The following is a 113,933-nucleotide window of genomic DNA, read 5'->3' as shown; positions in this document are numbered from 1 at the left end:
AGGGTGGCAATATTAGCACCCATCCCTTTTTCCATCAACTGGTTATAACGCCGCTGAGCACGTGTTTCAGTAGTCGCCGTGAGAAATACTTTGAGAATGGCAGTGGGAAACACAACCGATCCCATGTCGCGACCATCGGCTACCAGACCCGGAATCTGGCAGAATGCGCGCTGTCGTTCCAGCAGCGCCGCGCGAACGAGAGGATAAGCAGCTATTCTGGACGCCGCATTGCCGCATTCTTCCGAACGTATTGCATCCGTGACGTTTTCATTGTCCAGGCGAATCTCCGCATCTGCAAAAACGACATTCAGATGTGCAGCGACTCCACTCAGCGCATGCTCATCCTTAAGCTCGATTCCCGATCGCATTGCGGCCAGCGCCGCCAGACGGTACAGCGCGCCGCTGTCCAGATAGTGAAAGCCGAGTTTTGCGGCGACCCGTTGCGCTACGGTGCCCTTGCCGGAAGCAGAAGGACCGTCAATCGCGATGACGGGAATATCCTGAATATTCTTATCGTTCATAAAATATTAAAAGAATCGACCGGGGCGGCGAATTTACCCTGGGCTGGATCGGCATGGATGATGGCCGCAAATTTTTCGAAATAATCAGGAAACGTCTTTGAGACACATTGGGGATCATTGATTCGAACAGGCGTGCCAAAAGACACGAGAGAAAAGCACATTGCCATGCGATGATCGTCATAGGTATCAATAGCCGCATTCGCCGTCAGTTCCCCGGCGGGCGGCGTGATTTGCAGAAAATCGTGCCCTTCCTCCACTTCTGCGCCGAGTTTGCGCAATTCCTGCGCCATGGCTGCAATACGGTCGGTTTCCTTTACGCGCCAGCTCGCGATATTCCTGAGAACGGTGTTTCCCCGCGCGAACAAGGCTGTCACTGCAAGCGTCATCGCTGCATCCGGAATATGGTTGCAGTCCAGATCGATTGCTCGCAGGCTACCAGATCCGGGAGCGCTTGCTTCGATCCAGTTATCGCCAAATCTGATATCGGCTCCCATCTGCTCGAGCGCCTCGGCAAAGCGAATATCTCCCTGGACACTATCACGTCCTATGCCTTCGATGCGTACGGGCCCTCCCCCGATAGCGCCGGCCGCAAGAAAATAGGAGGCGGAGGACGCATCACCCTCGACGAATACCTGACGAGGACTCCGATAGCGCTGGTCTGGGGATACAGTAAAGCGTCGCCAGTCCTCCCGCTCCACCTGCACCCCAAAGCGCGCCATCAAGGCGATGGTAAGATTGATGTAGGGTCGCGAAATCAGTTCCCCTGTCACAGTGATGGCCGGCAATACATCCATTTCTGTTCGCAGGAAAGGCAGTACCATCAACAGGGCAGTAAGGAACTGGCTCGATACATTGCCCCTTACCGTCATTTCTCCAGGATGGATCTGCCCGGGTTTGATCTGGAGCGGCGGGAAACCTTCCTTCCCGAGATAGGTAATATTCGCACCTACTTGACGTAGAGCGTCGACCAGATCGCCAATGGGGCGTTCATGCATTCGCGGCACGCCAGACAGGCAGTAGTGCCCTTGAGCAAGCGCCAGCACGGCTGTCAATGGACGGAAAACGGTACCTGCGTTCCCTAAAAACAGGTCCGCTTCCGTTGTAGGAAAACGAAGGGGAAACTGGCTCCCCACCCCCTGCACGCGATAATGGTCTTTACCAATCTGAAGGATGGATACACCCAGAGTGGAAAGCGCATCGAGCATGCGGGCAGTATCATCGGAAGCCAGCAGGTCGCATATATCGGTTACCCCCTCCGACAGCGCGGCAAGTAACAAAATTCGATTGGAAATGCTCTTTGAGCCAGGCAAGCGAACGATACCCTGAGCACGCCCGACTACCGGCAAGTCAACAAAGTTCACACGCTGCCTTAGGGATTGTCTTCATCGATAAACAGCCAGTTGGGCAATAAAACCCGCTATTATAATCGACCTCCAATTCCGAATAAATAATAAGCACAATTGGCTCCCAGGAAGCAGATCATGCTCGAATCTCCAGTATCTCCTGGACAATCCGTGTATGGAAGGACGCATTGACATTGAAAATGGCGCACTGGTTCAAAGATAATTCCCAGACCATCGGGCGCACGCCATTGGTCCGGCTTAATCGCGTCACGGATGGCGCCCCGGCAACGGTACTGGCCAAGATCGAAAGCCGTAATCCCGCTTATTCTGTAAAATGCCGTATCGGCGCGGCAATGATCGAAGACGCGGAGCATCGCGGACTGCTTTGTGCCGGAATAGAACTGGTGGAACCTACCAGCGGCAATACGGGCATCGCCCTTGCTTCTGTTGCAGCTGCCCGCGGCATACCACTGACATTGACCATGCCCGAAACCATGGGTCTGGAACGCCGCAAGCTGCTTCTCGCTTACGGGGCAAAACTGGTTCTGACCGAGGGCGCACGGGGCATGAAAGGCGCGGTGGCGAAGGCCGAAGAAATCGTTGCTTCCGATCCAGGCCGATACCTCCTGCTTCAGCAATTTTCCAACCCGGCCAACCCTGCCGTTCACGAGCGCACCACGGGACCGGAGATCTGGAACGATACCGACGGGGCAGTCGATATTTTTGTTGCCGGCGTGGGCACGGGAGGCACCATTACCGGTGTTTCGCGATATATAAAGGGGACGAAGAAAAAGTCCATCATCTCGGTCGCCGTTGAGCCCGCTGCCAGCCCGGTGATCACGCAGCATCGGGCTGGCGAACCGCTGAAACCCGGACCTCACCGAATCCCGGGAATTGGCGCAGGGTTCATTCCTGCAAATCTGGATCTCTCTCTCGTGGATGATGTACAGCAGATCAGCAATGAAGATGCGATTCACTATGCACGTCGCCTTGCACGCGAAGAAGGCATTATTTCGGGGATTTCATGCGGCGCAGCGGTTGCAGCCGCGTTAAATCATGCGAAGCGAGCGGAAAGCGCCGGAAAAACCATTGTTGTCGTTCTGCCCGATTCAGGAGAACGCTATCTGAGCTCCAACCTTTTTGAGGACGTTTAGGAGGCTCAGGAATAGCCAGGTTGAGTGATAATAAATGTAAATGAAGGAGTATTTCTGATTGAAACGAACAGGGCTGGAAATTGGCGGCGTAGTGTCCGAATTGCGCGCACTGCGGCTCAAATCCCTGGAAAACCGGCAGAGACGCGACAGGCCCCCCAAGCTTCCTTCCCGCAAGGTGCTGGTCGGCATTGCGGATGGACTGGGAGCCGTGTTGTTTCCCAATCGTCTGGGAATGCCCGATCTCACCAATGAAAGCGTCGATTATTATGTGGGCCACACGCTCGATGTAACGCTGCGGGAATTGATGGTGCAGGTGCGCCGTGAACTGCGCTTTGCTAGTGATGCGGACGCGACAGGCAATTCTGAAAGAGAGCGGGCAGCGGGAATTACGCAAGCCTTTGCCCAAAGGCTACCGCATATACGCAGTTTGCTTGAAAGCGACATTCAGGCAGCCTATGAAGGAGACCCGGCTGCACGAAGCGTAGATGAGGTTCTGGTATGCTATCCCGGAATTACCGCCATTACCTATTACAGGCTAGCGCATGAGTTGCACCGGCTGGGCGCGCCATTGATCGCCAGAATGATTTCTGAAATTGCTCATTCTTCCACCGGCATCGAAATCCATCCGGGTGCGCAAATCGGCGGATTCTTCTTCATAGACCATGGGACGGGTGTGGTTATCGGCGAGACCGCCATCATCGGCGAACATGTGCGCCTATACCAGGCTGTCACCCTCGGCGCCAAGCGCTTTCCAGTGGATGAGCATGGGGCTCTGGTAAAAGGCAATTTGCGTCATCCTATCGTCGAAAATGATGTCGTCATATATGCTGGCGCGACGATCCTGGGACGCATCACTATCGGCCGAGGCTCGACCATTGGCGGGAATGTATGGCTCACCCGCAGCGTGCCTCCTGGCAGCGTCATTTCCCAGGCGCAGACACGCAACGAGGTGTTCGATGGCGGCGCCGGCATCTAGTCCCGGCTGCGGGCTACGCAAATCTGCTCGCAAACCACCTCGCCATCATCCCGTAATGCGTGAAATATCCGGGCTCAGGCTTCGTTGCGGAAAACTGTCGGACTGCAAATGCTGAAGCACTTCGATCTTGCCGGGTTTTCTATTCCGGAAAAACAACTCCGCGGAGTCAGCTCCGCGATACCACGGTTTCGGTGGTTGACGTCCGTACAGGCAATATTTAGACTTGTGGAAAAAAAACAGGTACAAACACCGCAATGAGTTCCTCAAGCAGGACAGCTACCCTACCCGATATCATGTACCCAAAATGCATCAAGTGCGGGAGCGAAAGAACGCACCATTCGCGCGTGCGTCCCGGCGAGCGAACATTGGGTATGCTGTTCCTTCGACCCGTACGTTGCCGGGAATGTAAGGAGCGCTTTTGGGTGAAAAATCCCAATGCCTTTCTTGCATTGGGGGGAGTGCTGTTCATCGGCGCATTGCTGATTACAACGGTCTGGCTGATCATAGAGCACAACATGGCTGATCCCTATGCGGACCCCGTCCCGGAAACTGGAACCGAGAATCCTGTTACCCCCGCGGCCAGCAAACCGCAGAATAGCCAGGAAGCGCTCCTCGGCCCGGCACTGGGGACGCGCAGAACTCATGACATCAACCAGTCGTCCGGAAGCATCACCCCTTCCGCTCCTGCGCTAAATCCCGTGGAGGATCATAGTTTTACCGTTCGACTATATCAGGAGGCGGCGATTAACGGAGACGCGGATTCCCAGTATAAGCTCGGGCTGCTGTACCTGACGGGGAACGGCGCACTCCAGGACTTTGCCGAAGCTGCAAAATGGCTCCAACTGGCCGCAGAGCAAGGCTACGGGCCCGCACAATATGAGCTGGGCCTCATCTATCGCAATGGATACGGTCTCCCTACGGACCATGTGCAAAGCTATGTATGGTTGAATCTTGCGGCCGCTGCCGGCGTCCAGCAGGCCATGCCAGCCAGGGATGAAGTCATGCGCGCGCTAAGCAGCAAGCAACTGGCGCAGGCACAGAAGATTTCCCGGGAGTGGCTGGCGGCACGGACCGGACCGGAAAGCGGAAAAGAGGCTGACCGGGTTGAATCAGCACCCCACAGGCGTAAACAATAGCTGCTAAACAACGCGCCGCTGAATAGCACGTCCTTCCCCCAGAACAACTGACTGCCAGGGGAGCTATCCTGGATAAATGATTCTCGCAGTTCGATTGCCAAGTCAAGGAGGGACACCTCATCTCATGAAAACATGAAAATTCGTCCAACATCCTGATGAAGAGGAAATCCTCGTGAGGGAAACTTTCGACGTTATTATCATCGGCGCCGGTACCACAGGATTGGCCGCTCTCAGGGAAGTAAAGAAGCGAACTGACAATTTCGCCATTATCAACGATGGTCCCTGGGGGACAGTCTGCGCGCGTGTCGGGTGCATGCCTTCCAAGGCCCTGATCGAGGCTGCAAAGGCGTTCCATCGCCGCACCTCCTTTGAGGAATTCGGAATCCATGGAGCAGATTGCCTCACGCCGGATATTGCAGCTGTCCTGCGACGGGTGCGTCGACTGCGGGATGACTTTGTCGGCAGCACGCTGAAGGCGACGGAAGTGCTGGGAGAGCGAGCTATTTCCGGGCGTGCGCGCCTTCTTGAAACAGGAAGGCTCGAGGTAAACGGGCAGGAATTGCGCGCTCGGAACATTATCATTGCCACTGGCTCCAGACCGTTTGTACCTTCTCCCTGGCTTGCACTCGACAGGCAGATCCTGACGACTGACACGTTATTCGAACAGAAAACACTTCCCGATCGTGTAGCAGTCATAGGCCTGGGGGCGGTGGGCGTGGAAATGGCTCAAGCGCTCGCGCGGCTGGGAATCGAGGTAACGGCATTCAGTAAAAGCGACACCGTCGCCGGTTTGAGCGATCCGAAAGTGAATGCGGTTGCGGCAGAGCTTCTTGCAGACGAGTTCAGGATACATCTGGGCAAGCAGGCAGATCTCCGGGTAGCTGATGGAGATATGCGGGTGTGTGCCGGGACACAGGAAACCGCGGTCGATGCTGTTCTTGCCAGTCTGGGCCGCAGGCCTAATATCGAGAATCTGGGACTGGAGACGCTAGGCATCCAGTTGAATGAAAGAGGGCTGCCCCCTGTTGATCCCCATACCATGCAGATAGCAGACCTGCCGGTTTTCATGGCAGGGGATGTGAGCGGCATGAGACCTCTGTTGCACGAGGCAGCGGACGAGGGCCACATTGCAGGAATCAATGCCACCCACCCTGCTCCCATTCGCTTTGAGCGTCGCACACCACTTGCGATCGTGTTTACCGATCCTGGCATAGCCATCGTCGGTAAAAAACATGCCTCTCTCGCCAGCGGAACATTGGCAGGAGAGGTGCGTTTCGAACGCCAGAGCCGGGCGCGCATGGCGCAACGTAACGACGGCATTCTGCGCATTTACGCCGAACCGGTCAGCGGCAGGCTCCTTGGAGCTGAAATGTGCAGTCCCGATGCGGAGCACATGGCGCACCTGCTGACACTGGCGATCGGCCGCTCACTTACCGTGCATGAGATGCTGCGCATGCCCTTTTATCATCCTGTCCTGGAAGAAGGTCTGCGGACTGCATTACGCGAGCTCTCGAAACAACTTCCCCGCTGCCGCGAATCCGACCTTGCAGGCTGTGAGGCGTTCGGTGCACAGGCGCTGGATTGATGCAACACGGACGTTACGCCGCGGATTTCGATATTTCACCAGCATATTGCTGGAACTCCGGCATGAAGTTCGAGGATACCAGAACGGATATCGAAAGCGTACAAATGCAGTCAGTCAGTGCCAGAACTTAATATTTACACAGGAAGTCTTAGCTCGGGAATAGCCGAAGGGAAAACTTGATGAATGAATTCGCATTTGCCCGAGTGCTGCATGTGCTGGGAGTCGTGCTGTGGATCGGAGGTGTCGCCATGGTGACAGCAGTGCTGTTTCCCATTATGGCGAAAATGAAATCCGCAGCCGAGCGGACGGAATTTTTCAGCCACATCGAAAACCGCTTTGCTCCGCAGGCGCGCTGGACCACACTAATCGTGGGGCTGAGCGGCTTCTACATGGTTCATGTTCTCAATGCCTGGCACCGTTTTACTGAGCTCCGCTTCTGGTGGATGCACGCCATGGTTGCTGTGTGGCTGATCTTCACCTTGATGCTGTTTATAGTGGAGCCCCTGGTATTTCGCAGGCAGAAGGCAAAAATGTCTCAACGCGATCCCGCGAAGGCTTTCGCACTGGCGCAGCGGATGCACTGGATATTGCTGAGTTTAAGTCTCGTTACCGTTGCCGGGGCAGTGGCCGGCAGCCACGGCTGGATGCTGCAGGGAGGATAGGCATGAGTTATGCAGCAATAAAAATGATCCATGTCGGCAGCGTTATAATAAGCTATCTTTTGTTTTCATTGCGCAGCATCTGGATGATCCAGGGAACTGCTGGCTTGAAACGGCGCTGGGTAAAAATTACACCGCATATAGTGGATACAGTACTGCTTGCGAGTGCTGTTGCACTGGCTATCCGTATTCAACAGGATCCGATACATGACTCCTGGCTCAGCGCCAAGGTCCTCGGGCTGCTGCTGTATATCGGTCTGGGCATGACGGCGCTAAGATTTGGAAAAACGCGCAAGGCAAAAATATTCGCATGTGTCGCAGCCCAATTCGTATTTATTTACATCGTACTGGTCGCCCTGACAAAAAATCCCGCAGTTTTTTCCCCCATCTCGTAAGAAACTGGATCGCGGGCCTTGCATTTTCCGAAAAATCTTTCAAAATGCCCTGCCAACGCTCTCCGAGCGATTGCTGTGTCTTACATAAAACGTAGTGTTATTTTTATAGAATGCCCATGCCTGTCTTAACCTTCCTCTGCAAGAACCTACTCACATGCTAGCGCGGTGGCGGTGGTGGGCTTACCCTTTGGCCGCGCTTTTTGCATTGGTTGTCATCGGAGCCCTGGTTTTCGGTTTCGCAGCATTGGTAACCATCCGTGCCTTACCCTCGCTCGATGCTTTAACAGACTATCGGCCCAAGGTACCGTTACGCGTATATAGCGCGGAGGGCATCCTGATCGGCGAGTTTGGAGAAGAACGACGCCAGGTTGTCAAAATCGATTCAGTTCCGCTGCGACTGAAGCAGGCAATTCTGGCTGCCGAAGACGACCGGTTTTATCAGCATGGCGGGGTAGACTACACTGGCATATTGCGTGCTGCTTATTCCAATTTCACCTCCGGCGGCCTGCGTCAGGGTGCCAGCACCATCACAATGCAAGTGGCACGAAATTTTTTCCTGACAAAGGAAAAAACACTGAACCGTAAATTCAGCGAAGCTCTGCTTGCGTTCAAGATCGAACACAGTTTAAGCAAGGACCAGATTCTCGAACTCTACTTCAACCAGATTTATCTAGGTCAGCGTTCGTACGGTTTTGCCGCTGCCGCGCAGGTTTACTTCGGTAAAAGCCTGAACAGAATCAATCTGGCGGAAGCCGCGATGCTCGCCGGACTCCCCAAAGCGCCTTCGCGCTTCAATCCGGTCGTCAATCCGCAACGCGCGCGAGCGCGGCAGGTATATGTGCTCCGGCGCATGCGTGATCTGGGCTACATTCCGAACGAGGAGTTCGAACAAGCGGAAAAACAACCTCTGCAAATCAGGCGGGAATCGCAGGAATACGCTCTGCGGGCGGATTACGTCGCAGAAATGGCGCGCCAGACCATGTATCAGCGCCACCACGAGGATGCGTACACGAGAGGTTACAAGGTCTATACCACTATCCGTTTTCTCGACCAGGAAGCCGCTTATAATGCGGTACGCCAAGGCGTGCTGGACTATGACAACCGGCACGGTTATCGCGGTCCGGAAGCAGTCATAAAGCTGCCGGCGGGGGACTTGAAGCGGGAAGAAATACTCGAGGAAGCCTTGCAGGAAGTGACTGACAGCGATGGCATTCTTGCCGCAGTGGCACTGGAGGCCAACCCGAAGCGGGTCAAGGCGTACCGCAAAGGCGGCGAGATCATCGAAATCAAGGGCGACGGGCTCAAATTCGCGCAGCAATTTCTGACTTCCAAACCCGCTGCCAACCAGCAGGTTATTCGGCCCGGATCCCTGATTCGTGTCCACAAAAACGAAAAGGGCGCCTGGGAGATTACACAACTGCCGCAAGTAGAGGCTTCACTGGTCGCCATTAATCCCCACGATGGGGCAATCCGGGCCATGGTGGGAGGGTTTGATTTCAACCGCAACCAGTTCAACCATGTTACTCAGGCATGGCGCCAGCCTGGCTCCAGCTTCAAGCCATTCATTTATTCCGCGTCTCTGGAAAAAGGCTTCACACCGGCCACTGTCATCAATGATGCTCCGCTTTCGTTTACGGCTGAAGAGACCGGGAGCGATCAGTGGGATCCTCGAAATTTCGGGGACCGCTATGAGGGGCCGTTGCGCATGCGTGAAGCGCTGGCGAGGTCAAAGAATCTGGTATCCATTCGCATTCTGCAGGCAATCGACGTGCAGTACGCGCAGGATTACGTGGCACGCTTCGGTTTTGATCCCAAGCAACACCCAGCCTACCTTGCGATGGCGCTCGGCGCAGGTTCAGTCACCCCGATGCAGATGGCGGTAGGTTACGCTGCATTCGCCAACGGCGGATTTCTGATATCCCCCTATCTCATACAACGCGTAGAGGATGTCAACGGCAATATCGTGGAGCAACCGAAGCCCCTGCTGGCAGGTGAAAACGCCAAGCAGATTATCGATCCACGCAATGCCTTTCTCATGTCCAGCATGATGCGGGATGTGGTGCAGCGCGGAACCGCCACCAGAGCAAAACAGTTGGGCCGTAACGATCTGGCTGGTAAAACCGGTACTACCAGTAATTATGTCGACGCCTGGTTCTGCGGATATCAGCCCGATCTGGTCGCCATTGCCTGGATCGGTTTCGATAACCCGAAATCGATGGGAGACAATGAAACCGGCGGTCGGGCGGCACTCCCCATATGGATGAATTATATGGACAAGGCGTTGAAAGGTGTACCGGTCGCCTCCTATTCCCCTCCGAGTGGTATCACAACCGCCAGGATCAATCCGGAAACCGGCCTGAGGGGCACCGGCGCGACGCTGGAGGAATACTTCATGGAGGAGCAACTCCCTCCCGAAGAGGAGGATCCGATAGATATCACGATCAGGTCGGTGGAAGACATCATAAACGACTTTCTGTCGAATTAGAATTCGTGCGATTCCTGCTTCCTGCCTGTTCGTCCTGTTTCAGTCCTCCTCCAGCCCTTATTCCGGCTCAGCGCTGTCTCAGCCATTCAGCCACTTCGGTGGCGTAGTATGTCAGAATGCCGTCGGCGCCTGCGCGCTTGCAGGCAAGCAGCGCTTCAAGCACACAGGCCTTTTCATCCAGCCAGCCGTTTTGCCCGGCTGCTTTCAGCATCGCATACTCGCCGCTCACCTGATAAACGAAGGTGGGCGCTCCGAAACGCTCCTTGATGCGCCGGACGATGTCGAGATAAGGCAGCCCTGGCTTGATCATGACCATATCCGCACCTTCCTCCAGATCCAGCCCCACTTCCCATAATGCTTCATCTGAGTTGGCAGGGTCCATCTGATAGGTGTGTTTGTTTCCAGCACCCAGATTGGCAGCCGAGCCCACCGCATCGCGAAAGGGGCCATAAAAACTGGAGGCATATTTTGCGGAATAAGCAAGGATACGGGTATGAATGAAGCCCCGGTTCTCCAACGCAGTGCGAATTGCGCCTATGCGCCCATCCATCATGTCCGACGGCGCAACCACGTCAACGCCCGCCTGTGCATGCGCGAGAGCCTGTTGAGTCAAAACGGCCACCGTTTCCTCGTTCATCACATAACCGCTGTCATCGATCAATCCATCCTGTCCATGACTCGTGTATGGGTCGAGGGCAATGTCGGTAATGATACCTAGTTCAGGAAAGCGTGCTTTCAATGCGCTTACTACCCGCGGCACCAGGCCCGAGGGATTGAGCGCCTCGGAGGCGGTTTCATTTTTCAGCCCGGCGTCGATGACTGGAAAGATAGCCAGTGCCGGGATTCCCAGTTCCAGGCATTTTTCGGCACGGGATAGCAGAACGTCCAGGCTTTGTCGCACAACACCGGGCATGGATGGAACTTTTTCCTCACGTTTTTCACCATCCAGCACGAATACCGGATAGATCAGGTCATCCGCATGTAACTGATTCTCACGCATCAGGCGGCGGGAAAATTCATCGCGGCGCATGCGCCGCATTCTTTTTTGGGGAAATTGATTAATGACTGACATGATAATTCTGCAAAAAAAGAAAAAATCTGATAAAAAATCAAAAATCCGGGAACTTGTGACTGGATTTTATATCTTACTGGCAGACGTTGTTTATTTGTCTCCCGCTTTTCCTCCCTGAGCGGGTACCTTAATCCCTATTAAGGTAGTTTGCCCCCGGTTTTATTCCCCTTTAACCGGGGGTTTTTTATTTTTGGCGTCCGGCATATTTCCCTTATTGCTTCCCGGCACGCGAGCCTCTCCGATCACCTCGGTCTCCAGGTCGATCCCTGATCCGAACCATGTATCAAGCAAGGCAGACGCCTCCTCAACACCTTCTCTGCTTGTGCTGGAAAACAATTGGACGCTGCATTGTGGATAAGATTCATGTAAAAAACCCAGCACGGTTTTGAGAACTTTCTGCCCCTGCTGCCTCGTAAGCTTATCCGATTTGGTAAGCAGCACATGCACCGCTTTCTTCGTTGGCGCAAACCACGCAAGCATTTGCCGATCCAGCGGTGTTAAAGGATGCCGTATATCCATGATAAGCACCATGCCGTGAAGCGATTGCCTCGTCTGAAGGTAAGTGCCGAGGAGGCGCTCCCAATGCCGACGGACTTCCGCTGGCACTTTGGCATAACCATAGCCCGGCAGATCCACCAGGAATCTGTCGTTTCCCAGCCGGAAAAAATTCAGATGCTGGGTTCGTCCCGGTGTTTTACTGACGAAAGCAAGACGATTACGGTTTGCCAGAGCATTGATTGCACTGGACTTGCCCGCGTTCGAGCGACCGGCGAAGGCTATCTCGACCCCAACAGGCACCGGCAGGTCGCGCAGCTCGTTGACGGTAGTATAAAAGGTTGCGTTCTGAAAAACGGACATATCCAGTCTACGTCCGCGGGACGCAAAAGCAGATCAATTTCCGATGGAATCTTCCGAGGAAGCCGCGGCTCCTCCCGAAGCTGTTTCTGAAGTCTCCCGGGCAATGGCCAGCAGGCCTTGCAGAACGAGATTATCCATTACTTTTACGTTCACGTTAAGCTGGGGTTGCAACTGCTGCGCGGCACCGCCGCTGAGAATGCACTCAGGCATGCGACCGAGGGTACCGGCAAGCAAGGCCGCCATGCGTTCTATTGCGCCCCCCATCGCGTGCAACGCACCACTATAGAGCGCATCGGCGGTACTGTCAGGATAATCGCAGAATTTTCCGTCCCCCGATTCCAGTGATCCAAGGTTCTCCACCGGTATCTTCTGCATCAGATCGATGCCAGGGGTAATGATTCCCCCGAGAAATTCACCTGTGTCGGAAAGAGCATCTACCGTCATGGCAGTTCCCGCATCGACTACCAGACACCCCTGCCGTTCCAGCACCCACGCTGCCACGAGCGCCGCCCAGCGATCACTGCCAAGCTGCGCAGGGTTGGAGTAATAGTTGCGGACACCGCATTGATAGGGAGCGGCAGTAATCCATTGCGGCTCTGCTTTCCACCGCGCCAGTAGCTCCGACAGGCTGGTCTTGGTCTGGATGTTGGCGACATTGGATATCACTACCCGTGAAGGTTCATGCAGATTCCTCCATTCCCGCTCGAGCCGCGCTTTGTCGCCCTGCGCCGCGACCCCCTGCATGAGCCAGTTACGGCCATCGTGCAGGCCCCATTTCACGCGTGTGTTGCCGGAATCCACCGCCAGCAGAAGCGGTTTCATTTATGCTGTCCTGCGCAGCGATATCTCGCCGCCGCTGAAACTGCGAAGACCCAGTGACGTTTGCAGCAACAACGCTCCGCTATCCGATACCCCGTGCACCATCCCCTCCTGGCCCGACCCGTCAGGCAGCTTAAGGGTGACAGCTTTGCCTTCACATACATGATGATCAACCCATTCCTCCTTGAACGGCGCAAAACCCGATTGCTCAAATTCTCTCAATACTCGAGCAATATTCAGCAACAATTCAGCCAGCAATTTGTTGCGATCCGGCATTTCTCCACTGATGGAAAAAATATCCGTTGCGCCCTGGTCTATCCGCGCCTGAATGCTGTCGGACAACTTCAGGTTCATGCCTACGCCGATTACAGCGACGGTGGGACCGAGCATATCGCCATGCAGTTCTATCAGTATGCCTGCCAGTTTACAGAAATTGAACATGACATCGTTTGGCCATTTGAGTACAGCTCCTTGTGTCCCCGAGGATTCGAGCGCACGTACTATTGCAACTCCTATGGCGAGGCTCAAACCCGAAAGGAAGCTTGCGCTCTGCTGAAACCGCCATAGCACGGAAAACGCGAGACCGACTCCCAGACCAGAGTGCCATTGCCGTCCTCTTCGCCCACGCCCCTTCGTTTGCAGCTCGGCCGCTACCGCATGAATGAGCCCTTCACCCAGGCTCAACCGGTTGTCCGCCTCATGCAGTAAAAGGCTGTTTGTGGAATCGATCGTATCGAGTATTTCCAGATTGAACTTGTCTGCCTGATCGCCGAGATGCTCAAGAATGGTATTTCGTTCCAGCCATTGCACCTGGTCGAGCAGGCGGTAGCCACGCCCCTTGATTTTATGGAGGGTCAATCCGGCTTCATCCACGTCGCGGAGTGCGTTCGATACGCTGGCGCGGGAAACCCCCAAGGCTTCGGCAATAGCCGGACCTGAATGAAATTCATTATCGCTCAGCAGCCGGAGAATGGAAAAGGTGAGTGGATTCATGTAATCAGTGTACTACAAAGAATATTTGTCACGCTTCAACGCCCGGCGAAGGGTGCCCCGGTCAACGTTCAACAGTCCTGCCATGCCTGAAACCGTCTCCCGCCCCTCCCGCACCATCTGCGAAGCATGGTGGATCTGTTCCCTGCTCAGTTTGAGGGGCCTGCCTACATGCTTTCCCCGCCGCCTGGCTGCCTGCATCCCCGCCTTTGAACGCTCGGATATCAATGACCGCTCGAACTCAGCCAGAGCGCCCATGATGTGAAATACCAGCTTCCCTCCGGTGGTCGTCGTGTCGATCCCGTCAGAGAGGCTTTCAAACCCGGCCCCCTCGTTTCGCAGTTTCTCGATTAGCGAAATCAGAAAGCTCAAAGAGCGACCCAAACGATCCAGTTTCCAGACCACCAGCACGTCTCCCTTCCCGACCGCTGCGATAGCTTGAGATAGCCCCTCCCGCTCGATTGTGGCCCCGCTGACCCCTTGATCGGTAAAAATCCGCTCACACCCTGCCCTGCCCAGAGCGTCCAGTTGCAGGTCAAGATTCTGGTCGTCTGTGGATACCCGCGCATAGCCGATTTTCATCTTTTTCAGTCTCCTGTTTTTGCACTACCCTTTTACACCACTTAGAAGATAAAAAAAACAATGGCTTGGCATTGTTCATTTCATTGCTGCAAAAGGGAACCATTTTGCATCAGTATAGAAGGATACATTCCCTTTTCTGAGAGAACGCAACTATTGGTGAAGTACCTGTTATTTGCTGGATAATCATCATAAAACTAGCCAATATGAATTTGGATGCCTTTATTTATGTTAATACTCCCGCACAACAATTAATTTCAAAGGTATTGAACAATTATGTTTTCCACAATTGATGTCTCTTATCCAAATAAGTATTTTGGGATTCTTATTTGTCTTTTCGCGTTATTTGTGAATAAACAAGCTAACGGGCAATTAATAAATTCATATTCTTTTCCCGATGGCAGCACATACGTAGGCGAGATAAAAAATGGTACCTTCGAGGGGTATGGAACACGTACTTGGCAAAATGGTGCCAAACATGTTGGTGAATTCAAAAATGGCAAACCCGAGGGACAGGGAACACATACCGGTCCGGACGGCTCCATATATACCGGCGGGTTCAAAAATGGCAAAGTCGAGGGGCAGGGGACATGTACCTGGCCAGACGGCTCCTCATATATCGGTGGATATAAAAATGGTACCTTCGAGGGACATGGAACACGTACCTGGCCAGACGGCTCCAAACATGTTGGTGAATTCAAAGATGGCACAGCCGAAGGGCAGGGAACACGTACCTGGCCAGACGGCTCCAAACATGTTGGTGAATTCAAAAATGGCAAAGCCGAAGGGCAGGGAACATTTACTTGGCCAGATGGCGCCAAACATGTTGGTGAATTCAAAGATGGCAAAGCCGAAGGGCAGGGAACATTTACTTGGCCAGACGGCTCCAAACATGTTGGTGAATTCAAAAATGGTACCTTCGAGGGGCAGGGAAAACATACCAAGCCGGACGGCTCCATATATATCGGCGGGTTCAAAAATGGCAAAGTCGAGGGGCACGGAATATATACTTGGCCGAACGGCAACTCATATAGTGGTGAATTTAAAAATGGCAAACCCGAAGGGCAAGGAACTTTATTCTTTTTAAGTGGAATTAAAATTTTTGGAGAGTGGAAGGATGGCCAGCCAGTTAAAGGTCGTTCAACAGTAGACTTAGGGGATAAAAGTCTTTTACCAGATGATTTTTTTATGGCAAGGTTTTCAGGGAATAAAAATCAGGCATCAGATTCTGACATTGATTTTGATAAAATTTTCAATTACGCCGTGGGAGTGGCCACGATAATATCGACTCTTCGGGGCCGTTAGAGCATAGGCCTCCTGCATCTAAAAGATAGCTCTATGGATGGGGCGTAGTGGCCCGAAGAGACAGAGGTGCAATCTTTACAAACGAAAAAGTGCCGGACCTTCCGGCCCGGCACTGCTCTTTAGAAATGGCTTCAGCTCTCTCCCCTGCCCTTGCAGGTCGTGGAGATAATCGGCGGCTTTCTAAGCATGGCTCGCGGCCGAGAAAATGGCCTGCTTGTCTTCCTTCAGGATATTTAGCCAGTGCGCCAGGTAGGCGGCATGATCTTCTCTCAGCTCCGGGGTGATGCCAAAAGATCGGCGTATAGGAAAGCCGCGCCCAGCTCGGCCACAAGTTCGCTGTACTGCACGGGAAGATCCTCTATCTGCTCAACATTGAAAATGGTATAGCCTTTCATAAACGGAATTTCCCGCTCAATTTCCTCGCCCTTCTCGTTGCTCTCCGTTCGGGTGAGGCGGTCGGCATAGACAACCAAGGAGCCATGTTCGCCCTTGCGGACATGCGCCTCGATACTCTCGGCCTGTTTGTAGTCATCCAGATATTGGAGCTGAACCCCTTCTCTATCGCGTCGGCCCATAACAGCAGGATATTGATGCCCTGATATGGGGTCCCGTTATGACGTAATGGCCGGGTGATGCGCTTTTCATGGTCTGCTCTCCTTTTAGCTGGGTGCTGTGCTCATGCACATGCACCCATGCCCGTCGGCGAGACCGGGGGTAGCAGAGCGCAAGGGCGGAAGGCAGGGAGGGGGATCACCCGCCTGCACAAGCGCAGCGCGGAAGGCCGGGGACACCCTGCCGGGAGGCAAAGCTTTACCCTTGCGTGGTGCGAGGGGCAGCGCCCCTTAGAAAGCCTTAGAGAAAAAAAGAAACAGCGTGGGCCGCATGGCCGACGCTGTCATTGATAATGCAGAAGGGATCGTTACTGGATGGCTGGGACTACAGGCCCGGGACACGCAGCGTCTAGAGCCCGCCCCGCTGACAGAATGTGAGCGGGCTGCCCTTTCTATTCGTCCAGATGACGGAAATAATCCATGCGACCATGCAGAATCCGGATAACACTGATCGACGTATCATCAACCCGGTAGAAAATGACATGGCTCCCGGCCGATAATCTCCGAAGTCCGGGCAGTAATCCGGACATCCCTATATCAGGATGCTGCTCGATCTTTTTGAAGGCCGTATCCAGCATGATCTTGTATTTCTCAAGCTGTTCCATTCCCCAGTTTTCGAGGGTGTAAGCCAGAATGTCGTCAATGTCGCGTTGGGCGAGATCAGCAAATACCAGGCGAAACTTAGGGTGTGACATCAGGACTGGGCTTTCTTCCCGCAGCTATGTTCTGACGGGCGCGAGTCTCGCATTGATCAAGAAAATCCGGAGTGTAGGGAGTTACCTGGCCAGCTTCAATGTCATCCATGCCTAGCTGCAAGGCATCCAGAAGCTTCATTCTTTTAGCTTCATCCTGCTCCCGCATTTTACGTACTGCATCCCTGACAGCTTCCGCTTCGCTCCGGTAATAACCCTTTCTGACGCTGTCCTTGATGTATTTCTCATCAACATCTGCCAATTCGATATGCATTATTTGCTCTCTCTGTATAGAAACGATACAGAAATCATACAGAAATCATACAGAAATTTAAAGCACTCAGTGATAAGGACTTAATTTTTAAGATTCACCCTTGTTTGTATCCTAGCGGGTGAATTTGCCCTTAAGGGCAAAGAGGGGCGGCAATGAGCCCCTTTTAGAGGTTGTGAGCGTTAGCGAACTCTTTTTATGGGGGGTGTTCTGGCCCCCTTTGGGGGCCTCGATGGAGCCTTTTTCGAAAAGGCACGGCATTCGATGCACATTTTCTACCCTATATTAAAAGAAGATTAAAAGAAGATTAGCATCTCCTGAGAAAGAGTTTATGTATTTGATTTTAAGAGTATATTAGAAATCCCTAAATGCATCGAATGCCGTGATTCGTGTGCATCGAATGCCGTGATTCGTGTGCATCGAATGCCGTGCCTTGTGCATCGAATGCCGTGCCTTTATGCATCGGATGCCGTGTTGATGTGCATCGAATGCCGTGCCCTCCTCTCTTCTGCCTTGTGCATCGAATGCCGTGCTAGGCGCGTTTTACAAGAGGCGTGGAGGTTCGCTGGACTCGCACCAGGTCGCCCTCGAATTCGTATGAGGAGAGAAATCCCACCCCGACGAGTTGACCAAGAGCGGTTCGCACCTGGCGCTTGAAACTAGCCGTTTGCTTGTTGCGGCTCCCCGTGTAAGCCTGAAGGGTTTCCAGCTTGACTGCGAACGGCTCTCGGTGGCTGCTGTAAAAAGCGTGCAGGGCCTGGGCAAGAGGCTGCCCACGCAATTCCTGCCGCTGTTTCCAGTCAAGAGCCGTCCACTGGTTTTCGCCGAAGAGCCGGATGATGCCCTTGTTCAGTTCGATACCGTAATGACGAGTCAGCTCGTCTTTCGCACCGGATTTAATGAGCGGCCCAAAGTAGGTTTTCCCCTCGTGAGTTACTTCGACTGCACACGCGGTAAGGCGCAAGAGTGTGGAATGGAGCTGCTTGTGCTGGCTGTTGCCGGTCGGCATACCCATGGCTTTTAGAAGCCCATGAGCGGTAAAACTGCAAAATGTGCCAAGGGGCTGATCGCGGGCCATGTGAACGATGGTTTCCCATACGTCAAGATCGGCCTGGTTGAGCTGCTCTCCTGTGAATTTCACAGTTATGCCGTCCTGGCTTGCCAGTACCGCTTCCTTGATGTACTGGCGATCCTTACTTTGAATTGCGGCAAACAGGGCGGAACGAATAAAGCTATTGGGTGCGCCACGCTTTGGCTCTGGCCATAGCGGAAGCTGAACGACGGCATTCCGCTCTCGCTCTTCCAGCTTCTTTTTCATACGGCCGAGCATTTCGTCCAGTGGTTTGTTTTTCTTGGTCATTCCCCCTACCCTGCCCTGATGGAGGTAATTATGCAACCTGGCTAGCAGATAAGCATGTTTTCATGTATGCATGCTTTCATGTTTCTATTTATGCATGCTTGCCATCTTTCATGTAAGCATGAAAACATGTAAGCATGAAATCACTTATGGTTTGCTCCCGTTCGGCAGCGGCAATCTTGATCGCTCTGGCCTCCTCTCGCGGAATACGGACCTGAAGGGGAATCTGCTCCACCTTCGGCTCGGCCTTCTGCGGCTGCTTAGCCTGTCCGGAACTACGGGGCGGTGTTGCTGCCTTGGGTGTTATCTGTGGCGCGGCTAGCGCATCGGGGGTAAGAATGACAGCTTTAGCCATAACGTTTTCCTTTTGCAGAGTTTTGCATGCTTGCATGCAAACATGCTTTTATGTTTTTCCAGAGTGAAGCAGTTTCCATCGCTGCCGGGCCTTTGCTGGCAAGCTCGATAGCCGTGCGCCCGTCTGTCATTGCAGACGCATAGGAAATACGGTCTGCAATAAAAGTCTCGGCAACCGGCCCATAGTGGGATAGGGCAGCCGCTGCCTGTCCTGTAATGCTGGCGTTGGCTTTGGCCTGGGTCAGGATAAAGAGAAAGGGGATGTTGGCCTCCTTGAGAAGGGCAACGGTAGCCGCTGCTGCCCATAAATCCGAAGGACTCGGCCGAATTGGCATAAGAACAATATCAGCCAGACGAAAGAGGGCGGCATTCTCATCCGTACGTGTAGGCGCGGTGTCAATGATGCAGTATTGGGCCTCATGCTGTCGCAATAGCTGCAAACCCGCTTCGAGGCCAGCCAGAGGAACATCAGCACGTTGTGGAACTTCGGCCTCCCGCTTCTCATGCCATGTACTCAACGTCCCTTGAGGGTCCGTATCGATCAGGAAGATTGGCCCATCGCCCAAAAGCTCGGCCTGAACAGCCAGATGGGCACAGAGCGTTGTTTTACCGCTGCCGCCTTTCTGCGAGTTGATAACAATCGTTTGCATGCAATCATGCTCCTATGTTTTCATGTTTTCATGCAAAATTGATAGCATGCAAACATGTTTTTATGATCTCATGCAATCATGCCAGAATGAGGGGAGGTGTCAAGTTCCAAAAATAAAAGAACATACGAATGGCATGGGATAATGACTTTACGTAAAAATAAAACAGCCTTTAAATAATCATGCTCTCTCTTCCTCGTGGCACCTTTCAGGGCAACCATAATGTGCCGCTCTCATCTGCCGATTGGGAAACTCCGCATGCTGTTGAACGTTTGGCCTTCAGAGGTGGTGCATCCCTGTTCCTCGGGGCCATCCCTTACTCGGACAATTGGAAAAAGCTCGCCGAATTCCACTCGGCTGCCGCTAAGGTCATAACCAAAATCGAAGAATCCAACCTACCGCCTCTGCATCGCGCCGCCCTGGTGGAAAGATTGGAAGATGTGCTGCGGACTGCCCAAGTTGCCGATTGCGTTCCGCTCGGCCTCGATGACGACCGGCACATGGTCACAGTCGCCGGGGCACGATCGGGGAAGGGGCGTAGCTCCATTATTCCCAATTTATGCCTGTATCCAGGCTCCGTGGTCGTCCTCGACCCGAAGGGCGAAAATGCGAGCCTAACGGCTGCACGGCGCGGCCCTGGGGATGAATGGACAGAAGGGATGGGGCAGGATGTCTATGTGCTCGACCCTTTCGGCGTGGCCGACGTGCCGGACGCCCTGCGGGCCGGGCTTAATCCGCTTTCGCTGCTCGATGCGGATTCCCCGCTTGTGGTCGATGATGCCGCGCTGCTGGCCGAAGGTCTGGTGGTGTCGCACGACCCGAGGGATTCCCACTGGGACGAAACCGCCCGTAATTTCGTCAAGGGACTAATACTGCACCTCATAACAACCCGGAAGAATCCAACCCTTTTCGATTTCCGCGATTTCCTCATGCAAGGGGACAGGGCAGGGTGGAACGCGGCCTGTGCCGAAGACCCGGATTTCAAGGAAGACTGTCCCACACCCTTCTGGTATCTGCTCGACACCATGCGGAGAAACGAAGCCTTGAACGGGGTGATCGCAGGGGCAGGGGAGAGCCTCGCCGGCACGGGACAGAATGAGCGCGGCTCCATCCTCTCGACCGCCCGGCGCAATACCGCCTTCCTCGATACCCTCGGCCCTCGTTTCCGGGATACATTGTCCGGGGCAGGGGCCACGTTCCGGCCGGATATCCTGAAAGAAGCGGAGAAGGGGGCAACCATCTATCTTTGCCTCCCGGCTGAGCGCATGGGCACTCATGGGCGATGGCTGCGCCTCATGATTGGGATATTCCTGGAACGGATGCAGCGCAACCTGAAGCCTCCGGCCTGCGGTGCGCCCGTCCTGTTCCTCCTGGAAGAGTTTTTCACTCTCGGCCCTATGCCTGCCATAGAAAAGGCGGCAGGCTACGCAGCGGGCTTTGGCGTGAAACTGTGGGCCATTCTGCAAGACCTGAACCAGCTCAAGTCCCTGTACCCTTCAAACTGGCAGACCTTCCTTGCCAATGCTGGAATTGTGCAGATTTTCGGGGCCTCCGACCGGGAAACCCTCGAATACGCCTCCAAATCCCTCGGGGAGTTTGAAGTCGTCCGGGTGGTGGCCTCCCAGTCGGAAAACCGTAACGAAGGCTATGGTGAACCGGCCCCCGCTGACGTCATGGGGCGTATGGTCGGCGGCCTCTTCTCGCGGGATTACAAGGCAAGCGCGGCCCAGCTCGTCGTCCATTCCGTCGCGGACAAACAGAGCCGGACAGGCAGCGCTTCCCAGTCCATGAATGCAAGCGAAGGCTTGCATACGGTGCCGCTGCTGCGCCCCGATGAAATCGCCTTGCAGTTCTCCCGCGAAAGCGGCGCGTCCCTGCTGCTCATCAAGGGGAGGCGGCCCGTGTGGTGCCTGAGGATAAATTATGACACTTCGCCCTGGTTCGCCGGGCTGTTCACACCCCTGCCGGACTATCGCAAGGATTCGGAAAAGGGCCTTGTTCCCTGGCCCCTCTGGCAACGCCCGGCGGAACCGTTCCGGGGACCGGCGAACGCCTTTAACGCCCTGGTCAGGGAGTGCGGTATGGATTAGGCGGGATAGGCTCGCGCGGTGCGGCGTAGAGATGGGGAGTGTTTTGCTGCATTTCGGCTATCAGGTCCTGGGGCGATAGCAGACCGGCCGCCCAGCTCTGCGCTATCCCGACAATCCGCTCCTGGGCGGATATCCAGCTTTCAAGCAATTCGGTTTGCATGGCGTCCCGGTCTGCCCGTGCGCTTGCCCGCAAGTCTGGCCCGCAATCCGGGGTCTGAAAGGCGATATTACCAAAGTCGCACCAGATTCCGAGATTGTCCTTGACGCTTGCCGCTCTGAACCGTCCATCCATCCCCCGCATCTTGGCCTCGATCACGCTGGCGAGAAGCTGCTGCGCATTGGCCCCGGCCCGGATTAGCTCGCTGCCGCGTTCGAATTCCACCCGGTAGGCAAGCGTCAATCGTTCCTGGGCGGCGCGGAGCTGCTCGACCTCCTGCATGCCCCGCGCTCTTTCCTGCTCCTGCACAGCGGTTAGCGCCCGTACAGCATCGATGCTTTCCAGAATTTCGACCGTCTGCACCTTGCCCCCAAAAGCGCCAATGAAGGTCGAGGGCTTCCACCCGGCAGGCGCAATATGCTCGGCCCCGATCATTAAAACCGCGAGCGCCGCCACGGACAGGCCGGAAACTTTCAGGGATGACGCCCAGTTCCGTTTTTCCTCTGGCTTAGGTCGAGAGCTTAAATAGTGGAACTGGTCGGAAAGCTTTTTGGATTCTGTGCGGGCTTCGCTTCCCAGTCTGTCGGGGTCAAGTAGCAGGCTCATGATGAATCAGGGGCGGTATCGATTGAGTTCGGTCACCTTCTGCCGGATGCGGTCATTGAGCTGAACCCGTGCATTCTCGATTCTGTTAACAGAAGCGGCAAGGTCGGTGGCTTGCTGGTGCAGCTCTGCGGCCTCGGCTTTGGCCTGGCGCATGCGGCCAACCTCGTCCATGAAGGTCCGTTTGGGATTGGAGGGAATCTCGCCGGTGCTTTGCCGCAGAAGAATGGAGGGTTTCCAGTCGAGGGGCACGATCATCTCTGCCGCTATCAGTGCAAAGATGAATACCGCGATACTCAGGGCCGCTAAGTTTAGCGATTTCACGGCTTTTCCCTTGGGTGTCGATTAAGGAATATTATGCCCTCAAAGATGAGCTAGAGCAATCGGGGTATACCCTATATGCATACCCGGATTGGGTTCTAGCCGCCGAAATCCCGGCCCCGCTCGCGCCCTCCGCCATCATTGCGTCCCTCGAAACGTCCAGAATCGGCCCTGCCTGAATCTATCCGCCCGGACTCTGCCACTCTTTCCGTATCGCCTCTTGTCCTGCCCCGCTCCGTATCCCTGGACTCCTCCTTCTCCTGCGCGGCCCGGCGTTCGCGGTAGGCTTCCCATGCCTTCGACCGGTCGTCGTTCATCTCGGCCCATTTCTGCTGAAGGGCGGCCCGCTCGGCCTGCTGCTGCTCCTTGAGTTCGGCCCGTTCTTCTTTCTGCTCGGCCAGCAATGCAGCCCGCTCCTGCCGGTAACTGGGCTGGCGTCCATCAGGCCCTGCGGCCTCGCGGAACCTGGAATGCATATTCTGCTGTCCGTTCTGTTCGCGGCCCGGCAGGGGGTAACCCAATTCCAGCCGCTCGAAAAATTCCTTCTTTTTCTGTTTCTGTTCCCGCGCCAAGGCGGCGGGGCGAGAATGCTTTAACACCTGGTCATTGAACAGCCGGGCCAGATTGTCCCGATGTTCCGCCCCCTGCTGGCCGACCGGGGTATGCGCGGAAATCCCGGCATCGCGCTCCAGCCGTTCCGGACGGGATTTTTCTTCGCGCCGGAATTCCGCCCGCTCGTTACGCAAGCCCCGCATGAACTCCCGGATTTCGGTTGCATGGCTGCGCCGGAAATCGTTTGCCAGATCTTTAAGCTCCCCCCGCTGCGCGGTCTTCAGCTCGGCCCATTCCTCTTTGTGGCGCAACGCCAGGGAGCGGCCCTCGTCCGAGAGGGTTTTGACGCGCTCCGCGTACTCGGCCTTGATCTCCTGATATTTCCGACTTTTCGGATGGGTGGCACCAATTGCCGCCTCCCAGTCCGCCCGGGGTTTGCTGTTGCCGTTGGCTGCTCCCTTGCGCTGCCGCGCCTCTTCGGCCATACGCTGGTATTCAGCCTTCTTTTCCGGGTCTTTCTCGTATTTCGCGGCACGCTCCGGGCTGTGATGTTCCATTCCTCGCGCCTTGTCATACTCGTGCCCCCAGGCTTGCAGAATATTCTGGTCGTCCTTCGGGTTGTGGGTCTTGCCGGTGACCGGATGGATGCGGCTGACGATGATATGCAAATGCATGTGCGCCTTGTCGCCGTGCGCGGCAAAAACGGCTTCATGCTCCCCATATCCAAGCTTTTCCAGTATGGCAGTCCCGGCCTCCATCATTTCGGTCTGAGTGGGCTTTTCGCCTGGCACCCAGGACAAGGACAGGTGATAGACCGGCGCGTCTGTCTTGCGCCCCGTGGCCTTGATGCCTGCCGCTTCCTTCAGCTCGGCGGCATGCTGCGCGGTATAGGCCATGACCTTGGCCGCCTTCTCCGGGTCGTCCGTGCGAAGGTTGCGTGTTTCTGTAAACAGTACCCGCTCGGCTGTTTTCGCTCCGTCCGGGTCGTGAATGATGTAGGCCACCGCGCCCTTGAAGCTGCGACCTTTCTTCGCGGCGTTCGGCGTCATTCCACGTCCTGCAACCGGTCCAGCAACTGATTGAGCCGGGCAAGAGTCTCGCTCAACTCGTGCGGGCTATGGCCGAGGCCGCTGTTCAGGGCACGGGCAATCTGGTTGAGGTTGACGCCCGCCCGGTTCACGGCCAGCACCAGGGCGGGGTCGGCCCGGCGCGGAGCAACGGCAAGCTTGCCTCCAAGGACGCGGCGGCGAGCGTAGTCGGTGGGGGTGAGGCCAGAAGCGGCAGCGCGGGCCTCTATCGTGGCCCGCTCGTCCGGGAGCAGGCGAAGATTCAGCCGCTCGCTCCGGGACTCCGTTTGCTGTTTTTTTGGTCGCGCCATAAGGACTGGACTGACGGTTATTCAGGACGGTACGCAATGGGACGCAAGCACGCCGTTTTCTCCCGGTGCCTCCGGGAGGGTGGAAGGCACCGGGACGGCCAGGCAATGGCCGTACAAAGGGGGTTCAAAGGGGGAGTGTCTCTCCCCCTTGCAAGCGTTTTTGGGAACCAAAAACATAGCTTGCTACCCTGCACCTACAATTGTACCACTCAACTCAGACGCTAGGTCAACTGCACCAAAGGGAGTTATGCACGAGGTTTTTCCGGCGCGGCGCGTCGGGAGAAACTGCCGCCCTACGGTCGGCAGTCAGAGGGGCTCATTGCCGCCCCTCCGACACCTCCCTGCTAGGATACGAACAAGGGTGAACGGCAGTTGATTCCGGGCGAAGCGGCCTGTATTCTGATGCGGCGGTACAGCAGGGATGCGATGACCGCCAAGGGTGAGAAATCACCGCAAAGGCCAGCCCTCAAAGCTGGCCTTTGTCTTTACGACTATTGCCGCATTCTGGCTTCCATGTCCCGCACGGTCGCAATGAGGGCGTCGGTGATCTGCTGGCGCAAGGTCCGGTCATACAGGGGAGCCGCCATGCCGGTCAGGATCAGGAGCCTTTCGCGGTCGGCTTCCAGCTTGTCGAACTCGCTAAGCTCGCAGGGCTTACTTTCTCTCGGCTGGAAAAATCTCAGAGAATCTGCGGTCTGGGAATCTGTCAATTTCATCTCCATTGTTGCAATTGATATTGGCAGCTTCCTCTAAGTACCCATTTCTACATGCTTTTTTCAATAAAGTTGACTTACTGAAACTCATCAATATAATCAGAATACTTCCTTCGCAGAATCAGGAGAGCTCATGAGAAGCGTCACTGGGTATCTGCATCAAATTATTATTTCTTCCCTCTTTCTTGCCCATTCCGCCTGGGCCGCACCGCCACTTTTATTCTCTATCGATACTGCTCCACTTTCCGGGACATCTGGCCAGTTCGCATTCGACTTCATTGACGGGGGAACGCCACTTAACACAGTTTCCATCTCCGATTTCTCAACGGATGGCACACTAGGCATTGCAACTGTAACCGGGAATGTAACAGGCACCCTCCCAGCCACTGTTACCTTTTCAGATTCGCAGTTCTTCAATGAAGTTTTACAGAATGTAACCTTGGGATCGCTAACCTCTTTTGTTTTCAACAGCACAGAAAACTTACCCGATTCAGGTTCCCTGCCGGACGCATTTTCTTTCTTTTTGCTCGATTCTTCCGGTTTGCCGCTTGTAACCACTAATGATCCCACAGGCGCAAATGCGCTTTTCCTTCTTAATATCGGGTCAGACAATAGGCTTGAAATCTATTGGGGCGATGGTTTTTCGGTAATAGCCAGCCCCATTCCTGAACCCTATCCGGTTACGCTTTTCATCACCGGGCTTGCGCTTTTTGGCGTCGGAACACTATATAAGAAACACAACAAACAAGCAGTGTAGGAGAAATGCATGAAGCGGCATCGGTGGATTACGGCGATTCCTGCGCTGGCAATATGCTTTATCGGGATCGGACTACTGAGTCTGGCTGACAACACTGATGCCGCGGATGTCACCGGTTCAGTCACGGTTCAGAAAAGCGGGCTGGTACTGAACCGTTCAACCGGTACTTTCGATACCACGGTTACCGTCTCAAACGAAAGTTCCACACCCCTTTTGGAACCTCTCAAACTGATCGTATCGATCGACTCGCCCCAGGTATCGCTTGCAAATGCGGCAGGTATAAACGAGGAAAATCATCCTTATATTCAGATTCCCCTGCCAAATGGCAGCTTGACTTCTGGACAATCGGTTCGCGCGCTTCTCAAGTTCAGTAACCCAAAACAGGTCAAATTCAACGTATCGTTTGAGGTTGATGCTGAGCTTCCCAAAGCCGGCAGTTTACCTCCTGATCCTGGCTCTGCGGGCGAGGCTACCTTATTAGGTATCGATTCAGACGGAGATGGGGTGCGGGACGATATTCAACGATATATTGCTCTTGAATATCCGTCATCGGAAAAAACGCGGCTAGCCTTGACCAACATAGCAAAGTCCTATCAAGCAATGCTTACTGTTCCACCTAATAATCTCCAAGCGGCGAGGGTAATTGCGGATCAATCAGATCGGGCTATACGTTGCCTAGCTTTCATTATGGGCATAGATCCCAGTATTACTGCAAATCAGAAATTACATGCAGCTTTCTTGAACACAATTCAACGCTATCGCGCCTATGCAGCTTTTGATAGTCAGCTTGCGGGACAAATTTTTTCACTTCCTTATGATTTAGAGGAATCCTGTGATTTTGATCCTGGCAGCCTCCCAAATTAAAGGATCCTGTCTTTACTACATTGATAAAAATCATGCCAAGTAAAGTTAGCTATCTTTTTAAAAGAGCGGCTATTTTTCCCCTCTTATTGTTTTTCCTAAACGATTACGCCTGGGCAGAGGGATGCCAAGCTCCACGCATTATTCTCACAATAAATGGCGTATTAAATAATAAGATTCAGGCCGAAAACAATATGCTTAAGCTTAGATTTGCTTGGCTTGGGCTCAGCCGTTCGCAACAGACTCGCCCCAATTTTTATTACATGCATAATCCATCAGCAAAGGATGTGCTCTATGGCATCGGTGGGCTGGCTGATTTTCTCGAAACAGCAATGCAGCGGCATGGACTGAATATCTCCCTTATTTTAAGGGGTCTAGCTGGACTAGAGCCTCTTCCAGACGGCATTAAGGATGATCTAATAAACTGGGCAAATTTATCAGTAAAAGGCTATAACCCAGATGCAGCAACTCTGAATTACATGCGTTCCACCCTTGACGCTTATATCGATCAGGGGAATATCGTTACCTTGGTGCCCCACTCGCAGGGGAATTTATGGGCAAGTTCCATTGTTAACCTGATGAATCCATCAGAGGTGAGCGCTGTAGGAAATGTGGGGGTTGCTGTCCCCTATTCGAGAGTGGACCCCGCTGACAGATCAGCCTATGTCACTCTTGTCGAAGATATGGTAATCCTAGCTCTCAAGTTAACTGATTCGTCCGTTCTATCGGGAAATGTTGCCAACGGATATCCCCCGCCGGAATGGAAAAATCGAAACTTTTCTCACAATTTTACAGAAGCTTATCTTGATATCGGGAAGCTATCGGAAAAGAAAATCATTACTTCCATTGATGAGCAATTTTCAAAACTGGAACCCGCCGCTCCCTGTCCCCCACCCACTCCCGCTCCATTTTATCGGTATCTTCCAAAACTTCTAGAAGGATCTCGTGCGGGAGCCAGGATATGTGGCCCTGATCTCAAGATGGATGGACTTATGACTTTTGGTTCTTCCGGAGAGATTACAGGAAGCAGGTGTTTTAAAGAAGTCACATTTCCAGAGAATAGCTACTATAAATTTGGCCAGTCTTACGATGGAGGCGGAATTTACCTTTATGACTCTGCTGGAAACACCCTCAATATAAGAGAAAGACGAGAGTGGCCAACTGGGAACGTAGAGCTTTTCTGGAAAAGCAATCCTGTTCGCCAAGGGGTCACCTCTACTTTCACCAGTCGTCCCTTGATAATTGATATGAAAACCAGAATATTGGATTGGATTCGGTTGATTTCGAATAAGACCTGTACTGCTAGAGGTGGAAGCGTAAGGAACGGATCAGCTCCAGGAGCGCATGTTGAATTAAGCGAAACTCATGTAAGCATCGTTCGGGGAAATGAAATATTTGTTTCCGCTCCAATCACTGACATCTTATGGGAAGTTCCTACGGCTCCATGGACCGCCACATCTTTTTCTGAAAGGCGGAATCAAACAACCTTTATTCACAAACAACCCAGTCTTGAGGTGAGCACAGCAAATACGGTTGCTACCGTTAACCTGACTATTTTGGATTTTGATAATCCATCACCTTCAGTTTTTTCATTCGATAGCAGATTCAGCACGAATGCTCTCATGCCAGCATCATGTACAACTGAATCTTATCCACTCCCCGAGTAATCATGCTAAAAATCGTTTATGCTTCTAATACTGAAAAGAATTTTTTAATTGCCTGAAGGAACTTCTTTCTGTTATTCATAGCCCCCTAACAAGAAGGATAAAAGGGCAATGGCAGACATAAAAAATATCTCAAAATTCTTTACAGAAAACAACCTTACAGGAAAAGTGAAGGTTTCCGAAAACACAAATGAATACCTTCATTTCGAAGGAAAAATCGGAGTAGATCGAGAAAAAATTATTCAATTCTTTGAGGAAAACAAAATAACAGGGCAGATATACTCCCCATATTTGGATGGAGGGCGTCTTTCTTTCAAAGATGGAAAGTTATTGAATGAATTAGGCTGCCTATCTCCAATACCTCATTAAAATAGAAACATCCTTAATTTTTATTTTTTTAAATGTCTTCTTGATTAATCAGGAGGAGTGATGAACTTTTTAGGAATCTGGGAAAATCAACACGGATCCATTCTTAATATCTCTCATATTGATCCCCTTAATGGACTTATTGAAGGTCAATATAAGACAGCTGTCGGAAAACCGGATGCCTCACAAGCTTACGAATTAAAGGGATATGTAAGAGAAAATCTCATCGGCTTTACCGTGTCGTATGGGGAAATTGATTGCATTTGTTGCTGGGTTGGCCGCCTAGAGTTGGATAATAAAATCCACACATTATGGCAATATGTTTCAAGCAAAACAATTAGAAAGAACCCGGATAATAACTTGGCTGAAGAATATCCAAGTGACCTTTGGCAAGCTTTTCATGTTCAGGCAGATATCTTTACCCGTAAAGCCTAATCAGCTACAAAGTTCGCTCTTTCACTAACCTATACCCCTCTGATGTCTGATTTGTGCTCGGTTCAGCCTCATGAGCGACCTACATGAGGCGACTTACATGCTTTCCTCCATCATTTGCCCATTCATTCGATGGCTAAATTGGAAGATTCCCGATTGCCTTCCATTCGTTCATTGCCTCGCTGATGGTGATAAAGCTACCACTATTCAGGCCGCCCCCACCTTCGCAAGCGCAGCGATATCTCGCCGCCGCTGAAACTGCGAAGACCCAGTGACGTTTGCAGCAACAGCGACCCGCTATCCGATACCCCGTGCACCAGCCCCTCCTGGCCCGACCCGTCAGGTAGCTTGAGGGTGACTGCTTTGCCTTCACATACATGGCGATCCACCCATTCCTCCTTGAATGGCGTAAAACCTGACTGCTCAAATTCTCTCAATACTCGAGCAATATTCAGCAACAATTCAGCCAGCAATTTATTGCGATCCGGCATTTCTCCACTGATGGAAAAAATATCCGTTGCGCCCTGGTCTATCCGCGCCTGAATGCTGTCGGACAACTTCAGGTTCATGCCTACGCCGATTACAGCGACGGTGGGACCGAGCATATCGCCATGCAGTTCTATCAGTATGCCTGCCAGTTTACAGAAATTGAACAGGACATCGTTTGGCCATTTGAGTACAGCTCCTTGTGTCCCCGAGGATTCGAGCGCACGTACTATTGCAACTCCTATGGCGAGGCTCAAACCCGAAAGGAAGCTTGCGCTTTGCTGAAACCGCCATAGCACGGAAAACGCGAGACCGGCTCCCAGACCAGAGTGCCATTGCCGTCCTCTTCGCCCACGCCCCTTCGTTTGCAGCTCGGCTGCTACCGCATGAATGAGCCCTTCACCCAGGCTCAACCGGTTGTCCGCCTCATGCAGTAAAAGGCTGTTTGTGGAATCGATCGTATCGAGTATTTCCAGATTGAACTTGTCTGCCTGATCGCCGAGATGGTCAAGAATGGTATTTCGTTCCAGCCATTGCACCTGGTCGAGCAGGCGGTAGCCACGCCCCTTGATTTTATGGATGGTCAATCCGGCTTCATCCACGTCGCGGAGTGCGTTCGATACGCTGGCGCGGGAAACCCCCAAGGCTTCGGCAATAGCCGGACCTGAATGAAATTCATTATCGCTCAGCAGCCGGAGAATGGAAAAGGCGAGTGGATTCATGTAATCAGTGTAGTGCAAATAAATGGAAATGGAACTTTGCTACGCGCATTCTCGCTCACAGCAGAAGAAATGCAGGAAGAAAATCAGTGGGCGTACCTGGTCGAATTTGGCTGGATACGTTATTCAACTATAATGAGTGGCCGGGCAAGTACAAACGAACGGGAGAGAGCAGGACCGGCGTTCCCGTTTGCCCATGAGTTCCCGGAAAAGACGAGCAGGAATTCCCTTTCAAGAGGTCCAGTTTGAACGAAAAAGCTACGCCTGGCGATGTAACATCGTCCACATCCAATTTCATACGCAATATCATCGAAGAAGACAATCGCACCGGCAAATGGGATGGACGGGTTGAAACGCGCTTTCCGCCTGAACCCAATGGTTACCTCCACATCGGTCATGCCAAAAGCATTTGCCTCAATTTCGGTCTGGCGCGGGACTATAACGGAATATGCCATCTGCGCTTCGATGACACCAACCCCGAAAAAGAAGAGCAGGAGTATGTCGATTCAATAATGGAGGCGGTAAGATGGCTCGGCTTCGAATGGGGCGAGCACCTGCACTATGCGTCGGACTACTTTGACAAGCTCTACGAGTTTGCCGAACATCTCATCAAGCAGGGTAAAGCCTACGTGGACAGCCTTACTGCCGAGGAAATCCGCACGCTGCGAGGCACGCTTACGGAGGCAGGTCAAAACAGTCCCTATCGTGACCGCTCCATCGAGGAAAATCTTGGCCTCTTTCGCTGCATGAAGGCTGGCGAGTTTCCTGACGGGGCTCACGTTCTGCGCGCCAGAATTGATATGACTTCCTCCAATATCAACCTGCGCGATCCCGTGATTTACCGGATTCGCCATGTCCGCCATCATCGGACGGGTGACAAATGGTGTATTTATCCAATGTATGACTACACCCATTGCATATCCGATGCGCTGGAAAGGATCACGCACTCGCTGTGCACGCTGGAATTCGAGGATCACCGTCCCCTCTATGACTGGGTACTGGATCAATTGGCAGATGTCGTTCCATGTCATCCACAACAGATCGAATTTGCGCGTTTGAATCTCACCTACACCGTCATGAGCAAGCGCAAGCTGATCGAACTGGTTACCGGAGGTTTTGTGGATGGATGGGATGACCCCCGCATGAATACGCTTGCCGGAGTAAGGCGACGTGGCTATACACCGGAATCCATCCGTCTGTTTGCAGAACGCATCGGCGTCAGCAAGGCCGATTCATGGATAGACATGGGCATCCTGGAAGACTGCCTGCGCGAAGATATGAATGAGCGCGCGCAGCGGCGCCTGGCTATCCTTGACCCACTCAAGGTCGTTATCGATAACTATCCGGAGAATGCCGGGGAAGAGTGCCTTGCCCCAAATCATCCGCAAAAGCCGGAATGGAGAAGCCGCATCGTACCCCTGACGAAAACGATCTACATCGAGCGCAGCGACTTCATGGAGAATCCTCCCAAAGGCTATTTCCGCCTGTCGCCCGGCGGCGAAGTACGATTGCGGTACGCCTACATCGTAAAATGCGTGGATGTTGTAAAAAGCGCCAATGGCGAAATCCTGGAAATCCATTGCACCTATGACCCGGACAGCAAGAGCGGCACGCCCGGAGCCGATAAGCGCAAGATCAAGGGCAACATTCACTGGCTCTCGGCTGCTCATGCGCAACCAGCCGAAGTACGACTTTATGATCGCTTGTTCAGTCAGGCCCACCCTGACACGGGCGGCCAGGCCTACAAAGCGTTTCTGAATCCGGATTCAAAGAAGGTCCTTACAGCGTATGTCGAACCCGCGCTCATGGCAGCGCAACCGGAAGAACGTTTTCAATTCGAGCGTCATGGCTACTTTGTCGCAGACCTGAAGGAAACAAAACCGGGAAAACCCGTATTCAATCGCGCGGTCACCCTGCGTGATTCGTGGGGAAAATCGGGTTGATTTCTAATAAATATGCTGCCTCCGCTGTGAGCAGGGCGGTGCCAATTTGTACGATTTTGCTCCCCCGCCAGTTGAATGGACTGCTTGTATCGAGATTCCCTTAAATTGGTACTTCCCTTTCTCGTTTTTTTTCGCTAGGATACTGAAAAATGACAGAGCGCCGAAAATTGCTGGCCTACGAAGCAACAAAAATATAATTCCTGATATTCTTGTATCTGTCCCTGCCACTTCTGGTATCACAATGTGGCAAGTATCATTAATATATCCCTGCCCTTGCAGAATTAACTGGACGTCAGCCGTACATATTTCATTTGAGCGATTTGGAAAAGCACATGAGTCATACCCACCATATTTCTGACGGAAATTTTGAGACCGAAGTATTGCAATCGACAGTACCTGTACTGGTTGACTATTGGGCAGAATGGTGTGGACCGTGCAAGATGATAGCGCCCATCCTGGACGAGGTAGCCAAAGAATATGGTGACCGCCTCAAGGTTGCCAAGCTCAATATTGACGAAAACCAGGCTACGCCCCCCAAATATGGTATTCGCGGTATCCCTACCCTCATGCTCTTCAAAAACGGAAATATTGAAGCCACCAAAGTGGGCGCGTTATCGAAATCCCAGCTCACTGCTTTTATTGACAGTCATATCTAAAACTGTTAAGTTATAATTAACGCATTCCGAAAACTTTCCGGTTAGTTTCCGGTTCAATTACGTTCGCCGCTTCGAATTCTCGTTCGGCTCCATCGGTTTTCCCAACGTTTCCTGACGCTTTCTTTACGTCCCTCTTCTTCACCCACGGATTCCGTTCATGCATCTATCCGACCTCAAAAACTTCCACGTCACCGAACTGGTGGAGATGGCAATTGCCAATGAAATTGACGGCGCCAACCGGCTACGGAAACAGGATCTGATTTTCGCGTTATTGAAGAATCAGGCACGGAAAGGCGAAAGCATTTTCGGCGAAGGCACTCTGGAAGTGCTGCAGGATGGTTTCGGCTTCTTGCGTTCTCCCGACACCTCATATCTCGCCGGTCCGGATGACATTTATGTCTCCCCCAGCCAGATACGACGCTTCAACCTTCATACGGGGGATTCGATAGAGGGTGAAATAAGGACGCCCAAGGATGGGGAGCGTTATTTTGCGCTGGTCAAGGTCGATAAGGTCAATGGAGAGCCTCCTGAAAATTCCAAGCACAAAATACTGTTTGAAAATCTCACCCCGCTCTTTCCCACAGAGCGGCTGCAGCTCGAACGGGAGATCAAAGCCGAAGAAAACGTTACCAGCCGTATCATCGATCTGATTGCACCCATCGGCAAAGGACAGCGGGGTCTCCTGGTAGCCAGTCCCAAATCGGGTAAGACCGTCATGCTTCAGCACATCGCCCACGCTATTGCCGCCAATTACCCGGATGTGATGCTGATGGTGCTGCTGATAGACGAACGACCTGAAGAAGTGACCGAGATGATCCGGTCGGTAAGAGGCGAAGTGATTTCTTCCACTTTCGATGAGCCGGCTGTACGTCATGTGCAGGTGGCGGATATGGTCATCGAAAAAGCCAAACGGCTGGTGGAACACAAGAAGGATGTGGTAATCCTGCTGGATTCGATCACCCGGCTTGCGCGTGCCTATAACACCGTGGTACCTGCTTCCGGCAAGGTGCTGACGGGCGGTGTGGATGCCAATGCGCTGCAGCGGCCGAAGCGGTTTTTTGGCGCGGCGCGCAATATCGAGGAGGGCGGCTCTCTCACCATTATTGCCACCGCTCTGGTCGACACCGGCTCGCGCATGGACGATGTGATTTATGAGGAATTCAAGGGCACCGGCAACATGGAAATCCATCTTGACCGGCGCATGGCGGAAAAGCGCATTTATCCCGCCATCAACGTCAACCGTTCCGGTACCCGTCGGGAAGAACTCCTGATCAAGCCCGATGTGTTGCAGAAAATCTGGGTACTGCGCAAGCTGCTCTACCCGATGGATGACATGGAAGCAATGGAATTTCTGCTCGACAAGATCAAGGCGACGAAGAACAACGCGGATTTCTTCGATTCAATGCGGCGGGTCTAAAATTATTCAATCCCCAACATCAGGCACCTCCGCCTTTCGGAATGCCTTGTTGCATCTCGTTTCCGACTGGAGGATAATACGCGGCTTTCCCCGAAATCAGGCAGGCATCGTGCGGGGAGCATTTGCAAGCTGAGGATCATTTCATGAAACCAGACATTCATCCAGATTATCAGGAAATAACCGTGACCTGCAGTTGCGGTAGCACTTTTCAAACCCGCTCTACCATGGGCAAACCCCTGCATATCGAAGTTTGCTCGCTTTGTCATCCGTTCTATACAGGCAAACAAAAGATCGTCGATACTGCGGGGCGTGTCGAGAAGTTCCGTCAGAAATACGGCAAGAAAGCGGAAAAGCAACCCGCGGCTTGATAGCCGGTTACTGAACTTTGAAAAAGGCAGCCTCTTGGCTGCCTTTTTTACTTCCAGTAAAACGGTCTAGCTGCGCCTTCCATATTCCCTCCCCCTGCCCTTGAACTGTTAGTCCCGCTTCGGGTTTTATTGGCAATCCGCCTTACAAAAATCGATCTTTTGATACTTTAAGCTGTGTTAAGCGCATTTGTGCTAAAGCGAACAGAATCAGGTGGGTGACAAGTAATAAAATTGATATAAAACTGAAAATTCATCCACTATGTGCCAGATATTATTAATCTTTTAACGGGTTTCACTATGGCCGTTTACCAGGATAGCAGTTTTCTTATTCGCTGCGACCATTTTGACTTCAACGTTAAGCGTGCGCCTGGTACCAGTGCATCGGTAAGTGGTATCTATCGGTGCATAGGCTGCGGCCAGGAAATTGTTGCAAAGAAAGGACAGTTACTGCCGGAGCACGAAGAACATATCCACGGTTTCGAATTCGGGCCGCCACGCTGGCAGCTTATCGTCTTCATCCTCTAGGTTTCGAAGAGTCTTCATGGAGAACCGTGGAATAAGCTGAACCTGCACATCCGGCTGTGAACTCCTATGCTATCGAAGTTTACGTCTCAATTCCTTTTTTTCGCAGCTCCGCCTTTGCATCCTGGCTCTTCTCCAGATCCAGTTCCATGTATTTCAGCACCGCGGGGATTTTCGTAAATTGTATATCGCGATACTCGACTACCTGAATGCGATTACCCCAAGGGTCGAGGAAGTCGAGGAAACCGCCTTCAAGTATTGTCGCCCCTGCGGCTTCAGCGAGTTCGCGCACATTTGAGCGGTCATCGACCACCAGGCCGAAATGCCTGTCATCGTCCGGGCTTTGCGATCGCCCTTCCATCAGTGCAATGAACTGGTCTCCCATATCGATAAATGCGGCACCCTGCCCTCGTCCTCGTAATTTAAAGGTGAAGATGCGGCCATAAAAAGCCAGTGCTTCTTCGATATCGCCGACCTCCAGTGCAACATGGTTCATGCCGACCATGTGGGGTTTTGTCTTCTCGCCCATCTGTTTCCTCCTGATGGATACACGTTCTGCTACAGGAATCGTTACTTGTCTTGTCTATTTTAGGACTATCATTTTCTTTTTGCTTTTCATGCCACCTTATGGTTTTTGATATCCCCTTCCAGCCTAAGCATTTTGCGCGGCATGGAATGCTCTTAGCACTGCAGGCAAAAACACAGCACGCACCTCTGATGCCCCGCGCAAGCTTGGCTCGATAGTACCTGTAAACCAGGACGGGTCACCCGCGAGGAAATGGCGGTGCACATCGACGAGCTCTCCATAACGCGGAGCAAGCTGCCGAATAACGGCATTGATGCGATTGAAGTTGGGTCGGGCAATGCGCGCATCGGTGGCGAGAAAATTGCGGGAGTCATCGCCGAAAGTCGGATCGTAAACTGTGCCCAGCAGAACTGGCCGTACCGGAAGCGCTTGCAGAAAAGCATCCAACTGCTGTTGGAAGCACGCGATGCCCTCCCCTCGGTCCGCAGCAAGACCAGTGAGAAGATCGTTGCCACCTACTGTAACCAGGGCGACAGCAGGATCGGGAGCCTTGATACCTCGCGCCTGCCAGGAGAGATTGTTAACCACGCCGCCATCACGCGCACGGTGGTCCAGCAGTGCAGTTATCGAGGATGACTGAGACATGACGTCACGCCCCTTGAACTCTGGAAACAGGAAATCATTGTTGCGAACGATCAACTGCCCCGGATGGACACCATATTCGTTGTAACGCCCGCAGTCGAGAATCGAATCCCCAAACGTGAAGACGCTGAATACCTTGTTCTTCGCTGAAATCGTTCTACTCAATGCCATGGCCGTGGCTCCGACCATAAGGGCTTGCAGAAAACGTCGGCGCATCACTCAATTTCCGTGTGACAAGAGAACAACTGGGCATTGGCGGCACCGCTGTTTATATACCCTGCACAAGCAATGGATAATCCGTAATCACCCCATCCACGCCCAGTTGCCGACATTCCTCATGCTCAGCCCGGGTTATCGGACCGTAAACGAAGTTGCGAAAACCGCTAGCGGCTGCCTGTGCCAACAAGACCTGATCCAACACATTGTAATCCCAAACCAGATGGTTGATCCTGGCGTTGCCATCACAATCGGAATCAGCCAACAGAGAATCGAGGGTTTGCGGCCTGTGTGCGACCAACAGCCCACAATTGAGTTTTAATGACGATGCGCAGATTGCAATCAGATCATGCCGGAAGGAGCTGACGATAATACGATGGCGGGTTTGATACTTTTCCAGAACACCGAATACCGTTGACAAGCGATCCAGGGTTTTGATCTCGATATTCCATAGTATGTCCGGAAAGTGCGCAAGCGCCTCATCCAGGGTAGGTATTTTGTACCCTAACACACCTTCGATTTCGCGATGAGCAAGATCAGACACTGCCTGTCCGGTTGCCATTACCCTGTCATGGACCAGCACCGGCACGCCGTCCCGGCTCATGCGCACATCGGTCTCGATACCGTTTACACCTGCCATTATCGCTGCTTCAAAAGCTTCGAGCGTATTTTCCGCAACTGCGGCGTGGTAACCACGATGCGCCAGTATCAGCATATTCAGCGTCTTCCCAGGCTCGCATCTATGAATTTACCCAAAGCATTTGCCCAGTCTTCCCTCGTGTAAATGAAGCCCTCATTGTGACCGCCCTGCAGCTCGACGAATTGCTTTGGATTGCGTGCTGCCTCGTACAGGGCCTGTCCTTGCTTGAACGGCACAATTTCATCCTGAGGACTGTGCGCGACGAATACGGGACAGCTCACATCCTTCAAATGCTCGAGGGTGTTGTATTTGAAACGGGAAAGCCGCCGGATGGGAAGATAGGGATACAGTTGCGCTCCCATGTCAGGGACCGAGGTAAACGCGGAAGCCAGAACCAGTACCCCGGGTATTTCGCGGGCCGCCAGCCAGGAAGCGATTGCTCCGCCTAAAGATTCCCCGAACAACACAACATCAGCAGGCGGAATTGCCTTCTTTTCGGTTATGTACCGCCATGCAGCAACAGCATCCCGGTATGTCCCCTGCTCTGTCGGTTTGCCGCTACTTTCGCCGTAGCCGCGATAATCGAAAATGAAGGTGCTATATCCAAGCCGGTAAAACATCGACAAATAGCCGATCCGGTGTGAAATGTTTCCGGCATTCCCGTGAAAAAACAGGACAGTTGCTTTCGCAGCAGGTGCCGGGACAAACCAGCCATGTAACCTTTCGCCATCCGCAGTTTCCAGTTCGACAGACTCGTAAACAAGTCCTGAATGATGGGGGGTTTCCGTGATGCCACGTCCAATTTCAGGGTAATAAACAAGTTTGGGCTGGACGAAGAATATCAGCGCCGCGAAAACGACATAGATGAGTGCAGCCATGATGACCAAGCTGAGCAGCATGCGCATGGATTGTTTAATCCGCAGTTAATCCCTGGAGCCGACAGCTATAATAGCGATTTTTCAGTCAACAGTAACAGGAACAAGAATGAATCTTGACAGAGTCAGCTCCGGCCGCGACGTGCCGAACGATTTCAATGTCATCATAGAAATACCCATGAATGCCGATCCCATCAAATACGAGGTGGATAAGGAAACGGGCGCAATGTTCGTTGACCGCTTCATGTCGACATGCATGCACTATCCCTGTAATTACGGTTATATCCCGCACACACTCTCGGAAGATGGCGATCCTGTGGATGTTCTGGTGATTTCACCGGTTCCACTCATCTCAGGAGTGGTGGTACGGTGCCGACCGCTGGGCATGCTTCAGATGACCGATGAGGCAGGCGGAGATGCCAAGGTTCTGGCGGTGCCAATCGACAAACTGTGCGCCCTCTACCGTGCGGTGAAATCTCACACTGACTTGTCTGAACTGACGCGTTCACAGATTGCCCATTTTTTCGAACACTACAAGGATCTGGAACCCGGCAAATGGGTGAAGATAACCGGATGGGCAGGGGTAATGGAAGCCGAAGTGGAAATTACAAGTGGAGTGAACCGCTATAACTCGGCTACCAAAAAACCAATGTTTTAAAGCTGGGCAAGAGCACTGGAAACAGCAGGCAGCATGAAAAAATGAGTTGGCTCGAATGTATCGTATTGAAGGGTGAGATTGTCACTCTGGAACCGCTTGCACCTGATCACATCGAGCCTTTGCGATATGCGGTCAGGGATGGAGAATTCTGGAAGCTCTGGTATGCAAATGTACCCTCGCCCGGGCAGATGGAAAACTATGTGATCACTGCCATTGAAAATGCTGAAAAAGGAAACATCGCATTTGCAGTGAGGCTCAATGCAACAGACGGAATCGTGGGCACGACCCGTTTCTATAACGTAGATGAAACAAACAGGCGCCCCATGCTCGGCTACACCTGGTATGCGAAATCGGTCTGCAAAACAGGGGTGAACACGGAAAGCAAACTGCTATTGCTCCAGCATGTCTTTGAGAAAAAGAAAGCGATAGCGGTAGAATTCAGAACACATTTTTTCAACCAGGTTTCGAGGACCGCAATTGAACGCCTGGGCGCGAAGCAAGACGGGATATTGCGCAATCACCAGATCATGCGCGATGGCTCCATCCGCGATACTGTCGTTTATTCGATCCTCCAGCATGAATGGCCGTCAGTGAAGAACAACCTGCTGGACAAACTCTCGTCTAATCAGGGGAATCCCGCGCCCGAGTAATATATTGCATTGTTGATCCGGCCAGAAAATACCAAGAATCTCGTCATTCCGGGCCTCACCCGGAATCCAGTAAACCGGAATCCAGCCGAAACCAATGAATGGCGTGCTTTGAACGTCGCTGGATACCGGCTTCCGCGGATATGACGTTTGTATTGCTTGCTCGCCGACTCATAGAGATATCGCAGGCTCGGTCCTTCCAGCAGGAACTTCAAAAGCGGGCAACCCCCCAAGCTTGGGGCGGTCCAATCGCATATCAGGCGCTTCATCATCGAGGAACACAAAATGGGGAGCAGGCATGAATCGACGAAAACTGCTGGGATTGCTTGGGATAACCGGAATCAGTATGCTGGGTCGAAATTCATCCATCAACGCCGGAAGTGAGGAGGTAGCCCGTAAGATGATTTCATGCGTGATAACACCTCAGCAAACGGAAGGCCCCTATTTCGTCGATGAGCGCCTGCACCGTTCAGACGTTCGATCCGATCCTTCCGATGGCTCGGTAAAAGACGGCCTTCCGCTTGCACTTGAAATGCGCGTTTTCACGGTAGGTAACGAGGGTACAGACAGGTGCCTGCCGCTTGCCAATGCCATAGTCGATATCTGGCATTGCGATGCACAGGGAATCTATTCTGATGTCGAGGACAGGAATTTCAATACAGTGGGAAAAAAATTCCTTCGCGGCTATCAGGTAACGGACAGAAACGGCAGCGTGCGTTTTATCACCATTTATCCTGGCTGGTATCCTGGCAGAACTGTTCATATTCATTTCAAGATACGTACCAAGCCTGGATATACGCATGGTAGTGAATTTACGTCCCAACTCTATTTCGATGATGCGATTACCGATAAGGTGCACGCACAATCCCCCTATGCCGGGTATGCGAGAAAGGGTTCATACCAGCAGAGGACCAGGAATGAAGATGACAGCATCTATCTCAAGGGTGGAACACAACTGATGCTCAAGCTTACCGAAGCAGAGGGTGGTTATGCGACTACATTCGATGTGGGACTGAAAACGGAGAAAAGAGATAAGAGATAAGAGATAAGCGACGTAAAGTGATTAAAGAAGGGCGAATGAATCAGGAGGGCTTGTACCCATCAAAGAGGGGAGCATCCACTCAAACAAGCTTGAACTCCGACTCCTGACGTCGCACCCGCTGACCCAGCGATGTTTGAATCGCATCATCCACTGTTTCCAGAAAAACGAACTCCAATGTGGAACGCGTTGTTTCAGGCACCTCGCGCAGGTCTTTCTCGTTGCGTGCAGGCAGCAGCACCCTGCGCAGGCCCGCGCGCTGGGCGGCAAGCACCTTCTCCTTGATACCTCCCACCGGCAACACCATCCCTCGCAGGCTGATCTCCCCCGTCATCGCCGCATCCCGGTGTACCGGCCGGTTGGTAAATAGCGAAGCAAGCGCTATAAACATCGCCACACCCGCACTGGGACCATCTTTAGGGATAGCACCTGCCGGCACGTGCACGTGCACATCGATGCCTTCAAATACGGATTCGGGAATGTGAAGACTGTCTGCCCGACCTTTCAACAACGTAAGCGCGGCCTGAGCGCTTTCCTTCATTACACCGCCAAGCTGCCCGGTCAAAATAAGTTGTCCGCGTCCGCTCACCCGCGTTGCTTCAATAAAAAGAATGTCGCCGCCTACAGGCGTCCAGGCAAGTCCCGTCGCAACACCTGGCAAACTGGTGAGCAGCCCGGTCTCGTGCTCGAATTTGGCAGGTCCGAGAATAGCATCCAGATCTGCGGCGTCCACGCGCACCTTGGCCTCCGCATCCGAGGCAACCCGCATGGCTGCATGCCGCATGACCCGCCCGATCTCCCGTTCGAGTTGCCGCACCCCCGCCTCACGGGTGTAATTAGCGATAATGCCTTCGAGCGCTTCCACCGTTATCTCGCACTGGTCCTCGCTCAGCCCGTTGGCCTCTCGTTGACGGCCGACAAGATAACGCTGCGCGATCTGAAGCTTCTCCTCCCTGGTATAGCCCGGAAGGTCGATAATCTCCATCCGGTCGCGCACCGGCGGCGGCACATTATCAATGACATTCGCCGTAGCGATGAAAACAACACGGCTCAGATCGAAGGGTACACCCAGGTAATTATCCCGGAACGTGGAATTTTGTTCGGGGTCCAACACCTCAAGCAAGGCTGCCGATGGATCACCGTGGAGACTGGCAGACATTTTATCAACCTCATCGAGCATCATTACACAGTTGCGCGCGCCGGCCTTGCGCAGGCTCTGCACAATGTTACCCGGCATGGCCCCGATGTAGGTACGGCGATGGCCTCGCATTTCCGCCTCGTCGTGCACGCCGCCCAATGACACGCGCACGAACGGCCGCTGCAATGCCCGGGCAATGCTCTGGCCGAGCGAAGTCTTGCCCACCCCAGGCGGACCGACAAAACACACGATAGGAGCACGCCCCTGGGGCTTCAACTTCTGAACGGCCAGGAATTCGATAATGCGCTGCTTGACGCGCTCAAGTCCGAAATGATCGTGTTCGAGAATCTGGCGTGCGACATCGAGGTCGATGGGCGCATCCTCCGGGAGCTTCCAGGGCAGCTCCGTCATCCATTCAAGGTAAGTGTGCAGCATCGAATATTCACTGGAAGCTGAAGGCATGCGCTTTAAGCGCTGCAATTCCTTTCTGGCTTGCGCCTCGATCTCTTCCGGCATGCCGGCCTCGGCGATCGCTTCATCCAGCTTCTCTATTTCCTCGTCGTCCCCCTCCGTCTCACCGAGCTCTTTCTGGATCGTCTTCAATTGCTCACGCAATAGAAACTTGCGCTCACGGTCTTCCAGATGCTCTTTCGTCCGCTCACCAATCTCCTGTGATAGTCTCAGCACCTCGATGCGACGCGACAAAATCTGAAGCACCTTGCGCAGCCGCTCCTCCGTACTGACCGTTTCGAGCAACATCTGCTTCTCTGCAACTTCGGTATCGAGCAGGCTCGCGGCGATATCAGCCAGATGCGAAGGTGCGCGAGTAGCCTGTAACGCATGAGCCAGTTCTGCCGGTACACCGGGCAGCAGAGAGAGTATCTCCACCGTACGCTCCCGCAACTGCATCGCAAGGGCCTCAGCCTCCGTCGATACCTCATCGGGTTCCATAATAAGCCGCACACGGGCGGCGAGAAACGGATAATCCTCAATCATTTCTTCAATGGAAAAGCGGCTCAGTCCCTGGCAGACGGCATGCCGCAACCCGTCAGGGGAGGCAAGATGCCGGACAACATTCACCACGGTGCCCACGTTAAACAGCGCATCCCGCCCCGGCTCATCCACAGCAGGATCTTTTTGCAGGATGATGCCGAGCGGTCGTTTAGGATCGAGCGCATGCTCCAGTGCAGCAATAGATTTTGCGCGCCCCACAGTGATTGCAGTCAGAACATGCGGGAACAGCACTACATTGCGCATGGGTATGAGGGCAATCACGTCCTGAGGCAATTCCGGCTTGGCTACAATAAGCTCTCCCATAGCGGTCTCTCTGTAGAAACATTCGAGGAATCGGCTGAGCAATCCGTGTAGTTCCCCGACTCAGACGCTCAATAGCTTCGGCAATCTGGCTGCAATACCACAGCAAGAACACCTATTCTCTTTAGTCTAGCACCGGACGGCTGAGGGTCAACTTCTATCGACTCGTTCGGGCGGAATTGTGCCAGGGTTAATGAAAATGTCATGCTTGTTCTCGGAGCGAAGCAGGTGTTGTGAAATATATTGCGTGTTCTCGAGACGGTGCTGTTTATTGGGGTAGGGCCGGTGGTTGGGTTTGGAGGGGATTTCGCCAGCGTGTATCTATCACTAGGCCAGATCTAGTGATAGATCGGCCTTGCTCGCTCACACTCTGCCTCCGTTAAGGCTCGAACAGCAAAAGTAAGCAGGAATATCATTTTTTGGCATATTCCAGAGAGAACCACAGTTAGGGACGTAAGGTTCCTAATATATAAGTAAATTATTATGATAATAATCAAAACATGTGAATTTTATTTATAGTAATACTGAGTACAATGTTCCAATGTCATGGACGCATCAGGATGGAGTGGCCTTCACTTCATCCATTTCATTGGAGATTGGAGTCTACCTATCATGGAAAAAGAAATAAGGAAGTTTTTAACATCCATATCCATGCTGGGCTTGCTGGCCTCTTGCACCGAGACCGGTATGCTCGAAGCAAGGAACGGCAATGCGGGCATGGCCGCACAAAGTATCAGAACTTTTGTCGACCATGACGAGCTCGCCAGGCGGTATGAAAACCGAGCCAGGAAACTCCTGGAAATAGCAGCGGAACACGAGAAGCGGCTCCAGTATTACGAGGACAAAAGCTACCCGTACGGAAGACACGAGCAGAATTCACAGTCACACGCCGCTCTAGTGCAAAAATACAAGCGGGCGGCAGAGAAAGCTACCGAAGCTGCTTTTCACCACAGGATGGCGTCGCAACCTGCGAAACGCGATTATATTGCTTCGATAGCGTTACATTGATGTGGATTGGCCCAGGAGCTCAGCAGTGAACCTTGGGGGAAACTGATGAAACAGGACGATATTTACTGACCTCGATGCGAGGCAAGCCTCGTCCTTCAGGGCGGGGAAGGATAGCACGGACGGCGTAGCCGTCCTGCAACACTCTTTATAAGCAGAGCCATTAAGCCTTGAAACGCCTCCAAGCCTTTATCAGCCGGTAATCGCCAGACGCAAGCCAGGTTCGAGTGTGTGGAATGCGGTTTCGAGGAAAACGCCGATGCTGTCGGCGCGATCAACATTTTAAGGGCGGGACACGCCCGGTTCGCCTGTGAAGTGAGCGATGCGGCAAGGTCGCCAGCAGCAGGAACCCACCGAAGCGTCTCAGGGGTGGCTCGGATGCCACGTCTGAGCGCTGCAGGAATCCCCCGACTTTAATCACGCAGGAATATCGGAAGACGTTCCGGTGTATTATCTTTTCTCAATCGATAATCCCGATAACCCTGATAATCCACATTGCTGCTGGGGCAATCAATTGTGTCGCGGGTTTCCTTGTGAGGACACTATGAACAGATACTTAGTCCAGCTCGACTTCATCTCCTTTATAAAATTCAACTCGTTGTCGTTCTGTTGCGCCAATACGCTATTTTCTCCTTTAAACGCACTTTTCACTTTCGAAAGCAGCGGGATCGGTCGCGCGCTGCTCGCTCTCTTTTTAGCTCCGTTTGCCGGTCTGCTTCTGGGTGCAGTCTTTGGTGTTCTTGCCTATCCGCTTTACCGGTTTCTGACCTCCCGCAGCGAGTTTCTAGCTGCTTTGTCAGGCAGATTTCAGGAAATATCGGACGAGACTTCGGAGGAATCTCTTCCTAACAAATAACGTTTATAGCATTTCTTGCATGCGTTCTGCCTTTCACAGCGCCAGGGGATGAGGGCAGGCGATATTTCGTATCGAGACATAAACAAACGATCTTTTCCGATAGGAGTCTTCATTGAAAATCAAAGCCACCGTTGAAGAAGTACTGTCCCGCATTCCCGGTCCCGTAACCGCGGAATGGCCAATGGGAGAACGTTTTGCCATTGCGCTGGCGCATGGCACCATGTCAGTCGAATATTACGCTCCCATCGGGCATGATCCGCAAACGCCGCACGAGCAGGATGAAGTCTATTTCGTGCATCGGGGAATGGGTGAGCTGGTGATCGAGGGGGAGCGTTATCCATTCAAAGAGGGCGACTGCCTTTTTGTACCCGCCAACGTTGAGCACCGGTTCGAGAATTTCTCGAGCGATTTTGGAACCTGGGTGGTATTCTGGGGACCCAAAGGAGGAGAAAAAGGTATAGATCTCGGCTGAAGAATCCTTCTGGCCTGACCGCACGCACCACTTTTGAATCGCCTACCCCAATACGTGGAAGGTATCAATATAACAAGTCCATTGTCCAACCTCAAAAGCTGCTGGCTGAGACAAGAATATCCTATTCCGCACACCGGTTGCGCAGCTTTTTGATCGGCCAAATCTTTCACAAGCTAGAGCAAATCTCTTTTTCACCTCATCTGCCGCCGAAACAAAACGGAATCAACCAGCGAAGCCACAAGGTGTTGCACGAGGTTATAGAAAATAATGGGCAGCATAATTAGCGGGCGATCGACCATTGCCATGGAGGCTAATACAAGCACCGAGCCATTATTATTCATTCCGAGGCCAAACAATAGCGAGATTCATCCCGCTCACTTCCCAAAATACGACCAACAGGTATCCCGAGAAAGGCGACAAGACAAAGCGCAATGGTGATCACTAATATCAACGCCAAAAAGCCGATGTCAGGTTCCGCCACTACCGCTGGCAGGGTGAGCGAGGCATTTGGATAGTTAAGCAATACAAGAACGCAATAATTTATGAGCTTTACGTAAGGCTTCATCATCTCGATGCGTCGCTCTCCAATGAACCGATTCGTCAGGATACCGAGCAGCGAAGGGAGGATGACCCACGTTCCAAGGAAAGTCCCGACTCCGTTGGAAGCGAGTTCATGCAAATCTTCTGAGTAGTCACCTGTAGCCATGAAACCCACGGCGTGGAGGACAAGCGGCGATAACAGTGGGCTGAGGAACATCGTGAGCAGGACGAGCCCGAGGCTCAATGCTAGATTCCCGTTGGCATTCTGGGTCCACGCGGTTGAGGAACCAGCAATTGGCATAGCGGCCACAAAAACAAGCCCGACGAGGATCAACTGGACCTCTTCGGGGTTATGCCAAAGCTTCATTGCGAAGCTTAGGGCGATGATGAAAGTCAGTGGGACCGCCAGATTTCCGAATACTCGCCCAACAGTACCAAGGGGTTTTTCAGCAGGTTCCTCACTTCCTCGATCTTCATCCCTAAACCGGCGTTAAATAGCAGTGTCGCCAGCATCACGAGAGGAAGGGAAAAAGTAACCTCCCGATGAAGTACCTCTACGCGACCCAAGCCCGCGTTACGAATCCACAGCCCAAACGCCGGCAATATCGCAGCAACAAAATAAGAGGCTACGATCACCCAAATGAAATAGTGATGGATGAGGTGCAAGAGGAGCGCAATGGAATTTTTCATATTCGACGAGTCCATTGATATAAGCGTGCTGCGGCATGAGCATACCGTATAACGCAGGAGTACCGAGTGCATTGGCGGCCGCACTTCTGTTCGGGACCAGCACTCCCGTCGTCAAACTTTTGCTCGGCCCGGTGAACCCATGGCTATCAGCCGGACTGTTGTATCTCGGTTCAGGGTTCGGCCTTGCGCTGTTGCGGCTGATTAGAAAAGCTCCCCCAGTGCATTTGAGCCATGGGGAAACCAAATGGCTGGCTTGCGCTATTCTGGCAGGCGGTGTGATTGCACCCGTGCTGTTAATGTGGGGCTTATCTCGCATGCCCGCTTCGAGTGCAGCACTCCTATTGAATGCCGAAGGAGTCCTGACTGTATTGCTCGCCTGGTTCGTGTTCCGCGAGAGCTTCGACCGCCGTATTGCCAGCGGCATGATCCTGATCGTGCTGGGTACTGTAGTGCTGACGTGGTCAAGCGATGCCAGTTTCGATTCAATGCTCCCCGCGCTCGCCATTGTCGGTGCATGCCTTGGATGGGCAATTGACAACAACCTTACGCGTAAGGTGGCTCTGGCAGACGCCACATTTATTGCCATGATAAAAGGACTTACGGCCGGCGGCACAAATATTATGATCGCCTGGTTGCTGGGCATAACGCTACCACAACCATTTGTTCTGCTGGCTACCGGCACCTTGGGCTTTTTCAGTTATGGCCTTAGCCTCGTGTTGTTCGTAGTGGCGTTACGCCACCTCGGCACGGCGCGTACAGGCGCATATTTCTCGACAGCACCATTCTTAGGGGCTCTGCTGGCCATTCCCCTACTGGGAGAATCGCTATCCATTCAGTTCGTGGTAGCAGCGCTGTTGATGGCTGTCGGCGTATGGCTGCATCTGACCGAGCGACACGAGCACTGGCATACACACGAGGAATTGGAGCACGAACATGAGCATATACATGACGACCATCACCAGCATGCACATTCGGAAGTTGTAACCGGCGCCCATACTCACAGGCATCGCCATAAGCCTCTGGCACACTCACATCCCCACTATCCTGATGCGCACCATTGGCATGACCACGAATGAGAACGCCCCAAGGAGTCAATGCATTGATTCAGGCGCCTATAACTCTCCATTCTGAAAAACTCTGGTCAAAGCTGGCCGGACACCGCCGAGGTCATCATTTCTCCTATTCCTGCATCTCTGAAGACTGTGAATCATTTGAAAAATGCGTATACAGCGCATCAAGAACAAGGCTGAACTCACTTAGCAACTCGTCATCATCCTTTGCGCGTTGACGCACGCCAGCCAGTACAGCTTCGAAACCGCTGGCTTCGGCTACGAAGCCTTCCCCAACGTCGAGAGCATGCACTATTGCCCCTATCCGCTTTAAACCAGAATCCTGATCCAGTGCGAAACTCGCGAGCAATACTTCAAAGCTCACGCGATTGCCGAAATGGGTAAATGTCGCGCCATCAAAATCGAAGCCGAGGGCGTCACCCGGGCAATGACCGGGAGAGTTCAGCCAGAGAAAACGGGCCTTTTTGTCGATAAAGCGGCGGATAAGCCAAGCACTGGCAACACGATCCACCCACAGATGTTGGCGTGTTGCCCATGTGCGTCCCTGATATTGAGTTAATTCCAGGTGTGGAATCACTCTTTCCACAGCCGCATGCGGCTCATTCGGGGACAGTATGCTGTCAGCCGCATTCACGAAATCCATCCACAAGACTTCTGCTTGCATGGCGGCCTGATCAGGGAAGTAATCGATCGCGCGAACGGCCTCATAATCACGGCGTAGTCGGCGCAGTGACTTTGTAATTTCCTGAGGCGTTGATTTTGAAAATCCCTTGCGTGCCTCTGCAAAGGCTTTAAACAGTTCCTCATAGTCGCCGCTACGATCGAACAGGGCACGGTAGACTTCGCTCTCGTTTTCGGACTGCGCCTGCACCGTCAGCAGCCAGGCGTTCCCGCCTTCACGCACCGTATCGTCGGATAACTCTCTCAGTACCTGTTGTTGGACCCTACTATAGGGGAGCAGATAGACCCCATCGCGCAAAAAACCGCAGCCAAGGGATTTCAGCGCCCGCCAGATGCGCATGCGCGCCGTTGCGCTATTTGTAGGCAGGCTGATAATCAGTAGAAGCCATTGTGTATTTGCGGAACTCATAAAGGGAATCTATATTGATGTTTTATACATTACAAAAAGTGTAGAGCATATTGCATATATAGCAGTGGTGCTCCGAAATCAAAGTGAACAATTCAGTGTTTGCCTGTGAGCGCGAAGGCTGGCTTGATGCTTGAACTGATACTGCCTGGAACAATCAGCCAAACATACATACGTTGATCATGTACCTGCCACCATTATTGCTTAAGGAGATAGTTATGCCTTTCCTTGCCCTGCCCTCTTTTGTTCCCTCTCTGCGCCTCCTCGCCCTCGCTATCGCGGTACTGCTGTTCGTGACAACAGCGCATGCCGCCCCCGCCAATATAGATACAGCTGAGATTGAGGAATTGACAGGTCTCAAGGGAGCTTACTCAAAAGAAGAAAATGTTTTCAAAGTTTCCAAACCCCGCACTGACGTAAAGATAAAGATAGATAAATGGCCGATGCCGCCTTTCATGGGATTGGGCTCATGGGCTGCTTTTGCTCCTGCACAGGATGGCCAGGTTGTAATGATGGGCGATACCGTGCTGTTCGAGGACGAGGTCAACCCGGTGATAAGCGCGGCTTTCGAGGCGGGACTGGAAGTGACTGCCTTGCACAATCATTTTTTCTTTGATGAACCCAAGGTATATTTCATGCACATCGGCGGCACTGGGAGCTCTGCCAAGCTTGCAGCTGGCGTTAAAAAGATCTATGACAAAGTCACTGAAATCCGTGCGGCCCACCCTGTACCCTCTTCGCAATTTCCCAGGACAATCCCGCAGGAGAACAAGATTTCCCCCCAGCCTCTGGAACAAATCCTTGGAATGAAAGGAAGCTCAAAAGATGGCATGTTTAAAGTTGTCATCGGCCGGCCCGCCACTATGCATGGGGCACCGGTGGGAAAAGAAATGGGTATAAACACCTGGGCAGCGTTTGCAGGTACGGATAGCGAGGCGGTGGTGGATGGAGATTTCGCCATGCTTGCCGATGAAATGCAGACTGTCTTGAGAACAATGCGAGCAGGTGGCATAAATATTGTGGCAATTCATCAACACATGACGCATGAGAAGCCACACTATTTATTCATGCACTACTGGGGCAAAGGGGATGCGAAGGACCTGGCCAAAACCATCAGGAGCGCATTGAATAAACAAGCTGACCATCCAGAATAGTCCTGTGTGACACAATCCTGGGATGCCTGTGCCCGTGGATCAGGTAGAGAAGGTTAAGTCGGCGGAAACAGGCCGGATCGGCACGATACTTGCCCGCTTACTCATGCCTGTAGGAGTAGCCGAAACTGCTCTCCACTACTGATCGCTCGTGCGTTGCGTGGTTTTGCAGACGGTTATGTCGTCGTGCTTCTGCCTGCGTACCTCCTGGCGCTGGGATTTGGCCAGCTGGACGTAGGTTATTTAAGTACGGCCACTCTCGCAGGATCGGCCCTGGCGACATTGGCGATCGGGTAATCGGCCACCAATGGTCAAGCCGCCGGCTGTTGCTGTTTGCTGCCCTATTAATGACAGCTACCGGTCTTGCTTTCGCGAGCGTCTCTTCATTTTGGCCACTCCTCGTTGTCGCATTTGTTGGAACCCTTAATCTGAGTTCGGGCGATGTGAGCATGTTTTTGCCGCTGGAGCATGCTCGTCTGGCACAGGCGGCAACGGCAAGCTACGCACCACTCTGTTTGCCCGTTACACGCTTACTGGTTCGCTAAGCGCGGCTGTAGGCGCCTTGGCCGCGGGCATCCCCTCCTGGCTGATGCAATGGGCAGGGCTACCATTGATTGATGGTTTGCGCACAATGTTCGTGCTATATGGCCTGCTCGGCGGATTGGTTTGGCTGCTCTATCGGGCTCTGCCAGCGGGCGACATCTCTACCAGGTCACTACCAGCGCCGCTGGGTCCGTCACGCAGTATCGTTTTCAAGCTTGCGATGTTGTTCAGCGTTGATGCATTTGCCGGTGGACTGGTTGTGAATTCGCTACTCACACTCTGGCTTTTTGAGGGCTTTGGACTCTCAACGGGAGAGGCAGGAACCTTCTTCTTCTGCACAGGGCTTCTATCAGCCGGATCGAAACTCGCTGCACCGGTAGTTGCGCGCAAGATCGGGTTGCTTAACACGATGGTCTTCACTCACATCCCTGCGAACGTGTGTCTCATTTTTGCGGCGATTGCTCCAAACGTAGAAATCGCGCTGACGCTATTGTTGGTGCGAAGTGCATTATCTCAGATGGATGTGCCCACACGAACTACATACGTGATGGCTGCAGTTACGCCACCGGAGCGCGCTGCCGCCGCGAGCTTCACTACCGTACCCCGCAGCCTCGCCTCAATCCTGAGTCCAAGCTTGGCTGGCGCCTTGCTGGCCGGTGGGCTTCTGAGCGCTCCCTTAATTGCTTGTGGAGCTTTGAAGATTGCATATGATTTAGCGTTGCTGGTGTCCTTCAGGCACGTGAATGTTCCGCTGGATCGAGGATAATTGTTTCAGGTGCCGCTGCCTTTATTCCCATTTCCGAGGGAATAGCCGTTGCAGTTGAACTCTCCTTGTCAACGGCCTTCGGCCAACCGCCCGCTTCTGGCTCAATTTTACAATCACAATTTCTGTTCGCGTTTCACGAAAGGAACAATGGAGAGTAAAGCTGTTATCCCAACATGTGGCGTCATTAATGGTATAAAAAGCGGCGAAGAAGACCCAATAGCCAAATCAAGGGAATTCAGTCGGAGCTTTACTGATGGAACATTGAAAACTACTTTTTCGGCTTGCTCCAGTAACCAAACCAACCGACAGAACTTTTAAACCTTCGAAATGATAGAGTTCTCTGCTCTATGCATTGATCCGAACATTTGCAAAAGCTACGTTGCCTGTATGTGTTTGCAGCCCAATATAACCTGAATTGGGATCAACACTGGGTGGATTCCCTCTAGCAGTATCGGAGAGGCTACGCTTAAACCGGGTTACCTCCTGACCGTTGAGCCGAACCACGTAATCCTGCTTTTTTACCTCGATTTCGTAGTGATGCCATTGTCGTGCCGCAAGAGAGATGTTGTTTTGGTAATTCTGCTGTCCTTCGCCGGTCCCCAATGACTTGATTTTATAAATTGCCCCGGTTCTCGCAAAAAATGAACCATCCGGCTCGCCGAAACGCTTATCACCACGTGCTTCTTCATCGATCTGGATTTCAAACCCAGTATGAACCGCAACGAAAGCGGCATTGTCTGCGGGATCGACCGGATCGGGAGCAGGATCAGGCAGGCGCGGATCGCGGAACCGAACGAAGACACCCGAGTTATCGTTGTCATTGCCTCGCGGGTGAGGAAGAAGAAAATCGAGGCGCAGCGTGAAATCCTCAAAGGGTTTTGGCTTGTAGAAGAGCAAGCCCATGCCTTTTTCATTCTGCTGGGCAATTATCGTGCGACCAAACCGGGAGAACGAGCCTCCTCCAGCCATCTCCCAATTCGCGAACTGCACATCGCTCCCGTCAAATAGATACCTGAAACCTGGTTCCGATACCACAAGCGGCGGTTCCGGCATCAAGTGATCTCCTAGCCGGCGGACCAGGGCAATGCCTGTGAGCATCGGGTTTGGTGAACCGATGGTAGGAAAGAGTGCGGGTCCAGCGACATAAGTGTTTGTCACATTATGAAAACGGCAATCGGGATCGGTCACCGATTTGTTCGGATCCTCTCCCATTCGCAACGTTCCGGCTTCATGATGTGTCGTGCCCAGGCCATCGCGGCGGCCGCGACCGGCCTGATCAGAGAATTTATATGGCAGAACCGTTGCAAGTGAACTCGCATCAATATTCGTCACAATCACATTTCCGTTCTTGATGACATCGATTTTCTGACCGTTGGCAAAGACTTTCGCGACCTCATCCGACGCCTTATCCATCGCATCCCACAGTTCGTAGTCGCGAGAACTGGGCTGGAGGTTCACAAATGCTCGCCGTGCCTGAAATTCGTCTTTTTGTTGTGGATCAAGATCAAGCGTAACCGAGCTACCGAAGTCACTGTCGTTCTTGGGCCCCATCTCACCGATGCCGCGAATCGTAATGACGACGTGTGTGTCAGTCGCATTCTTGTGTGCATCGAACAGGTCAATATCCGGGATTTTCTTAAACAGCTCAGCTTCAGAATTGGTCCCGCTGGCACCTAGACCTGACGCAGTAATCTGGAAATGGAAGTGTGCAAAGCCATCTGAGGAACCATCGGCCTTCTTGAACTCATGTCGGCCTTTTACAAAAAGCGCCGACGCTTCGAGGGCTTTCACTGCCGGCGGCAGCGCTGCCAGCGCCGCCCGGGGAACTCGAAAATCGACATTCGAGCGTAAATGGGCTATCAGATTTCTACCGATTCTTCCATCCGTCCCAAAGGAAGTTAGCGCGAGGCGAGCGCTCTCGATCGTGCCGAGAGCAATGATGACTTTGCTGTCCGGGGAAACAGGCAGCACTCCCCGCTCGGTAACGATCTCGCTCACGCGTCGCCCCCCTTCGGTATTGACAGTGTTGAGTTGCGTGACGTGGCAGCGTTCCACGACCATTAGCCGTTTCTTTACGTCATCAAGCCGATTTATTACTCCATCGAATGGGGTTTGGGTTGCCGCCTCGCGGGCTGCCTTCATGAGCAGCGGAACAGCGCTGAATTTGTTAAACGGAAAAAACCCGGCGTGGCCCACTTGTCCCTGCACGGCCAACGGTGCTTCAAGTTTTGCTTCATCGCGGAGCTTCTGGATAGAAGGCGGCGGACTCGGCAATTTATCGATGCCAAGCAGCTTGGCCAGATCGTCGATTGTTACTGGAGTGTTGTCATAGTAGACTGCGGGATGGTCGGGCAGCAACGCAAGATCATACACATCAGGGATCGAGGAGAGACCTCCGAACAGCTGTTGCCGCATCGCTCGGTGTAAATCGCCAAAAATGAAATCATTCGTCTCTGTGACGCCGATCTGATCGCTTGATTGCCGGAAATAACCCTTTCGGCCATCTGGCAGAACCTTTGCCGTTAAATCGTCGAGCACCCCTTTTGGCCAAACGTCTTTTGGCATTTCTGCGTCAAGCAATCGGGGCGACCAACCACCCCAGTAAATCGAGCGTCCGCCCAGGCAGTAAGCAAGCCCAGGAAAACCGAAAGGATCATTTGAATTCCAGGCAAGCCCCCAGACTTCGCTTTGCAGCGAATGATCCTTGCGGGCGCCAGCGGTATCGAGGCCGAGCATTGGTAGATTCTGCACGTGTTCCGGTAGGAGGAAGGGACCAGCCTCGAGCACGAGAATACGCTCACTGCGCTGAGTGCTTCGGAACCACAGATGTTCAGCAATAGCCGCCCCAAATGTACCCCCGCCAATTATGATGAAATCAAACGGCCGAAGATCGCCTCGGCCAGGCAATCCGGCAGCGGCACGGGTGTTTGGATCTATGGTAACGAGCACTTCGTCAAAGGTATTGCAGTCGTAACGTCCGAGAACATCGCGGGTAAAGGCGGTGTTGTAGTCGGGGGCGATAAGTGGCATGGCGGTTTGCTCCTATATTTGATATCCATAGAATTTTGATATTCGTAGAATTTTTCTGGTTCTATCGAACAGGACGCCATACAGTTACAGTTCTAGTTCTGATCTCCGCTCAACGATACCCCTGGCGCTGTTTGTTTTTTTTATCATCCAATGCATAGCTGTGTTCGACACCATCATTTTATTTTGTGTTATTAAACCTAGTTCATGAGCAGCGAATGTCAAGGACAGGTATGAGCACAATGAGAAGAAAGATTGGATTGTGGAGCAGAATTTTATTGCTGGAAGAAGCAGTATGGAACTACAGCCGAACCAGGTGCGCGAGACGAAACAAACATTGGCACTACCGCCTTCAAGGGTATAGAATTCCTTTTCCCGTTTTTCTTATGTCATGAACAGAATCATGCCCAGGCAGCGTATCCATTTCGTCATGCTCATGCTGTTCGTCAGCATGATGACAAACGCCTTGAGCTGGGCATTTAATGGGGAAGTCTTTGCGCATGAGCTTGATCATGCTCATCACCTTCTATCCCTGGATCCGATGGCTCACCTCGAAGCCCATCAGCATGCCCTGAATGACGACAAAGATCATCTGGATGCCGCGACCCATCTGTGCCTGCATGCAGCCGGGCAATATCAGCCCTTTTTCCTGACAGCACCCCTCATGGTGGCAGCTTCCACTGCTGAGGAGGTCATAACAGGATTCGTTACCGTCACTATCCCCGAATCCATCCCCGATTCACCTCTTCACCCTCCCCGCAGAATCTCTTAAGCCAGGCCGCCGGGCAGTCCGAGCGTGACATTGGTCCAAACTCGAAACCTGTTAGCCCTGAATTAACAGCCCTGAATTAACGCAAGCGCCTTCCGGTTTATCCGGCAAGCCTTTCACAGGGTAAATGGTTTCTATATTGCACCCCTGCACCCTCGGGCAACTGTTTCCGGGTACTTGTTTAACCCGAGAACGGCCGATTCCCCGATAAGGCTGTCTTGAGCATCCGTTCGACCTCCGCTCAGCCCCTGTTCGACCCCTGAACCCTTGAAGCGCGGATCCTGAACAGCTTCGACCTTTCGATCTGGCTCAGTGATGCCTTGAGCCTGCCGAAGGGCTCAGGGCTCAGGTTAAACGGGGGACGAAGGCCAAGGCGAAACCGCTATTTATGTAATCAGCTACAGTTATGCGTTTCCCTTGATTACTCGCGGAGAAATCTCCATGAACTTTCATGTGTCGTTCATCATCAGGCAGTGTGGGCGTGTGGGAGCCATGCTTGTCCTTGCGATGACCTGCTTGCCGGCAGCAGGTGCTGACAGCTCTTTTGCGGGCATCCGCGCGGTGGAGGGCAGGGAGGGCACGCGCTTTCCCAATACTGCTGGTCCTGAAGTCAAGAGCAATCTCACCCTGCGGGATGCAGTGCGGCTCACACTTCAGCACAACCCCGAACTGGCCTCCTTCGATAAGGAGATGCGCGCCCTGGAGGGTGTTACGTTGCAGGCCGGGTTGTTGCGCAACCCTCAGTTGTCGGTGGACGTCGACAACGCCGGAAACATGGGGAGCGGAAACGGACAAAGAGCCATCAAGCAAAATGTCGAGCAGCAGGATTTGATCATTCGCATCAGCCAATTGATCGAGTTGGGAGGAAAACGTGCAGCGCGAGTAAATGCTGCGTCGCTCGGGCAAGCGCTGGCGGGCAAGGACTTTGAAACCAAACGGCTCGAACTCATCGCACGGGTAGCGAACGTATTTACAGAGGTGCTGGCGGGGCAGGAGCAGTTGCGCCTGGCCGAAGAGAGCCAGCGGCTGGCTCAGCAGGTGGTGGATACTGTCAAGCGCCGGGTGCAGGCGGGAAAAGTGCCTCCCATAGAAGAGACTAAAGTGGGAGTAGCGTTTTCCACGACGCGAATTTCCCTGGGCCAAGCGCAACGGGAACTGGCGGCGGCGCGCAAACGCCTCGCACTGCTATGGGGTGACACTACCCCGGAGTTCGGGCAGGTGCTGGGAATGCTGGAATCAATGGTCGTCCTGCCCGATTTAGCCGCATTGACCGAGCGAGTCTTATCGAATCCCATGGCGGATCGCGCCAGAAAAGGCATAGAACATCGCAAGGCGCTGCTCGAAGTGGAGCAATCCCGTCGCATTCCCGATATCACCCTTGCGGGCGGCATGATCAAGCATTGGGAATCGGGGGGAACGACTGCAATCGTAGGCATCTCCATGCCACTGCAATTATTCGACCGGAATCAGGGAAATCTGCGGGAAGCCTATCAGCGCCTGGATAAGGCACAGGATGAGCAAGCCGCGACAGACTTGCGCCTCAAGGCAGAGCTGATACAGGCCTACGAATCGTTGGCGGCAGCCGAGAACGAGATATCGATACTGCGCGGGGAGATATTGCCTGCGGCCCGAAGTGCTTTCGAGGTAACGAACAAGGGTTATGAACTCGGCAAATTCGGCTTTCTTGAAGTGCTCGACGCACAGCGCACCCTGTTTCAGAACCAGGTTTTGTATGTGCGTGCGCTCGCCAATTACCACCGCCTTGTCAATGAAATCGAACGCTTGATTGCAGCACCTCTTGATGGCGTTGCCAGACAGGGCGCCCATGAACCGGCCTATACCGATTTTACGGATGATAAGGAGTAAAAGTGAATAACAGGAAGAGACTGTTTCCGATCATTGCCGTAATCGCCATAGGAATTGCATTTGGCGGGTTGATACTCAGCTCCGACAAGACTTCGCAATCCATCTCCGGGGATTCCGCGGCCTATCCTACTCATGAAGCACCTGCGGTCGAAGGCAAGGCATCATCGAACTACCGGGAGGGGCCAAAAGGCGGAAAGCTTTTTACCGAAGGTGAAACAGATGGCTTTGGCCTGGAGGTAACTATTTTTGAGGCTAACGTGCCGCCGCGCTTCAGGCTCTATCTATATGAAAAGAGCAAGCCTCTTCCGCCCACCGCTGCCAGGGTCACCATGACGCTGTCGCGCCTTGGAGCACCCGCGCAGGTATTCAAATTCACGCCTGAGGCTGATTACCTGGTGAGCGATCAGATAGTAGAGGAGCCGCACTCGTTTGATGCCGTGATTACCGTTCAATGGAAAGGCAAGACGATCCATTGGGAATACAGCCAGGTCGAGGCCAGGGTGGAAATGCCGGACGAGATGCTGAAAGGCTCCGGCATCGAAATACGCACTGCGGGACCTGCCATCATCAAACCCATGCTCAAGCTGCCTGGCGAGATCATCTTCAACGAGCATACCATCGTGCAGGTGGTACCCCGCCTGCCGGGAATAGTCACAGCCGTGAAGCGTCACCACGGCCAGCAGGTGCAGAAAGGAGAGATTCTTGTGGTGATAGAGAGCCAGATGCTGGCAGAACTGCGTAGTCAGTATCGGGTAGCCAGGAAACGGCTGGCGCTGGCGCAGACCACCTACAAGCGCGAACGGCAGCTCTGGGAAGAAAAAATCTCCGCCAAGCAGGACTACCTCGTCGCCCAGGAACTGCTGAATGAAGCGGAGATTGCAGTGGATCTGGCTGCGGTCAAGCTGCAGTCGCTCGGGGTGCAGCCGGAAGCGGCTTCTTCCGGCAATCTGGCCCGCTACGAAGTCCGGACACCGATATCCGGGCTAATCATCGACAAGGCTGTCGCCCTCGGCCAGACGCTGAAGGAAGATGAACATATTTTTGTTATTGCCGATGTTTCGACGGTGTGGGCCGGCATCACGGTTTATCCAAAAGATCTGGATGTAGTCAAGGTTGGGCAAAAGGCAACCATCAGAGCAACGGCGTCGGATGTAGAGGGGGAAGGCGTTGTTATCTACATCACCACGCTGATCGGCGGCCAGACCCGTACCGCCACGGCGCGGCTCGCCCTGCAAAACAGGGAGGGAAAATGGCGCCCCGGGATGTTCGTAACTGCCGAAATGGTGGCTGCAGAAATTCCCGTACCTGTTGCCGTATCTGCCGACGCGCTTCAGACACTCGGTGACTGGACCGTAGCATTCGGACGTTATGGTGAATATTTCGAGGCGCGGCCGCTGGAACTGGGACGTAGCGACGGCAAGACGATCGAGGTTCTCCATGGCTTGGAGGCAGGAGAGCAATACGCGGCAGGCAACAGCTTTGCGATCAAAGCCGAGCTGGGTAAATCGGGGGCTACCCATGAACACTAGATCCGGGTCAGGCAGGTCACGTAAGGGTTCCATCCCTCTTGATCAAATAGATCAGTTTCACCGGCATCATGATTGAGCGCATCCTCGAACTCTCCATTCAGCGGCGCGTGCTGGTCCTGATGGCCGTGCTGACGATGGGCGCCGTGGGAATCCATAGCTACCAGAAGCTCCCCATCGACGCGGTGCCCGACATAACCAACGTGCAGGTACAGATCAATACGCGGGCAACCGGGTATACCCCGATCGAGGTTGAACAACGCGTCACTTTCCCGATCGAGATGATCATGGCAGGGCTCCCCAATCTCGCGTACACCCGCTCGCTTTCCCGCTACGGCCTCTCGCAGGTTACGGTTATTTTTGAGGACGGCACGGATATCTACCTCGCCCGCCAGTTGATCGACCAGAGGCTGCAGGAAGCCAAAGAGCGTTTACCGGTCGATGTGGAAACGACCATGGGACCGATCTCAACCGGCCTGGGCGAGATTTTCATGTGGTCTGTCAATGCAAGAGAGGGTGCGCAAAAGCCTGACGGGTCGCCATACAGCATCACCGACCTGCGGGAAATCCAGGATTGGATCATCCGCCCGCAGCTGCGCATGGTACCGGGCGTCACGGAAGTAAACGCCGTCGGAGGTTTCGTCAAGCAATTCCATGTCGCGCCCTACCCCGAAAAGCTGATCTCTTTCGGATTGACACTGAATGACGTCATCGTCGCATTGCGCCTCAATAACCTCAATGTCGGCGCCGGATATATCGAGAAAAGCGGCGAACAGTACCTGGTGCGAGTGCCGGGACAGGTGGCAAACCTGAAAGAGATTGGGAACATCACCCTGGGATCCCGGCTGGGGATACCCATACGTATCAAGGATGTGGCCGATGTGCTGATAGGACGGGAATTGCGCACCGGCGCCGCGACCCAGAATGGGCAGGAGACCGTGATCGGCACCGCCCACATGCTGATCGGAGAAAACAGTCGTGTCGTTTCGCAGGCGGTCGCAAAAAAACTCGCCGAAATCAACCGGAATCTACCGAGAGGTGTCGAAGCAATCGCTGTCTATGATCGGACGACGCTCGTGGACAAGACGATCAGGACTGTTGCCACCAACCTGCTCGAAGGCGCGATACTGGTCATCGTCGTGCTGCTCCTTTTCCTTGGCAACCTGCGGGCGGCCGTCATCACTTCGCTCGTGATTCCCCTCTCGATGCTGTTCACCTTTACCGGAATGGTAACCAATGGGGTCAGCGCCAACCTGATGAGCCTGGGGGCGCTCGATTTCGGCCTCATCGTGGACGGCGCGATCGTCATCGTGGAAAACAGCATGCGGCGGCTGGCTCATGAGCAGGCGCGGCTGGGGCGCCAACTCTCGTTGAACGAGCGTCTCGCAGTGGTATTCGACGCGACCAGGGAAGCGCGGCGTGTGCTCATTTATGGCGAGCTCATCATCATGGTGGTTTATCTTCCCGTCTTCACGCTTTCGGGAGTGGAAGGGAAAATGTTCCACCCAATGGCCTACACGGTATTAACCGCCCTGCTAGGTGCGATGATTCTTTCCATAACGTTTGTCCCGGCGGCGATTGCACTCTTTCTGACGGGAAAAGTGACAGAAAAGGAAAGCGCGGTGGTTGCGTGGGCGAAGAAAGCCTACCTGCCGGTTCTCGACGCCGTAATGAGGAACCAGGGCCTCACCGTTACCACCGCCGTTGTGATTGTTGTGTTGAGCGGCCTGCTGACCACAAAAATGGGTACGGAGTTCGTACCCAGCCTCAATGAGGGCGATATCGCGCTGCACGCAATCCGCATCCCCGGCACCAGCCTGACCACGGCCATCGAGATGCAGCATGAACTGGAGGAATCAATCAAGGCATTTCCCGAGGTGGACCGTGTTTTCACCAAGATCGGGACTGCCGAGATTGCAACCGATCCCATGCCGCCGAACGTGGCAGACATCTTCGTCATGCTGAAACCCCAGTCGCAATGGCGGAAACAATATTCCACGAAGGCAGATCTTATCGCTGCACTGGAGCAGGCGGTAGGCCAGATACCGGGCAACAATTATGAATTCACCCAGCCCATCCAGATGCGATTCAATGAGTTGTTGTCCGGTGTGCGAGCGGACGTCGCGGTAAAGGTATTCGGTGACGACATGGACACGCTGTTCAGGGTGGCAGACCAGGTCGAGCATCTGCTCAAGACTGTTCCGGGGGGGGCGGATGTAAAAACCGAACAACTTACCGGCCTGCCGGTGCTGACCGTTCAGCCTGACCGTGTAAAGCTTGCGCGTTACGGATTGAATATTGCGGATATACAGGATGCAGTAGCGGTTGCCATTGGTGGAAAAAACGCCGGAACCATTTTCGAGGGCGATCGCCGCTTCGAGCTGCAGGTGCGGCTACCGGAACAGTTGCGGACTGATCCGGATGCACTCCGGCGATTGCCCGTCGGAATTCCAGTGAGAGGATCGGCAACCGGGAATCCGCAAAACCAGACACAAACCGGAAATCCGCAAGCCGAGGCGCCCGTTGGCATGACCTACGTTACTCTCGGCGAAGTCGCCGTCATCGAAGTCCTCCAGGGACCCAACCAGGTGAGCCGGGAAAACGGCAAGCGCCGGGCTGTCGTTACCGCGAATGTACGAGGCAGGGATATTGGTTCCTTTGTCGAAGAAGCGGAAGCACTGGTGGTGAAGCAAGTGCCCGTTCCTTCGGGATATTGGCTCACCTGGGGGGGACAGTTCGAGCAACTGGTTTCTGCGGCGAAGCGGTTGCAAATAGCAATTCCCCTGGCGCTTGGACTGATCCTGATGCTGCTTTACGCCATGTTCGGCAATTTTCGGGACGGGTGGTTGATGTTCACCGGCGTTCCCTTTGCCCTCAGTGGCGGTATAGTGGCATTGTGGTTGCGGGGCATCCCCCTGTCCATTTCCGCCGCGGTCGGGTTCATTGCTCTGTCTGGTGTCGCCGTGCTGAACGGCCTCGTGATGCTGTCATTCATACGGGACTTGCGCGCGCAAGGCCGGTCACTGGAAGATGCCATCAAGGAAGGAGCACTCGCGAGATTGCGCCCGGTATTGATGACAGCCCTGGTGGCTGCCATCGGGTTTGTTCCCATGGCTCTGGCTACAAGTATCGGGGCGGAAGTGCAGCGGCCGCTGGCAACGGTGGTCATTGGAGGAATTCTGTCATCCACGGCCCTGACACTGCTGGTACTACCGGTGCTGTACCATCTCGCCCACGGAAGAGATGCGCCCGATCCCGCAGGGACAACTTGAGATAATGCTGGCAGTTTCCATATCTTTGGATCCAAATGGCTGCGAGTACCCGGTGCGCGTAACATCCAGCCGTTGTCACCTGTCGAATCTTGTTTGCAGTCGCTGTTTTTATTGAGTCGGCGAGCAAACAGTACAAACGTCATACCGGCTGAAGCCGGTATCCAGTGACATTCAAAGCACGCCATTATTGGTTTGGACTGGATTCCGGTTTGCTGGATTCAGAGTCAGGCCCGGAATGACGAGATTCATAGTATTTTCTGGGCGGATCAATAGACCGCCAAATCCCCTTCCCGCTTCCACTTCCGGATAAAAATTTCCCCGGTCTTTATTCCTGCTAAACCTGCCCGTATTTAAGGATCTGATTGAGCTTGCTTGCGGCATGAGGTGTGCTAAACATAAAGCAGGCGAGAGTTGGGTAAGTACTTTCCTGGCTCAAACTGTCTTCCCCCTGCATGGAAGGTTATAACTTTAGATTCAGGAGAAAGTGTTGCGCCCTACCGAACTCGTCAAGCTCACCGGGTTGATGCAGCGTACCAGCGGCAGTTCCGATATCAGGATCGGACTCATCGACGGCCCTGTCGCCACCAGTCATGCGGATCTGGCAAACGGACATCTTCAGGAGATATCCGGAAATAACGGGGCGAGCTGTACCAGGACCAATAGCAGCGCCTGCCTGCATGGAACCTTCATCGCCGGCATCCTCGCGGCCAGGCGCACTTCTCCTGCGCCTGCCATTTGTCCCGACTGTACGCTCCTTATCCGCCCGATTTTCAGCGAAAGTACCGCCGGACGCGAGCACATGCCCAGTGCCACTCCGCAAGAACTGGCGGCGGCAATTTTTGACTGCATCAATGCGGGGGCGCGCGTTATCAACCTGAGCCTCGCCCTGGCACAGCCCTCGACGAGGGAAGAGAAGCTGCTGGATGAAGCATTCAACCAGGCGCTGAGCCGCGGTGTACTGATTGCTGCTGCAGCAGGCAACCAGGGCATGCTGGGCAGTTCCGTCATTACTCGCCATCGCTGGGTTATTCCGGTCGTGGCTTGCGATTTGCGGGGCTATCCGATCAACGAGTCCAATCTCGGCAGCACGATCGGAACGCGCGGCTTGAGCGCGCCGGGCGACAACATCACCGGCCTTGGCGCTGAGGGACAAACCCTCACTATGGGCGGTACAAGTGTAGCTGTGCCTTTTGTCACCGGCGCCATTGCGCTGCTGTGGTCACAGTTTCCTGATGCCACGGCGGCCCAGATCAAGCTCGCCCTCATGCGCCAACCTCAAAACTTTCGGCAAGCAACCATCATGGGAACCGGAGGCGGTCACATGCAACTCCATCACCCGCGGCGGGGTTCGGTGGTTCCACCCCTGCTGGATGCCGAGTCGGCCTGGCAGATACTGTCCGCGGTAAATACGAGGAGGCAAACAGCATGACTGAAAATGATATCAACGTAAATCCGGGTCGCAGGAACGGGAGCGAAAGAAATACAAATGGCGGAAGCGATAAAAACCCGGTTAAACGTGAAAGCGTTGCAGATACAGGCAAGCAGCCCGCTCACCGCGTGCGCCTGCCCGGTTTCATTACTGATGAGGAGATCGGGCTCGGTGATGCGATCAAGCGCGCCACCACTTATTTTCGAATGAAACCCTGTGGAGGTTGCGAAGGGCGGGCGGCTGCGCTCAATCGCTGGCTCTCTTTTACACCCCGCGGCCGGAAGTAAAAGCATGGCAAGGGAAGTAGAGGGTCGTTTTAGAGGAAATTTTCAGCTTTTTAACGCCGTTGGCACTACCAAGTTAAGAGAGGAGCAATATGAACGAACAAACTGCGATGGCAGAGCCCGTCGAAAGCACAACAGACCAACCGATCCAGGCAAGGCCTGATTCGGCCTCGAACGCAATGATCTCTCCCCAGATGGGAGGAAGCTGCGGTTGTAACGGAACGCGCATGAGCCAAAATCCGAGTGGGGCTGAAGGCATGAATGCGAATGGCGGAATGAATGCCTTTGTTTATGCCATAGGACGAGTGGAAGCACGCTTTCCTAATCTGAGTGTGGAAAAAGAATTTGCGCAAGCGACCGGGCGTGCAGAAACCGCTGGCAAAACCGATCAGCAGGCCTTCCATGAAGTTCTGTCCCAGCGACAGAACCGGTATCTGGTGCGGCAACTATGCTGGGTGCTGACGGTACAGGGACTGGAAACCTATCTTCTGGTTCCACGCGATCCTGCTGATGTCGATATGTTGATTGATGCCATCCGGCCCGCGCCTGCTCCCCAGGATATCGATGTGGTCATCGGAATGCGTGGTCCCATTGCTCCGCCGGAGATGTGTAATGGGCTGATGGTGCCGGTAGTGGTATTCGACCAGATCTATTCCTTTGGACGGGATGAATTGATCAGGGCAATTCCGAAACCGGAGAAAATGGCCAAGGAGCGATTTGGCTCCGCTGCCGAGGAGTTGTTTGACCGGATCATGCACATGACCGATAACGCAGGCGCCACGGATGAGCATCGGGCATTGAACTACCTTGCCATGCGCTATCCCGCCATTTATGCCAAGGCGGCGGAAGAGTTTGCGGAAGATCATTCCCTGACGGGCGTGGAAGTGCGTCCCTCCGCTTTAAGCAGCGGACGCAACATCGTCGAGGTCATTTTCTCCTATACCAACCGCAACACCGATTTTACCGAAAAGTACTTCGTGCGGGTGGACGTGACCGAGGAGTTTCCTTTCCTCGTCACCAAGATCTCTCCGTATTATGAACGTTGATTTTCCAAAGAAGGAGGTGTGAAATGAATATGCCAGGATTTACTGCTGAGGCCTCGCTTCGTCGCACAAATACTATCGCTCGGCGGTTGCCAGGGCCAATGCATCGGGTAGAGGGATCAGTTATCCCTCAACGCATAAAGCTGCAGGAATGGACATGCGACTGTGATGCTGCAACCGACATCTGTATCTGTAAATCGGAACATGGTGCCATACGGGCAATTCATGCGGTATTGGGGGAGCTTTAGGAAATATCGCTGCACTGATTGAAAGGAGATAAATCATGAACATACCAGGATTTAGCGCGGAGTCGTCGGTTTACAAAACAACCGGGAATTATTTCAAGAGCAGGCAGGGTTCCATGAATGGCACAACGGTGATTCCGCAAATGATGCGAACGATAGATCTCGGACCGGGATGCACACTGTTTTGCAATTGCAATCCTGCATCCGGAGCTTGTAGCTGTGACGCGACCTTGTGTCCCTTCCTTCCGTGGGGGCCTGTTCGTGAAAGGTTTTGAGGAAGCGTATCGGAACTGATGATGGCGAGTGACCTCCTCCGCAACCCTGCGGAGGGGGCCGGAAAGGGCACAGGAGGGCGTAGGAGGCGATTCCCTGACGGAGAGGCATGCTGTACTCGCCTGCCTCCGGCTATGCTTCGCAGCCTGCTTTATGCCACGCTTTGCTGTCTGCCGGACCATCTGATCCGATATGACGCTTGTACTGCTTGCTCGCCGACTCAATAAGTGCTTCAAAATATCAGGGAATTCAGGATTTAGGTTAAAATAATTCTTTAACCATCCAGGACGCCAATTTGATGAAAAAACTTCGCGTCCCTCATCGCACCAAGTCTGCGCGCATGGTTCAGGAGCTTGTGCGCCTGGCAACGGGACTTGCCGCCTCCGGCAGTCGCGTAGAAGACGCCTTCTGGGAGAATCGCCTTGCGGCAAAAATACATGCCCAACTGCGTACGGGGGACGATCAGAATCTCGAAGCTGCGCTGGATCAGCTTTATGATGCTGATCCTGGAGGCTACAGTGAATTCATGTATGCCATCGAAGCTGCAATAGAATGCAGCATATTCACGCGAGGGGATCACACTTACGACGTTTTAATGTTTGCTGTACCGGTGCTCACCTGGTCACGTTTTTCGATTCCCTCGGGACCAATGGCAGAATCCGTGCTTTCCGAACTTCGCGGGCAGTTGCAGGTGCAGGTGTTGGCGGACGATGCCCGGCTTGCGCTTGCGGATTGTCTTTTCAGCCCCGATCAATTGCCAAGAGGCTATCATCTTACACATGAACTGGCTCGCAAACTCTGGTCGGCAGCGGTGACAGGACAACGCGATTTGCATATGAACCCACAGCAGCTTGCTGAAACGGGACGGTTTCTTTCTGATACCCGCTATCTCCTCGGCGGGGTCGCGGTCCCTCAGGGAAAACCTATGTTCCGCTGGCAGCAGGGGGACGCGGGCGAGCACAAGGGCAGCAACGTTTCCACCCTCCAGTTCTCCAAAGAGCAGATACTGCACGCATGGCAGACTCACGGTACCGCAGTGCTGCTGCCGCTATTCCAGGGCTGTGCGTTTGAACTGCTGATGCCGGATGGCTTCTTTTCAGCATGGCGCGCGGCGGACCGCCTGGCCCGCCCCTATTCGGTGCGTGCCACGGTTGATTTTCTGGAAACCACTCTGAGTATTTCCCCAGACAGGTTGCGTGCAGTGATCGCGCCTTTCTATGATCAGTGGCTGGAGGAATATCGCATTGGCTTCACCCTCAAGGATCGGGACAACGTGCTCTACGGCATCATCTGGGGACTGGTAGGGGATGAGGATGAAAATACAGATAGCGTCGCTCAGATCGAGGCAGCGCTGCGGGAATGCGGAGTGACACAAACTATCCTGCTGCAAGAGCATTTTCTTATGGAGTACTGCGAAGAATGCGGGGGACCGCTGTTTCCCAATGCGGATGGCGAAATCGTGCATGCAGAATTCCCAGAAGAAGGTGAAGTAGCGCCCATACATCTGCATTGAGAGTGTTCATCATCTTATTCAGGAGCATCAATTTTTTCCGGAAGAGGAATCATGAGCAACAAGCTTGTTAAATCCGAGCAGGAATGGGAAAACCAGCTGACCCCGCAGCAGTATCATGTATGCCGCGAAAAAGGGACAGAGCGGGCGTTCACAGGGGAATACTGGAACTGCCACGATCAGGGCGTGTATCGTTGCGCCTGCTGCGGGGCCCCCTTGTTTGACTCGGAGACCAAATTCGATTCCGGTACGGGATGGCCTTCTTTCTGGCAGCCTGCCCGATCGGAAAATGTCGTCAACCAGGAAGATAACAGCCATTTCATGCGGCGGGTAGAAGTGTTGTGCGCCCGCTGCGACGCGCACCTCGGTCACCTATTCGAGGATGGCCCTGCTCCGACCGGACTGCGCTACTGCATCAATTCCGCTTCCCTCAAACTCGATCGAGATTCTTCGAAGACTGAATAAACGGGCAGCAAGGGAAGTTAAATGGGACGCAATGCGCTTTGCTAATTGCGCCCCGCACTCTCAAATAACTGTGTCCGCTCAAACTCCATCGCGATGAAATTTCTTTTTGATCTCTTTCCGGTAATCCTGTTTTTCATCACTTTCAAGATTTATGGCATCTATGCCGCCACTGCTGTAGCGATTGGCGCCACTTTTGTGCAGATCGGCTGGGTATGGTTCCGCCATGGCAAAGTCGATACCATGCTGTGGGTCAGTCTGGTTCTCATAGTCGTCTTCGGCAGCGCAACACTTATTCTGCAGGATGAAACATTCATCAAATGGAAACCATCCGTGCTCTACTGGCTATTCGCGGCCGCACTGTTGATAGCCCAGGCGGTTTTCAAGAAAAATTTTATCCGGACGATGATGAAAGAACAGCTCACCCTGCCGGAAACGGTTTGGGTCCGGGTGAACGCGAGCTGGGCAGCGTTTTTTGCATTTATGGGCGCCGCCAACCTCTATGTCGCCTTCAATTTCTCTACTGAAACCTGGGTTGACTTCAAGCTGTTCGGCTTTATGGGCTTCATGCTGGTTTTTGTCGTATTGCAGGGATTGATGCTGGGGAAATACATGGTGACTGACGAGGATAAAGAGGCATGATGCTATATGCAATAAGTGGCGAGGATGTGCCCGACAGTCTTGAAAAGAGAATGGCGGTGCGTCCTGCGCATCTTGAACGCCTCAAGGCGTTGCAGGAAGACGGCCGCCTTGTTTTAGCCGGTCCATATCCCGCGATTGACAGCCCCGATCCCGGGCCGACAGGATTTTCCGGGAGCCTGATCGTAGCCGAATTCGAGTCGCTCGAAGCAGCCCAGGCTTGGGCGGAAGCGGATCCCTACGCCACTTCGGGCGTCTATGCAAAAGTGATGGTGAAGCCATTCAAAAAGGTTTTACCGGCATAACCTCACCAGAGGCCGGATGAACACTATCGAATTGATGAAGCAGAAGCTCGCTGCTCTGGAGCCTGCGGTAATCCGGATTGCGGACGAAAGCGCGCGCCATGCGGGACATGAAGGCGCCAAAGCAGGAGGCGGGCACTATTTACTTACCATCGTCTCACATCAATTCATCAGCAAGTCGGCCCTGGCGCGGCACCGGCTGGTTTACGATGCCCTGGGCGAGATGATGCACAAGAATATTCACGCCTTAAGTGTAAAAGCGTATACTCCCGAGGAATTTGATTCGATCCACTGAGAAGGAACCTTCATGCATTTTATGAAATTTACTCGACTTGCGGCACTGGGTATCTCCGGAGTGATCGCCGCGACGGCCGTTCAGGCCCAGACCGGCTCAACCATGGCAAAGGTGAACGGTACGCCGATTCCTCAATCGCGCCTCGAATTCATAATGAAGGCGCGTGCTGGCCAGGGGCAGCCGGATACGCCGGAGGCGAGGAAAGCTTTGCGCGAGGATCTCATCACTGAAGAGGTAATCGCCCAGGAAGCGAAGAAGAAGGGACTGGACAGGGATCCTGACTTTGTCACCCAGCTCGACATGGCTCGCCAGACAGCGATGGTCAGAGCGTACCAGATCGATTACATAAAGAACCACCCGGTAAGCGACGAAGAGCTGCATAAGGAATATGAAACGGTAAAGACGCAGATGGGGGATAAGGAATACAAGGCGCATCATATTCTGGTGGCTACAGAAGAAGAAGCCAAAGACATTATCGCCAAGTTAAAAAAAGGCACAAAGTTTGACAAACTTGCCGAGGAAAAATCCCTGGATACGGGCAGCAAGAGCAAGGGTGGCGAACTGGACTGGAGCCCGGCTGCAAGCTATGTTCAACCTTTTGCCGAGGCTTTGACCAAGCTGCGCAAGGGCCAACTCACCGATCAGCCGGTAAAAACCCCCTTCGGTTGGCATGTGATCCGTCTGGATGATGTGCGACCCCTGAAAATTCCCCCATTCGAGGAAATAAAACAAAACCTGGCCCAGCGCGTGTTGCAGCGTCAGTTTGCGGCCTCGGTCAACGATCTGCGCTCGAAGGCGAAAGTCGAGTAAGCTTCTTCCCATAAGCTTTATTCTCCCATTCCCTTTACCCGGCAGCTCATCGCTCCGGAGTACAAAAAAGGCAGCCAAGGCTGCCTTTTTTGTGTCTGAAAGCATCTTTGAGCTATCTGTCTGCAAACGCGCGAATGGGATGGAGTAGATCCATTGCTCGACGATCGCATTGTCGGGCTCCGCCCGACAATGCGCTTCCAAAGCGCTTCCTGCTTACGTTACCCTTTGCATTCTCGGCGCGATCGCGCACAACAGTTCATAGCCCAGTGTACCAGCGGCCTGCGCAACCTCATCAACCGGCATGCCCCTCCCCCATAGCGTTACCGGGCTGCCTACGCCCGCATCTTCGATCTCGCTCAGGTCCACATGCAGCATGTCCATGGAGATGCGTCCCACAACCCGTGTTCGTCTTCCCTTTACAAGCACCGGGGTACCGGTAGGAGCATGGCGGGGATAGCCATCAGCATAGCCCCCTGCAACTATGCCCACTCGCATCGATCGGTCCGCCCGAAAAGCGTACCCGTAACCCGCGCCGTCGCTTGGCCTGAGTGTTTGCACAGAGATAATTCTGCTCGATACAGTCATGGCGGGTTGCAAACCCAGTTGCTCTGCGGTTGTGTGAGCAAGCGGTGAGGAACCATAAAGCATGATGCCGGGACGCACCCAGTCAGCATGTGCTTCGGGAAAACGAAGAATGGCGGCAGAATTCGCGAGCGAACGAGGCATATTTCTCCCTCCCGCAGCCAGGTTGAAACATTGCAGTTGCGCTGCAATGCTGTCGTTTCTGTCCGATTCGTCGGCACATGCAAAATGGGTCATGAGGGTGATTTGCCGCACCGCGGAATTCGCCTTGAGGCGCTCCAGCGCAGCGGGAAATTCCTGGGGTGTAAATCCGAGCCGGTTCATGCCGCTATTGAGCTTCAGAAATACATCCAGCGTTGCACGCCGTCGAACCGCCTCCAGCATGGCAAGCTGCTCGGGGTGATGCACCACGGTACTTAAATGGCATTGCTCGATCCAGCGCAGTTCGTCTACGTCGAAAAAACCTTCTAGCAACAGAATCGTCTGGCGATAGCCCGCCTCTCTTAAACGCACGGCAGCATCCAGTTCGAGCAGGGCAAATCCCTCTGCCTCCGCCAGGGCCTCGGCAGCGCGCAACAACCCGTGACCGTATGCATCCGCCTTGATGACCGCCATCACGCGTGAACGCGGCGCATGTCGACGAACGATAGCCAGGTTGTGCTCGAGCGCGGCGGGATCAATCAACGCTTGAATGGGACGCGACATGGTAATTCAGGGATATCCGGAAGTTTTTCTTGAAGATTTTCTTTGAAGGGATTTTGCGGGAACGAGAGTTGTTATGAGTGCTCCAGACCAGGTATTTTTTGGGCAGCATCAAAGGTTTGAAATTTTCCATCAGGAGAGGGTCCGACGACCGTTGTATAATGCCACGCCTCATCGTTAAAAAGAAGGTCAAGTTCTAGGAGAAAACGCTTGAAACGCGGATTTTATACCATTATGGCGGCCCAGTTTTTTTCTTCGCTAGCCGACAATGCGCTGTTGGTTGTTGCCATTGCCCTTTTGGTGGAGCTGCACGCGCCCGCTTATCTCACTCCGATGCTCAAGTTTGTGTTTGTTCTCTTTTACGTGATCCTCGCGCCTTTCGTCGGAGCCTTCGCGGATTCCATGGCCAAGGGCCGCGTCATGTTCATCAGCAATGCGATCAAGATTGTGGGCTGCAGCCTGCTTTTCCTGGCCATGCACCAGTACTTCGCGCTTGCCGCCTACGCGGTAGTCGGGCTTGGCGCGGCCGCCTATTCCCCCGCAAAATACGGGATACTGACTGAACTGCTGCCGCCCGAAAAACTCGTCATCGCCAATGGCTGGATCGAAGGCTTGACCGTGGCCTCCATCATACTGGGCACGGTGTTGGGCGGCTTGCTGATCTCGCCAGCCATCTCCGCTGTCCTGCTGTCGTTCGATTTTCCCTTGATCGATACCGGCGTGGACACTGTACCGGAAGCAAGCATACTGCTCATCGCCATATTTTATACTGCTGCTGCCATCTTCAATCTTTACATCCCCAACACGGGAGTCGATCACCGCATTCTCAGGAAAAATCCAATGTTTCTCGTGCATGAATTCGGTCACTGCATGAGGCTACTGTGGGCAGACAAACTGGGGCAGATTTCACTGGCGGTAACAACCCTTTTCTGGGGCGCGGGTGCAACGCTGCAATTCATCGTGCTGAAATGGGCAGATGTTGCCCTCGGTTATCCCTTGAGCAAGGCGGCGCAACTCCAGGGCGTAGTCGCCGTCGGCATTGCCATAGGCGCAGTCCTTGCAGCACGAATAGTGTCACTCCGGCATTCCGTGAAGGTGATTCCTCTGGGCATTGCCATGGGCATTGTGGTAATGGCAATGATTTTTGCCCGCGAGTTGTGGATTGCCATTCCGCTTCTCATGCTGATTGGCGGACTTGCCGGATTTTTTGTCGTGCCAATGAATGCACTGCTGCAACACCGCGGTCACATCCTGATGGGCGCCGGTCACTCTATTGCTGTCCAGAATTTCAACGAGAATCTCAGTATTCTCACTATGCTGGGACTGTATGCGTTGCTGGTGAGCTTTGACGTGCATGTGTATACGGTGATTATTCTGTTCGGCCTGTTCGTAGCCGTGATCATGGCGGTGATACGCCAGTGGCACCTGCACAACCAGAGCATCGAGGATTCTCTTCATCTCATTGGCGCACACAAGGGGCACTGAGTGAATTTAGGGGAATTTAGGGGAATCTAGGGGTACATCGAAGGCTATTGTGGAATTATCGGCCGTAATGCCTACAGGATAACTGGTCTGTTGGACAGTTCATTTTCCCCACTTTCCCGCCCGAGCGGGAAATGCTCGTGCAAATGACAACCCACTGCCTGGATTCCACTGATGACCCCGGATTCAAACTTCCCCTGACTGAAATGGGTTTCCATTTCACGGCAGATGGTTTCCCACTTTTCATGGCCGACCTTCGCGTCGATGCCCCGGTCAGCAACGATTTCGACATTGTGATCGGCCAGAAGCAGGTAAATCAGGATACCGTTGTTATGCTCGGTATCCCACACGCGCAACTGCGAAAATACTTCGATAGCCCGATCATGTGCCGATGTTGCTCTCACCAGAGGCAGCATATCCAGTGCCGCCTCCACTGCAAAGCGGATTTCTCCCCGATGACCGAATTCCGACTGTGCGATCGCATGTTCGATAGCGGTAAGGGCTGTAGCGGGAAATGCCTTGCGCACCGCCAATGGTCCTGTAAAAAGATGCCGCAGTACTCGCGTGAAATCCATCTACCATCTCCCTGAGGCGCCGCCGCCACCGAAGCCCCCCCCGCCTCCGCCGAAACCCCCGCCACCGCCGAAGCCGCCGGGACCGCCCCTGCCACCCCATCCTCCATAACCACCAAAGCCACCCGGCCAGCCGCGCCCTCCTCTGTAAATTCCGCTGCCGGCATGGCCGAACAGGCTGATGAAAAACGCAAAGGCAGCGGCGATCAAGGCAAGTAATATCGAAGCGAATACCAGCCAGACGATAATGGCTGCCACTGCGCTCATCAGCGTCGCACCGAGAAAGCGGCCGAAAATGGACTGAAATACCTTGGCCGCAATGAAGAGCAGGATAAAGACAAAAATAATATTATTCACCAGAATATCGGCGGCAGCGGAAGAATCGCCGCCATGTGCGGAACGGGCGGGAGGTGGGGGTAAGGACTCTCCTTCGACTACCCCTATTATTCGATCGACACCGGCATTTATGCCTGACGCAAATCGGCCCTGTCTGAATTCGGGCACGATGATATCGTCGGTTATCCGCTTCGCCACGGCGTCCGGAAGCACGCCCTCCAGACCATAGCCCACTTCCACGCGCACAGTTCTATCCTGCTTTGCAACCAGCAGCAGAACACCGTCATCAATACCCTTGCGTCCCAGCTTCCAGGCATCCACTACCCGAATTGAATACTGTTCGATGGTTTCAGGCTGGGTGGTGGGAACGATCAATACGGCAATCTGGCTGCCTTTCCTGGCTTCAAATGCGGCGAGCTTCTGCTCAAGTTGGGTAGCTTCGTTTGCAGAAAGTGTACCGGTAAGATCGGTAACACGGGCTTTGAGAGGCGGAATCGCGGCATCCGCCATCGACAGGGAGGCTGAAATAAGCAGAGCGATGAATACGAGGATTTTTTTCCCGGCATGAATCATATGTAAGCCCTTGCCATTTCCGGCTGGTGTCGCGAGTAGGATGGGTGGAGTCCAATTTCAAGCTCCAAGATCAGCAAACGCCTCTTCCGCCTAGGGCTTGCTGAAATCCACCTTGGGCGCGGTTGAAATCGCTTTCTCGTCATCAACGGTGAGGCTGGGCTTCACCTTGTAGCCGAACACCATCGCGGTAAGGTTGGTGGGGAAGGAGCGCACTACGATGTTGTATTCCTGAACCGCCTTGATGTAACGGTTACGGGCCACGGCAATACGATTCTCCGTGCCTTCCAGTTGCGCCTGCAATTCCCGGAAGTTGGCATTTGATTTCAGTTCCGGGTATTTCTCCACTACAACCAGCAAACGCGACAGAGCACTCGACAATTCCCCTTGGGCACTCTGAAACTTCGCAAATGCCTCCGGGTCATTGAAAAGCTCGGGCGTGGCCTGGATGCTGCCCACCCTGGAACGCGCGTTGGTTACGCCCAGCAGCACTTCTTTCTCCTGGGCAGCAAAACCTTTTACAACGTTTACCAGATTGGGGATGAGGTCAGCACGGCGTTGATACTGGTTCAGCACTTCACCCCAGCTTGCCTTGATCTGCTCATCCGTAGACTGCAAGGTATTGTATCCACAACCACTCAGGCTGAGCACCAGAAGCAATATCAGAGACCGCAGCACGTTGTTCATGAAAATCTTCCTGGAAAAATGCCGATATGGATAAGTATAGGCGAACTCATGAATAAGGAAAGAAATAAGGACGAGTGCGCGGATTTCAAGAGGGACTAATCGAATGAGTTCGAGAGACGAGTTCGTTATCATTCCCGCGCGGAAGTCATTTTCATCCCACATCATTGGGCACTCTGCCCCGCCGAACCGCTTTCCCTGAATGAAGCATAACGAGGCAGGCTGTCCTAGAATTAAAAGCGACGTGATCGAATAGGTGTAACAAAAAACCACCTGCCCGAAGGAGAAACCATGCCTTATTCCACAGTTGTCGATAAGCCGCTCCGAATACCAGATGCTTTCAGCATGGATAATGACATTGCCGCCCAATCGCAGGCCGCCTTTCTGCTCTATGCAGGCATACTGTTTAAGCCAACGCATATCCTGGCTCGCTACAGGAAACGCCCGCCGGATCCTGAAAGCGTTCCACCTGAAGACCTCGAATCGCTCGGCATCCCACCAGATGTGGCAAAGATGGGCATAGAAGTGTCACCCGAAAATCTGCTGCTCACTGAGCTCATCAATGAGATTGAAAAGGAAAACGCACTCTCCCCCGGAACGATAAGCGGTACTCTCATCGGCCAACCGATTTATGCCAAACCAATCTCCGAGCTGCAAACGAAATATACTGTCCAATTTTTCGAGATCCGTGACGCGCAGTCGCTTCTCAGGCTTCTAGCGGTCTCATTGCATCATTCCGATGAGTTGGTGCGGGTCGCAGCTGCCATCTCGTATCTGGACGCTGTTGACGGATTCTTCATACCTCACCCCACTTTTCAAGGCGACATGGAGCGCCTTGTGTCCATTCTTGCCCTAGGCACAGCAAGCAAGGAACTATTGATACGGGATGTGGCCGCCACCGCACTGGCGCGCATACTGCCGGAACACCCCGCGCTGGTGCCCCTTTTACAAAATACCGACTACGGGGGAGAAGGCGAGCCTGCTCACACCAGCCTCATTATCCATGGCACCTGGGCGAGAACAGCTAGCTGGTGGCAGCCGGGGGGAGACTTTCACACTTATATTCTGCAATCCGTAGACCCCTCCGTTTATTCAGGATCGGACCGATTTGAATGGTCCGGCGGATACAGCGACCAAGCCCGCGCCTTGGCAGCGCTTACGCTGACGGCATGGGTGCAAGGCAAGGGACTTGAATCACCGGATTTTTTTGCCCATAGCCATGGAGCCAACGTCGTCCTGCTGGCAAACCAGGCAATCGATATCGGCAGAATGGTTCTCCTCGCCTGTCCGGTACATCCCCACAAGTACTGGCCCAACTTCGGACACGTAAACCGCGTGGTATCGGTGCGGGTGCGACTGGATCTGGTGATTCTGGCGGATCGCGGCGGGCAGCGATTCAACCATCCGGATATCATAGAAAATGTATTACCTGTCTGGTTCGACCATTCCGCACCTCACGAGCCGGATATATGGATACGGTATGACGTCCCAACGAAAATCTGAAGGATCACTGAATGGCAAGGGGGAAAGCTCGCAATGGCTCATCAAAGCAGCCGACTTGTACCGCGCAAACATGGTCTGGAAACTGTTCGGTACGGGCGCCAGCGGACAGAGGCTGATCGAGGGGTTAAGTTCGCCAAACGAAAATGTGAGGACTTTGGCCGGGATGTTCCTCGTGCAGAGCGGCCGCAAGGCAATCCCTCTTTTGGAGCACGAGCTGGAAAATCGCAGAAACATGCCGCTGGTTTTAACGATGCTGGGGGACATCGGTGCGGCGGAATCCGAAGGGAAGCTTCGCCGTCACCTGGATGATTCCGACCCGGAGGCGGCCAAAGCCGCAAATGAAGCTCTCCGCGCGCTACTTTTCAAGCAAAAAATGGACTCCTCTGCAAATATGGAATCACAACGGCCCCCCAAGGAGTAATGCCAGGAGACTGTATCGCCTGCTGTTCCCAAACGCGGATTTATTCCGAGGCCTTCAAGGCCTGCATAGTGCTTTGGGCGAAACACAGGTCCTCCCATGCCTTTGCTTTGGCAACCAGCGTGCGCAGCAGATAAGCCGGGTGATAAGTGACGATCACCGGAATACCTTCGTGCTGATGGAGTCTGCCCCGAAGGCTGCCTATGCTTGCATCGGTATTGAGCAGATTCCTGGCGGCGGTTTTGCCAAGCGCAACAATCAGCTTCGGCTTGAGCAGCTCGATTTGCCGCGCGAGGTACGGCTCGCAACATTGCGCTTCGTCGTCCGAAGGCTCGCGATTGCCAGGCGGGCGGCATTTTACGATATTGGCTATAAAAACATCGCGACCTCGATTTAAACCAATGGCCATCAGCATGTTATCCAGCAGCTTGCCTGCCTGCCCCACAAAGGGTTCACCAAGCGCATCCTCTTGCGCACCGGGTCCTTCACCTACGTAAAGCCAGTCCGCACCCGGATCCCCTACGCCAAACACGGTGCGCGTACGTGAGTTGCATAGCTGGCAAGCCACACAGCCTTCCACACTCTCTTTAAGCTGATCCCAGTCCATCTGCAGAATCGTCGCCCGGCGCTTCTCTGCCGCGTCGACAGATCGCACGCAAGCCTGTTCTACCTGTTCTTCGAATTCGGGATGCGCAACAACCGGCGCTACCGTCACCTGAACCGATTCCAGCACTGCGGGTACACTCTCATCGTCGGTACGTTCCCTGACGCGCCATACCGGCGTCAACCCCAACTCTTTGAGTATCTCGCCGCGTCTGATCCGTTTTCTGTCGTTGCTGATCACAACACCAGTTCCATCACCAGCGAGTCTTCGCGTCCGCCCATTGCGGGATAATAATCCTTGCGCTTCCCGATCTGCCTGAATCCGAGACGTTCATACAGCCGGGCAGCAGCATGGTTGGATTCGCGCACGTCCAAAAACATGGTGAGCGCCAGCTGCTCCCTTGCAATCCCGATGAAATGGCGCAGCAATTTTTCACCCCAACCCTTTCCTTGTGATTCCGGCGCAATACTGAGCGTCAGCAAATGTGCTTCTTCTGCCCCGATTGTCATTACGCCATATCCAAAAATATGTCCATCCTGCTCCAATACCCGGCAATGATAGCCTGCGTCGAGCGAATCGCTGAAATTGCCCTGAGTCCACGGAAAAAGAAAAACCTCCCTCTCAATCGTCACTACCGCTTCGAGGTCTGAGGGCACCATTCGCCTTATTCGGGGCGCTTCCTGCAATTGGGCACTCATCGCTCCTTTTCCTTCAGGGCCACCTTGTTTCGAATATAGAGCGGAGCGGCATCAGCCGGATCGAGCCCCTGTCCCCTCGCGAATCGGGGTGCAGCCAGTTGCGTCATTGCCCGCGCATCCGGCCGGACGCCGCTGATGATGTGATTGAGGTAGCCTTCGTAACGTTTGCGCAGCACTGTGGGATACATATCGAACCCGCTGCCGCAACCTGTCCAGTCCTGCTCCTGCAGCGGAGGCGCATTTTGCGGCAGGCAGAGTATGGGCTCGCTCACGGCTTGCCATCCGTCCAGCCCTTTCCTGTAAGCAGCATGATAGATCTCGTGCATGCGCGCATCCAGCGCGGTGATGACCTGTGTTCCACCAGCTTGCTGTGCCAATGCTTCCAATGTACCTATTCCGATCACTGGCAGTCCCGCCCCGAAAGCCAGTCCCTGCGCTATTCCGCAGGCAATGCGCAACCCGGTGAAGGATCCGGGACCCGAGCCGAAAGCGATGCCGTCCAGTTGTACCAGCGTCAGTCCGCTTTCATCCAGTATTCGACTCACCATCGGCAAAACGAGTTCGGAGTGGCGCTGTCCCGCAAGAACCTCCTCACCAAGGAGGTCACGCTCCAGCAACAGCGCAACAGAACAATATTCGCTGGATGTATCGAAAGCGAGAATTTTCAAGGCCAAGTCGAAGAAATATCGAGCATAATGTCAGTACAATGACAACCCGTATGGAAACTTCGGCGGAGAAATCATTGTCTATTGTTGAGCAACACTCCAGTTCGTTTAACTTTATCACTACTCGCACGGAGGAGTCATGAGCATCACGTGGATTCTGGTTGCAAACGCAAGCGCAGCATATCTTTACGCAAACTACGGCCCAAGAAAAGGATTACAGAAACTCAGGGAATTCCGGCATGACGCCAGCAGGGAGAAGCGGGTGGACCTGGTTACCGATCGCCCGGGACATAACAGAAGTAACGGGAATGGTCGCGGCTCCTACATACCCGCCACCGATCCAAAGCAGCATGAGGCATGGACTTTCGCCTCGCAGCTAGCCCGGGAACTGGAGAATGGGCGCAAAACCAACAGTTATCAACGCCTGATCCTGGTTGTATCGGCGCCATTTATCGGTCTCATCAATAGCAATCTTGGAAGCCAGGTGCGCAACCTCGTAAGCGATACTTTTGAAAAGGATTACACCAGGGCCAATGAAAGAAACCTGGTAAAACAACTGGAGAGCTGCATTTATCTTTGATTATTCAGTTATTAGGATGGTTTGACCATCCTTCCAGAGACCAGCGGCCGATCGGCGTATAAACCGAACCGTCGCTGGTCCGGTCCGATCTAACCAATACCCACTCCCGCACCCGCCACACCATCGGTTCTGCCAGCTCAGGCAGCGTTTTACAGGATGCATTCCTCATGAGCGTGATATGGGGCTTGTAAGGCCGCTCCTCCAATGAAAATCCTGCCAATGAAAGTCTGCTCTGCAAAGCTTCGACCAGATCGATGAGCGGCTGGGGAATCTCGCTGATTTCCGCATAAACGATATTCTTGCGCTTCCACATGCAGATTCTTTCGATAATCAGATCGAAAGCGCGCCCCCCGGAATCCTTGATTTCATCCGCTGCCTTGTATAAAGCAGCCATTTGGCTTGCATCCACCTCCCCTACGAAAACCAATGTGAGGTGAATGTTGTCCGTTTTTGTTTTCCGCCCCTCGCAAAACGATGCTAATCGCCCGGTCAGCCGTACCAGCTGCATGCAGGCTTCCCTGTCGGGCCATATCGCAAAAAACAGGCGTACTGTTTTTTGTCTGACAAGCCTGGTCTCTTCAGCCATCTGCCACCATTCATCTACCCGCTCACCCGCCGGTCACTTTCCACTCAATTTACGTCCCGATTGTTTTTCGCTCAGTCATTCGCTTGATTTATTCGGGTAATCAGGCATACCGCTTCCGCCTCTATTCCCTCGCCTCGCCCTACCGGACCAAGACGTTCAGCGGTCTTGGCCTTGACGTTGACATCTCCGGGCTGCATGCTCAGGTCCTCCGCAATATTTCCGATCATGGAAGGTATATGAGCCTCCATTTTAGGCGCCTGTGCGATGATAGTGGCATCGACATTCACCACCCTGTAGCCGCGTTCCGCAAGGAGGTTGCCCACGCTCCGCAGTAGCACGCGGCTGTCAATATTCCTGTAACGCGGATCAGTGTCAGAAAAATGCCTGCCGATGTCACCCAATGCCGCAGCTCCCAGTACCGCGTCACATATTGCATGCAGCAGTACATCCGCGTCGGAATGCCCCAGCAAACCTTTCTCGTAGGGAATGGTCACTCCGCCGATAATAAGCTTACGACCCTCGACCAGCTGGTGTACATCAAAACCCTGCCCGATTCTGAATCCGTCCACTATCACCTCTTCTTGTTTAATTCCGGGAAAAATATGAGAAACAGTAATCGGTGCTTTGCGTGACTCGTCAGGCAGAGCCTGACCTACTATGATAAAAATTGCTCAGCTGCAGGATGGGTGGAGCGAAGTGCAATCATCCTATTATTCAATGATGGGTTACAGCTTGCGACCTCCATCCCCCCACAGATGCTAGAAGTAGCAGGTCGGGCTTTGCCCGAATCTTGTTCACCGATGGCTGGATCTACTACTACAACTGGCTAATAAGCCGCAACCGTCACCACTTCACTACCATTTACAGATTTTTCAGTATCAACTCCGCCAGTGCGAGATCCTGAGGATAAGTAACTTTCAGGTTGCGCGCATCGCTCAGAACCAGTTTTGGGCGCAGACCCAGTGCTTCGATCGCGCCTGCATCGTCAGTCATGGTTACACCTCCAGCCCTGCTCAGGGCGTCCACCAGCGTTCGGTACCGGAACATCTGCGGTGTTTGGGCCTGCCAAAGCCCTTCCCTCGGTTCTGTACGTTCAACCCGGCAAGTGGAATCGCTTCGCTTCAAGGTGTCTGCGACCGGAACCGCGAGTAATCCACCTACCTCATCCTCTTCCAGTTCATCCATCAGTTTATCCAGAAGCTTCTCTCCTAAACAGGGCCGTGCAGCATCATGGACCAGCACCCAGTTATCATCCTCGATCGCCGTCTCTTCCTGCGCTGCTTTTAAACCATTCAGCACGGTCTCGGCCCGTGTAGCTCCCCCGCATTCGAGCATCGACAGCTTGTTTGAAAATTCTGACCAGTCATGGCGCGCCCACTCTCCATCTCCCGGAGACAGCACAACAAAGACTCGGGAAAGGCGGGGCGAGTTGCACAACGTTGCCAGCGCATGACGAATCATGGGTTTTCCTGCCAGGGGCAAGTATTGCTTGGGCATCTGGTCGCCCATGCGCGAGCCTGAACCTGCCGCCGGGATGAGTGCGAAGAAATTTTGCATTGGTATTACAGGAAGTAGCTGAATTGATGGATCAAACGAAGGCAGGCACGTGAATATGTGTTAAACCGTGAAAATTAGCAATGATTAGCAATGATTAGCAATGGAAATACGATGGAAACGCTGCGAGGAAGCACCAGACTGAGGGGGTACCTTTAACCTGTAAGATTTTACAGCTACCGGCGTATTTAATCTTGTCCTTTAATACTTATACCACGAGGAGCCATGCAGAAAGATGAGTTCCACACGGCTTTTTTGAATCCCTTACGTAAGAATTGATAAGAATTGATTAATCTTCCCGCTCCCAGGTGCAGAGAACATGATTGGACAATCCCCTGCCTTCGCAAAAGTTACCCAGCTCATTGAGAAAATTGCAGGTTGCGACGCACCTGTTCTTATCGAAGGCGAAACAGGCACAGGAAAAGAACTGGCCGCACGGGCAATTCACGGCAGCAGCACGAGGCGAGACGGCCCGTTTGTGCCGATAAATTGCGGCGCCATCCCGGACACCCTCGTTGAAAACGAACTGTTCGGACACGAACGGGGCGCCTACACCGGGGCGCAGTCGAAACGCCCAGGTCTGATTGCGCACGCGCAGTCCGGCACACTCTTCCTGGATGAAGTGGATGCGTTATCTCCCAAAGCGCAAGTTACCCTGCTCCGGTTCTTTCAGGATCAGCAGTACTTTCCACTGGGAAGCGGGACGGCGCGCTCTGCAAACGTGAGGATAATCATCGCCAGTAACAGAAACTTAGGGCAACTGGCCGAGAAAGGCGAATTCCGGCTCGATCTTCTGTTTCGCCTCAAAATCATGTACCTCACCCTGCCGCCACTCCGTGAGCGCCAAGGTGACGCGGCTCTGTTGGCAGATTACTTCCTGCGCGAATGCTCCGCGCGTTTTAACCGTGGCAACAAAACTTTACATCCGAATACTATCGCATGGTTTGATAAATACAGTTGGCCGGGGAATATACGGGAACTGGAAAATCTGATCTATCGCGAGTATCTTCTCGCCGACGAATCTGTCATAAATATCGCATCGCTCGCGCCCACCGAAGTCGAACGGCGATCGGGATTTGACCGCCGCCTCCCCGAGTTGAACGGCTTGAGCTTCACCGAGGCCAAAAATCGCGCCATAGCAACTTTTGAACAGTATTACCTCGCCGAAGCCATGGTCAGAGCGCAGGGTAACGTCACAAAAGCTGCGAGCCTTGTCGGAAAAGATCGTCGCGCGTTTGGGAAATTGCTAAAAAAGCATAGTATGAATAAAAGCAAAGTCTTTGTAGAACACTGATTCTCCTGTTTTCAGATTCCCCTCCCGATCCTTAGCGCTTTGAGCTACTCATTCTGAATCTGAACACCCACACTTTCTCCTTGGTTACCCATCCAGATATGGCCGGGTTACCAGCGACGAGTAATTCACGATTTAGCAGAAACGTGAATTACTTACGATGTAGTCATACCTGACTTTTCGGATGCCTCCTCACGGAATTCGTGTGGTCCTCCCGATCCAATATCTCCTTTGCCTGATTTCCTCAAACAGCTCGGGGTGCCGGTCGAGCAGCGTAAGCAGCTGCATGACTGATACGGGCGTTCTCACTTTTCCGCTCTCATAACGAGAAAAAGCGTTGACGCCACCGCCGAAAATCTCTCCCGCCTGGCGCTGATCAAGGCCCAGCTTTTGTCGTGTCTTCGCCACGAAGGCCGCTGTTCTTGCAGCATCGCGTCTACGAGTGAGAAGTAGCTGCACAGTGCATACATAGGTCAATTTTTACCCGGTAGGGGTCATTTCTTACCCATGCACGCATGTATAGAATTTAAAGCACTAAAAGGGTTTCTGCGTGTTTTTAACCCTGATATCAACGTGCAAAACATGACCCGTTCCAGTGAAAATGAATCAGGCCAAGTTATTGATGGATAAGGGACTACTTCAAGCAACAAAGATGGCATTTTTATTGCTTTAGTTAAAGAAGGGATTCGCTGAATCCTACGATACGATTTTTTTCCAATAGAGAAACTTACTGTCATGTAAGAAACCTTTTATCCAACTCGCTGCGGCAAAAGAAGAAGCATGGAATTTTATTGTATGCATTCACAAAGATCGCAGCACAACTGGAAACCCATGACGGCCTCCCTTCTGATCACGGTCGTGGCGGTTTCCGCCCTGGCCCTGGACGTCCACGCAGCTGAGCTCTGCAGGCCGAGCATCGCGCTCATGGTTTCCGTGCAAGGCGCTGTAGAACTACGTCGGGTTAAGGAAGCCAACTGGCAAGCGGCCAAGTTGAATGTTGTTCTTTGCCCTGGCGATACAGTCCGTGTTGCAGAGAATAGCCGCGCTGCTTTGCGACTTAGCAACGAGAGCACCTTGCGGCTCGATCAGAAGACCGTCCTCACGCTCGCCGCCCCTGCCCGGGATAGGGCCGCACTGGTGGAACTGGTTACCGGCAATCTCTTTGTCATTACGCGCACGCCCAAGCCCTTCAGGGTTAAAACACGCCTTGTCACAGCCGATATTGAAGGAACGGAATTCTTTATCGGTACTGATGAGGACCGCGCCAAACTGGTAATTTATGAAGGCACGGTATCGGCCAGCAACGAGCAGGGGAGCGTCAGCCTGGTCAGCAACGAAGCGGCAAGCGTGCTTAAAGGTGAGGCGCCCCGCAAGGAAAAAGTCGTCCGGCCTACCGACGCAGTGCAATGGACCCTGTATTACCCCACCATCATCAGCTATCGCCTGGACGAGAAGCTGACCGCTGAGCCAGTTCAACTGGCCTTGCGCGCCTCCCTTGCACTTTATAGGCAAGGCAGGTTGCCCGAGGCGCTGGCTGCGCTGGATGAGGTGCCAGAAACTGCGCATTCCCCTCGCTTTTTGACTTATCGCGCCGGTCTTTTACTCTCGGTCGGAAGGGTCGAGGAAGGAAGAACAGATATCGCGCAAGCGCTCAATTTAGACCCGCGAAACAGCGACGCCTATGCTCTTCAGGCCATCATAGCTGTCGTGCAAAACGACAAGGATCAGGCGCTGAACTTGGCGACCAAGGCAGTCGAGCTCGATCAGGAATCGTCAACTGCCCGGCTGGCGCTCTCCTATACGCAGCAGGCGCACTTCCAGATCGAGGCGACGCTTGAAAGCGTGCAGAAAGCCGCAGAGTTTGATCCCCAGAATGCGCTTATCTGGGCACGCATTGCGGAACTGCACATGTCGGCCGGTTACCTGGAGCGGGCTCTGGAAGCCGCGGAGCGCGCAGTCGACCTGAACCCCAATCTCTCGAAGACACAGACCGTGCTGGGATTTGCCCACCTGACCCGCATCGACACCAAGGCAGCAAAGGCAGCCTTTGCCAAAGCCATCGAACTCGACTCGGCAGACCCCATGCCAAGACTCGGCATGGGCCTCGCAAAATTGCGCGAGGGAGATGTCGAAGCTGGGCGTATGGAAATGGAGATTGCAGCCGCCCTTGATCCAATGAATTCCTTGATACGCAGCTATCTCGGCAAAGCATATTTCGAGGAGAAACGCTACAACCTGGCCGAAGCGCAATTCGATATGGGTAAAGCCCTCGATCCGAATGACCCCACGCCCTGGTTTTATGATGCGATCCAGAAACAGACGCAAAATCGCCCAGTGGAGGCCCTATGGGATTTACAGAAATCCATTGATCTCAATGACAATCGGGCAGTGTATCGCTCAAAGCTCCTGCTGGACCGCGACCAGGCAGCGCGCGGTTCCAGCTTGGCCCGTATTTATGACAATCTGGGGTTCGAGAAGCGCGCGCTTATGGAAACGGCAAAGTCCTTGAGTTTTGATCCAGGCAGCCACTCATCACACCGCTTTCTTTCTGATGCATATCGTAATGTTCCTTGGCACGAGATTGCCCGTGCAAGCGAGTTGCTTCAGGCTCAACTCCTGCAACCAATCAACGTCAACCCTGTCCAGCCCCACCTTACTGTAGCCGATCTTAATATCATCACGAGCACCGGGCCGACAGTAGGCGGCTTTAACGAATTCACGCCACTAGTTGAGCGCAACAAACCTCAACTCGTAGCTTCAGGCATCTTAGGAAACCATGGCACGATAGGGGACGAGGCTGTCCTCTCGGCGCTTTATGAGCGCGCTTCAGTTAGCATTGGTCAATTTCACTACAACACAAATGGCTTTCGCGAAAACAACGATCAAAAACACAACGTCTACAACGCTTTCTTCCAGTACGCAGTAACGCCGAGGTTCAACGTTCAGGCGGAAGTGCGCACTCGCAAGACTGAAAATGGCGACCTATTGCTGAGGTTTGATCAGCCCCTTGAGTCGAACTTTCGGCGAGAATTAGCTCAAGATACCGCACGTATAGGAGCGCGAGCCTCGTTGTCGCCAACGCAGGATTTTATTGTTTCAGCTATGTATAACGACCGTAGAACTGGCCCGAATGAGAGCCTAACGAAGGACTTCGGTTATCAAGTTGAAACTCAATATTTGTTCCGGGGTGACCGCGTTAATTTCCTCGCGGGGATTGGTACTTTCCAGTTCCAAGTTGATAGTCAAGATATCCATTTTAAAAAATGGCGAAATACCGGTTATTTTTATATGAACTTTAATCCTATTAAAAACTTAAGCTGGACTCTCGGTTTAGGTTATGACTCCTTAAAAGATCAAGAAAACTTCGAAGTCAATAAATTTAATCCCAAACTTGGCATGCAATGGAATATTACCGCTAATCTGCGTCTTCGGCTGGCATGGTTCGAGACAGTCAAATCATTTTTGATCGCCAATCAGACCATCGAACCAACTCAAGTCGCCGGCTTTAATCAACTGTTCGATGACGTTAATGGTACTAAAGCTCGACGCAAGGGGATTGGGCTGGATGCTCGTGTCGCAACCAACCTGTACGGGGGCCTTGAGGCATCAGTTCGTGATCTTGCAGTTCCCTTTTTTCTAAAAAGAGAGTTATCGCGGGAGGAAAAGCAACAAGAGAGGGTTTACTCCGCTTACCTTTACTGGATACCTCACCCAAACTGGGCAATTCGGGGCGAGTCTCGGTTTGAGAAATTTACCCGCGCTCCGTCCGAGAATCTCGATATCGATGACCCCTTTCGGATTGAAACATTAAGCGCACCTCTAAGCCTGAACTACTTCAACCCGTCTGGAATATTTGCTACTGTTACAACGACATATGTTAGGCAAGAATTGAGGCGAATGGAGTCATTGGAGGTGGGGGAAGATGGGGACGAAGTATCTGTACCGACAACTGTAGATGACAATTTCGTGCTACTCGACGCAGTTCTTGGCTACCGATTTCCTAATCGTAGAGGTATCGTTAGTCTCGAGGGCAGAAACCTTCTTGACGAGAATTTCTTTTTCAAGAGCAACAATTTTCAAGCCAATGAGATTACTGCACCACGTTTCATCCCTAGCCGGACATTTTTTCTGCGGCTTACGTTAAACTTTTAAAGAATCTAAGCTATGAAATCACACATTATATGAATGCCAGGTTCAGGGAACATACGCCGGCAGGTTTATTCAACTAAATATGATAGGCGTATCTCTTGTTACAAGCACATGCGAATTAATATCGACAATTGACGCTGCAGAACACGCATTTCCTACTATAACTGGAGGGAATTAAAATGAAAGCAGATACTAAACCAGCTAGCAAACGGCGACGCGCAGCCCTGCGGGAAGAAACCGGGGACCTACGGGCGGAATTAGACGACTTCATCCGATGCGTGCCCAATTTATCGCCGATCGAATTAAATCAAGCCAAAGAGAAACTAATACAAAAAGTTGCTCTTACTACTGATAAAGCATCGAGCCGTTTAATAGCCGATGTACGCGAAAAAATTTATCCCAATATAATCCCTTTCAGCATTATTATTGGTACTGTTGGGTTGGCTTGGTCTATCGTTAGAGGCCACGGTGGTCAGGAGGTCAACTGTAACGATTTTAAGAAGAAGAAAAAATGTGAAAAGACTTCTCCATGTGCCTGGTGTCCCAAGCGTCTTTGCAAGGACGGCAGCGAGGCTGATCAGTATTGCTACGACTCGACCAAGGAGAATTGTTACAATTACACTTGTTAAGTATGTGCAAACGATAACTGTTTATAGCGCGATGTATAACGTGGGGCAAGAAAGGCAAGAAAAACCCCTTCGGTTACGTGCTACTCAAGTGGGGACAATAAGGACGTTATATTCGCGACATATACTAAGTCGGCCAATATGCCGCCCAAATAAAGGCGCCTCGCGTGTGCGCAGGGCGTGTGCGCAGATAGTAAAATCATGACTAGACACGGCTTGAAAAATAAGCCGTCTCCTAGTTCTTGTTGTTACCGCCGCCATTCACCCTCGCATGCTTCTCCCGAATCGCCTCCCCGCGGGCGCGCTTTGATGCTGCTTCTTTAGCGCGCCCCATCTTATCCAACAGGTCAGCGTAGGCATCCAGCGCGTTCGCGACATCGAGATGGTCACGGCCAAGCGCCTTTTCCCATATCTTCAATGAGCGCTTGTACAAAGGTTCGGCTTTGGCATATTGCCCCTTGTTATAGTAAAGGGTGGCAAGGTTATTGAGGCAGATCGCCACGTGGGGATGATCGGGTCCCACGGACTTTTCCCAAATTTTCAGCGAGCGTTGATATAAAGGCTCGGCCTTGGCGTATTGCCCCTGCTCCTGGTAGAGTTCCGCCAGATTGTTGAGGTTAGCAGCCACGTGAGGATGATCCGGGCCGAGGATTTTTTCCAGAATGGCTAGCGAACGCTTGTACAAGGGTTCGGCCTCGGAATATTTCTCTTCCGCATAGTAAAGCGTGGCTAGGTTGTTGAGGCTTGCCGCTATATCAGGATGGTCGGGCCCCAGGGTCTTTTCGCGAATCGTAAGCGCGCGCAGATACAAGGGCTCCGCCTTGGCGTATTCACCGAGAGTATAGTAGAACCCCGCCAGATTGCTGAGGTTGGTCGCCACGTTAGGGTGATCGGGGCCCAGGGTTTTTTCGAAAATCTTCAGCGCCCCTCGAAATAGCGGTTCGGCTTTAGCGTATTCCCCAAGGGCATAATAGACCTTCGCGAGATTGTTGAGTCTAACGGCGACATGGGGGTTGTCAGGGCCATAGGTTTTTTCCCCAATCTTGAGTGATCGCTGATACAAGGGCTCGGCCTTGGCGTATTGACCCTCTGTATAGTAAAGCGTTGCGAGGTTGTTCAGCGAAATCGCCACGTCTGGATGGTCGGGCCCGTGGGCCTTTGTCATCAGTTCCAATGAGCGTTTAAGTAATGGCTCGGCCTTGTCGTATAAACCCAAGTCGTGATAAAGCCCAGCAAGATTGTTGAGGCTAACGCCTACATCTGGATGGTTGGGGCCAAGCGACTTTTCTCGAATACCGAGGGCCTTCTGATAGAATGTGAGGGCTTCAGAGTAGCGCCCCATTTCGTGGTTGATTTTCCCTGCTTTATTGACATACTCTGCATTCTCCGGCTGGAGCCGTGCAGCTTCCAGATAGTATTTGCGCGCGCTGATGTAGTCGATTCTGCTCAAAGCGAGCTCGCCCAACTGGAAAGCGGCTTCTGCGGCACGTTTGGTATCGGCTCTCAACGCTTTCTCGAATAACTCCTCAGCCTTTGCCGTGTCCCCTTTGAAGAGCAGTTCACGCGCCTGTTCAAGGACCGATTCCGGAACGTCTGGCGCTATTTCCTGCAAGCTTTTGCCGGCGCTCGCAAGGGTGGCATTGTATCCCGCCGTAGCTTCTTCAAGAGACTCCAGATCAGCGCTTGCTTTTTGAATCTTGAGCTCGAGCGCAGTGATTCTTTCCCGGTCCGCCTGCCTTTCCTTCGCAAATTCCCTGGCAAGTTCCGCCATTGCTTCTTCTTTCAGTTTTTGGCGCCATTCCTCGAATTCCAGCGGGGATAAACCGACATTTACGATATTTATATCGCGTCCCGCAGAAATGTTTATGTCACCGCCCGCAGCCACGCTTCCACCTGATGCGATGACAGTCGGGCCAGCGGTGGGCGCAGTTTCTTTATCTGAAAAATGGGTGTAAAGCGTCCATAAGCCCCCGACCACAACCGCGATCCCACCCCCAATAAACTTCCAGGTACGCTGGTTGGCCCGGTTACTTACCGCAGCCCATGCTCCTTGTTCACCTCGCGATTCATCTTGACGTGCCGGTTGATGTGCTGGCGGGGGCGGCTCCGTGAGCTGCGCTGGAACGCCTGCCTTTTCTATTGCCTCGATCACGCGGCCTGCATCATAATCAAAGCGGGATTCACTGATCTCTATTGCATTTCGCCCGACGAGCGCCGCGATATCTTCCGGAAGCGCCTCGGGTTTTGGTACCTCAGCCCCTCCTATCAATATGGGGATGATGAGTTTTTTTTGATTGAGCGCTTCGCGAATCTCGCTCCGCACGGCGTCCTTTGGGTCATCCAGCCTGCGCTGCCCTGCCGCACTCCTGATGCTGACCCAATTTTTACCGATGACAGCAACCAGGACATTACACTGCGCGATTCGCTCCTCGATGACCTTCAAAAACTCTGCGCCCGGCGCAAGGGCATTCAGGTCGCGGAAGACTTGTTCTTTCCCGAAGTGATCGGCTAAGCGATCATATAACCGCCCGGCAGAGGCAGCACTGTCGTCACGTCGATAACTGATAAAGATGCCGGGCATTAACCTTCTCCTCGCCAGCGATCAGGAGTTTCAAGTGCTCCTTGGGAACACTATAGGAACGACGAGCGCAAGCGGAAAAAATGCAAGCAAGTAAATCAAGTGGAGTGCAATCTCCTAAATTTGTAGCAAATTCCGTCCCTCTCAACTATCAGAAACGTTGTCAGGAGTGTCTGACCTACTGGGCTTGTTCCAGCAAATACCAATGTCAGGATAGTACGTGGCGGGCCAAAAGACAAAAACCCTACGATAGCGGGTATAAGCGATCAGGGCGATCTGAGAGAGATTACAGCCAGGGTGATTACTGCAGCTGAGGAGGGTGTACAGCAGTGGTGGGTATGGCGAAAGCTGCTATAGCGATTTTGATCGGAATGGATCGAGCCGCGACTCTATAGAGCGCAGGAAGTCAATTCGAACTCCACATCTTCTTCGTATAGCCTGGTTTTCTGTGTGGAGCTGGAAACAACGAAGCGAATGGTCAGGGCAAATTTGTGCGCGCTGATCTCGGGAACGCAGGGCAGGCTCTCGTCCAGCTTGAGGGATAGCAGGTGCACTGTCCTTCCCGCTCCCATCTGCTGGAACATGCCCTTGTTCGCGGTGTAGTTGTCGGTTCTTCCGCTATCCCGCAGCAGACGCAAAAGAATACGGAAACTTTTCTCGATTGGCAGCAGCGGCCCGATCCATTCATCGAGGTCGCTTCGCCGCACTTCCGGGTCGAGATGCAGCCAGTAGCGATATGAAGGCAAATCAAATTCGCATGCCCCTCCGGGTACGCCGACGCGCTGCTTGATGCCCATCAGCCACTCGTTGTCGCGCATGGGTTCTCCGATTTTTCCGGCAACGGTCCGCAGATCCTGGGAGGAGATCTGAATGTCATCCAGCATCTCGTCCAGCTCGCCTTCCGGGTTCTCCGGGCTTTTACGCAACAATTCCAGCGCCTGCTTTTGCCGATCCAATTCCTGCAGCAGTTCCGACTTCATGTCGGCGCGGCCTGTCACGTCGAGAATCTCGAACAGGGTGACAAGTGCAGCGTGGTGATCATAGGGCTCTTCCTGCGCAGAAAAGAACGCCACCTTGTCAAACAGGTCCTCAAGGCGCAGGAGCGTGCGGACACGTTCGTTGAGAGGATGTTCGTAACGGATCACAGTAGAGGCCCAGGGCAGAGAACCGGGACTGCAGATGGGCGTTTTTCCAAATTCTTATTTTAGCAGCCAAATCCGTGGACAACAAATGTGAAGTCCTGCAGGGAATCGGCGTGGTGCGTTGAAATCAACTTCCCTGGGCCAGCGTCATATATTTCTTGTGCAAAGTCCGTACCTGCCGCTCGAGGTTGGGAAGGTCGGCATCGTTGACAATTACATCATCCGCCTGCCCCAACCGTTCGTCACGTGAAACCTGCGCAGCCATGACGGACCGCACTGCCTGTTCATCCATTCCACTGCGCGCAGTGGCGCGGCTGATCTGCACACCTTCGCTGCAATCCACCACCAAAATGCGCTGGACTATTCCCCGGTAGTGGCCGGTCTCAAGCAGCAGCGGAACCACGATTATCAGGTAAGGCGCTTGGGCAAGTTCTACCCTCCGCGACACTTCGTCCCGGATGAGCGGGTGAAGAATAGCCTCCAGTTTGCGACGCGCATCCGTGTCATCGAACACGAGGTCGCGCATTTCCTTGCGATTCAGCGCTCCCTCCGCTGTGATATATTTTTCCCCGAACACTTGCTGGATAGCGAAAATGCTTTCCCCTCCCGGCCGGGTGAGTTCATGGGCAATCTCGTCGGTATCGATCACACCGGCGCCGAGCACGGAAAAAATATTGGCAGCACTGGTTTTACCGCTGCCAATGCCCCCGGTCAAACCGATTACCAGCATGGGACTAAAACAATCCCAGGTAAGCGCTGTTGATCTCGCTTCCCCAAAGCAGCGCCACGATTCCTCCACACACCAGATAAGGCCCGAACGGAATAGGGACATGACGCCCCTGCTTTGCTATCAGCATCAGGCCAAGCCCTGCCATGCTTCCCGCGATAGATGAAAACAGAATCACCAGGGGTAGCATTTGCCATCCCAGCCAGGCGCCAATGGCAGCCAGCAACTTGAAGTCCCCATAACCCATTCCCTCCCTGCCGGTCAGGAGTTTATAGCCCCAATACACTGACCACAGGGCAAGATACCCCAGCATGGCGCCAATCACAGCAGAACGAATATCTGCAAAACCACCGTCCAGATTGATCAATAACCCTCCCCATACCATAGGCATGGTGATGTCATTGGGCAGCAGTTGAGTATCCAGGTCGATGAAAGCAAGCGCAATCATAGCCCAAACAAGCGCAAGCGCCGCAAAAGCGATGACCCCATAACCAAAATGCCAGGCGACAAGGCCGCTCAGAGCTGCGGTTAATGCTTCCACCATCGGGTAGCGCATGGAAATGGCGCTGTGGCACTGCGAGCAGCGCCCTCTCAACGCAATGTAACTGATGAGCGGAATATTTTCGAGCGCCGTAATCCTGTGCCCACAATTGGAACAAGTGGAAGGCGGCGTAATGAGATTGAAAGCCGGTCCCGCAACAAGGATTTCATGCGGCAGGGTTTCATGCGGTTCGTGTGACTGCTCCGTTCCGTTTGCTCCAGCGAACAGTTCGGCGTGCAGTTCGGCGCACTGCTGCTGCCATTCCCGCTCCAGCATTCTCGGCAAGCGGTAGATAACCACATTCAGAAAACTGCCGACAACCAGACCAATGAGAGCGCAGAACGAGACAAAGAACGCCGGAGAGTGTTGGAGCACGAAAATAAAAGACATCTAAAAGACACCCCCGGGAATTACGGTTCCACGTCGAAGTCGGGAACCTTCTCCTCGATCGGCACTAATGGGGGAAAGATTCGTACGACTTTTACCACGCGATCCTGCGTCTGGATGATTTCCATGGGATAACCGGCGATTTTCACGCTGGTGCCGGCCTCAGGAATGTCCTGGAAATGTTCGAGAATGAGTCCGTTCAACGTCTTGGGGCCGCCCAGAGGCAGGTTCCAGCCAAGCTTGCGGTTGAGGTCGCGCAGCAGGCTGCTGCCTTCCACGATTACACTGCCGTCTTCCTGTTTCAGGAAGTTCCCAGCCTGCGAAGGTGCATGTGTGGTGAATTCGCCGATGATTTCTTCGACAATATCCTCCAGCGTCACCAGCCCCATCCACTCCCCATACTCGTCCACGATCAGGCCGACGCGCTCGCGGTTTTCCTGGAATAATTGCAGTTGCGAGAACAATGGTGTTCCAGAGGGAATGAAGTAAGGCTCGCGCATGATTTTCTCGAGTGTAGCGGCCGTGATTTCCTCGCTTCTCATCTGGTTGAGCACCTTGCGTACATGAATTATTCCGGTAACGTTATCCATCGTACCGCGGTATACCGGCAGACGTGTGTGATAACACGTGAGCAGTTGATCCCGGATGCTCTCATCGTCGTCTTCGAGGTCTATTGCCTCGATCTGGCCGCGTGGCACCATGACGTCGTCAACCGTGACGTTCTCGAGATCGAACAGATTGAGCAGCATGCTCTGATGTTTTTGCCGGATGAAGTGGCCTGCTTCCAGCACGAGTGTCTTGAGTTCCTCAAGGCTGATTTTCTGGGTCAGATCCTCGTTCTGCGGTTTCAGGCGCAGGAGGATAAGCAGCGCCTTCACAAACAGGTTGATGAACCATACCACAGGCGAGAAAACTTTCAGTAGTGGCGTCAACACATAGCTTGATGCCAGGGCGATACGCTCGGGATAGGCAGCGGCGACAACTTTCGGGGTAATTTCACTGAATACCAGAATGGCGAAGGTCACGCCTACCGTTCCAATAAAAAGAGCCGCATCGCTGTGGCCGAAGAAAATGGACACAATCACCGCCACTAGTGTGGCAGCGGCCGCGTTCAGTAAGTTATTGCCAAGGAGAATCACCCCCAGAAGACGGTCGGTATTCAGCAACAACTGGCTGGTGAGACGGGCGCCGCGATGGCCTTCTTTCGCAAGATACTTCAACCGGTAACGGTTGATCGCCATCATGCTGGTTTCGGAAAGAGAAAAAAATGCGGATAAAATCAACAGAACAGCCAGTGCTGCCAGCAGCACATACCACGGCATGTCTTCCAAGAAAAAGCCTTTCTGCAAGTAGACAAAAATTCAGGGCGGAAAGAAGGCAAAATAACTGGAGATTCCATCCCCGGATTTCCTTGCACTTTTTCCACCCCAACTGTTTTATGGCACAGGTGCTGCTAGCGCTGCAGGATCACTTCCAGTACAAACTTGCTGCCGAGATAAGCCAGCAAGAGAATGATGAATCCACTCAATGTCCAGCGAATGGCAATGCGGCCGCGCCAGCCGTATAGCTGCCTGCCCACCAGCAGCGCTGCGAACACGCACCATGAAATGATACCAAACAGGGTTTTGTGCGTGAATTTGAGGGGTTGCCCGAAGACCTCTTCCGAAAAGACGATACCGCTGATGAGCGTGAGCGTGAGTAGTATGAACCCCACCCAGATGACGCGAAACAGCAGGTTTTCCATGGTCAGCAGTGGCGGCATGTTGGTAAGTACCGAGGGCAAGGTCGGGTGGTGATGCAACCGCCGCTCCACCACTGCCATGAGCAACGCATGCAGTGCGGCAATAGTCAGCAGGCTGTAAGCCAGCATGGCAATCGAGATATGCGCCTTGAAAGCAGGGAACTCGGTATTGGCCAGGGGGCGCAGGGAAGGAAATGCCAGCGGCAGCAGTACCGCTACGGCTGCAACCGGGGCGACCAGTGTTTGCAACCCCTCCAGCCGATAAAAAAATCCGGATAGCCAGTAAATCATGGCGGTGAGCCATACGATGGAAGAAACCGCACTGCCCACGCCGAAATTCAATCCTACCCCTGCAAACACCGCTTCATACAACGTATAGCCGTGCAATACCAAGGGCGCGACAATGACATACCGTTCCCATCCCGCAATAGCAACCTCACGCCCCGCTGACCTTGCAGGAACATTCCACCGGGTGCGCCAGAAGTGCCAGCCGATCAGTGCGTAGAGCAGGAAGGCAGCGAGATAGGCTAAAATATCGGACATTGATATTGCAGATTAAATGAAACTCTCATTTAGTCTACACCAATTTTTCCGGAGAGGCATTTTGCATGTTTGACAATCTTACCAATCGGCTTTCGGGTGTCATCAAGACTTTGCGGGGTGAAGCACGGCTGACCGAAACCAATATACAGGAAGCGTTGCGGGAAGTGCGCATGGCGCTGCTGGAAGCTGACGTCGCGCTGCCGGTGGTCAAGGAATTTATTGCCCGAGTAAAGGAAAAAGCAGTCGGCCAGGAAGTAGTCGGCAGTCTTACGCCAGGACAGGCATTGGTGGGCGTAGTCCACCAGGAACTGATCGCCCTCATGGGAGGCCAGAAGGCAGATGTCAACCTTGCCACTGTCCCGCCCGCAGTGATTCTCATGGCGGGATTGCAAGGCGCCGGAAAAACCACGAGCAGCGGAAAGCTGGCGAAGTGGCTGATGGAACAAAAAAAGAAAAAAGTGTTGCTTGTCTCCTGCGATACCTACCGGCCAGCGGCCATTCAGCAACTGGAACTGCTGGCGCGACAAACGGGCGCGGAGTTCTTTCCGGTTCAAGCGGGACAGCAGCCAAAAGAGATCGCCGCCGCTGCGCTCAACTTCGCGCGCAGGCACTTCCATGATGTGATGATCGTGGATACGGCCGGACGCCTTGCCATCGACGAAGCGATGATGACAGAAATTCGCGAACTGGAAACCTTGCTGAAGCCCATCGAAACCTTGTTCGTGGTGGATGCTATGCAAGGACAGGATGCTGTCAACACCGCCAAGGCATTTTCCGAAGCACTGCCCCTGACGGGCGTAATACTGACAAAGCTGGATGGAGATGCGAGGGGCGGAGCGGCGCTTTCCGTGCTTCACGTAACGGGGAAACCAATCAAATTCGCGGGTGTCGCTGAAAAGCTGACCGGATTGGAGCCGTTCCATCCTGACCGCATGGCCTCACGGATCCTGGGAATGGGCGATGTACTGGGACTGATCGAGGAAGCTCAGCGCGGCGTGGATCAGCAGGAGGCCGAGAAACTCGCCAAAAAGATGAAATCGGGCAAGAGCTTCGACCTGAACGATTTCAAGATGCAGTTTGAACAAATGAGAAACATGGGCGGCATGGGCGCGCTGATGGACAAATTGCCAGCTCAATTGAGCCAGGCTGCCCAGAATGTGAAAGTCGATGATAAGGTGATTGGCCGTACCGAGGGCATCATCAATTCCATGACTCCCCAGGAACGTCTCAAGCCGGAAATCCTCAAGGCCTCGCGCAAGCGTCGCATTGCTGCTGGCGCAGGTGTCACGGTACAGGAGGTGAATCGACTGCTGGCACAGTTCGAGCAGGCGCAAAAAATGATGAAAATGATGAATAAGGGGGGCATGACAAAAATGCTGCGAAGCATGAAGGGAATACTGCCCGGCATGCGCTGAAGGAGCCACTTAACAAGCGCGCGAGCTGCGAGAGATTTGTTCAGCGGTTCCTTAGATCATTCCGCCGCCGGCACTTTTTCGAGACCTTCGATTCGCCGGCCCGGCTTGATGTTCCTTGCGGCAAACCAGCCGAGATTCATCTCGAGCGCATATTTTGCCGCCCCAGCTGAGCTATGCGCCGTGGCCGTGCGAGGCATCATGTCGGCAATGTTAAGAATCACTCCCTTTTTATCCAGGAAAGCAACACTCAAGGGAATGTCGGTGTTCATCATCCACATGCTGTAGCGTTCAGGGTGAGAAAACACGAACAGCATTCCGTCGTTTTCACCCAGGGATTGTCGAAACATCAATCCCTGGACTCGGGTAGATTCCGTATGCGCCACTTCAACCGAGAAAGCGTGGTGGGATATCCTAAGCTGGCGGACCGGCATTTCCGTCCTGCCTGGCGCCGATAAAAGGAAAGCGAGAATAAAGGCGAAGATGCGCATCAGTGCTTCCCGGTACTGCCAAATCCGTTCGCTCCCCGCTCGCTTTGCTCGAAGTCATTCACTACGTTGAAACCAACCTGCACGACGGGTACCACTACGAGTTGCGCAATGCGCTCCATCGGGTTCAACAGGAAAGGCGCTTGTCCCCGGTTCCAGCACGATACGAATATCTGTCCCTGGTAATCCGAATCGATCAATCCCACCAGATTGCCCATTACAATTCCATGTTTATGGCCGAGGCCGGAGCGAGGGAGCACCAGTGCGGCGAGCCCGGGGTCAGCCAGATGGATTGCGATTCCGGTGGGGATAAGGTGAGCTTCTCCAGGCTGAATCGTCATCATATGCTCGATGCAGGCACGCAAGTCGAGGCCGGCGGAGCCGGAGGTCGCATAGGTAGGCAACTGGTCTTTCAGGCGCGGATCGAGAATCCTGATATCTATTTTTTGCATGAATTAAAATTCTGCCATTTATCATAAAGCGGTACTGCGTGCTCAATGAGGCGTCGCGCCTGTTCGATTTTCGACGATTTTGGCAAGGGGTGTTTGCCAGAATCATCGAAGAGTGTCAACGCAACTTCCTCTGCGCCTATCGCCTCCTGGGCGAGATTGGCAGCAAGAAGTGGAAGCTTTTTCCGGCGGCGCTTGGCTTCAGCATTCTCTTCCAGATTTTGGGTCTCCGCAGCAAAACCGATGCAAAACGGCGGATCGGGCAGATTTGCCACGTATTCAAGAATATCAGGATTGGGAACAAGCTCCAGCATGATATTCCTGTCGTTTTTTTTCGTTTTATGTTCGCTGGCGCTTTTGGGACGATAGTCGGCCACGGCAGCGACGCTTATAAAAAAATCGGCATGTGGGGTTTCGTTTTTTACGGCCACCAGCATGTCCTGCGCGCTTGTCACTCTGACGAGCCGGGCAGCAGGTGGCGCTTCCAGGCAAACCGGACCGGATATGAGAATGACTTCCGCTCCCGCCTCGACTGCGGCACGCGCCACGGCGTAACCCATTTTGCCGGAACTCGAATTGGTTATGCCCCGAACTGCATCAATCGCTTCGAACGTAGGTCCGGCAGTGATGAGTACGCGCTTGGCCTCCAGCGGTTTGGGCTGAAAAAAAACGTGCACCGCTTCCGCGAGCTCATGCGCTTCGAGCATGCGTCCCATACCGGTTTCGCCACACGCCTGCACTCCGCTTGCAGGACCCAGCACTGTCACGCCGTCCCTGCGCAGGGTGCGGAGATTGCGCTGGGTCGCCGGGTTTTCCCACATCTGCCGATTCATTGAGGGAGCAATCAACAAGGGGCAGGCGCGCGCAAGGCATAATGTGGAGAGCAGATCATCCGCACGGCCGTGAGCAACCTTGGCAATAAAGTCGGCACTGGCGGGTGCAATGACAATTGCATCGACGTTGCGTGAAAGATCAATATGAGCCATGTTGTTGGCTACGCTGGCATCCCACAACTCAGTAAATACGGGTCTACCGGTCAGGGCCTGTAGCGTTGCGGTGCCGACGAAACGACAGGCTGATGCCGTCATGACTGCCTGCACTTCCAGACCGTCGCTTATCAAAAGGCGCGCCAGTTCTGCCGCCTTGTATGCCGCAACTCCCCCCGTGAGTCCCAAAAGCACGCGCCTTGCCTCAGGCGTGGGCCTGCCAGTTTCCAACCGAATCACTCCAAAAAAAACAGGAGTCTAACCCAAAACTCCCAAAACTCGCACCGCTTTACGGAGCGATATGTTCTTCAACTACAGTTTTTTCGCAAACTGACGTTTAAGCTCGGGAACCTCTGAACAATTCCTCGCTACATTACTACATTTACTATGTCGATTTCAGACTGGCCTGAGGCCGAGCGGCCGCGGGAAAAACTCCTGAAGAATGGGCCCGCATACCTCTCCGATGCGGAACTGCTGGCGATATTCCTGCGTACGGGCATCGCTGGCAAGAGCGCCGTGGACCTGGCAAGAGAACTGCTCAAACGTTTCAAGGGCTTGACCGGGCTCTTTGCTGCAGACCAAAGCGCGTTCTGCCAGATGCCGGGAATGGGTCCTGCGAAGTTTGCGCAGTTGCAGGCAGTGCTGGAAATGGCGCGCCGCACACTGGAAGAAGAACTGAAAAGCAGCGATGCGATAAATTCGCCTGGGTCTGTGGGAGCCTATTTGCGCCTCAGCCTCGAAGGGAAGGAGCACGAGGTCTTCGTGAGCATTTTTCTCGATGCGCGGAACAGGGTCATTGCAACCGAAGAACTGTTCCGAGGCACCCTTACACAGACCAGCGTTTACCCGCGTGAAGTGGTAAAACGGGCACTCCATCATAATGCCGCCGCTGTGATCTTTGCACATAATCACCCTTCAGGTGTAGCTGAGCCGAGCCACGCAGATGAGGTTCTCACGCAATCCCTGAAGCAGGCGCTTCTGCTCGTCGGTGTGAGAGTACTGGATCATTTTATTGTTGGAAGGGGCGCGACCATGTCGTTTGCCGAACGAGGATTGATTTGATTTGAGGAAATCCCGAAAACCGGGATATAATATTCGTTTTTCCGCTTTCGGACAGGATCAATCATGGCACGAGTATGTGAAGTTACCGGGAAGAAGCCCATGACCGGCCACCACGTTTCCCACGCAAACAACAAAACAAAGCGGCGTTTTTTGCCCAATCTGCAACGCCGCCGCTTCTGGGTTGAAAGTGAGCGTCGCTGGATCAGCCTGCGCGTGTCCAATGAAGCGCTTCGCACCATTGACAAGAATGGCATCGATGCAGTGCTGGCTGAAATGCGCGCACGCCGCGACAGCATCTAAGAGTTTAAAGCGCATTCAAGGACGCATTCAGTGGGCACTTGACCTGTATCGATAAGGTAATCTAAGGACAAGATAAGGACATTACCATGAGAGAAAAAATAAAGCTCGAATCCTCGGCGGGAACGGGCCATTTCTACACTACAACCAAGAACAAGCGCACCACTCCGGAAAAAATCGAAATTACCAAATTCGATCCCGTTGCGCGCAAGCACGTCAAGTACAAGGAAACCAAGCTCAAATAGATTTCCTCGCACCGAGTATTGTAAAAATATAAGCTCAAGAAAACATAGGCTCCAAAACAGGAAACCCGCCAAATGGCGGGTTTCCTGTTTTGGAGCCTATGAATTGAGCTCTAATTGAGTTCTACGTAATTTTCCTTAAGCTTTAGAAAGCTTTAAGCATAGCAGCGCAATCTGCGGGAGAAATTCTGCAGCACTTCGATGCCGCTTTCCTCGGCGCGGTGACACCAGTCTTCCAGTTGTTTGACCAGATCATCCTTGGATGAAGCGGAGCGCTGCCACACTGTTATCAATTCCTCGCGCATTTTGTAAACCTTATCCAAAGTGCTCGTCTTGCTCAGCACCAGATTGAGCTTCGCCCGCTCGTCTTCCTGCAGGGTCTTGGAGTCTGCAAGCACCCAACGCTTGAGCGTGGAACGGTCAACGCCAAGATTTGTCGCAGCTTCTTTCAGATGATCAACTTCCTTTGCCAGCGTCTGTTTGAGAGACTGGGCATATTTTGCCAGTACTTCGTAGCGATGAGAAATGACTGCTTGCAGAGTATCTGCATCACATTCTGTCTTGGCAGCATCGAGGCGCAGTTTTGGAGCCACCTTCTTCACCTGCGCCAGCCCCATCCATTGAAGTATGCAAATATACATCCAGCCGATATCGAACTCATACCACTTGTTGGACAAGCGCGCAGAAGTGGCATAAGCGTGGTGATTATTGTGCAGTTCCTCTCCGCCAATGAGAATTCCCCAGGGAACGATATTGGTGCTTGCATCCTCGGCCTGGAAGTTGCGATAACCCCAATAGTGCCCTACCCCGTTGATCACGCCCGCAGCCATGATGGGAGCCCATGCCATCTGGATGGCCCAGATGGTGAGACCGATCGGCCCGAACAGGATGAGATCGATGATCAGCATCAGCGCCACGCCCTTGCGGCTATGTTTGTCATAGACATTGCGCTCCATCCAGTCGTCCGGCGTGCCATGGCCATATCTTTCCATGGTTTCCATGTTTTTGGCTTCCTGGCGATAGAGCTCAGATCCCTCCCTCAGCACTTTGGCGATCCCGACTATTTGCGGACTGTGGGGATCATCGACCGTTTCACACTTGGCGTGATGTTTCCGGTGTATTGCTGTCCACTCCTTGGTGACCATCCCGGTCGTGAGCCACAGCCAGAAGCGGAAAAAATGACTGGGCAAGGGATGAAGATCCAGTGAACGATGAGCCTGATGACGATGCAGAAAGATTGTGATACTGGCAATGGTTATATGAGTAAGGCCGAGGATAACGGCGATATAACCCCACCATGGCAAGTCGATAAGACCTAGAGTCATTGTTTGCGACCTTTAGAGTAAGTACGGGTAGAAGCGGTAATTGCCGGAAAGAAGGGATACGGAAATTTATAGCTAAATGAACGGTTAGTCAAGAAATTATGTGCCTTCCGGAAGCTCGAAGGAGTCCGGGAAAACGGGGGCGGGAAGCACCGGATTGCAGCGACGCGGGAGAGCGTGGACGGCAAGAAACCGGATTCTTCCCGGAGACAATACCAGCTTATTTATCGACTATTATCGACCAGTAATTGTTCCAGATTAATGCGGACTGATTCCGCCGTGGCAGCCTTTAACGTTCGTCGCATCTGGCCCAGGGCGTCTGTATGTCTGCTTTTGCTTATCGCTGCGCAGCAGTCGGAAGGAATGTGGATATCAAAACCGCGCAGATAGGCATCGTTGGCGGTAAACAGTACGCAGGAATCCGTGGTAAGGCCACAAAGGATGAGCTTTTTTGCGTGCAGGCTCTGGAGCAGAAGATCCAGAGGCGTCTGGAAAAAGCCCGAATGCCTCGGCTTGAGAACAAAGTAATCATCCTGTTGAGGAGCAAGCTCACGGGCAACCGGAGCTCCGCAGACCCCGTCTTTTACACAACGCGACACGAGATGTTTGAAATCGGATTGCCATTGTCCGAAGTTGTCGTTCACGTACAGACAGGGAATGCCGAGTTTCTTGGCTTCAGCTTTAAAGGACGAGATGTTTCGCGCCATTGGCGCTGCATATTCAACGAGCTGTTGTCCACTCTCGAATTCCAGATCATTGATGACATCGATTAAAAGAAGCGCAACGGGACATTCATGAAGCACGCAGCTATCGTTCATTGCTCAGAACCGCTGTTCATATCGGCTTGGCCACCATCAGGTAAAACACAGCAACCAGTGCAACAAACGCGGGAATACCCAATCCGATCCAGAACCGGAAGTACTGCCAGTACAAGAGCGGCAACTCGTCCTTTCGGTTGCTGGCATCGGCAGCGAGCCGGTGCATCCGTATCTGGAGCCACACCACCGGAAGCCAGCAAGCTCCCGCGATCAGGTATAAAACTGTCGACCACATCACCCATCTGCTGGTCACGGGAATTTCTGCCAGGTAGACGAGATAAAAACCTGTAAGCGGCTGAATGACGATGGTCGTCGCCGTGAATATCCAGTCAGCGGTAACGACATTTCTGGTAACCGCAGCAGCAATGGCGGAGTCACGCGTCAGGCTCGCCGAAAACATATAAAAGGCTGTGCCTATGCCCGTACCGAACAGCAATGTCGATGAAAGGATGTGCAGCCACTTTACAATAATGTAGTCGTTCACTGTCCCTCCAGCTCGATCATCGTTTCTCCAACTCGTACAGCAGCAGGATGACTGCAAGGATAGGCAGATTTTTTATCAACGGACCGAAGGGATGCAGCCAGAACTCGGGAAGAAAAAGAGTGATCGCAACCATGTAGACGCCAATGAGGGTGACCTGAGCTATCCAGAGTAACCGGCGGTTGCGGAGAAAAAGGGTTCCAAATCCAAAAGCAATATCCATGGCTGCCGCACCGTAAAGCGCTATCGGCGCAAGACTGCCGGTAATTCCCACACGGGCAAGCAAGACATAGCTTTCTTCTACCGGATAAATTCCCATCGATACCGCACCTGCCACAAACCACACTGCTGCCAATGACACACGCAGCACGATCTGCAGCCAGCCAAGGAGCGCCGACAAGCGCAGTGCCTTCACTTCCCACTTTGAGGCAAATTCCCGGACAGGCCGCGGATTGCGACCGAGCAGCGCGCCCGTCGTCGCAGAATCGGCAATGTTCCCCCGCTGAAGCATCTGCCATGTTTCCAGGTCCAGCAAACCCTTCCCGAGCCGCTCGCCTATCCGCGCACTGAACTCGACAAATCCGGCAGGGACCGGCAGAAACCTGGCAGGCCCCAACCCCATCAGATGCCGCAGTTCACCTAGATAGTCTCGAAAGGTGATGGGTTCCGGCCCCACCAGAGGGATACGCTGGTGAAGATATCGATCGGTTTCGACGAGCTTCACCACGGCTTGCGTCAGGTCGTCAATATGAATCGGTTGTATCCGTTGATCTCCCGATCCGGGCAGCGGAATAACCGGCAGGCTCGCAATGAGGTTGAACAGTTGCGCGCTTGTCCCACCCGGCCCATATACGAGCGATGGCTGTACGACCACGCTCTTGTTCCCCTTGTTCCGAGGGGCAAGCAATGCATCGTCTGCGGCCTTCTTGCTGAGGTGATACTGGCTGCGCGCATTTTCGTCCGCACCGAGCGCGGATATCTGCACGACCTTCACGTTTGCTGCTTCGCAAGCCGCAAATAGCGCTCTCGGAGCACGATCATGCAGCGCCTGGAAGGTTTGCCTCCCATGCTCCCGCAATATTCCAACCGCATTTATCACCACATCGATGCCGGCAAGGCGTTTTTTCCAGATCTCCATATCGAAATCGCGCGTAAAATCTGCCGCGATATAAGTGAGCTGAGATTCCTTCGGATCCTTTATATCCCTTATATCCTCTAGCTGGCCTTGCCGGGTGGCGCATACGATTCTATGTCCCGCAGCAGCCAATGCCACAACCAGATGGCTGCCGATGAAGCCGGAAGCGCCGGTAATCAAAATGGTGGACATATCATATAATCAGATATACTGGAATTAAGATTGTATAGACAGATCGGATTTTTTCGCGCGGGATTTTCATATCTTTACACAATGGAAATAAAGTATGGATCCAGTCATGACTGAGCCTGAAAAAACCTGGGGCAGCGCAATTCTTAGCGGCCTCGTTTCCGGTACTGTGGCGAGCGTTGTGTCGACCGTTGCGCTTTCGATCCTCGGCAAGGCTGAATTGGGCAAGTCTGCCGCCCCTGTCAATGGACCAAGTCAATGGATATGGGGAAGACATGCGCCTTATCAAGATGACTTCAGCCTCCGATACACGCTTATCGGCTATGCGATACATCACGCCGCATCCGTATTCTGGGCAATCGGGTATGAAAAGCTTCGTCAGCAACTCCCGCCTGCTGAAAGCACTGCGACCGTTCTTGCTCCGGCTGTCGCAACAACCCTTGCGGCTTATATCGTCGATTTTCACTTCACACCGAAACGGCTGACGCCGGGATTTGAGCATCGGCTTTCCCAGTCCTCTCTGCTCATCGTTTATGGAACCTTCGCACTCGGATTAGCCGCGACTGTCCTGTTCGTCCGAAAGCCTTTCCGCCGGAGGTATACCGCAAGCAGGTTCGCATTGCCGATAAATGCCGCCCCCAGAAGGTCAGGCGCCCCTGCATTCAGGAAACACTGAAGCCGGTTTTCCCAATCCTGGCACCAGGGGCAGCGGTATTTCATGCCATCCCGCTGCCAGTCTATCCAATAGCAAAGGCTCGGAATGTGCGTTATCGCACTGAGGAGACCCAAGCGATTCCCTATATTCATTGCAGGTTTCCTATCTGTCACCGTCGGAATGCGCAGTGACCTCATCTCGCTGCCACATTCGCTTCTGACCCGCCCCCAAACTTCCCTGATCAAAGCAAAAGCATGATTGATTGGTCGCGTCTTTTTGGTTTTTCCGTAAATCCCGCCGAAATCATTCTGCGAGGAACAGTTATCTACTGGTTCATCTTTTTGCTGTTCAGGCTGGTACTTCATCGCGATGTGGGCGCCATTGCCATTGCCGATGTCATGCTGCTTGTCCTGATCGCGGATGCGGCCAGTAACGGCATGTCCGGGAATTACGATTCCATCACGGATGGCTGTCTCCTTATTGCTACCCTTGCCGGCTGGAATTATCTCCTGGACCTGCTGAGCTTTCATTTTCCCGTCATCCGCCGCATCGTTCAGCTGGCTCCACTGATTCTCATACAAAATGGCAAAATCCAGCGCAAAGCCATGCGGCGTGAGTTGATTACTACCGAGGAATTAAAATCCAAATTGCGGGAACAGGGTATCGAGGATTTCAGTGAGGTAAAAATGGCGCATCTTGAAGAAGACGGCGAAATCAGCATATTGCGACACGATGGCAAAGAGCCGGAGAACTCCCCGGGCAAACCTAACAGTAAAAAGACGATTTAGAAACTCAGGAAAGTTCGATGGATGAAGAGGAAGCGTTGGAGTTCGCCCAGCACCTGACTGATCTGTCCCGATCCATCGCGCTACGATATTTCCGCACTTCGCTGGATATCCGCTGGAAGGAAGACGGGAGCCCCGTGACGATTGCAGATTGCAAGATCGAAAGCACGCTGCGTAGCGCAATACGTGATCGATATCCGGATCATGGCATTATCGGGGAAGAATATGGGTGCACTCCCGGGGCACGCTATAGCTGGATGCTGGATCCGATTGACGGGACGAAGAGCTTCACAATGGGAAACCCGCTGTTCGGGACACTCATTGGCCTGCTGGATGACAGTCAACCTATCGCCGGATTGGTCGATCTTCCTGCAATGGGAGAGCGGTGGGGTGGAACGGGCAGAAGGACAATATTCACGGATGGGATTAGCAATGGCCAAGCAAATGTCAGCGGCTGCCGTTCCATTGATGCAGCCCGGCTTTATATCATGGCCCCGCCTGGAGCCGATTCTGATGAGAAATATGCAGGGATCGAGACATTGTACCGCGTCGCCGCCATCACCCGTCCTGTTTGCGACTGCTATGCATACGGCTTGCTCGCCTCCGGCTATTGTGACCTGGTGGTCGAGGACAACCTGGAGCCTTGCGATTACCTGCCACTCGTGCCGATAATTAACGGCGCGGGCGGACAGATTACAGACTGGACAGGAAAACCCCTCACCTTGAATTCGGATGGAAGAATCATTGCCGCTTCCACTGAGCACCTTCTGGAAGCGGCAATAGAGGTGCTTCACAATTCGCTCGCGGCAGCGGATTCAGTCACCGGATAGTTCTCGCGTGCTGTTAGTGCGATTCCGCACCGAAAATCCTATCTTCCCGAAATAGAATCCGTTTTCGATCGGTTGGTTATTTCCTGAAACCATTATGGGAGCAGCCATGAAACCTTCAAAATTTGTGACTCAATCCTTGCTCCTGGCAGGCACAGTTTTCCTGGCGCCAGTGGCAATTCACGCGCAGATTGCGCCGGGACCGGGAGGTTCCATCGTCGGGCAACCGCCCGGCCAGGGAATGTCGCCGGGGGGTGGCTACATCGTCGGGCAGCCGCCTCCCCCACCTACCCGCCCCATGCCGGAACGACCCTCGATGAGACAAAACGATTCCACGCCGCCCCCGCTCGTCCCCGGACAGATCGGACCGGTACAGCCCGGCTCTCCACCCAGCGGCTTGATGAGCGGACGCGATGCGGCCAAGGAGAGGCTCAACCGTACAATCAGAGAAGGAGCGGACCTGGATCGAAACGGAATAATAAGTCCGGAAGAAGCCACCACGATACCGCAAAGTTCCCCTTAGCCGAAATAGCAAGGTAAATCTGGCTCGAGGATTATCCGATCCTCGAGCCCACGCTGTCCCGCACGTCTGGTAAACCGCCACTCCCCCTTCAAAGGAGAAACCAATGCGCGCAGTCACCTATCATGGAAGCTACGATGTTCGCGTGGATACCGTACCCGACCCGATACTTCAGGAACCGGACGACATTGTCCTGAAGATTACGGCCACCGCGATCTGCGGATCAGACTTGCACCTGTATCGGGGCAAAATGCCGGAACTCAAGAATGGCGACATACTCGGCCATGAGTTTATGGGAACAGTCGTCGATGCGGGCTCGGGGATTACAGCGTTGCAAAAAGGCGATCGGGTGGTGGTCCCCTTCGTTATCGCCTGCGGACAATGCTTCTTCTGCGAGAGGCAATTATATGCCGCTTGTGAAACGACCAATCCGGATCGGGGCGCAATCATGAACAGAAAAAACGTACGTTCAGGTGCTGCCTTTTTTGGCTATACCCACCTCTATGGTGGGGTGCCCGGAGGGCAGGCTGAATATGTACGAGTGCCGAAGGCAAACGTGGGACCAATCAAGATTCCCGAAACGCTTCCGGATGAGAAAGTCCTGTTCCTGAGCGATATTTTACCGACCGGCTATCAGGCTGTTCTGAATGCAGATATAGGTCCAGGTTCCAGCGTAGCGATTTTTGGCGCGGGTCCGGTGGGATTGATGTCGGCGGCTTGCGCGCGGCTTCTTGGGGCGGAAACAATTTTCATGATCGACCATCATCCGTATCGACTCGAATTCGCTCGCCAAACATATGACATACTTCCCATCAATTTCGATGAAGTCGATCCTGCCGAGGTCATTGTCGAGAAAACTTCTTACAGAGGTGTCGATGCGGCCATCGATGCAATAGGATTTGAAGCCAAAGGCAGCGCACTCGAGACCGTCATGACCAACCTGAAACTGGAAGGCAGTAGCGGCGTGGCCTTGCGCCAATGCATGGCAGCAGTAAGGCGGGGCGGCACGATCAGCGTGCCGGGAGTATATGCAGGTTTTATCCATGCCTTCCTCTTCGGTGATGCTTTCGAGAAAGGCCTGACCTTCAGAATGGGGCAAACGCATGTCCAGCGCTTCCTCCCCGAACTGCTGGAACATATCGAATCCGGAAAGCTGCAACCGGATGTCATCATCAGTCACCGGGTGCCGCTTGCTGAAGCAGCTACCGCATATAAAATCTTCGAAAAAAAAGAAGACGACTGCCGCAAGGTTGTCCTGACGCCCTGACACCCCCACACGTCGAAGGACCACGCGCTTCCGTGCCCTGAGCTTTCGTCCCCGTTCATCCTGACCTGTGTCTGCTGAAGGTCGAACAGCTCAGGACAGACCCTTTGGCAGGCTCAAGACAGGCCTGTCGAAGGGGATATCTGACATCATCGTTCGTTACTGTCGGATTTCGCTGCGCTCGAGCCGACTTACAAATCAAACCATCGTTCGTCGGAGCCCTTGTTTGCTATGCTGCGGGGTTGCTGGTCAATACGACGAAGAGTATTCCTGTCCGGTTTACCGGCTGACAGATGTGCCGGTGAGGAAGGGCAGGATGTGATTTTCTCCCCACAGACAGCGCTGTTCGATGAGGCGCTGAAAGTTTCCATCGGGCGAACCAACCGCCATTTCACGAGATATCAGTTGTAAAAGAAATGGTGTAAATACATGGGTGGCGACAAAACCGGCATTACCATGTAGATGGACCAGATGGAGGATCAAGTCAGTGAAAGTGTATGTGGGGCGCAGAATACTCACCCGGTTGCTCATGCCTGCGGAGGCAGCTGAAACTGCTTTCCCATTGCTGGCAGCACGCGCATTGCGCGCCTTTGGCGATGGCTATGTTGCCGTACTTTTGCCAGCTTATCTGCTGGCGCTGGGATTTGATCAATTGGATGTAGGCTTTTTAACTACGGCAACGTTAGCCGGATCAGCTTTGGCGATTCTGGGGGTCGGTACAATTGGCTACAGATGGACAGCTCGTCGACTGTTGCTATCCGCTGCCTTGTTGATGGCAGTTACCGGTCTTGGCTTTGCAAGCATCTCGTCTTTTTGGCCACTGTTTGTTGTCGCATTCGTAGGAACACTTAATCCTGGTTCGAGCGATATAAGCGTGTTTTTGCCACTTGAGCATGCACACTTGGCACAAGTGGCCAGAGGCAACGCACGAATCACACTGTTTGCACGTTATTCACTTATTGGCTCGCTGAGCGCCGCTGTAGGTGCTTCAGCCGCCGTCATTCCGTCCTGGCTCGTATCGGGGTGGCCGGGTCTTTCATTAATTGACGGCCTTCGCGGAATGTTCGTGCTGTATGGTCTACTCGGCGGAGCAGTCTGGCTGCTCTATCGGACTCTCCCGGCGATCGAGGTTCAGTCTCCCCTACCGCATCCGTTGGGCGCTTCACGCCGCATTGTGTTCAAGCTAGCCACGTTATTCAGCATTGATGCGTTTGCGGGGGGATTGTTGGGAAATTCGCTGCTAACGCTCTGGCTTTTTGAGCGGTTTGGACTATCGCTCGCGCAAGCCGGAACATTCTTCTTCTGCGCGGGCCTCTTATCTGCCGGATCCCAGCTTGCTGCACCGGTCGTCGCGCGCAGGATCGGCCTACTCAACACAATGGTCTTCACTCACCTCTCTGCTAACGTGTGCCTCATTTTTGCTGCTATTGCCCCCAATCTTGAGGGCGCGCTCGCTCTGCTGTTCGTACGGAGCGCATTATCGCAGATGGACGTGCCGACCCGTGCTGCCTATGTAATGGCGGTGGTCACGTCTGCAGAGCGCACTGCCGCTGCAAGCTTCACCACAGTGTCCCGCAGCCTTGCTTCGATCGCCAGCCCAACCCTGACCGGGGCCTTGCTGGCCAGCGGACTGCTGAGCGCACCTTTGATTGCTTGTGGAGCTTTGAAGATTGCTTACGATCTGGCCTTGCTAATATCCTTTAGACGCCTGGATGTTCCGCTGGATTGAGATTGAAAGGATTGGTTTTCGGTCACGGTAAGGGCGAGTCTGTCCTTCAGTTCAGGGATAGAAACAAAACCATCAAATTACCAAAGACCCATCAACGTTTCATTGCCCCATGCACCTTCCGGCCATACCGCCTTGAACTCTCCTGTGATCGCCTCCCCCTCTCCTGTAGCCAAAATCACCTGTTGTCATAAAACAGCCACAAAGCTGAAATGGTATGGACATATCCGGGCAGTATTCTCCCGCTGGGTTTCTATAAAAAGACGGTAAGGATGTCGCCAGGAGCGGCTCCTGATCCACCTTGCGGAGAACAAAATGCTGAAATTGCCGGGTATTGAGATAGTAGTAGTGGTGGTGGTATTGGGTGTGCTGCTTGGAGCGGCCAGCGTGGTACATGCTGAACCGATTATAAAAATTGATGGTTCCAGCACTGTTTTTCCCATTACAGAGGCAGTGGCCGAGGATTTTCAAATAGCCATGAAAGGTGCGGCTAAAGTCACAGTTGGTATTTCAGGCACGGGGGGAGGGTTCAAGAAATTTTGCCGGGGTGAAATAGATATCGCCAATGCTTCGCGCCCTATCCTGAAAAAAGAAATGGACAATTGTAAAACCGCCGGGGTTCAATACGTTGAAATGCCCGTGGCTTTCGATGCTTTGACGGTTGTGGTGAACCCAAGAAATGATTGGGTTAAAACCATTACGGTTGCAGAATTAAAGAAGATTTGGGAGCCGGACGCCCAGGGGAAAATAACCCGATGGAATCAAGTAAACTCGGCATGGCCTGATGACCCGATAAAGCTCTACGGCCCGGGAGCGGATTCCGGTACCTTTGACTACTTTACGGAAGCCGTCGTCGGAAAGGCGAAATCAAGTCGGGGCGATTACACCGCTTCGGAAGACGACAACGTGTTGGTACAGGGGGTAGCGAGCGATAAAAACGCACTTGGGTATTTTGGCTTTGCTTACTATAACGAAAATCAGAAAAAGCTTGAAGCGCTTCCTGTGGATGGAGGCAAAGGCGGCGTTCTCCCGTCCCTTAAAACGGTGGAAGATGGAAGCTATCAGCCATTGTCTCGCCCGATTTTTATTTACATCAACATCAAGGCGGCAGAAAAACCCGAAGTCAGGAAATTTGTTGAGTTCTATATGAAAAATGCGCCAGCTCTGGTGAGGGAAGTCAAATACTTTCCGCTGCCAGCTCAAGCGTATACCACTAACCTGGAACACCTGGACAAGAAGAAGCTTGGCACAGTATTTAACGGCCAGCCGGAAGTTGGGCTCAAGATCGATGAACTGCTCAAGCGTGAGGCCAGCCTGTAATACGACGAAAAAGATGAGGGGGAAACTGCAATATTCACCGCTATTTAAGCCTTTTTGGTTGAACCTCGTGCCTGACCAGCAATACCTATCTGATAAGGCCTCGTTACGCTCTGCGTCCCCCTCTTTCCGCTACCCATAGGCTAGCAGCCGCAGAATCAAGTCCGGGATTCTCTAAGGTACTTACACCTCAACCTTATCCTTGCTTCCTACCTTTGGAAATGCTCTACAACGTGCATCAAATCCTGATACAGCGCAACTGACAATACTCGATATTCTCAGTTGTTTCCAATGAACTAACGCCTAAGTCCTTAAAAATACTGTAACAAATGCCCAGTACGATGTCTGACCGAATCCTATTCGCACAGGAGTGAATCATGTTTGAATATGCTGTGTATGTACGGACCAAAGAGGGCTACGTCGAGCGCATGAATAATATTATTTATAACTTCCCTTACGATCCGCAAGAAGCCTATGGTTCTTTAGCCCCCTATGTGCACGAAGAAAAGCTCGTCGGTTTTCCTGAATCCGTAGTGCTCTGGGAAAACACTATAGGACCGAGTGTAGGCATAGCTCCTATTAACCCTCCTTCTCACTCTGCGGAGGGTGCCCTCCTCCCCGCCTTATTGATGGGTTAGAGTTCCTGGCTGTTAACGTCAATTCCTGTGCCTAATCTGGCTATGGGATATTAATTGTGGGATCCATCTTATCCCTTTGGCGATGTCCTTTTCCTGTGTCTTTAGGAGTGTAAAAGAACCGGGCCTACGACTCTGCCTCCCTCGTTCATTAGGCCGGGTTCTTTTTTTTGTTTCTGCAGAGGTTAAAGGCTGGCCCACATCAACTCTCTGCATGATCCGATCCTCATCTGGCAGCTGTATCGTTTAAGAAACAGCAAACGGGGAAGAGAAAGATTCTCGCATTTCAGACTGTGAACCCTCGCACAAAATCTCGCCAGCAAGAAAGCTTGAAGGGATTTGAAAAGAATCCCCTTACACCGCCTCCTTCAGCCAGCTCCTTTCTTAAAATTCTGTAAGTAGCGCTACCCCTCCGTCACAGGCAAAGCTCAGCCTGCCGTTCGTCGTACATTGGGGCCATGACAGGGAGTATCTGGGCGTTCGGCTCGGTCGTCATGGCTCAACCCTACCTTTTGTCATAAAACAGTTACAAAAGGGTAATAAGGTCGTCATTTCCCTTACATATCCTTGCCCCCGGTTTTTACCAATAAAACATGACCAATCAACACTACAACCGGGAGCATATCTTTGAAATTTTCAAAACTTGTATTGACAGCGGCTGCTGCCTTGGGAGCAAGCACATCATCTTTGGTTTTTGCGATTGATCTTTATGTTGATACCAAAACCAAGCATATATTTGCAGAGCCCGGGCCTGACCGGCAACCGCTGGGTACCTATGAAAAAGTCCAAGGTACACCATCAAATAACGCCACGCCCGCGCCGGAGGCAGAGAGAATCGGTCAGCCACTGCCTGGAGACAGAAATGCGAGAATAAAAGAAAAAGCGGAACGTGCGCAGCTCGTTGGCAAGGTTGAGTCTCTTGAGGAACGTTTCAAGGAAAGCGAAAAGCAACTCAAGCTGGATAAAAACGGCCTGCAATTTGAAACAGCAGACAAGAACTTCAAGTTCAAGATCGGGGGCCGGATTCATACGGATTACACGCACAGTAGTAATGATCATTTTTTTAAAGGCGGGGTGCCGGTTCAAGCCAATGATGGCGCAGAGCTGCGCAGGGGGCGACTGGAGTTTGCAGGCACTTTCTTTAAAGATTGGGATTTCAAGAGCCAGGTCGACTTCGCTGATAACCAAGTCGGCGTCAAGGACATGTTTATCTCATATAAAGGGCTGGATTTCGCAAAGGTCAACGTCGGCCATCAGAAACAGGCTTTCAGCCGCGAGTTACAGGAAAGCTCCAACGATCTCATGTTCATGGAAAGATCGTTAATGAATGTGCTCAACGCGCCGCTCGTAGACCGCGCTATCGGTGTAAACCTGTCAAGTAGAGGTAAGAACTGGACCGGACAGGTCGGGCTTTATGGGGAGTCAATCGACGCCAATAACGACAGTTTGGATGAAAGTTGGGGAACCAATTCGCGCATCACTTTTGCACCCATTGACGAAAAGACAAGGATTGTCCATTTGGGGGTGGCAGGGAACTATCGCAGACCGAGTGGCAGCGGTCAGTTATTTGGTCCCTCAAATGGCGTGAGATTCAGGCATGAAACCTCGCATATAACCAACCTCTTTCCAATTGATTCGGGTGCCCTGGGAAATATCGAGGACATCAAGATGCTGGGCCTGGAGGCCAGCGGCGTATATGGACCTTTCAGCGTAGGAGGCGAGTATACCCATAGCTGGATTGCCCGTAGAAACGGCCTGGATTCACTGAGCTTCCATGGATGGTACGGAGAAGCTGCGTGGACACTTACAGGAGAATCGCGCCAGTACAAAGAAGGAAAGTTTCACAGAGTAGAGCCAACCCGGAATCTCAGCTTTTCCAAGGGCGGATGGGGCGCATGGGAACTCGCTGCGCGTATCGCCGGAGTAGACCTGAATGATGGCGTCTTCAGGGCAGGAGAGATGAAAAACTTTACCGCCGCCTTGAACTGGTACGTGAACAGCAACATTCGCTTCATGTTCAATTACGACAGGATATTGGAAATCAAGGATTCGCCCCTAATCACGGCAAACGGGGGCAAGCCGGACGACCTGAATACTTTCATGTTCCGCAGTCAAATAGCCTTCTGATTCCGATTCGCTTGAGGATGCGCGTGAAATCACGGAGCAGCGGCTTAAACCTGTAACGAAGAACGGCCCGAATGCCGCTGAAATGAGGATTTTCTGTCTGATGTGTTTCCCCCATGGATGATATGTTATGAAAAAACGAAGATACATTGATCTGTACGGCTATACAGCCGACGAGTTCGATCGCTTGCTGGAAAGAGGTATTAACAAGAAGCTGCGCTCTGCCGGAAAATCCAGGTCGGAGTTGGACATGTCCACTGTCTTTGTGGCTTATGAAGATGAGACTCGCAAACTTCCTCGCCGTAGACTCCGCGAAATGCGGATTGCCGCCTGAGTTCTGGCTTCTATAACTGGAAGCTTCACTTCAAAAGCCGCTAACCAGTGGTTTTTTAAAAACTCTGTCCAAACCAGGAATAGGGTTTGATAAAAGTCCCTGTAGCAATGAAGCATCATGCCTCCGTTACAGGGGCTTTTTTGCGCCCATGAAAATCAAAGCT

At 53.2% G+C, this 113,933-nt stretch carries 115 protein-coding genes and 1 pseudogene (1 of these 116 cut by a window edge); 63 read left to right on the top strand and 53 right to left on the bottom strand.

All coding sequences use genetic code 11. The annotated features are described in order from the left end of the window. On the bottom strand, positions 1 to 521 hold the 5' portion of the coding sequence (gene cmk / locus C8R21_RS02125; RefSeq protein WP_107761222.1) for a (d)CMP kinase. Its footprint begins 169 nt before the window's first position; 521 of the gene's 690 nt are visible here — the first part of the coding sequence; it begins with the start codon at positions 519 to 521; the stop codon falls past the left edge of the window. Next, complete coding sequence (aroA, locus tag C8R21_RS02120) at positions 518 to 1,882, bottom strand: 3-phosphoshikimate 1-carboxyvinyltransferase (protein ID WP_107761221.1); 1,365 nt, start codon at positions 1,880 to 1,882, stop codon at positions 518 to 520. The genes cmk and aroA overlap by 4 nt, the downstream gene beginning before the upstream one ends. Positions 1,883 to 2,064: 182 nt before the next feature. Here aroA and cysK point away from each other — a divergent pair, with 182 nt between their 5' ends. The 7 genes from cysK (at position 2,065) to C8R21_RS02085 (ending at position 10,254) form a co-directional block, all read left to right on the top strand. After that, positions 2,065 to 3,018: a cysteine synthase A gene (gene cysK, locus C8R21_RS02115; RefSeq protein ID WP_107761220.1), complete on the top strand. Its 954-nt coding sequence runs from the start codon at positions 2,065 to 2,067 to the stop codon at positions 3,016 to 3,018. A 58-nt stretch (positions 3,019 to 3,076) separates the two neighbouring features. Then, the gene (epsC, locus tag C8R21_RS02110; RefSeq protein WP_074974721.1) at positions 3,077 to 3,994 is read left to right on the top strand and encodes a serine O-acetyltransferase EpsC; all 918 of its coding nucleotides are present in this window, start codon (positions 3,077 to 3,079) and stop codon (positions 3,992 to 3,994) included. Between the two features lie 422 nt (positions 3,995 to 4,416). Continuing rightward, the gene (locus C8R21_RS02105; RefSeq protein ID WP_258192200.1) at positions 4,417 to 5,130 is read left to right on the top strand and encodes a tetratricopeptide repeat protein; all 714 of its coding nucleotides are present in this window, start codon (positions 4,417 to 4,419) and stop codon (positions 5,128 to 5,130) included. Positions 5,131 to 5,302: 172 nt separating this feature from the next. Further along, entirely contained in the window at positions 5,303 to 6,715 is a 1,413-nt protein-coding gene (locus C8R21_RS02100) for a dihydrolipoyl dehydrogenase (protein WP_107761218.1), read from the top strand. 179 nt (positions 6,716 to 6,894) lie between these two features. Next, positions 6,895 to 7,377, top strand: a complete 483-nt coding sequence (locus tag C8R21_RS02095; protein ID WP_107761217.1) for a hypothetical protein — start codon at positions 6,895 to 6,897, stop codon at positions 7,375 to 7,377. Between the two features lie 2 nt (positions 7,378 to 7,379). Continuing rightward, the gene (locus C8R21_RS02090; protein ID WP_107761216.1) at positions 7,380 to 7,769 is read left to right on the top strand and encodes a SirB2 family protein; all 390 of its coding nucleotides are present in this window, start codon (positions 7,380 to 7,382) and stop codon (positions 7,767 to 7,769) included. Between the two features lie 154 nt (positions 7,770 to 7,923). Beyond that, positions 7,924 to 10,254, top strand: coding sequence for a penicillin-binding protein 1A (locus tag C8R21_RS02085; protein WP_107761215.1), 2,331 nt, complete (start codon positions 7,924 to 7,926; stop codon positions 10,252 to 10,254). 67 nt (positions 10,255 to 10,321) lie between these two features. Here C8R21_RS02085 and hemB read toward each other — a convergent pair whose 3' ends face one another. The 5 genes from hemB to C8R21_RS02060 all read right to left on the bottom strand — a co-directional run bounded on the left by hemB (position 10,322) and on the right by C8R21_RS02060 (position 14,575). Next, positions 10,322 to 11,326, bottom strand: coding sequence for a porphobilinogen synthase (gene hemB, locus C8R21_RS02080; protein ID WP_107761214.1), 1,005 nt, complete (start codon positions 11,324 to 11,326; stop codon positions 10,322 to 10,324). A 159-nt stretch (positions 11,327 to 11,485) separates the two neighbouring features. Then, on the bottom strand, positions 11,486 to 12,184 hold the full coding sequence (gene yihA / locus C8R21_RS02075; RefSeq protein ID WP_107761213.1) for a ribosome biogenesis GTP-binding protein YihA/YsxC: 699 nt from the start codon (positions 12,182 to 12,184) through the stop codon (positions 11,486 to 11,488). Positions 12,185 to 12,217: 33 nt separating this feature from the next. After that, positions 12,218 to 13,006: a type III pantothenate kinase gene (locus tag C8R21_RS02070; protein ID WP_107761212.1), complete on the bottom strand. Its 789-nt coding sequence runs from the start codon at positions 13,004 to 13,006 to the stop codon at positions 12,218 to 12,220. Next, positions 13,007 to 13,996, bottom strand: coding sequence for a biotin--[acetyl-CoA-carboxylase] ligase (locus tag C8R21_RS02065; RefSeq protein ID WP_107761211.1), 990 nt, complete (start codon positions 13,994 to 13,996; stop codon positions 13,007 to 13,009). Between the two features lie 12 nt (positions 13,997 to 14,008). Beyond that, on the bottom strand, positions 14,009 to 14,575 hold the full coding sequence (locus C8R21_RS02060) for a recombinase family protein (protein WP_107761210.1): 567 nt from the start codon (positions 14,573 to 14,575) through the stop codon (positions 14,009 to 14,011). Positions 14,576 to 14,848: 273 nt separating this feature from the next. Between C8R21_RS02060 and C8R21_RS02055 the strand changes: the two genes are divergently transcribed. Then, positions 14,849 to 15,877 (top strand): MORN repeat-containing protein, encoded by a 1,029-nt coding sequence (locus tag C8R21_RS02055; RefSeq protein ID WP_107761209.1) that lies wholly within the window; start codon positions 14,849 to 14,851, stop codon positions 15,875 to 15,877. A 180-nt stretch (positions 15,878 to 16,057) separates the two neighbouring features. Here C8R21_RS02055 and C8R21_RS16620 read toward each other — a convergent pair whose 3' ends face one another. The 7 genes and pseudogenes from C8R21_RS16620 to C8R21_RS02025 all read right to left on the bottom strand — a co-directional run bounded on the left by C8R21_RS16620 (position 16,058) and on the right by C8R21_RS02025 (position 19,812). Then, entirely contained in the window at positions 16,058 to 16,126 is a 69-nt protein-coding gene (locus tag C8R21_RS16620) for a hypothetical protein (protein WP_375135990.1), read from the bottom strand. A 20-nt stretch (positions 16,127 to 16,146) separates the two neighbouring features. Further along, positions 16,147 to 16,460, bottom strand: a pseudogene (locus C8R21_RS16315) (ArdC-like ssDNA-binding domain-containing protein). A gap of 420 nt (positions 16,461 to 16,880) precedes the next feature. Next, complete coding sequence (locus C8R21_RS02045) at positions 16,881 to 17,183, bottom strand: type II toxin-antitoxin system RelE/ParE family toxin (protein WP_107761208.1); 303 nt, start codon at positions 17,181 to 17,183, stop codon at positions 16,881 to 16,883. After that, the gene (locus tag C8R21_RS02040) at positions 17,170 to 17,454 is read right to left on the bottom strand and encodes a ribbon-helix-helix domain-containing protein (RefSeq protein ID WP_107761207.1); all 285 of its coding nucleotides are present in this window, start codon (positions 17,452 to 17,454) and stop codon (positions 17,170 to 17,172) included. The genes C8R21_RS02045 and C8R21_RS02040 overlap by 14 nt, the downstream gene beginning before the upstream one ends. A 529-nt stretch (positions 17,455 to 17,983) precedes the next feature. Further along, positions 17,984 to 18,811, bottom strand: a complete 828-nt coding sequence (gene trfA, locus C8R21_RS02035; protein WP_107761206.1) for a plasmid replication initiator TrfA — start codon at positions 18,809 to 18,811, stop codon at positions 17,984 to 17,986. A gap of 88 nt (positions 18,812 to 18,899) precedes the next feature. Next, the gene (locus tag C8R21_RS02030) at positions 18,900 to 19,163 is read right to left on the bottom strand and encodes a hypothetical protein (protein WP_107761205.1); all 264 of its coding nucleotides are present in this window, start codon (positions 19,161 to 19,163) and stop codon (positions 18,900 to 18,902) included. Further along, the gene (locus C8R21_RS02025) at positions 19,156 to 19,812 is read right to left on the bottom strand and encodes a ParA family protein (RefSeq protein WP_107761204.1); all 657 of its coding nucleotides are present in this window, start codon (positions 19,810 to 19,812) and stop codon (positions 19,156 to 19,158) included. The genes C8R21_RS02030 and C8R21_RS02025 overlap by 8 nt, the downstream gene beginning before the upstream one ends. Positions 19,813 to 19,991: 179 nt before the next feature. On the opposite strand from C8R21_RS02025, the gene C8R21_RS02020 reads away from it, so the two are divergent. Further along, positions 19,992 to 21,899 carry a type IV secretory system conjugative DNA transfer family protein gene (locus C8R21_RS02020; RefSeq protein ID WP_107761203.1) on the top strand — a complete coding sequence of 636 codons (1,908 nt, stop codon included), beginning with the start codon at positions 19,992 to 19,994 and terminating at the stop codon, positions 21,897 to 21,899. On the opposite strand, the gene C8R21_RS02015 is transcribed toward C8R21_RS02020, so the two are convergent. The 5 genes from C8R21_RS02015 to C8R21_RS01995 form a co-directional block, all read right to left on the bottom strand. Further along, positions 21,877 to 22,662 carry a hypothetical protein gene (locus tag C8R21_RS02015; RefSeq protein ID WP_107761202.1) on the bottom strand — a complete coding sequence of 262 codons (786 nt, stop codon included), beginning with the start codon at positions 22,660 to 22,662 and terminating at the stop codon, positions 21,877 to 21,879. The genes C8R21_RS02020 and C8R21_RS02015 overlap by 23 nt on opposite strands. 6 nt (positions 22,663 to 22,668) lie before the next feature. Beyond that, entirely contained in the window at positions 22,669 to 22,983 is a 315-nt protein-coding gene (locus tag C8R21_RS02010; protein WP_107761201.1) for a hypothetical protein, read from the bottom strand. Between the two features lie 95 nt (positions 22,984 to 23,078). After that, positions 23,079 to 24,581 (bottom strand): relaxase/mobilization nuclease domain-containing protein, encoded by a 1,503-nt coding sequence (locus C8R21_RS02005; RefSeq protein WP_107761200.1) that lies wholly within the window; start codon positions 24,579 to 24,581, stop codon positions 23,079 to 23,081. Beyond that, on the bottom strand, positions 24,578 to 24,910 hold the full coding sequence (locus C8R21_RS02000; RefSeq protein WP_107761199.1) for a plasmid mobilization protein: 333 nt from the start codon (positions 24,908 to 24,910) through the stop codon (positions 24,578 to 24,580). The genes C8R21_RS02005 and C8R21_RS02000 overlap by 4 nt, the downstream gene beginning before the upstream one ends. A gap of 491 nt (positions 24,911 to 25,401) precedes the next feature. Then, positions 25,402 to 25,620 (bottom strand): hypothetical protein, encoded by a 219-nt coding sequence (locus C8R21_RS01995; RefSeq protein ID WP_146162431.1) that lies wholly within the window; start codon positions 25,618 to 25,620, stop codon positions 25,402 to 25,404. Positions 25,621 to 25,756: 136 nt separating this feature from the next. Here C8R21_RS01995 and C8R21_RS01990 point away from each other — a divergent pair, with 136 nt between their 5' ends. The 5 genes from C8R21_RS01990 (at position 25,757) to C8R21_RS01970 (ending at position 29,706) form a co-directional block, all read left to right on the top strand. Continuing rightward, on the top strand, positions 25,757 to 26,380 hold the full coding sequence (locus C8R21_RS01990) for an NF038129 family PEP-CTERM protein (protein ID WP_107761197.1): 624 nt from the start codon (positions 25,757 to 25,759) through the stop codon (positions 26,378 to 26,380). 9 nt (positions 26,381 to 26,389) lie between these two features. Further along, a complete protein-coding gene (locus C8R21_RS01985) occupies positions 26,390 to 27,244 on the top strand; it encodes a hypothetical protein (RefSeq protein ID WP_107761196.1) in 855 nt (284 codons plus the stop codon). A gap of 32 nt (positions 27,245 to 27,276) precedes the next feature. After that, complete coding sequence (locus C8R21_RS01980; RefSeq protein WP_107761195.1) at positions 27,277 to 28,908, top strand: hypothetical protein; 1,632 nt, start codon at positions 27,277 to 27,279, stop codon at positions 28,906 to 28,908. A 108-nt stretch (positions 28,909 to 29,016) separates the two neighbouring features. Then, positions 29,017 to 29,274 (top strand): hypothetical protein, encoded by a 258-nt coding sequence (locus C8R21_RS01975; protein WP_107761194.1) that lies wholly within the window; start codon positions 29,017 to 29,019, stop codon positions 29,272 to 29,274. A gap of 60 nt (positions 29,275 to 29,334) precedes the next feature. Then, complete coding sequence (locus C8R21_RS01970) at positions 29,335 to 29,706, top strand: avidin/streptavidin family protein (RefSeq protein ID WP_107761193.1); 372 nt, start codon at positions 29,335 to 29,337, stop codon at positions 29,704 to 29,706. A 200-nt stretch (positions 29,707 to 29,906) separates the two neighbouring features. Here C8R21_RS01970 and C8R21_RS01965 read toward each other — a convergent pair whose 3' ends face one another. Further along, the gene (locus tag C8R21_RS01965) at positions 29,907 to 30,911 is read right to left on the bottom strand and encodes a biotin--[acetyl-CoA-carboxylase] ligase (protein ID WP_107761192.1); all 1,005 of its coding nucleotides are present in this window, start codon (positions 30,909 to 30,911) and stop codon (positions 29,907 to 29,909) included. 242 nt (positions 30,912 to 31,153) lie between these two features. Between C8R21_RS01965 and C8R21_RS01955 the strand changes: the two genes are divergently transcribed. The 5 genes from C8R21_RS01955 (at position 31,154) to C8R21_RS01935 (ending at position 35,817) form a co-directional block, all read left to right on the top strand. Further along, positions 31,154 to 32,851, top strand: a complete 1,698-nt coding sequence (locus C8R21_RS01955) for a glutamine--tRNA ligase/YqeY domain fusion protein (protein WP_107761190.1) — start codon at positions 31,154 to 31,156, stop codon at positions 32,849 to 32,851. A gap of 332 nt (positions 32,852 to 33,183) precedes the next feature. After that, a complete protein-coding gene (trxA, locus tag C8R21_RS01950) occupies positions 33,184 to 33,507 on the top strand; it encodes a thioredoxin TrxA (RefSeq protein ID WP_011381389.1) in 324 nt (107 codons plus the stop codon). Positions 33,508 to 33,664: 157 nt separating this feature from the next. After that, complete coding sequence (gene rho, locus C8R21_RS01945) at positions 33,665 to 34,924, top strand: transcription termination factor Rho (RefSeq protein ID WP_011381390.1); 1,260 nt, start codon at positions 33,665 to 33,667, stop codon at positions 34,922 to 34,924. Positions 34,925 to 35,067: 143 nt separating this feature from the next. After that, complete coding sequence (rpmE, locus tag C8R21_RS01940; RefSeq protein ID WP_074974711.1) at positions 35,068 to 35,292, top strand: 50S ribosomal protein L31; 225 nt, start codon at positions 35,068 to 35,070, stop codon at positions 35,290 to 35,292. 297 nt (positions 35,293 to 35,589) lie between these two features. Continuing rightward, the gene (locus C8R21_RS01935) at positions 35,590 to 35,817 is read left to right on the top strand and encodes a hypothetical protein (RefSeq protein ID WP_107761189.1); all 228 of its coding nucleotides are present in this window, start codon (positions 35,590 to 35,592) and stop codon (positions 35,815 to 35,817) included. Positions 35,818 to 35,896: 79 nt separating this feature from the next. Here the strand turns inward: C8R21_RS01935 and C8R21_RS01930 are convergent, their stop codons facing one another. The 4 genes from C8R21_RS01930 to C8R21_RS01915 form a co-directional block, all read right to left on the bottom strand. Then, a complete protein-coding gene (locus tag C8R21_RS01930; protein WP_107761188.1) occupies positions 35,897 to 36,343 on the bottom strand; it encodes a VOC family protein in 447 nt (148 codons plus the stop codon). A gap of 123 nt (positions 36,344 to 36,466) precedes the next feature. Further along, positions 36,467 to 37,198: an SGNH/GDSL hydrolase family protein gene (locus tag C8R21_RS01925; protein WP_107761187.1), complete on the bottom strand. Its 732-nt coding sequence runs from the start codon at positions 37,196 to 37,198 to the stop codon at positions 36,467 to 36,469. Positions 37,199 to 37,250: 52 nt separating this feature from the next. Continuing rightward, positions 37,251 to 37,913, bottom strand: a complete 663-nt coding sequence (locus C8R21_RS01920) for a glycerophosphodiester phosphodiesterase (protein ID WP_107761186.1) — start codon at positions 37,911 to 37,913, stop codon at positions 37,251 to 37,253. A 2-nt stretch (positions 37,914 to 37,915) separates the two neighbouring features. Continuing rightward, a complete protein-coding gene (locus tag C8R21_RS01915) occupies positions 37,916 to 38,737 on the bottom strand; it encodes an alpha/beta hydrolase (RefSeq protein WP_258192198.1) in 822 nt (273 codons plus the stop codon). Positions 38,738 to 38,822: 85 nt separating this feature from the next. On the opposite strand from C8R21_RS01915, the gene ppa reads away from it, so the two are divergent. The 3 genes from ppa (at position 38,823) to C8R21_RS01900 (ending at position 41,060) form a co-directional block, all read left to right on the top strand. Further along, positions 38,823 to 39,371: an inorganic diphosphatase gene (gene ppa, locus C8R21_RS01910; protein ID WP_074974706.1), complete on the top strand. Its 549-nt coding sequence runs from the start codon at positions 38,823 to 38,825 to the stop codon at positions 39,369 to 39,371. Positions 39,372 to 39,412: 41 nt separating this feature from the next. Next, positions 39,413 to 40,021: a GNAT family N-acetyltransferase gene (locus C8R21_RS01905; protein ID WP_107761184.1), complete on the top strand. Its 609-nt coding sequence runs from the start codon at positions 39,413 to 39,415 to the stop codon at positions 40,019 to 40,021. Positions 40,022 to 40,316: 295 nt separating this feature from the next. Beyond that, on the top strand, positions 40,317 to 41,060 hold the full coding sequence (locus tag C8R21_RS01900) for an intradiol ring-cleavage dioxygenase (RefSeq protein ID WP_107761183.1): 744 nt from the start codon (positions 40,317 to 40,319) through the stop codon (positions 41,058 to 41,060). A 79-nt stretch (positions 41,061 to 41,139) separates the two neighbouring features. Here C8R21_RS01900 and lon read toward each other — a convergent pair whose 3' ends face one another. Continuing rightward, positions 41,140 to 43,512, bottom strand: coding sequence for an endopeptidase La (gene lon / locus C8R21_RS01895; RefSeq protein ID WP_107761182.1), 2,373 nt, complete (start codon positions 43,510 to 43,512; stop codon positions 41,140 to 41,142). Between the two features lie 648 nt (positions 43,513 to 44,160). Between lon and C8R21_RS01890 the strand changes: the two genes are divergently transcribed. The 3 genes from C8R21_RS01890 to C8R21_RS01875 all read left to right on the top strand — a co-directional run bounded on the left by C8R21_RS01890 (position 44,161) and on the right by C8R21_RS01875 (position 45,842). Then, a complete protein-coding gene (locus C8R21_RS01890) occupies positions 44,161 to 44,517 on the top strand; it encodes a hypothetical protein (protein ID WP_146162430.1) in 357 nt (118 codons plus the stop codon). 541 nt (positions 44,518 to 45,058) lie between these two features. Continuing rightward, positions 45,059 to 45,370, top strand: a complete 312-nt coding sequence (locus C8R21_RS01880) for a hypothetical protein (protein ID WP_107761180.1) — start codon at positions 45,059 to 45,061, stop codon at positions 45,368 to 45,370. Between the two features lie 112 nt (positions 45,371 to 45,482). Further along, positions 45,483 to 45,842 (top strand): cupin domain-containing protein, encoded by a 360-nt coding sequence (locus C8R21_RS01875; protein ID WP_074974701.1) that lies wholly within the window; start codon positions 45,483 to 45,485, stop codon positions 45,840 to 45,842. A gap of 337 nt (positions 45,843 to 46,179) precedes the next feature. Here the strand turns inward: C8R21_RS01875 and C8R21_RS16050 are convergent, their stop codons facing one another. Together C8R21_RS16050 and C8R21_RS16045 are read right to left on the bottom strand one after the other, a co-directional pair. Continuing rightward, complete coding sequence (locus C8R21_RS16050) at positions 46,180 to 46,749, bottom strand: bile acid:sodium symporter (protein WP_219906594.1); 570 nt, start codon at positions 46,747 to 46,749, stop codon at positions 46,180 to 46,182. 26 nt (positions 46,750 to 46,775) lie between these two features. Continuing rightward, positions 46,776 to 47,072: a hypothetical protein gene (locus tag C8R21_RS16045; protein ID WP_219906593.1), complete on the bottom strand. Its 297-nt coding sequence runs from the start codon at positions 47,070 to 47,072 to the stop codon at positions 46,776 to 46,778. A 35-nt stretch (positions 47,073 to 47,107) separates the two neighbouring features. On the opposite strand from C8R21_RS16045, the gene C8R21_RS01865 reads away from it, so the two are divergent. After that, positions 47,108 to 48,148: a DMT family transporter gene (locus C8R21_RS01865; protein ID WP_107761179.1), complete on the top strand. Its 1,041-nt coding sequence runs from the start codon at positions 47,108 to 47,110 to the stop codon at positions 48,146 to 48,148. 103 nt (positions 48,149 to 48,251) lie between these two features. Here the strand turns inward: C8R21_RS01865 and C8R21_RS01860 are convergent, their stop codons facing one another. Continuing rightward, positions 48,252 to 49,232 carry a chromate resistance protein ChrB domain-containing protein gene (locus C8R21_RS01860; protein ID WP_107761178.1) on the bottom strand — a complete coding sequence of 327 codons (981 nt, stop codon included), beginning with the start codon at positions 49,230 to 49,232 and terminating at the stop codon, positions 48,252 to 48,254. Positions 49,233 to 49,447: 215 nt separating this feature from the next. Between C8R21_RS01860 and C8R21_RS01855 the strand changes: the two genes are divergently transcribed. The 3 genes from C8R21_RS01855 (at position 49,448) to C8R21_RS16305 (ending at position 51,689) form a co-directional block, all read left to right on the top strand. Beyond that, a complete protein-coding gene (locus tag C8R21_RS01855; protein WP_107761177.1) occupies positions 49,448 to 50,383 on the top strand; it encodes a DUF1259 domain-containing protein in 936 nt (311 codons plus the stop codon). Positions 50,384 to 50,536: 153 nt separating this feature from the next. Beyond that, positions 50,537 to 50,677 (top strand): hypothetical protein, encoded by a 141-nt coding sequence (locus tag C8R21_RS16310; RefSeq protein ID WP_258192197.1) that lies wholly within the window; start codon positions 50,537 to 50,539, stop codon positions 50,675 to 50,677. Positions 50,678 to 50,942: 265 nt separating this feature from the next. Beyond that, the gene (locus C8R21_RS16305; RefSeq protein WP_258192196.1) at positions 50,943 to 51,689 is read left to right on the top strand and encodes an MFS transporter; all 747 of its coding nucleotides are present in this window, start codon (positions 50,943 to 50,945) and stop codon (positions 51,687 to 51,689) included. Between the two features lie 345 nt (positions 51,690 to 52,034). On the opposite strand, the gene C8R21_RS01845 is transcribed toward C8R21_RS16305, so the two are convergent. Further along, positions 52,035 to 54,719 (bottom strand): family 16 glycoside hydrolase, encoded by a 2,685-nt coding sequence (locus C8R21_RS01845; protein WP_107761176.1) that lies wholly within the window; start codon positions 54,717 to 54,719, stop codon positions 52,035 to 52,037. A gap of 388 nt (positions 54,720 to 55,107) precedes the next feature. Here C8R21_RS01845 and C8R21_RS01840 point away from each other — a divergent pair, with 388 nt between their 5' ends. From C8R21_RS01840 to C8R21_RS01780, 13 genes are all read left to right on the top strand, one after another. Next, positions 55,108 to 55,488: a hypothetical protein gene (locus C8R21_RS01840; protein WP_107761175.1), complete on the top strand. Its 381-nt coding sequence runs from the start codon at positions 55,108 to 55,110 to the stop codon at positions 55,486 to 55,488. Positions 55,489 to 55,926: 438 nt separating this feature from the next. Next, positions 55,927 to 57,351, top strand: coding sequence for a TolC family protein (locus tag C8R21_RS01835; protein ID WP_107761174.1), 1,425 nt, complete (start codon positions 55,927 to 55,929; stop codon positions 57,349 to 57,351). A 2-nt stretch (positions 57,352 to 57,353) separates the two neighbouring features. Continuing rightward, complete coding sequence (locus C8R21_RS01830; protein ID WP_107761173.1) at positions 57,354 to 58,880, top strand: efflux RND transporter periplasmic adaptor subunit; 1,527 nt, start codon at positions 57,354 to 57,356, stop codon at positions 58,878 to 58,880. Between the two features lie 68 nt (positions 58,881 to 58,948). Further along, positions 58,949 to 62,149 (top strand): efflux RND transporter permease subunit, encoded by a 3,201-nt coding sequence (locus C8R21_RS01825; protein ID WP_107761172.1) that lies wholly within the window; start codon positions 58,949 to 58,951, stop codon positions 62,147 to 62,149. 487 nt (positions 62,150 to 62,636) lie between these two features. Continuing rightward, on the top strand, positions 62,637 to 63,578 hold the full coding sequence (locus C8R21_RS01820; protein ID WP_107761171.1) for a S8 family peptidase: 942 nt from the start codon (positions 62,637 to 62,639) through the stop codon (positions 63,576 to 63,578). Beyond that, the gene (locus tag C8R21_RS01815) at positions 63,575 to 63,865 is read left to right on the top strand and encodes a hypothetical protein (protein ID WP_107761170.1); all 291 of its coding nucleotides are present in this window, start codon (positions 63,575 to 63,577) and stop codon (positions 63,863 to 63,865) included. Before C8R21_RS01820 ends, C8R21_RS01815 begins: the two co-directional genes overlap by 4 nt. An 89-nt stretch (positions 63,866 to 63,954) precedes the next feature. Next, the gene (locus tag C8R21_RS01810; protein WP_107761169.1) at positions 63,955 to 64,908 is read left to right on the top strand and encodes a cyanobactin maturation protease PatG family protein; all 954 of its coding nucleotides are present in this window, start codon (positions 63,955 to 63,957) and stop codon (positions 64,906 to 64,908) included. Positions 64,909 to 65,721: 813 nt separating this feature from the next. Further along, complete coding sequence (locus tag C8R21_RS01805) at positions 65,722 to 66,936, top strand: DUF2863 family protein (RefSeq protein ID WP_107761168.1); 1,215 nt, start codon at positions 65,722 to 65,724, stop codon at positions 66,934 to 66,936. A 51-nt stretch (positions 66,937 to 66,987) separates the two neighbouring features. Then, a complete protein-coding gene (msrB, locus tag C8R21_RS01800; RefSeq protein WP_107761167.1) occupies positions 66,988 to 67,398 on the top strand; it encodes a peptide-methionine (R)-S-oxide reductase MsrB in 411 nt (136 codons plus the stop codon). A gap of 93 nt (positions 67,399 to 67,491) precedes the next feature. Next, entirely contained in the window at positions 67,492 to 68,037 is a 546-nt protein-coding gene (locus tag C8R21_RS01795; RefSeq protein ID WP_107761166.1) for a septation protein A, read from the top strand. Beyond that, complete coding sequence (locus C8R21_RS01790; RefSeq protein WP_107761252.1) at positions 68,037 to 68,339, top strand: YciI family protein; 303 nt, start codon at positions 68,037 to 68,039, stop codon at positions 68,337 to 68,339. The genes C8R21_RS01795 and C8R21_RS01790 overlap by 1 nt, the downstream gene beginning before the upstream one ends. A 16-nt stretch (positions 68,340 to 68,355) precedes the next feature. After that, positions 68,356 to 68,631 carry a BolA family protein gene (locus C8R21_RS01785; protein ID WP_107761165.1) on the top strand — a complete coding sequence of 92 codons (276 nt, stop codon included), beginning with the start codon at positions 68,356 to 68,358 and terminating at the stop codon, positions 68,629 to 68,631. Positions 68,632 to 68,643: 12 nt separating this feature from the next. Further along, the gene (locus C8R21_RS01780; RefSeq protein WP_074974685.1) at positions 68,644 to 69,441 is read left to right on the top strand and encodes a peptidylprolyl isomerase; all 798 of its coding nucleotides are present in this window, start codon (positions 68,644 to 68,646) and stop codon (positions 69,439 to 69,441) included. 213 nt (positions 69,442 to 69,654) lie between these two features. Here C8R21_RS01780 and alr read toward each other — a convergent pair whose 3' ends face one another. After that, on the bottom strand, positions 69,655 to 70,728 hold the full coding sequence (alr, locus tag C8R21_RS01775; RefSeq protein WP_107761164.1) for an alanine racemase: 1,074 nt from the start codon (positions 70,726 to 70,728) through the stop codon (positions 69,655 to 69,657). Positions 70,729 to 70,935: 207 nt separating this feature from the next. Between alr and lplT the strand changes: the two genes are divergently transcribed. Next, positions 70,936 to 72,210 (top strand): lysophospholipid transporter LplT, encoded by a 1,275-nt coding sequence (lplT, locus tag C8R21_RS01770; protein ID WP_107761163.1) that lies wholly within the window; start codon positions 70,936 to 70,938, stop codon positions 72,208 to 72,210. A 71-nt stretch (positions 72,211 to 72,281) separates the two neighbouring features. On the opposite strand, the gene C8R21_RS01765 is transcribed toward lplT, so the two are convergent. The 3 genes from C8R21_RS01765 to C8R21_RS01755 all read right to left on the bottom strand — a co-directional run bounded on the left by C8R21_RS01765 (position 72,282) and on the right by C8R21_RS01755 (position 74,372). After that, entirely contained in the window at positions 72,282 to 72,782 is a 501-nt protein-coding gene (locus C8R21_RS01765) for a TPM domain-containing protein (protein ID WP_107761162.1), read from the bottom strand. Further along, positions 72,783 to 73,688 carry a TPM domain-containing protein gene (locus C8R21_RS01760; RefSeq protein ID WP_107761161.1) on the bottom strand — a complete coding sequence of 302 codons (906 nt, stop codon included), beginning with the start codon at positions 73,686 to 73,688 and terminating at the stop codon, positions 72,783 to 72,785. 90 nt (positions 73,689 to 73,778) lie between these two features. Then, positions 73,779 to 74,372: a LemA family protein gene (locus C8R21_RS01755; RefSeq protein WP_074974761.1), complete on the bottom strand. Its 594-nt coding sequence runs from the start codon at positions 74,370 to 74,372 to the stop codon at positions 73,779 to 73,781. A gap of 288 nt (positions 74,373 to 74,660) precedes the next feature. On the opposite strand from C8R21_RS01755, the gene C8R21_RS01750 reads away from it, so the two are divergent. Together C8R21_RS01750 and C8R21_RS01745 are read left to right on the top strand one after the other, a co-directional pair. After that, positions 74,661 to 75,872: a hypothetical protein gene (locus C8R21_RS01750; protein WP_107761160.1), complete on the top strand. Its 1,212-nt coding sequence runs from the start codon at positions 74,661 to 74,663 to the stop codon at positions 75,870 to 75,872. Continuing rightward, a complete protein-coding gene (locus C8R21_RS01745) occupies positions 75,850 to 76,293 on the top strand; it encodes a HEAT repeat domain-containing protein (RefSeq protein ID WP_107761159.1) in 444 nt (147 codons plus the stop codon). The genes C8R21_RS01750 and C8R21_RS01745 overlap by 23 nt, the downstream gene beginning before the upstream one ends. A gap of 40 nt (positions 76,294 to 76,333) precedes the next feature. On the opposite strand, the gene C8R21_RS01740 is transcribed toward C8R21_RS01745, so the two are convergent. The 3 genes from C8R21_RS01740 to tsaB are packed head-to-tail and all read right to left on the bottom strand — an operon-like array spanning position 76,334 to position 78,260. Next, positions 76,334 to 77,134 (bottom strand): uracil-DNA glycosylase, encoded by an 801-nt coding sequence (locus C8R21_RS01740; RefSeq protein ID WP_219906592.1) that lies wholly within the window; start codon positions 77,132 to 77,134, stop codon positions 76,334 to 76,336. Continuing rightward, positions 77,131 to 77,592: a ribosomal protein S18-alanine N-acetyltransferase gene (gene rimI, locus C8R21_RS01735; protein WP_074974677.1), complete on the bottom strand. Its 462-nt coding sequence runs from the start codon at positions 77,590 to 77,592 to the stop codon at positions 77,131 to 77,133. The genes C8R21_RS01740 and rimI overlap by 4 nt, the downstream gene beginning before the upstream one ends. Next, on the bottom strand, positions 77,589 to 78,260 hold the full coding sequence (tsaB, locus tag C8R21_RS01730) for a tRNA (adenosine(37)-N6)-threonylcarbamoyltransferase complex dimerization subunit type 1 TsaB (RefSeq protein ID WP_107761249.1): 672 nt from the start codon (positions 78,258 to 78,260) through the stop codon (positions 77,589 to 77,591). The genes rimI and tsaB overlap by 4 nt, the downstream gene beginning before the upstream one ends. A gap of 136 nt (positions 78,261 to 78,396) precedes the next feature. On the opposite strand from tsaB, the gene C8R21_RS01725 reads away from it, so the two are divergent. Continuing rightward, entirely contained in the window at positions 78,397 to 78,837 is a 441-nt protein-coding gene (locus tag C8R21_RS01725; protein WP_074703856.1) for a host attachment protein, read from the top strand. A gap of 4 nt (positions 78,838 to 78,841) precedes the next feature. Here C8R21_RS01725 and thpR read toward each other — a convergent pair whose 3' ends face one another. The 3 genes from thpR to ispD all read right to left on the bottom strand — a co-directional run bounded on the left by thpR (position 78,842) and on the right by ispD (position 80,980). After that, positions 78,842 to 79,423 (bottom strand): RNA 2',3'-cyclic phosphodiesterase, encoded by a 582-nt coding sequence (thpR, locus tag C8R21_RS01720; RefSeq protein WP_107761158.1) that lies wholly within the window; start codon positions 79,421 to 79,423, stop codon positions 78,842 to 78,844. Positions 79,424 to 79,494: 71 nt separating this feature from the next. After that, positions 79,495 to 79,992 carry a 2-C-methyl-D-erythritol 2,4-cyclodiphosphate synthase gene (gene ispF / locus C8R21_RS01715; RefSeq protein ID WP_107761248.1) on the bottom strand — a complete coding sequence of 166 codons (498 nt, stop codon included), beginning with the start codon at positions 79,990 to 79,992 and terminating at the stop codon, positions 79,495 to 79,497. 292 nt (positions 79,993 to 80,284) lie between these two features. Next, positions 80,285 to 80,980: a 2-C-methyl-D-erythritol 4-phosphate cytidylyltransferase gene (gene ispD / locus C8R21_RS01710; RefSeq protein WP_107761157.1), complete on the bottom strand. Its 696-nt coding sequence runs from the start codon at positions 80,978 to 80,980 to the stop codon at positions 80,285 to 80,287. A 316-nt stretch (positions 80,981 to 81,296) separates the two neighbouring features. On the opposite strand from ispD, the gene C8R21_RS01705 reads away from it, so the two are divergent. Next, positions 81,297 to 82,271, top strand: a complete 975-nt coding sequence (locus tag C8R21_RS01705; RefSeq protein WP_107761156.1) for a sigma 54-interacting transcriptional regulator — start codon at positions 81,297 to 81,299, stop codon at positions 82,269 to 82,271. 189 nt (positions 82,272 to 82,460) lie between these two features. Here C8R21_RS01705 and C8R21_RS01700 read toward each other — a convergent pair whose 3' ends face one another. After that, a complete protein-coding gene (locus C8R21_RS01700) occupies positions 82,461 to 82,727 on the bottom strand; it encodes a type II toxin-antitoxin system MqsA family antitoxin (RefSeq protein WP_258192195.1) in 267 nt (88 codons plus the stop codon). A 372-nt stretch (positions 82,728 to 83,099) separates the two neighbouring features. Between C8R21_RS01700 and C8R21_RS01695 the strand changes: the two genes are divergently transcribed. Both C8R21_RS01695 and C8R21_RS01690 read left to right on the top strand, forming a co-directional pair. Then, the gene (locus C8R21_RS01695; protein ID WP_107761154.1) at positions 83,100 to 86,420 is read left to right on the top strand and encodes a FecR domain-containing protein; all 3,321 of its coding nucleotides are present in this window, start codon (positions 83,100 to 83,102) and stop codon (positions 86,418 to 86,420) included. 176 nt (positions 86,421 to 86,596) lie between these two features. Beyond that, positions 86,597 to 87,046: a hypothetical protein gene (locus tag C8R21_RS01690; protein ID WP_107761153.1), complete on the top strand. Its 450-nt coding sequence runs from the start codon at positions 86,597 to 86,599 to the stop codon at positions 87,044 to 87,046. A 232-nt stretch (positions 87,047 to 87,278) separates the two neighbouring features. Here C8R21_RS01690 and C8R21_RS01685 read toward each other — a convergent pair whose 3' ends face one another. From C8R21_RS01685 to C8R21_RS01660, 6 genes are all read right to left on the bottom strand, one after another. Continuing rightward, positions 87,279 to 89,624 carry a tetratricopeptide repeat protein gene (locus tag C8R21_RS01685; RefSeq protein WP_107761152.1) on the bottom strand — a complete coding sequence of 782 codons (2,346 nt, stop codon included), beginning with the start codon at positions 89,622 to 89,624 and terminating at the stop codon, positions 87,279 to 87,281. A 386-nt stretch (positions 89,625 to 90,010) separates the two neighbouring features. Beyond that, positions 90,011 to 90,766: a cell division protein ZapD gene (zapD, locus tag C8R21_RS01680; RefSeq protein WP_107761151.1), complete on the bottom strand. Its 756-nt coding sequence runs from the start codon at positions 90,764 to 90,766 to the stop codon at positions 90,011 to 90,013. Between the two features lie 124 nt (positions 90,767 to 90,890). After that, a complete protein-coding gene (gene coaE / locus C8R21_RS01675) occupies positions 90,891 to 91,493 on the bottom strand; it encodes a dephospho-CoA kinase (RefSeq protein ID WP_107761150.1) in 603 nt (200 codons plus the stop codon). Positions 91,494 to 91,497: 4 nt separating this feature from the next. After that, on the bottom strand, positions 91,498 to 92,421 hold the full coding sequence (locus tag C8R21_RS01670; RefSeq protein WP_107761149.1) for a prepilin peptidase: 924 nt from the start codon (positions 92,419 to 92,421) through the stop codon (positions 91,498 to 91,500). A 20-nt stretch (positions 92,422 to 92,441) separates the two neighbouring features. Next, on the bottom strand, positions 92,442 to 93,740 hold the full coding sequence (locus tag C8R21_RS01665; RefSeq protein WP_107761148.1) for an HlyC/CorC family transporter: 1,299 nt from the start codon (positions 93,738 to 93,740) through the stop codon (positions 92,442 to 92,444). Positions 93,741 to 93,871: 131 nt separating this feature from the next. After that, a complete protein-coding gene (locus C8R21_RS01660) occupies positions 93,872 to 94,702 on the bottom strand; it encodes a cytochrome C assembly family protein (RefSeq protein WP_107761147.1) in 831 nt (276 codons plus the stop codon). A 65-nt stretch (positions 94,703 to 94,767) separates the two neighbouring features. On the opposite strand from C8R21_RS01660, the gene ffh reads away from it, so the two are divergent. Further along, on the top strand, positions 94,768 to 96,117 hold the full coding sequence (gene ffh, locus C8R21_RS01655) for a signal recognition particle protein (RefSeq protein WP_107761146.1): 1,350 nt from the start codon (positions 94,768 to 94,770) through the stop codon (positions 96,115 to 96,117). A 56-nt stretch (positions 96,118 to 96,173) separates the two neighbouring features. Here ffh and C8R21_RS01650 read toward each other — a convergent pair whose 3' ends face one another. From C8R21_RS01650 to coaBC, 3 genes are read right to left on the bottom strand one after another with little or no spacing between them, the layout of a single operon-like run. Further along, complete coding sequence (locus tag C8R21_RS01650; protein ID WP_107761145.1) at positions 96,174 to 96,605, bottom strand: DUF192 domain-containing protein; 432 nt, start codon at positions 96,603 to 96,605, stop codon at positions 96,174 to 96,176. Beyond that, entirely contained in the window at positions 96,605 to 97,054 is a 450-nt protein-coding gene (dut, locus tag C8R21_RS01645; protein WP_107761144.1) for a dUTP diphosphatase, read from the bottom strand. Before dut ends, C8R21_RS01650 begins: the two co-directional genes overlap by 1 nt. Further along, positions 97,042 to 98,277, bottom strand: coding sequence for a bifunctional phosphopantothenoylcysteine decarboxylase/phosphopantothenate--cysteine ligase CoaBC (gene coaBC, locus C8R21_RS01640; protein ID WP_107761143.1), 1,236 nt, complete (start codon positions 98,275 to 98,277; stop codon positions 97,042 to 97,044). Before coaBC ends, dut begins: the two co-directional genes overlap by 13 nt. Before the next feature lie 147 nt (positions 98,278 to 98,424). Here coaBC and radC point away from each other — a divergent pair, with 147 nt between their 5' ends. The 3 genes from radC (at position 98,425) to rpmG (ending at position 99,641) form a co-directional block, all read left to right on the top strand. After that, entirely contained in the window at positions 98,425 to 99,099 is a 675-nt protein-coding gene (radC, locus tag C8R21_RS01635; protein ID WP_107761142.1) for a RadC family protein, read from the top strand. Between the two features lie 63 nt (positions 99,100 to 99,162). Further along, positions 99,163 to 99,399 (top strand): 50S ribosomal protein L28, encoded by a 237-nt coding sequence (gene rpmB / locus C8R21_RS01630; protein ID WP_074744918.1) that lies wholly within the window; start codon positions 99,163 to 99,165, stop codon positions 99,397 to 99,399. A gap of 86 nt (positions 99,400 to 99,485) precedes the next feature. After that, positions 99,486 to 99,641 (top strand): 50S ribosomal protein L33, encoded by a 156-nt coding sequence (gene rpmG / locus C8R21_RS01625; RefSeq protein WP_011381442.1) that lies wholly within the window; start codon positions 99,486 to 99,488, stop codon positions 99,639 to 99,641. Between the two features lie 152 nt (positions 99,642 to 99,793). Here rpmG and C8R21_RS01620 read toward each other — a convergent pair whose 3' ends face one another. The 4 genes from C8R21_RS01620 to C8R21_RS01605 form a co-directional block, all read right to left on the bottom strand. Continuing rightward, positions 99,794 to 100,963 carry a DesA family fatty acid desaturase gene (locus C8R21_RS01620; protein ID WP_107761141.1) on the bottom strand — a complete coding sequence of 390 codons (1,170 nt, stop codon included), beginning with the start codon at positions 100,961 to 100,963 and terminating at the stop codon, positions 99,794 to 99,796. A gap of 221 nt (positions 100,964 to 101,184) precedes the next feature. Then, on the bottom strand, positions 101,185 to 101,778 hold the full coding sequence (locus C8R21_RS01615) for a cysteine hydrolase (protein ID WP_107761140.1): 594 nt from the start codon (positions 101,776 to 101,778) through the stop codon (positions 101,185 to 101,187). 16 nt (positions 101,779 to 101,794) lie between these two features. After that, positions 101,795 to 102,262: a DUF2269 family protein gene (locus C8R21_RS01610; protein WP_074974661.1), complete on the bottom strand. Its 468-nt coding sequence runs from the start codon at positions 102,260 to 102,262 to the stop codon at positions 101,795 to 101,797. A 16-nt stretch (positions 102,263 to 102,278) separates the two neighbouring features. Beyond that, complete coding sequence (locus tag C8R21_RS01605; RefSeq protein WP_107761139.1) at positions 102,279 to 103,586, bottom strand: NAD(P)H-binding protein; 1,308 nt, start codon at positions 103,584 to 103,586, stop codon at positions 102,279 to 102,281. A 106-nt stretch (positions 103,587 to 103,692) separates the two neighbouring features. Here C8R21_RS01605 and C8R21_RS01600 point away from each other — a divergent pair, with 106 nt between their 5' ends. The 10 genes from C8R21_RS01600 to C8R21_RS01550 all read left to right on the top strand — a co-directional run bounded on the left by C8R21_RS01600 (position 103,693) and on the right by C8R21_RS01550 (position 113,770). Continuing rightward, positions 103,693 to 104,259: a hypothetical protein gene (locus C8R21_RS01600; protein ID WP_107761247.1), complete on the top strand. Its 567-nt coding sequence runs from the start codon at positions 103,693 to 103,695 to the stop codon at positions 104,257 to 104,259. Between the two features lie 233 nt (positions 104,260 to 104,492). After that, positions 104,493 to 105,026, top strand: a complete 534-nt coding sequence (locus C8R21_RS01595) for a DUF421 domain-containing protein (protein WP_107761138.1) — start codon at positions 104,493 to 104,495, stop codon at positions 105,024 to 105,026. A 17-nt stretch (positions 105,027 to 105,043) separates the two neighbouring features. Beyond that, positions 105,044 to 105,853 carry an inositol monophosphatase family protein gene (locus C8R21_RS01590; protein ID WP_107761137.1) on the top strand — a complete coding sequence of 270 codons (810 nt, stop codon included), beginning with the start codon at positions 105,044 to 105,046 and terminating at the stop codon, positions 105,851 to 105,853. A 106-nt stretch (positions 105,854 to 105,959) separates the two neighbouring features. Beyond that, positions 105,960 to 106,373, top strand: coding sequence for a hypothetical protein (locus C8R21_RS01585; RefSeq protein WP_146162429.1), 414 nt, complete (start codon positions 105,960 to 105,962; stop codon positions 106,371 to 106,373). Between the two features lie 103 nt (positions 106,374 to 106,476). Continuing rightward, positions 106,477 to 107,637 (top strand): zinc-dependent alcohol dehydrogenase, encoded by a 1,161-nt coding sequence (locus C8R21_RS01580; RefSeq protein ID WP_107761135.1) that lies wholly within the window; start codon positions 106,477 to 106,479, stop codon positions 107,635 to 107,637. Positions 107,638 to 108,121: 484 nt separating this feature from the next. After that, complete coding sequence (locus tag C8R21_RS01570; protein ID WP_258192194.1) at positions 108,122 to 109,363, top strand: MFS transporter; 1,242 nt, start codon at positions 108,122 to 108,124, stop codon at positions 109,361 to 109,363. Positions 109,364 to 109,675: 312 nt separating this feature from the next. Further along, on the top strand, positions 109,676 to 110,680 hold the full coding sequence (locus tag C8R21_RS01565; protein ID WP_107761132.1) for a PstS family phosphate ABC transporter substrate-binding protein: 1,005 nt from the start codon (positions 109,676 to 109,678) through the stop codon (positions 110,678 to 110,680). 374 nt (positions 110,681 to 111,054) lie between these two features. Continuing rightward, complete coding sequence (locus C8R21_RS01560) at positions 111,055 to 111,315, top strand: hypothetical protein (RefSeq protein ID WP_107761131.1); 261 nt, start codon at positions 111,055 to 111,057, stop codon at positions 111,313 to 111,315. 624 nt (positions 111,316 to 111,939) lie between these two features. Further along, positions 111,940 to 113,439, top strand: a complete 1,500-nt coding sequence (locus tag C8R21_RS01555) for an OprO/OprP family phosphate-selective porin (protein ID WP_107761130.1) — start codon at positions 111,940 to 111,942, stop codon at positions 113,437 to 113,439. Positions 113,440 to 113,566: 127 nt separating this feature from the next. Then, on the top strand, positions 113,567 to 113,770 hold the full coding sequence (locus tag C8R21_RS01550) for a hypothetical protein (RefSeq protein ID WP_074974652.1): 204 nt from the start codon (positions 113,567 to 113,569) through the stop codon (positions 113,768 to 113,770). The last annotated feature ends 163 nt before the right edge of the window (positions 113,771 to 113,933 follow it).

The organism is Nitrosospira multiformis (assembly GCF_003050865.1).
In the GTDB taxonomy this organism is placed as follows: Bacteria; Pseudomonadota; Gammaproteobacteria; order Burkholderiales; family Nitrosomonadaceae; genus Nitrosospira; species Nitrosospira multiformis_E.
Note: the sequence above shows the minus strand (reverse complement) of the source record. Positions and strands in the feature narration are given on the sequence as shown.

Excerpts from the sequence above, each read along its gene's own strand:
- cysK (WP_107761220.1), top strand. The coding sequence starts at position 2,065 with ATGGCGCACTGGTTCAAAGATAATTCCCAGACCATCGGGCGCACGCCA.
- C8R21_RS02095 (WP_107761217.1), top strand. The coding sequence starts at position 6,895 with ATGAATGAATTCGCATTTGCCCGAGTGCTGCATGTGCTGGGAGTCGTG.
- C8R21_RS02090 (WP_107761216.1), top strand. The coding sequence starts at position 7,380 with ATGAGTTATGCAGCAATAAAAATGATCCATGTCGGCAGCGTTATAATA.
- C8R21_RS02085 (WP_107761215.1), top strand. The coding sequence starts at position 7,924 with ATGCTAGCGCGGTGGCGGTGGTGGGCTTACCCTTTGGCCGCGCTTTTT.
- hemB (WP_107761214.1), bottom strand. The coding sequence starts at position 11,326 with ATGTCAGTCATTAATCAATTTCCCCAAAAAAGAATGCGGCGCATGCGC.
- yihA (WP_107761213.1), bottom strand. The coding sequence starts at position 12,184 with ATGTCCGTTTTTCAGAACGCAACCTTTTATACTACCGTCAACGAGCTG.
- C8R21_RS02070 (WP_107761212.1), bottom strand. The coding sequence starts at position 13,006 with ATGAAACCGCTTCTGCTGGCGGTGGATTCCGGCAACACACGCGTGAAA.
- C8R21_RS02065 (WP_107761211.1), bottom strand. The coding sequence starts at position 13,996 with ATGAATCCACTCACCTTTTCCATTCTCCGGCTGCTGAGCGATAATGAA.
- C8R21_RS02060 (WP_107761210.1), bottom strand. The coding sequence starts at position 14,575 with ATGAAAATCGGCTATGCGCGGGTATCCACAGACGACCAGAATCTTGAC.
- C8R21_RS02055 (WP_107761209.1), top strand. The coding sequence starts at position 14,849 with ATGTTTTCCACAATTGATGTCTCTTATCCAAATAAGTATTTTGGGATT.
- C8R21_RS02045 (WP_107761208.1), bottom strand. The coding sequence starts at position 17,183 with ATGTCACACCCTAAGTTTCGCCTGGTATTTGCTGATCTCGCCCAACGC.
- C8R21_RS02040 (WP_107761207.1), bottom strand. The coding sequence starts at position 17,454 with ATGCATATCGAATTGGCAGATGTTGATGAGAAATACATCAAGGACAGC.
- trfA (WP_107761206.1), bottom strand. The coding sequence starts at position 18,811 with ATGACCAAGAAAAACAAACCACTGGACGAAATGCTCGGCCGTATGAAA.
- C8R21_RS02030 (WP_107761205.1), bottom strand. The coding sequence starts at position 19,163 with ATGGCTAAAGCTGTCATTCTTACCCCCGATGCGCTAGCCGCGCCACAG.
- C8R21_RS02025 (WP_107761204.1), bottom strand. The coding sequence starts at position 19,812 with ATGCAAACGATTGTTATCAACTCGCAGAAAGGCGGCAGCGGTAAAACA.
- C8R21_RS02020 (WP_107761203.1), top strand. The coding sequence starts at position 19,992 with ATGCTCTCTCTTCCTCGTGGCACCTTTCAGGGCAACCATAATGTGCCG.
- C8R21_RS02015 (WP_107761202.1), bottom strand. The coding sequence starts at position 22,662 with ATGAGCCTGCTACTTGACCCCGACAGACTGGGAAGCGAAGCCCGCACA.
- C8R21_RS02005 (WP_107761200.1), bottom strand. The coding sequence starts at position 24,581 with ATGACGCCGAACGCCGCGAAGAAAGGTCGCAGCTTCAAGGGCGCGGTG.
- C8R21_RS02000 (WP_107761199.1), bottom strand. The coding sequence starts at position 24,910 with ATGGCGCGACCAAAAAAACAGCAAACGGAGTCCCGGAGCGAGCGGCTG.
- C8R21_RS01990 (WP_107761197.1), top strand. The coding sequence starts at position 25,757 with ATGAGAAGCGTCACTGGGTATCTGCATCAAATTATTATTTCTTCCCTC.
- C8R21_RS01985 (WP_107761196.1), top strand. The coding sequence starts at position 26,390 with ATGAAGCGGCATCGGTGGATTACGGCGATTCCTGCGCTGGCAATATGC.
- C8R21_RS01980 (WP_107761195.1), top strand. The coding sequence starts at position 27,277 with ATGCCAAGTAAAGTTAGCTATCTTTTTAAAAGAGCGGCTATTTTTCCC.
- C8R21_RS01975 (WP_107761194.1), top strand. The coding sequence starts at position 29,017 with ATGGCAGACATAAAAAATATCTCAAAATTCTTTACAGAAAACAACCTT.
- C8R21_RS01970 (WP_107761193.1), top strand. The coding sequence starts at position 29,335 with ATGAACTTTTTAGGAATCTGGGAAAATCAACACGGATCCATTCTTAAT.
- C8R21_RS01965 (WP_107761192.1), bottom strand. The coding sequence starts at position 30,911 with ATGAATCCACTCGCCTTTTCCATTCTCCGGCTGCTGAGCGATAATGAA.
- trxA (WP_011381389.1), top strand. The coding sequence starts at position 33,184 with ATGAGTCATACCCACCATATTTCTGACGGAAATTTTGAGACCGAAGTA.
- rho (WP_011381390.1), top strand. The coding sequence starts at position 33,665 with ATGCATCTATCCGACCTCAAAAACTTCCACGTCACCGAACTGGTGGAG.
- rpmE (WP_074974711.1), top strand. The coding sequence starts at position 35,068 with ATGAAACCAGACATTCATCCAGATTATCAGGAAATAACCGTGACCTGC.
- C8R21_RS01935 (WP_107761189.1), top strand. The coding sequence starts at position 35,590 with ATGGCCGTTTACCAGGATAGCAGTTTTCTTATTCGCTGCGACCATTTT.
- C8R21_RS01930 (WP_107761188.1), bottom strand. The coding sequence starts at position 36,343 with ATGGGCGAGAAGACAAAACCCCACATGGTCGGCATGAACCATGTTGCA.
- C8R21_RS01925 (WP_107761187.1), bottom strand. The coding sequence starts at position 37,198 with ATGCGCCGACGTTTTCTGCAAGCCCTTATGGTCGGAGCCACGGCCATG.
- C8R21_RS01920 (WP_107761186.1), bottom strand. The coding sequence starts at position 37,913 with ATGCTGATACTGGCGCATCGTGGTTACCACGCCGCAGTTGCGGAAAAT.
- C8R21_RS01915 (WP_258192198.1), bottom strand. The coding sequence starts at position 38,737 with ATGCTGCTCAGCTTGGTCATCATGGCTGCACTCATCTATGTCGTTTTC.
- ppa (WP_074974706.1), top strand. The coding sequence starts at position 38,823 with ATGAATCTTGACAGAGTCAGCTCCGGCCGCGACGTGCCGAACGATTTC.
- C8R21_RS01905 (WP_107761184.1), top strand. The coding sequence starts at position 39,413 with ATGAGTTGGCTCGAATGTATCGTATTGAAGGGTGAGATTGTCACTCTG.
- C8R21_RS01900 (WP_107761183.1), top strand. The coding sequence starts at position 40,317 with ATGAATCGACGAAAACTGCTGGGATTGCTTGGGATAACCGGAATCAGT.
- lon (WP_107761182.1), bottom strand. The coding sequence starts at position 43,512 with ATGGGAGAGCTTATTGTAGCCAAGCCGGAATTGCCTCAGGACGTGATT.
- C8R21_RS01890 (WP_146162430.1), top strand. The coding sequence starts at position 44,161 with ATGCTGGGCTTGCTGGCCTCTTGCACCGAGACCGGTATGCTCGAAGCA.
- C8R21_RS01880 (WP_107761180.1), top strand. The coding sequence starts at position 45,059 with ATGAACAGATACTTAGTCCAGCTCGACTTCATCTCCTTTATAAAATTC.
- C8R21_RS16050 (WP_219906594.1), bottom strand. The coding sequence starts at position 46,749 with ATGAAGCTTTGGCATAACCCCGAAGAGGTCCAGTTGATCCTCGTCGGG.
- C8R21_RS16045 (WP_219906593.1), bottom strand. The coding sequence starts at position 47,072 with ATGAAAAATTCCATTGCGCTCCTCTTGCACCTCATCCATCACTATTTC.
- C8R21_RS01865 (WP_107761179.1), top strand. The coding sequence starts at position 47,108 with ATGAGCATACCGTATAACGCAGGAGTACCGAGTGCATTGGCGGCCGCA.
- C8R21_RS01860 (WP_107761178.1), bottom strand. The coding sequence starts at position 49,232 with ATGAGTTCCGCAAATACACAATGGCTTCTACTGATTATCAGCCTGCCT.
- C8R21_RS01855 (WP_107761177.1), top strand. The coding sequence starts at position 49,448 with ATGCCTTTCCTTGCCCTGCCCTCTTTTGTTCCCTCTCTGCGCCTCCTC.
- C8R21_RS01845 (WP_107761176.1), bottom strand. The coding sequence starts at position 54,719 with ATGCCACTTATCGCCCCCGACTACAACACCGCCTTTACCCGCGATGTT.
- C8R21_RS01840 (WP_107761175.1), top strand. The coding sequence starts at position 55,108 with ATGAACAGAATCATGCCCAGGCAGCGTATCCATTTCGTCATGCTCATG.
- C8R21_RS01835 (WP_107761174.1), top strand. The coding sequence starts at position 55,927 with ATGAACTTTCATGTGTCGTTCATCATCAGGCAGTGTGGGCGTGTGGGA.
- C8R21_RS01825 (WP_107761172.1), top strand. The coding sequence starts at position 58,949 with ATGATTGAGCGCATCCTCGAACTCTCCATTCAGCGGCGCGTGCTGGTC.
- C8R21_RS01815 (WP_107761170.1), top strand. The coding sequence starts at position 63,575 with ATGACTGAAAATGATATCAACGTAAATCCGGGTCGCAGGAACGGGAGC.
- C8R21_RS01810 (WP_107761169.1), top strand. The coding sequence starts at position 63,955 with ATGAACGAACAAACTGCGATGGCAGAGCCCGTCGAAAGCACAACAGAC.
- C8R21_RS01805 (WP_107761168.1), top strand. The coding sequence starts at position 65,722 with ATGAAAAAACTTCGCGTCCCTCATCGCACCAAGTCTGCGCGCATGGTT.
- msrB (WP_107761167.1), top strand. The coding sequence starts at position 66,988 with ATGAGCAACAAGCTTGTTAAATCCGAGCAGGAATGGGAAAACCAGCTG.
- C8R21_RS01795 (WP_107761166.1), top strand. The coding sequence starts at position 67,492 with ATGAAATTTCTTTTTGATCTCTTTCCGGTAATCCTGTTTTTCATCACT.
- C8R21_RS01790 (WP_107761252.1), top strand. The coding sequence starts at position 68,037 with ATGCTATATGCAATAAGTGGCGAGGATGTGCCCGACAGTCTTGAAAAG.
- C8R21_RS01785 (WP_107761165.1), top strand. The coding sequence starts at position 68,356 with ATGAACACTATCGAATTGATGAAGCAGAAGCTCGCTGCTCTGGAGCCT.
- C8R21_RS01780 (WP_074974685.1), top strand. The coding sequence starts at position 68,644 with ATGCATTTTATGAAATTTACTCGACTTGCGGCACTGGGTATCTCCGGA.
- alr (WP_107761164.1), bottom strand. The coding sequence starts at position 70,728 with ATGTCGCGTCCCATTCAAGCGTTGATTGATCCCGCCGCGCTCGAGCAC.
- C8R21_RS01765 (WP_107761162.1), bottom strand. The coding sequence starts at position 72,782 with ATGGATTTCACGCGAGTACTGCGGCATCTTTTTACAGGACCATTGGCG.
- C8R21_RS01760 (WP_107761161.1), bottom strand. The coding sequence starts at position 73,688 with ATGATTCATGCCGGGAAAAAAATCCTCGTATTCATCGCTCTGCTTATT.
- C8R21_RS01755 (WP_074974761.1), bottom strand. The coding sequence starts at position 74,372 with ATGAACAACGTGCTGCGGTCTCTGATATTGCTTCTGGTGCTCAGCCTG.
- C8R21_RS01750 (WP_107761160.1), top strand. The coding sequence starts at position 74,661 with ATGCCTTATTCCACAGTTGTCGATAAGCCGCTCCGAATACCAGATGCT.
- C8R21_RS01745 (WP_107761159.1), top strand. The coding sequence starts at position 75,850 with ATGACGTCCCAACGAAAATCTGAAGGATCACTGAATGGCAAGGGGGAA.
- rimI (WP_074974677.1), bottom strand. The coding sequence starts at position 77,592 with ATGAGTGCCCAATTGCAGGAAGCGCCCCGAATAAGGCGAATGGTGCCC.
- C8R21_RS01725 (WP_074703856.1), top strand. The coding sequence starts at position 78,397 with ATGAGCATCACGTGGATTCTGGTTGCAAACGCAAGCGCAGCATATCTT.
- thpR (WP_107761158.1), bottom strand. The coding sequence starts at position 79,423 with ATGGCTGAAGAGACCAGGCTTGTCAGACAAAAAACAGTACGCCTGTTT.
- ispD (WP_107761157.1), bottom strand. The coding sequence starts at position 80,980 with ATGCAAAATTTCTTCGCACTCATCCCGGCGGCAGGTTCAGGCTCGCGC.
- C8R21_RS01705 (WP_107761156.1), top strand. The coding sequence starts at position 81,297 with ATGATTGGACAATCCCCTGCCTTCGCAAAAGTTACCCAGCTCATTGAG.
- C8R21_RS01695 (WP_107761154.1), top strand. The coding sequence starts at position 83,100 with ATGACGGCCTCCCTTCTGATCACGGTCGTGGCGGTTTCCGCCCTGGCC.
- C8R21_RS01690 (WP_107761153.1), top strand. The coding sequence starts at position 86,597 with ATGAAAGCAGATACTAAACCAGCTAGCAAACGGCGACGCGCAGCCCTG.
- C8R21_RS01685 (WP_107761152.1), bottom strand. The coding sequence starts at position 89,624 with ATGCCCGGCATCTTTATCAGTTATCGACGTGACGACAGTGCTGCCTCT.
- coaE (WP_107761150.1), bottom strand. The coding sequence starts at position 91,493 with ATGCTGGTAATCGGTTTGACCGGGGGCATTGGCAGCGGTAAAACCAGT.
- C8R21_RS01670 (WP_107761149.1), bottom strand. The coding sequence starts at position 92,421 with ATGTCTTTTATTTTCGTGCTCCAACACTCTCCGGCGTTCTTTGTCTCG.
- C8R21_RS01665 (WP_107761148.1), bottom strand. The coding sequence starts at position 93,740 with ATGCCGTGGTATGTGCTGCTGGCAGCACTGGCTGTTCTGTTGATTTTA.
- C8R21_RS01660 (WP_107761147.1), bottom strand. The coding sequence starts at position 94,702 with ATGTCCGATATTTTAGCCTATCTCGCTGCCTTCCTGCTCTACGCACTG.
- ffh (WP_107761146.1), top strand. The coding sequence starts at position 94,768 with ATGTTTGACAATCTTACCAATCGGCTTTCGGGTGTCATCAAGACTTTG.
- C8R21_RS01650 (WP_107761145.1), bottom strand. The coding sequence starts at position 96,605 with ATGCGCATCTTCGCCTTTATTCTCGCTTTCCTTTTATCGGCGCCAGGC.
- dut (WP_107761144.1), bottom strand. The coding sequence starts at position 97,054 with ATGCAAAAAATAGATATCAGGATTCTCGATCCGCGCCTGAAAGACCAG.
- radC (WP_107761142.1), top strand. The coding sequence starts at position 98,425 with ATGTCGATTTCAGACTGGCCTGAGGCCGAGCGGCCGCGGGAAAAACTC.
- rpmB (WP_074744918.1), top strand. The coding sequence starts at position 99,163 with ATGGCACGAGTATGTGAAGTTACCGGGAAGAAGCCCATGACCGGCCAC.
- rpmG (WP_011381442.1), top strand. The coding sequence starts at position 99,486 with ATGAGAGAAAAAATAAAGCTCGAATCCTCGGCGGGAACGGGCCATTTC.
- C8R21_RS01620 (WP_107761141.1), bottom strand. The coding sequence starts at position 100,963 with ATGACTCTAGGTCTTATCGACTTGCCATGGTGGGGTTATATCGCCGTT.
- C8R21_RS01615 (WP_107761140.1), bottom strand. The coding sequence starts at position 101,778 with ATGAACGATAGCTGCGTGCTTCATGAATGTCCCGTTGCGCTTCTTTTA.
- C8R21_RS01605 (WP_107761139.1), bottom strand. The coding sequence starts at position 103,586 with ATGTCCACCATTTTGATTACCGGCGCTTCCGGCTTCATCGGCAGCCAT.
- C8R21_RS01600 (WP_107761247.1), top strand. The coding sequence starts at position 103,693 with ATGACTGAGCCTGAAAAAACCTGGGGCAGCGCAATTCTTAGCGGCCTC.
- C8R21_RS01595 (WP_107761138.1), top strand. The coding sequence starts at position 104,493 with ATGATTGATTGGTCGCGTCTTTTTGGTTTTTCCGTAAATCCCGCCGAA.
- C8R21_RS01590 (WP_107761137.1), top strand. The coding sequence starts at position 105,044 with ATGGATGAAGAGGAAGCGTTGGAGTTCGCCCAGCACCTGACTGATCTG.
- C8R21_RS01585 (WP_146162429.1), top strand. The coding sequence starts at position 105,960 with ATGAAACCTTCAAAATTTGTGACTCAATCCTTGCTCCTGGCAGGCACA.
- C8R21_RS01580 (WP_107761135.1), top strand. The coding sequence starts at position 106,477 with ATGCGCGCAGTCACCTATCATGGAAGCTACGATGTTCGCGTGGATACC.
- C8R21_RS01565 (WP_107761132.1), top strand. The coding sequence starts at position 109,676 with ATGCTGAAATTGCCGGGTATTGAGATAGTAGTAGTGGTGGTGGTATTG.
- C8R21_RS01560 (WP_107761131.1), top strand. The coding sequence starts at position 111,055 with ATGTTTGAATATGCTGTGTATGTACGGACCAAAGAGGGCTACGTCGAG.
- C8R21_RS01550 (WP_074974652.1), top strand. The coding sequence starts at position 113,567 with ATGAAAAAACGAAGATACATTGATCTGTACGGCTATACAGCCGACGAG.